This window comes from Saccharomonospora sp. CUA-673, from assembly GCF_001942305.1.
GTDB lineage: Bacteria > Actinomycetota > Actinomycetes > Mycobacteriales > Pseudonocardiaceae > Prauserella.
Map to the genome: position 1 here is coordinate 54675 of NZ_MKKE01000084.1, position 114163 is coordinate 168837.

Here is a 114163-nt window from a genome sequence, read left to right on the forward strand (position 1 = left end):
CCACCACCGCCCCCGGCCAGGCGGCCGAACGCGGCGAACAGGCCGACGCCATCAAGGTCGTTGCGCACCGCGGTGCCTCCGGCTACCGGCCGGAGCACACGCTCGCCGCCTACGAACTCGCCGCCCGCACCGGCGCCGACTACCTCGAGCCCGACCTCGTCACCACCAAGGACGAGGTGCTCATCGCGCGGCACGAGCCCGAGATCGGCGAGACGACCGATGTGGACACCCGGCCCGAGTTCGCCGACCGCAAGACCACCAAGCAGGTCGACGGGCAGCCCGTCACCGGCTGGTTCGCCGAGGACTTCACGCTCGCCGAGCTGAAGACCCTGCGCGCTGTGGAGCGCATCCCGGACGTGCGGCCGCACAACACGATCTACGACGGTCGGTTCGAGGTCGCCACGTTCCAGGAGATCATCGACCTGTCCAAGAAGCTCTCCCGTGAGCTCGGCCGCGACATCGGCGTGTACCCGGAGCTCAAGCACCCGACGTACTTCCAGCAGAAGGACATCGCGCTCGAGCCGATGCTGGTGGACATCCTCAACCGCAACAAGATGAACCACCCGAAGTCCAATGTGTACGTCCAGTCGTTCGAGGTGGCGAACCTCAAGGAACTGAGCGACCAGGTGCGCGTGCCGCTGGTGCAGCTGATCGGGGCGTCCGGAGCGCCGTACGACTTCGTCGAGTCCGGCGACCCGCGCACCTACGACGACCTCGTCACGCCCGAGGGCCTGAAGGAGATCGCGAGCTACGCCGACGCCGTGGGCCCGGAGAAGAACCGGATCATCCCCACCGATGACGACGGCAACCTGACCGAGCCGACCACGTTCGTCGACGACGCCCACCACGAGAACCTGATCGTCCACCCGTGGACGTTCCGCGCCGAGAACGAGTTCCTGCCGACGAACCTGCAGTCGTCGGACGACCCGGCCGCCTACGGCGACATCTTCGCCGAGTACCAGGCGTTCCTCGAGACCGGCATCGACGGCGTCTTCGCCGACCACCCGGACATCGCCGTGGAAGCAGTCCGCAGCTTCGAAAACGAGTAAGTCCACAACACCCGAGGCCCCATGGTTGCGTTGAACGCGAGCATGCCTCGGGTGCTTTGGGCCTGAGGCGTCCTCAGAGGATGGTGTGGCGTTCGATGGTCTGCTCGCGGCCGGGGCCGACGCCGATGGCCGAGATGCGTGTGCCCATCAGTTCCTCGAGCCGTTCGACGTAGGCCTGCGCGTTCTTCGGCAGCTCGTCGAAGCTGCGGCACTCGCTGATGTCCTCCCACCAGCCGGGCAGCTCCTCGTACACGGGCTTGGCGTGGTGGACGTCCGTCTGCGTCATCGGCATGTCCTCGGTGCGCTCGCCGTCGACGTCGTAGGCCACGCACACCGGCACCGCCTCGAGCCCGGACAGCACGTCGAGCTTGGTGAGGAAGTAGTCGGTGATGCCGTTGACGCGCGCCGCGTACCGGCCGATGACCGCGTCGAACCAGCCGGTGCGCCGCGAACGGCCCGTCGTCACGCCGAACTCGCCACCGGACTTGCGCAGGTTCTCGCCCGCCTCGTCGGTGAGCTCGGTCGGGAACGGCCCGGAGCCGACCCGCGTGGTGTAGGCCTTCAGGATCCCCAGCACCGTCGTGATGCGTCCCGGGCCGATGCCGGAGCCCGCGCTCGCGCCGCCGGACGTCGGGCTGGACGACGTCACGTACGGGTAGGTGCCGTGGTCGACGTCGAGCAGCGTGCCCTGCGAACCCTCCAGCAGCACCGTCTCGTCGCGCTCGAGGGCCTTGTTCAGCTCGAGGCGCGTGTCGGCGATGCGGTGCCGGAACCGCTCGGCCTGCGTCAGGACGGTGTCGGTGACCTCCGCCGCGTCGAGGCCCTTGCGGTTGTAGACCTTGATCAGCACCTGGTTCTTGAACTCCAGGGCCGCCTCGACCTTCTGCCGCAGGATCTTCTCGTCCAGCAGGTCCTGCACGCGCACGCCCACGCGCGCGACCTTGTCCTGGTAGCACGGGCCGATGCCGCGTCCGGTGGTGCCGATCTTGCGGCTGCCCAGGTAACGCTCGGTGACCTTATCGATGGCCACGTGGTACGGCATGATCAAGTGCGCGTCCGCCGACAGCAGCAGCCTGTTCGTGTCGATGCCGCGCGCCTCGAGCCCCTCGAGCTCCTCCAGCAGCACCCCCGGGTCGACCACGACACCGTTGCCGATCACGTTCGTCACGTGCGGGGTGAGGATGCCGGACGGGATGAGGTGCAGCGCGAAGTCCTGCCCGTCGGGCAGCACGACCGTGTGCCCGGCGTTGTTGCCACCCTGGTACCGCACCACCCACTGCACCTTGTCGCCGAGCAGGTCGGTGGCCTTGCCCTTGCCTTCGTCGCCCCATTGGGCACCGATGAGCACGATGGCCGGCATGTGAAACTCCAAGGTGTGTAGTGGCTGGTGTGTACTGCTGACACTGGTCAGTCGGTAGGACTGGGAAATGCCGGTACATGAGCCTAACCGAGGGGTTGTACGTGCGGGGATTGGTACTGCTGTGCGGCGGCGCTGAGCTGGGATTACCACTGCCGGACGGGGCCGAGGCGGAGAAACTGCCCGCCCGGCCGGGCCGCAAGGACGTCGACACGCTGCTGACCGGCGATTTCGACCGCCTCGTCGTGGTGGGCACCGACGCCGATCTCGCCGCCGTCGCGTTGCGCCTGCTGCGCAAGGAACTCCTGGACGAGTCCGACGTGGGGTTCGTGCCGACGGCCGCGTCCGAGGTGGCCGCACTGTGGGGTCTGCCACGCGAGCGGACGGCGGCATGGGACGCGGCGTGGTCCGGAACACCCACCGGTGTTCCGTTGATCAGGGACGACGCCGGCGGGGTGCTGCTCGGGCTCGGCGTCGTGCGCACGCCGCGCGGGGTGGCCTACTGCGACGACACGGAGGCGCTGCGGGGCGAGGCCGATCTGCTGGAGGTGCGGCCCGATCCGCAGGCGGGCAGTGACACGTCCGCGGGCGGACTCAACGTGACGATCACCCGCGGACGACTGCTGAAACGACGCACCCGGCTCGCCGGGAGGGCGTTGCAGCTCGGCGGCGGCGAGGTGGTGCCGGAACTCGACGGCGTGGCGTATCCGCGGCCCATGTCGCGGTGGACTTGGTACAGGCATACACACGACTTCCGTCTGGTTCTGCCACCGACATCGGTCTGAATCCGCCCGGGGTTAACTACTCCGTTACCTGCCTTGGAGACAGTCGGAAAGTCCTTCACGTCACCGGATTCCCCTTCGTCGAAAGAGGTGCTGTCGTGACTTTCCCCCGCACTCTCCGTAATTCCGCGGTCGCCCTGGGTGCGACCGCGGTGCTGACCATGACCGCCGCCGCGGGCACCGCCGTGGCCGAACCGCCGAACATCCCCAGCCCCGGCACCGCCGAGACGCAGCTGAACGCCCTCGAGGTCGCCCCCGACGGCTCGAGCGACGGCTACGACCGCGACCTGTTCCCGCACTGGAGCAGCCACGAGGACAACTGCAACACCCGTGAGCTGGTGCTCGAGCGCGACGGCGACGGCGTCGAGGTCGGCACGGACTGCTACCCGACCGACGGCAGCTGGTACAGCGAGTTCGACGGCGAGACCGTGTCCGACCCGTCGGAGATCGACATCGACCACGTCGTCCCGCTGGCCAACGCCTGGCGCACCGGCGCCTCGGAGTGGACGACCGCCGAGCGCGAGGAGTTCGCCAACGACCTCGACTCGCCGCAGCTGATCGCCGTCACGGCCAGCTCCAACCGGTCCAAGGGCGACTCCGACCCGTCGGAGTGGCAGCCCATCTCGTCGTACCACTGCACCTACGCCTCGATGTGGATCACCGTGAAGCACGAGTACGAACTCACGGTCCACGAGGCGGAGAAGGCCTCCCTGAAGGACATGCTCTCCACCTGCTGACGTTGCTCCCGAGGCCCCTTGGTCGCATGGAGTCGAGCACTGCCGCGCGGAGCGCGTCCGTTTGGGTGGCGGTGGGAGACGGGTGGGAGCGACTATGGGGCCCTCGGGTGCTTCTTCCGGGGGTGTGGGGTTCACGTGGGCTTGACACCCACGGGGCGGAACGCGAATCTTTTTCGAACAACAAGATCGCCGAACCGTCCACCGCAAGCTCAACGGAGAGCTCCATGCGTTCAGTTCGCCGCGGCCGGATCACGGCCGCCATCGCCGCGTCCGCCGTCGCCGCCTCCCTGCTCACCGCGGTTCCCGCCGGCGCAAGCCCGGCCCCCGCCGACGACCCGAACGCCACCCCGACCGCCGAACCGGCCGCCGTGGACGACGAGTTCTACCAACCACCGTCCCCGCTGCCCGCCGGTGAGACGGCGACGTCATCCGCCACGAGCCGACGTCGTTCTTCCTCGACCCGCTCCGGTTGGTGCAGGCGCCCGCCGACGCGCAGCGGATCATGTACCTCAGCAACGACACCCACGGCGAACGCAACGCCGTCACCGGCACGGTGCTCGTCCCGAACCGGGACTGGGACGGCCCCGGCGAACGGCCGATCGTCGGCTACGCCGCGGGCACGCAGGGCATGGGCGATCAGTGCGCCCCGTCCAAGGCGCTGGCAGCCGGCACCCAGTACGAGGGCATCTTCATCAAGGGCATGCTCGCCCGCGGGTACGCCGTGGCGCTGACCGACTACGAGGGCCTCGGCACCCCCGGCGTGCACACGTACGTCAACCGCAAGGCCACGGCCCACGCGGTGCTCGACATGGTGCGCGCCGCACAGCGCACGCCCGACACGGGACTGCCGTCGGACGGGCCGGTGCTGACCGCCGGCTACTCCCAGGGCGGCGGGGCGTCGGCCGCGGCGGCGGAGTTGCAGCCGGAGTACGCGCCGGACATCGACCTCATCGGCGCGTTCGCCGGCGCGCCGCCCGCGGACCTGACCGAGGTCGCCGACCTGCTCGACGGCCACTACGCGGTGGCGTTCCTGATGTTCGCGGTCGCCGGCATGCAGGAGGCGTACCCGGACCTGGGCATCGACGACATGCTCAACGACAAGGGCCGCGAGGTCCGCGACAAGATCGAGGAGAGCTGCACCGGCGACGGGCTGTTGGGCCACATGTTCACCCGCACCTCGGAGTTGACGGCCGACGGCAGGCCGATCGGCGACTACCTCGGCGAGGAACCGTTCCGCAGCGCCGTCGAGGAACAGCGCATCGGGACGTCGGCGCCGCAGGCGCCCGTGTACGTGGCGCACAGCAGGCTCGACGACATCGTGCCGTACGGCCAGGGCCGGGACATGGCGCGCGCGTGGTGCGAGGACGGCGCCACGGTGCGGTTCGACACGCTGGCCATCCCGACGCACGTCGGCGGCTACGTGGGCGCCTACCCGAAGGCGTTCCGCTGGCTGGACCAGCGGGTGCAGGGTGCCGAGGCACCGAGCAACTGCGGCGAGTTCTGACGCCCGGCGCGGATCCAGGGCCGCCGGTGGTTCACGCCGGCGGCCTGCCGGGCTCAGGCTCACTCCCTGGACGCGGACTCAGGCGAGGCCGGTGGCCTCGGCGGACGCCGGATCGGAGTCGAGCAGCAGCTGCTTGCAGCGTTCGTACTCGTCGGCCTCGCCGATGCGGCCGGCCGCCTTGCCGAGCGCGGCGACGCTGCGGAGGAACCCCTGGTTCGGGCGGTGCGCCCACGGCACGGGGCCGAAGCCCTTCCAGCCCGCGCGGCGGAGCTGGTCGAGGCCGCGGTGGTAGCCGGTGCGGGCGTAGGCGTAGGCGTCGACGAACTCGTTCTCGTTCAGGGCACGCTCGGCGAGTGCGGCCCACGCTCGCTGAAGTCGGGGTGCTCGGCGGCGACTTCGCTCGGCTCGGTGCCCGCGTCGAGCGCGGCTTCCGCGTCGGGGCGTTCCGGGAGCGTGGTGGGGTCCGGTTCGAGCAGGTTGTGGGTCATGGCGTCATTCAACCACCGCCGCGGCGGGCACGCGGGCGCCGGTTTCGCGCCCGGTTCGCGGTGGGTCCTACAGCAGCAGCGACAGCGACGACACCATGGCCATCAGCACCAGAGTGGCGATCAGAACAACGGCGACGAGACGTTTCGGCATCACGGCTGACACTGTGCCTGACGACGGACCGCACATATCGGGCCGCCCCGGTGCCCTCCAACGGGGGAACCCCCGGTACACCCAGGGGGTGCACCGGGGGTCCCTGGTCGAGCTTCGGGCCGGGGATCGGCGGCTGCGCCGCTCACAGCTTCTTGCCGGCCGACTTGAGGTGCTCGGCGGCCTCGGCGACGCGGGTGGCCATCGCGCCCTCGGCGACCTTGAGGTAGCTGCGCGGGTCGTAGGTCTTCTTGTTGCCGACCTCGCCGTCGATCTTCAGCACGCCGTCGTAGTTCTTGAAGAAGTGGTCGGCGATGGGCCGCGAGAACGCGTACTGCGTGTCGGTGTCGACGTTCATCTTCACCACGCCGTAGCTGAGCGCCTCGTGGATCTCCTCCAGCAGCGAACCGGAGCCGCCGTGGAACACGAGCTCGAACGGCTTCGACCCGGCGGGCATGCCCAGCTTCTCGGCCGCGACGGCCTGGCCGCGCTTGAGCACCTCCGGGCGCAGCTGGACCGCACCCGGCTTGTACGCGCCGTGCACGTTGCCGAACGTCGCGGCCAGCAGGTAGCGGCCCTGCTCGCCCGCGCCGAGCGCGTCGACGGTCTTGGTGAAGTCACCCTCGGCGGTGTAGAGCTTCTCGTTGATGTCGTTGGAGACGCCGTCCTCCTCGCCGCCGACGACACCGATCTCGACCTCGAGGATGATCTTCGCGGCGGCCGAGGCGGCCAGCAGCTCCTTCGCGATGTCGAGGTTCTCGTCGAGGTCGATCGCCGAGCCGTCCCACATGTGCGACTGGAACAGCGGGTTCTTGCCCGCGTTGACGCGTTCCTGCGAGATCTCGATCAGCGGACGGACGAAGCCGTCGAGCTTGTCCTTCGGGCAGTGGTCGGTGTGCAGGGCGACGTTGACGTCGTACTTGTCGGCCACCACGTGCGCGAACTCGGCCAGGCCGCGTGCGCCCGTGACCATGTCCTTGACCTTCTGACCGGAGGCGAACTCGGCGCCACCGGTGGAGAACTGGATGATGCCGTCGCTCTCGGCCTCGGCGAAGCCGCGGATCGCCGCGTTGACGGTCTCCGACGAGGTCACGTTGATCGCCGGGTACGCGAACTCACCCTGTTTGGCGCGGTCCAGCATCTCGGCGTAGACCTCAGGTGTGGCGATGGGCATCGTTGTCCTCCTCGGGCTCAAGACTTACGGGCCTGGCTTATCGCCCCCAGCCGTGTTCGGCATCCCGGGTGCGATCGAGTCGTGCGAGTACGGCGCCGGAACGCGTCCGGGCGGGGATTCCTGCGCCGGATCCTACGAGGCACAGCCTGGCATCACCCGGTGACACGGTGAAGCCCGCACACCCCCTGACGTGGCCTTTTTCGCAGCATCGATTCAGTGTTCGATTCAGTAGGCCACCCGTCCGGTAGGGCAGGTGCGCCCGAGGGCCCCATGGTCGCGCCCACCCGTCTCCCACCACCGCCCAAACGGACGCGCTCCGCGCGGCAGTGCTCGATTCCACGCGACCAAAGGGCCCTCGGGCGCTTTTTGCCTACGTCAGGTGGTCGGCCAGGGCTGCGTAGGTGGGGAGCGGGTCGATGTCCATGGGGAGGGCCTGGATGCACACGTGGTCGGCGCCGGCCTCGAGGTGCTTGCGCACGCCCGCGGCGACGGTCGCGGCGTCGCCGTGCAGGCCGAGCTTGTCGATCAACGCGTCGCTGCCGCCGCCGTCGATGTCGGACTCCGACCAGCCGAGGCGCAGCAGGTTGTTGCGGTAGTTCGTCAGCCCGAGGTACGGGTTGTTGATCGGCCCCCGCGCGGCCTCGCGCGCACGCTGCTCGTCGCTCTCGAGCACGACCTTCTGCTCGGGCGCCAGCAGCACGCCCCGACCGACCAGCTCACGCGCCTCCCGCGTGTGCTCGGGGGTGGTCAGGTACGGGTGCGCGCCGAGCGTGCGCTGCGCCGACAGCTTCAGCACCTGCGGTCCGAGCGCGGCGAGCGCGCGGTCCTCGACGGGAACACCCGCCTCGTCGAGCTGGTCCAAATAGGACACGATCTTGTCGTACGGCTTCTCGTACTCCTGCTGCGCCTCGCGGTGGCCGACGCCCACGCCGAGCAGGAACCGACCAGGGTGTTTGGCCGCGATGCGGTGGTACGACGCGCCGACCGTGGCCGCGTCGTCGGTCCACATGTTCACGATGCCGGTCGCGATGGTCAGCGACGAGGTCGCGTCGAGGAGCCCTTCGATGTGCTCGAAGTCGCCGGGCGGGTTGCCACCGAGCCAGAGCGTGCCGTAGCCGAGCTTCTCGACCTCGCCCGCCAGTGCGGCGTCGACACCGCTCCACCAACGCCAGATTCCGTACTTCCCAAGATTCACTGCCATGTCCCGGGCAACGTCGCGCGCCCGGCACGTGTTCCACCCTCACCGCCGCAACCACGATCGAGAACTACCGAGCAGTAGCCTACTTTGAGTAAGTTGAGGTACGGTCCCAGGTGAGAGCACCGAGGAGGCAACAGTGACGTTCCTGTCCGGCGGCAAGAATGGCCCGAAGAACGTGAGAGACAAGGTCGTGCTGATCACCGGCGCGGCACGCGGCATCGGCGCCGGCCTCGCCGAACGCCTGGCCGCCGACGGCGCCAAGGTCGCCCTCGTGGGCCTCGAGGCCGAGGAGCAGACCAAGGTCGCCGAACGCATCGGCCCCAACGCGCGCTCGTGGGAGGCCGACGTCACGAGCTGGGACGCCCTCGAGAAGGCCACCGAGGAGATCGTCGCCCACTTCGGCGGGATCGACATCGTCGTCGCCAACGCGGGCATCGCCACGACCGGCTTCGCCCGCTCGATCGACCGCGACGCCTACGAGAAGGTCTTCGAGGTCGACCTGCTCGGCGTGTGGCGCACGTTCCGCGTCACCATGCCGCACGTCATCGACCGCAAGGGCTACCTGCTGGCGATCTCGTCGTTCGCCGCGATCGCACACGCCCCCGGCATGGCCAACTACGCCGGCGCGAAGGCCGGCGTCGAGGCGTTCTGCAACAGCCTCCGCGCGGAGCTGCAGCACCTCGGCGTCAAGGTCGGCGTCGCCCACCCCACGTGGATCAAGACCGACCTCGTCGAGAGCGCCGACGCGCACCCGGTGTTCGGCAAGCTGCGCTCCGGCATGCCCGGCCTGATGGGCAAGACGTACCCGCTCGACCTCGCGCTCGACCACCTCACCGTGGGCATCCGCAAGCGCGCCAGGGTGATCCACGTGCCCAAGTGGGTCGGGGTGATGAAGCTGGTGCGCGCGATCGTGCCGCCGATCATCGAGTTCGGTTCGCGCTTCCAGGGTGTCGCCAAGGCCGACGAGGCCGCGCTCGAGGACATCGCCAAGCGCGGGGCCCGCGAGTCCGCGACCAACGGTCACGGCGGCCGCGCCGCGATCAAGTAGGCGGCCGGCATGTCGCGTCGCGATCAGATCCGGATGAGCGACGACGAGCTGCGGGCCTATGTCGCCGAGCAGCGCGTCATCAACGTCGCGACGATGAGCCCGAACGGCAGACCGCACCTGGCGCCGCTGTGGTACTTCCCGGCCGGCGGCGGGCGGCTGTCGACGTGGACCTACCGCAAGTCGCAGAAGGTCGCCAACCTGATGCGGCTCGCGCAGGCCACGGTGCTGATCGAGTCGGGCGAGTCGTACGAGCAGCTGCGCGGCGTGTCGATGGAGTGCGACGTCGAGTTCGTCGAGGAGACCGACACGGTCGCCGACATCGGTACGCGCCTGGCGATGCGCTACGCCGGCCTCGAGGGCGACCCGCCTGCCGAACTCACCGCCGGTATCGCCCACCAGGCCCCGAAACGCATCGGCCTCGTGTTCACCCCCACGAAGACCGTCAGCTGGGACCACACGAAACTCGGTGGAACGTACTGATCGAATACGCTTCCCTGCGTCAACGGTGACGAACAACGGGAGGCGACATGGTCGTCGGCACACGACTGCGGCGGCTGGGCGCACTGGCCGCCGCGATCGGCCTGGTCCTCACGCTCGGCGGCCAGGCGCACGCCACGGAGCGGGGGCCTTCCGGGCAGGAGCCGACCGGACCTGCGCAGCCCAACATCCTCACCGCCATGGCGTACTCGTTCGCCCAGCCGACCGTGATGCCGCCGCACACCAACGACTGGGACTGCGAGCCGAGCGCCGAACATCCCAATCCGGTGCTGCTGTCCAACGGCACGCTGGTCAACTCGTACGCCGACTGGGCCGGACTGTCCGGGAAGCTGGCCGACGCGGGCTTCTGCGTGTTCAGCGTCAACCTCGGCGGCGCGGAGGGCAGCCCGATCCAGACGGTCGCCCCCGTCGCGGAGACCGCCACGCAGCTCGCCGAGTTCGGTGACCGGGTGCTCGCCGCGACCGGGGCCGAGCGGCTCGACGTCGTCGGCCACTCGCAGGGCGGGATGAATCCGCGCTACTGGATCAAGAACCTCGGCGGCGAGGACACGATCGACCGGCTGATCGGCCTCGCCCCGTCCAACTACGGCACCGACCTGTTCGGCCTGCTCACACTGGTGCAACGCGTGCCGCTGCTGCGTGACCTCGTCGGCGTCCCGTTCCCGGCGTTCAACGATCAGGAGACGCACTCGGAGTTCCTCGCCGAACTCAACGAGGGTGGCGACACGGTCCCCGGCGTCGACTACACGGTGATCCAGACGAAGTACGACCAGGTGGTCACGCCGTACACGAACGCCTTCCTCGACCCGGCGCCGAACGTGGACAACGTCCTGCTCCAGGACGTCTGCCCGGCCGACAAGACCGACCACCTGGGCATCACCTACGACCCGATCGCCGGTCAGCTGGTCCTCAACGCCCTCGACCCGGCCAACGCGGAGCCACCCCGCTGCCGATTCGTCCCGCCGATCCTGTCCTCCTGAGGTCACCTTCAGGGACGTTTCCCAGCTGGGCGCAGACCTGGCACCATGACGTGGATCACACTCGTCGTCGAGTGCCAGGGAGCTCGCCGTGGAGCTGCGTACCGAGATCGCCCAGTCCTGGCGGCGCGCCGAGCTGTCGGGACTGACACCGAACACTCCGGCCGACCGGTTGGCGGGCAACATCATCGCGGACATCGACACCCGCAGCCGGCTGTTGCGGGCCGCCGATCCGGTGCTCGAGGACATCGCACGGCATCTGCGCGACACCCGGCTGTCGGTGCTGCTGGCCGATCGGGACTGTCGGATCGTCGCGCGCCGCTACGGTGACCGGGCGCTCGAACGCGCCCTCGACGCGGTCAGCGCCGTCCCGGGGAGCCTGTTCACCGAGGAGACCAGCGGCACGAATTCCCTTGCCACGCCGCACGAGCTGCGGCGTGGGGTGGCCGTGCACGGCGAGGAGCACTTCCTCGACGCGCTCAAACGGTTCACGTGTTACGGCCATCCGATCCGCAATCCGGCCACGGGCCGGTTCGAGGGCGTTCTCGACATCACGGGCCTGGTCGAGGACGCCAATCCGCTGCTCGCGCCGTTCCTCATACAGGCGGTGGCCGACATCGAGCACCGCCTCCTGGACGGCTCGAACCAGGCGCAACAACGGCTGCTGGCGGCGTTCCAGGCGGCGCAGCACCGCTCGTCGGCGGTGCTGGCGCTCGGTGAGGACGTCGTGCTGGCCAACAGCGCCGCCGTGGACCTCGTCGACCCGGTCGACCACCCGCTGCTGCGCGAGTTGTCCCGCACGCGGCGCGGCGTGCGGCGGATCCGGCTGTCGTCGGGCACCGAGGTCGAGGTGCGCATGGAGGCCGTGTCGGTCAACGCGGGGATGCTGTTCGAACTGGCACCGCTGCGTCCGGCGTACCGGGGCGCGGTGCGCAGGCGCACGCCCGTGAGCGTGCTGCCCGGCGACGTCGAGGACCGGCTGGTGCGCAGCGCCCAGGCCCGACGTCGGGTCCTCGTACTGGGCGAACCCGGCAGCGGGCACGGCGCCGCGACGGCCGTCCTGGCCGGCACGCGCGCACCGGCCCGGCTCGACGCGGGCGACGTCGCGACGCTCGGCGAGCACGAGTGGTGCGCGCGCCTGGAACGACTCGTGACGCACCAGGGTCTCGTCGTGGTGCGGAACGTCCACCTGCTGCCGCCGTTGTCCGCGACGCGGACGGCCCGACTGCTCGACGAGGCGTCCACCTGGTTCGCGTTCACCGCCGACAGCGAGACCGGGGTGCACGCCGAACTGTCCGCGCGCGTGCACCGCCGGGTCGAGCTGCCGCCGTTGCGTTCGCGCCGGCGTGACATTCCCGCGCTGGCCAAGGCGATCCTCGCCGGCATCCGTCCACACGGGACACCACGACTGACCGCGGGGGCACTCGAGTTGTTGGCCGCGCAGCCGTGGCCGGGGAACCTGACCGAGCTCGAGACCGTGCTGACCGACGTCACCGAGGAGCGGTCGACGGGCGACATCACCGCCCGCGACCTGGCGCCGCTGTGCCCGGTGACGACGACCGCGCAGAACCTGTCGGCGTGGCAGCAGGCCGAGTACGAGGCGATCACGCGCGCCCTCGCGGCCGTCGGCGGCAACAAGGTGCAGGCCGCACGCGCACTCGGCATCAGCCGCTCGACGCTGTACAACCGCATCCGCACCCTGCAGATCACGACGTGAACCGCCCGCGTCGGACCTGCCCGGACCTGCCCGAACGGCGCGGGCTGTCCAAAAGCTGCACACCTTCGCCCAGCCCGACACCTCGAGAATTCATCGGGTGAACGCATTGCAATGACGCAATACGGAGGTGTCACCGTGAAGACGAAGGCAGCTGTTCTGTTCGACGCCGGCAAGCCGTTCGAGATCGTCGAACTCGACCTCGACGAACCGGGCCCCGGCGAGGTGCTGATCAAGTACACGGCAGCGGGACTGTGTCACTCCGACCTGCACCTCATCGACAACGACCTGGTGCCGCGGTTCCCGATCGTCGGCGGGCACGAGGGCGCGGGCGTCATCGAGGCCGTCGGCCCCGGCGTGACGAAGGTGGCGCCCGGCGATCACGTCGTGTGCAGCTTCATCCCCAACTGCGGGACGTGCCGCTACTGCTCGACGGGCAGACAGAACCTGTGCGACATGGGCGCCACGATCCTCGACGGGCACATGCCCGACGGCACCTTCCGGTTCCACAGCGACGGCACCGACGTCGGCGGGATGTGCATGCTCGGCTCGTTCGCCGAACGCGCGACCATCTCGCAGCACTCGGTGGTCAAGGTCGACGACTGGCTGCCGTTGGAGACCGCGGTGCTCGTGGGCTGCGGCGTGCCGACCGGGTGGGCGACCGCCAACTACAGCGGCGGCGTACGCGCAGGCGACACGGCCGTGGTGTACGGCGTCGGCGGCATCGGTATCAACGCGGTGCAGGGTGCGGCGCACGCTGGCGCGGCGAACGTGATCGCCGTCGACCCGATCGACTTCAAACGCGAGACGGCGCTGAAACTCGGCGCCACCCACGCGTTCGCGACCGCGCAGGAAGCGGCGGAGAAGGTCAACGAACTCACGTGGGGACAGCTCGCCGATCAGGCGTTGATCTGCGTGGGCACCGTCGACGAACAGGTCGTGTCCGACGCGTTCGACGTCGTCGGCAAGGGCGGCACCGTCGTGATCACCGGCCTGGCGAACCCGGAGAAGCTCACGGTGCATGTGTCCGGCGGCGTGCTGACCCTGTTCGAGAAGACGATCAAGGGCACGCTGTTCGGGTCGGCCAACCCGCAGTACGACATCGTGCGGCTGCTGCGGCTCTACGACCAGGGCCACCTCAAGCTCGACGAGCTCGTCACCACGAAGTACACGCTCGACCAGGTCAACGACGGTTACCAAGACCTGCGCGACGGCAAGAACATCCGAGGAGTCATCGTCCACGACGCGTGAGACCGGCTACGCGACGCGCCATGGGGCCCTCGGTTGCGCTCAATGCACCCAACGGCCCCATGGCTGCGCTCAATGCGCCCGACGGCCCCATGGCTGCGCTCAACGCAACTATGGGGCCTCGGGAGCATCTTGGGCGCACTGCGGGTGCGCCTGGGCGCAGTTGGGGTGCGCCTTGACGGGGGTCAGCTTTCGGGGAGCCAGGCGCCGAGGACGGGTTTCCACTCGCGGACGGTGCGTTCCGCGAGGGCGCCCTCGAGGTGGTACGGGTCGGCGTCGAGGAGCTGGTCCAGCGCCTCGCGGTCGTCGGCCTGGATGATCATCATGCCGCCCGTGCTGTCCTCGAACGGGCCACCGAGCGCGACCACGCCCTGGTCGGCGAGGCCCACGAGGTAGTCGCGGTGGCGGGGCCGCACGTCCTTGTACTTGTCGCCGTCGTAGCGCGTCTGAACCACGTACCAAGTCATGGTCACCGACCCTACGCAGCCACACCTCGCACTGTCCTCGACCCCAATACCTCACCGACCTCCGCACCCCCTCGGCGGGAAACCTGGGTCCGCCGATACCGGAACCGATACGCTGAGCGCGGGTCAGCGGTGAGGTCCCCAGCACCGAAGGACGGGTTCGATGAGCAGTGCCGAGAGCGGCGCGCCTGCCGGCGACGGCGGTGCGACGAACGCTGTCGAGCAGACGCTGCGGCACCTGCGAACCCTCGACGCCCCGGCGACCGATCCGGCCGCCGGTGACTCCTCCGCGCAGCACGAGGGCCCGCTGACGCTGGAGGACCTGTACCGGCAACATCGCATGCGACTCGTGCGGTTGGCGATCCTGCTGGTGGACGAGCCGGCGACGGCCGAGGACGTCGTCCAGGAGGCGTTCACCGGTCTGCACCGCAACTGGGCCAAGTTGCGCGACGCCGCGGCCGCGGTCGGCTACCTGCGCGCCGCGGTGGTGAACGGTTCGCGCAGCGTGTTGCGCCGCCGGAAGACGGCCCGCGAGTACATCCCGCCGCACGCCGTGAACGCCCGGTCGGCCGAGAGCCTGGCGATGCTGTCGACCGAGCACCAGGCCGTGGTGAAGGCGTTGTCGAAGCTGCCGCCGCGGCAACGCGAGGTGCTCGTGCTGCGGTACTACGGCGGCCTGTCGGAGGCGGAGATCGCCGAGGCGACGGGCATCTCGAAGGGCACCGTCAAGTCGACGGCCAGCCGCGCCTCGAGGCGCTCCAGCGCACGATGCCCGAGGGCAAGCAGTAGTCACCCTCGCCGGGCCGCGCGGTTCGGACCTCGCCCGCCCGGGAACCCCTCGGACGTCCCGCCGGAATCCGCCGGGGATCCACCGCACAGCAGGCCGCTCGGCACCGCGTGGCGACCACGTCCTGGTCTGGACCAATAGGATGATGCCGTGAGCACTCCCCACGACACCGCGCCCACCGCCGCAGATCTCGTCCTCTCCGGGGGGCGCGTCGCCCTGCCGTCCGGGGTCGTCGACGACGGTTGGGTGGCCGTCGCGGGGGAGACGATCGTCGCCGCCGGCACCGCCACGCCGCCGGCCGGACCGCGGGTGGACCTGGGTGGACAGCTCGTCGTGCCGGGGTTCGTCGACACGCACTGCCACGGCGGGGGCGGCGCGTCGTTCTCCACGACCGACCCCACCGACGCCGTCCGCGCGGTGCACGCGCACCGCCGCCACGGCACCACGACGATGCTCGCGAGCCTCGTCAGCGAACCCGTGCCGACCCTGGCGAGCCAGGTCGCCGCGTTGGCCGAGCTCGTCACCGACGGCCTGCTCGCCGGCATCCACCTCGAAGGTCCGTTCCTCGCCGAATCCCGTTGCGGCGCACACGATCCCGCCGTGCTGCGCGAACCCGACCCCGGTGCCGTGTCGACGCTCCTGGACGCCGGTCCGGTGCGCATGGTCACGCTCGCGCCCGAACTGCCCGGCGGCGTGAAGGCGGTGCGGCAGATCGCCGAGGCCGGCGTGCTCGCCGCGGTCGGGCACAGCGACGCCCGCCGCGACGACCTGCGCGCTGCCCTCGACGCCGGCGCCACCGTCGCCACGCACCTGTTCAACGGCATGCGCCCACTGCACCACCGCGAACCGGGCGTCGTCGGCACGCTGCTCGACGACGAGCGCGTGACGGTCGAGCTGATCAGCGACCTCGTCCACGTGCACCCGGACGTCCTGCACCTCGCCGCGACGCACGCCGGCCGCGGGCGCACGACGTTGATCACCGACGCGATGGCCGCCACCGGCGGTCCCGACGGGCGCTACACCCTCGGCGCACTCGACGTGGACGTCCGCGGCGGCGTCGCCACCCTGCCCGGATCGGGCGCACTGGCCGGCAGCACGCTCACCATGGACGCCGCGTTCCGCAACGTCGTCCACAGCGTGGGCCTCGACATCGACGACGCGATCCACGCCACGTCACGCAGGCCGGCCGAGCTGCTCGGCGTCGACGACCGCGTGGGGCGGATCGAGGCCGGACTGCGCGCCGACCTGGTCGTCCTCGACGACCAGCTGCGGACACGACGCGTCATGCACGCGGGACGTTGGGTCACCAACGAGTGACATCCGAGCCCGACCGGCTGACCCGCGCGCTCGCGGCGCACTACGCTGGGCTGTGATGAGCGACGACCCCGAGCGCCTGTTGGCCGAGGCATTGCGGGCACAGGCTCGCAGCGCACCCGCCAATTCCGCGCCCGCCACCCCCGTGTCGCCCAACGCCGCCCAGCCCAACGCCCCGCAGTCCAACCCCGCACCGTCCGGACATACCCAGCACAGCCACCTCCAGCACGGTCCCGCACAGCACGGCCCCGCACCGTCGAACCCGATCCAGTCGAGCGTGGCTCAGTCGAGCGTGGCGGCGGTCGAGGCGTCCGGACAGCGGCAGGCGACGGCCGCCCCGGCGGACGCACCCGTCGTGGAGACCCCCGGCGGGTACGGCCTGCTGTCCGGCGCGGGTGAGGGATCTCTCGAACGGGAGCGGGCGGCACTCGACGCCCAGACCGGGCCCGTCCGCGGACACGCCAGCGCCCCCCGGGACGCCGACGGCGCCGGCGCGCACGCCCTCAGCCGGATTCTCGACCGCGACCGCCCGATCACGCTGCCCTGGGTGCTGCTCCTCGCCACGGCCCTGGGCCTCGCCTGCGGCTGCATCATCGGCCTCCTCACCGTGGCCTGACCGCCCCCGGGCTCTCAGGTGAACATGGAGCCGGGGTTGAAGAGGCCATCCGGGTCGAGGCTGCGGCGGATGTCGCGGTGGACGCGCAGGCCGACGGGGCCGAGTTCGCGGGCCAGCCAGTCCTGCTTGAACTTGCCGATGCCGTGCTCGCCGCTCACGGTGCCGCCCATGCCGAGGGCGAGTTCGCAGATCGCGTCGAACGCCGAGCGGGCGCGGTCGAACTCGTCGTCGTGGTTGTAGATCACGGTGGGGTGCATGTTGCCGTCGCCCGCATGCCCGTTGACGACGATGCGCAGGCCGACGTCGGCGGAGATGCGGGCGCAGCCGTCGATGAGCTCGGCGATGCGGGTGCGGGGTACGCACACGTCGTCGGTGAGGTCCCTGCCCATCGATTCGATCGCGGGGTGCACGGACCGCCGGGCCTGCATCAACAGGGCACCCTCGCCGGGGTCGGACGTCGCGTGCACGAGCGAGGCGCCCGAGTCCGCACACACCCGCTGCAGCACGTCGAGTTCGCGTTCCGCCGCCTCCCCGCCCGCGTCGGACTGACACAGCAGCAACGTTCCGCCGCCGGTTCCCCCGCCGAGGTCGGTGCCCAGGTGCTGCTCGACGGCGTGCACGGTCGCGGCGTCCATGATCTCCATCAGCGACGGCACGAGCCCCTCGCCGACGATGCGCGTCACGGCGGCTCCGGCGTCGGCGGTGTCGGGGAAAACCGCCACGAGCGTGCCGGGCGCCTGCGGCAGCGGCCGCAGCGACAACGTCGCCCTGGTGATCACGCCGAGCGTGCCCTCGCTGCCGACGAACAGTTTCGTCAGGTCGTACCCGGCGACGCCCTTCACGGTCCGCCTGCCGGTGTGCAGCACGGACCCGTCGGCGAGCACGACCTCCAGACCGAGCACCGAATCGGACGTCACGCCGTACTTCACGCAGCACAGCCCGCCCGCGTTGGTGGCGAGGTTGCCGCCGATCGTGCAGAAGTCGTAGCTCGCCGGGTCGGGCGGGTAGAACAGGTCGTGCTCGGCGACGGCCGCGCGCAGGTCGGCGTTGACCACGCCCGGTTCGACGACGGCCAGCCGGTTCGCCGGGTCGAGCTCGACGATGCGGTTCATGCGGGTCAGCACCAGCACGACGCAGCCGTCGAGGGCGTTGGCGCCGCCGCACAGTCCGCTGCCCGCCCCGCGGGGCACGATGGGCACGCCCGCGTCCGCGCACGCGCGCACGACGTCCTGCACCTGCTCGGTGCTCGACGGGAACACGACGGCCAGCGGCGTTCCCGCGGGCGCCAACGGCAGCCGGTCGCGCGAGTAGGTCGCCATGACGTCGGGATCGGTGCGCACGCCGACCGCACCGAGCCGCGCGGTCAACGTCGCGACGAGCTCGGCACCCGCGGGATCTGCGGCATCGGCACCGGCGGCCTCGGGGTTCCGGCTGACTGGGGAACGGGTCATGATCTGCACGGTAGATGCTGACGTAGGCTGAGAATAGTTGCAGCTGCCAACGAACCCGGCCGGAACGGCCGAGCGGCGGCGAAGGACGTCGAGAGAGAACCGACGAGGGAACCAGCCCATGCCAGAGTCAGCACCGTCGGCGTCCGAGCCCACACAGCCGTCCGAGCCCACGCAGGACGAGCTCGACATCGCCGACGCCTCGGGACCCAGTTCGTGCGCTTCTTCCGCGCGATGGCCAAGACGAAGTCGCACCTGGCCAAGATCGGACCCGACGGCATCGAACGCGCCGCCTACGCGATCCTGTTCTACCTCGTGAACAACGGCCCGCAGCGCACGTCCGTGCTCGCCGACGCACTGCACTCCGACATCTCCACGGTCAGCAGGCAGAGCACGCTGCTGGTGCGGCACGGCCTGGTCGAACGCACCGCCGACCCCGAGGACGGCCGCGCGACGCTGCTCGCGCCCAGCCCCGAGGGGGTGCGCGTGTTCGAGGAGAACCGCAGGCTCCGGGCCCGGTCGATCGCCGAGATGCTGTCCGGCTGGGACCGCGCGGACCGCGTCGCCGTCACGACGCTGCTCGACCGGCTCAACGACGAGTTCGAGACGTTCCAGCAGCAGAATCCGGCGACCACCGAGCCGGCCGCCGAACCCCCAGCGGAGCCCGCACCAGCGAACCCGACAAATCCGGAGCAGACGTGACGACGGTGACCTGCCGCCCGCGGACGATCGCCGCTAGCATCACCCGGGCGAGCGAGGGCCTGCGTACCGAAAGGATCCACCGCTGATGCCGGGACTATCCGCCACCGTCTGCACGAACGACGGCTGGGGAATCGAGCACGCCGTCCTCACCGTCACCGACCTGACCGGACAGCAGGCCGCGCGCGCGACGGCCGACGTCCAGGGCGGCGTCCGCACCGGCGACCTCGCGCCGGGGATGTACACCGCGGTCGTCACCGCCAACGGCTATCAGCCCGTCGCGCGCACAGCGCAGATCGGCGACGCCGGTAGCGCCGAACTCGGTGCGATCGTCCTCGCCCTCGAGGAGGGCGCGATCGAGCTGCCGCCCACCGGCCCGTGGGTGATCGACCCGCTGCACTCGACCGTGCACTTCACCGCCCGCCACCTGGGCATCTCGAGCATCAAGGGCCGGTTCGCCGAGGTGGGCGGCCGGCTCGAGGTCACGCGGCCCGTCGAACGGTCGACCGTGCAGGCGCAGATCACGCGTCCGCGATCGACACCGGCATCAAGATGCGCGACGACCACCTGCGCTCGCCCGAGTTCCTCGACGTCGACAACCACCCGACGATCGACTTCGTCGGCACCGGCCTGTCACAGCGCGGCCCCACCGAGTGGACCCTCGACGGCGAGCTCACCCTCAACGGCGAGCGCAGGCCCGTGTCGCTCGAGATGACCTACGGCGGCTTCGGCCCGGACCCGTGGGGCGGCACGCGCGCCGCGTTCCACGCCGAGACGCAGCTGCGCCGGGACGACTTCAAGATCAACTACAACGCGATGGTGCGCGCCGGCGTCGCCGCGATCGGCACGACGGTGAAGATCGAGATCGACCTCCAGGTCGTGCAGGGCGAGACGCTGCCCGCGATGTGACCGGCCCACGGGCACGCGTGCTGCGGCGTGGCCGGGCCCGAATTGTGCCGGTTCCCCACGTTCGGAATGTGACGCTCTACCCCGTTCGGGAGCTCTGCGGCCGGGCGTGACGTGCGACGACGTACGCTGCACGACGTGGGTTTTGCTTATGCCGAGGGTGCCGGAATCGGGCTGGACTGGCTGGCGACGGTCGGTCCGGTGCTGCTCTGGCTCATCGTGATCACATTCATCTTCCTCGAATGTGCCGTCATCCTCGGTCTGTTCCTTCCCGGCGACTCACTGTTGTTCACGACGGGACTGCTGCTGGCCAAGCACGGCGCGTCCGACGCCGAGGCGTGGGCGCTGGCGATGACGGTGCTGGCCACGGCGATCGTCGGCAACCACGTCGGCTACCGCATCGGCACCAAGACCGGCACGCATTTCATCGCGCGCCGCAACGGGAAGATGCTCAACCAACGCAATCTCGACCGGGCGCAGGACTTCCTGGACCGCAGGGGTTTCCTCGCGATCGTGCTGGCGCGGTGGATCCCGTGGGTGCGCACGCTCGCGCCGATGATCGCGGGCGCGGCGAAGATGAACCACCGGCGGTTCATGCTGGCGACGGTCCTCGGCGCGACGATCTGGGTGCCGACCCTGGTGCTCATCGGCTACTACGGCTCCGCCCTGCTCAACGATGTCCCGTGGCTGAAAACGACCCTGATCTGGGCCATGGTCACCTTCTTCGTCGTCGGCACCGCCTACGGCCTCTACCGCTACCGCCAGGAAACCCGCCGCCCCGTCGAAGAACCCGCCTGACCTCCGGCCGTTTCAAGCTCCCACGGCCGTGAGACGGCCTTCGGCCAGGTGGAGCGTTCGGGTGGGGGCCACCGCGGACAGGAAGTGGGCGTCGTGGCTCACGACCACCAGCGCGCCCTCGTACGACCGCAACGCGCTCTCCAGCTGGGCGACGCTGACCAGATCGAGGTTGTTCGTCGGCTCGTCCAGCAGCAGCAGTTGCGGCGCCGGTTCGGCCAGCAGCGTGCACAACAACGTCGCCCGCAACAGCTCCCCGCCCGACAACGCGCTCACCGGACGGTGCACGGCGTCCCCGCGGAACAGGAACCGTGCGGCCAGGTTCATCCGCTCGGCCGGCGGCCTCGACGGGGCGAACGCCGCCAGGTTCTCCGCGACCGACCGGTCGCGGTCCACCACGTCGAGCCGCTGCGACAGGTAGGCCACGCGCCCGTCGTGGCGCCGCACCGTGCCGGCGTCCGGTTCGATCTCCCCGCCGATCACCCGCAGCAATGTCGACTTGCCGACACCGTTCGGGCCGCGGAGCGCGATCCGCTCGGGCCCGCGGATCGTCAGGTCGACGCCCTCGACCGGCGTCGGGACCGGTTCGCCGTCGGCGTCGAGCGTCTCGATCCACCCGTCGAACAGCTCCCGCACGCGGATACCCGCACCGTCGAACACGGTCCGCCCCGCGGGCACCCGGGTCTGCGGCATGTCGACGACGATCGCGTCGTCGGATCGCACCGACCGTTCGGCCTCGTCGAGACGGTCCCGCGCCTGGCCGAGCCGCGCCGCGTGCACGTCGTCGGCCTTGGCCGCCGACACCTGCGCCTTGCGCTTCAACTCCCCGGCGACGATCTTCGGCAGGCCCGCGTCGGCCGCCTTGCGCGAGGCCGTGCCCGCCCGCCGCGCGGCGCGCTCCCTGGCCTCCTGCATCTCGCGCTTCTCGCGTTTCACCTGCTGCTTCGCGGTGCGCACGCGCTGCTCGGCGGCCTCCTGCTCGGCCTCGATCGCCTCGGCGTAGGCGGTGAACCCGCCGCCGAAGAACCGGATCTCACCACCGCCGTGGGGTCCGGGGCCCAGTTCGGCGATGCGGTCCATGCGGTCGAGCAGCGCGCGGTCGTGACTGACGACGAGCAGACATCCCGACCATCCGTCGAGCACGTCGTAGAGCCGTTGCCGCGCGTCGGCGTCGAGGTTGTTGGTGGGCTCGTCGAGCAGCAGCACGTCGGGTTCGGCTAGCAGCTGCCCGGCCAGGCCGAGTTGGACGATCTGACCGCCGGACAGCGTGTCGAGCCGCCGGCCCGGTGCGACGTCGCCCAGGCCGAGCCGGTCGAGCAGGGCGCGCGAACGGTCCTCGACGTCCCACGCGGTGCCGACGACGGCGAAGTGCCGTTCGTCGACGTCACCGGCCTCGATGGCGGCGATCGCGGCGAGCACGTCGGCCACGCCGAGTACGTCGGCGACGGTGCGGTCGCCGCGGTACGGCAGCGTCTGCGGCAGGTGGCCGAGCACGCCGCCGACGGTCACCGAACCGGAGCTCGGGGCGTACAGGCCGGCGATGAGGCCCAGCAGGGTGCTCTTGCCGGCGCCGTTCGGCGCGACGAGACCCGTACGGCCGGGGCCGACGGTGAACGAGAGGTCGTCGAACACGGGGGCGTCGTCCGGCCAGGTGAACGACAGGTGGGAGCAGACGACGGTGGCAGGGGTGGCGCGAGTGGGCGCGTCGAACACAGCGGAGTCCTCGGGAGAGTCGGGTGGACAGGCAGACCGACGCCACCGACGGATCGGTGGCATGCCCCGCGGATCGCTGCAGCGGGCGCCGGACCAGCTACAACGCTGGTGATACGGCGCCGGCGATCAACGCGGAGCGGTCAGTCGTCACCCATTTCGCGGGCTCCCAAGAACGGCAACAGGCCGTGTCCGAGACTACCGGAGGGAAGTGGACCTCGTCGCGGCATTTTCCGACCGGCACAATGCACGTCCACGTGTGGACAAACCTGTGGACAACCTCAAGTTATCCACACCCCTGTGCACGACTGAAAACTCCCAAGGGTCAGACGGCGAAGTTGGGGAGTTCCATGTCGGTGACGACGAGGTCGGCACGGGCCGAGCTCGGTGCGACGAGGTCGGCGTTGCGCTGGTCGGAGCCCCAGGCTCGCTGCTGGGCCTCGACGAGCGAGCGGCCGTACTTGCGGTGCCGCGTCACGAGCCGTTCGAGCCGGACGTCCTCCTCGGGCTGCAGGAACCACGCCTCGGTGAGCAGCCCGCGCAGCGGCGCCCACGGATCGGAGTCCAGCAGCAGGTAGTTGCCCTCGGTGATCACGAGCGAGACGTCCTCGGGCACGGAGACGGCGCCGGCGATCGGCTCCTCGATCTCCCTGCGGAACTCGGGGGCGTACACGTGCTCGTCACCGGCGGCGAGCCGGCGCACCAGGTGGACGTAGCCGGTGCCGTCGAAGGTGTCGGGGGCGCCCTTGCGGTCGGCGTTGCCGAGCCGGGCGAGTTCCACCTGCGCGAGGTGGAAGCCGTCCATGCCCACCACCTTGGCGCGGTTGCCCAGCGCACCGGCGAGCCGCCACGCCAACGTCGTCTTCCCGGAGGCGGGGGCGCCCGCGATGCCGAGCACCCGGCGCTGTCCGGATGCGGCGAGCGTCTCGGCCCGTGTCAGCAGATCGTCGAAAGTCGTCATCTCGCTCCCATCATCGCGCCCGCCGCACCGACACCGCTCGCCGGGCCGTGATCATGACCGACGGTAGGCAGCGGTATCGTGCCACGCAAACGCCTGCGCAAACGCTTGCTCACCCGTTCGCCGATTTCGCCGACCCCGGAAAGGAGTCCCGCGCTCCCGTGCCCCCGCAGAGGTCCACCCGCAGGCCGACCCAACGCGACATCGCCGAGATGGCCGGAGTGTCGATCACCACCGTGTCACATGTCGTGAACGGTACGAGAGCCGTGGCACCGGCCACCAAGGAAGCCGTCCTCAACGCCGTCGCCGAGACCGGCTACACCGGTGACGCCATCGCCCGCTCGCTGGTCACCGGCGGCACGCAGACCGTCGGACTGGCCGTGTCGCTCAGCGGCAGCCCGCACGTCGCGACGCTGGTGCAGGCCATCGAACGCGAGGCCGCGGCCGCCGACCACACCGTGCTGCTGTCGGACACCCGCGACGACGTCGACATCGAGCGCGCGGTCGTGCGGGCCCTGCGCAGCCACCGGATCGAGGGCGTCCTGCTCGTGTCGGCGCCCGGGGACAAGGAGGTCGTCGACGAACTGCTCGCCGCGGGCGTGCCGACCGTGCTCGTCGACCGGTTGACCACGCGCAGCGACGTCGACCAGGTCGGCCCGGAGAACATCCAGGCCATGTCGGCGCTCACCGAGCACGTCGTGGCGCAGGGGCACCGCCGGATCGGGTTCGTCAGCGGACCCGAGGGCCAGGTGACGAGCGACGAACGTGTGCTGGGACATCGGCTCGGTCTCGGCCGCGCGGGCGTGTCGTGGAATCCGGAGCTCGTCGCGGCGGGCGAGTTCTCCCGAGAGGGCGGCGCGGCGGCGGTGGCGACGCTGCTGGACCTGCCCGAACCGCCCACGGCGGTGCTCGCCGCCGACGACGCGTTGGCGGCCGGGGTGCTCGTCGAGGCCCGCCGACGCGGCCTGCGCATCGGCACCGACCTCGCCGTCGCCGGGTTCGACGACCCCGAATGGGCCGACCTCGTCGACCCGCCGCTGACGACCATCGCCCAGCCCGTGGCCGACATCGGCCGCGAGGCGATGCGCCTGCTGCTGCGCCGCATCGAGGACCCGGACTGCCCGCCGGAGACCGTGCGCCTGCCCCCGCAACTCCGTGTCCGCAGCTCATGCGCGCGTGTCAGCACCCCAGGACGCCGTGTCAGCGATTCGGGACACCGTGTTGGCGATTCAAGGACGGACGATTCGGTGACCGGCGCTTCGGAACCGGAGGACGCGGCCGAGCTACCAGGCTGACGTGACGTCGGCGTGCTGCCGCACCCACGTGTGCATGACGACGCCGGCCGCCACGCCCGCGTTGATCGACCGGGTCGTGCCGAACTGCGCGATCGACACGACGAGCTCGGCCGCGGCCGCCGCCTCCGCCGACAGCCCCGGGCCCTCCTGACCGAACAGCAGCACGCACTCGCGGGGCAGCTCGGCCGTCTCGACGGGCACCGAGCCCGGCATGTTGTCGACCGCGACCAGCGGCAACGCGCGCGCCCGCGCGAACTCGACGAGACCGTCGACCGTCGCATGGTGGTGCAGATGCTGGTAGCGGTCGGTCACCATCGCGCCGCGCCGGTTCCACCGCCGCTTGCCGACGATGTGCACCGCCGCCACGGCGAACGCGTTCGCCGTCCGCACGACCGTGCCGATGTTGTGGTCGTGCTGCCAGTTCTCGATCGCCACGTGGAACGGATGCCGGCGGCTGTCCATGTCGGCGACGATCGCCTCGCGCCGCCAGTACCTGTAGGCGTCGACGACGTTCCGGCGGTCGCCCTCGGCCAGCAGCTCGGGGTCGTACCGCTCGTCGTTGGGCCACGGCCCCTCCCACGGCCCCACGCCGACCTCGGGATTGGCGCCCCATTCGCTGGGCCCGGCCACGTTCGCATCAGACGTCACGCAGGCCATTCTCCGACCGGCGCCCCGACTCAGCCGAGCCGGATCGCCTGCCGGCCCTCGGCCTCGCGCTGCTTGTGCAGCACGTAGGCCCCGGCGTACGAGCCGACGACCAACAGGATCGCCACGACCGCCACGGTCGGCAGCAACGACTCGGGCACGATGGTGCCGTAGATGTAGTGCTCGTTGAACCCGCCGGGCAGCGGGCCGAGTCCGCGCAGGTCACGCAAGTAGTCCTCGGCCACGGTCAGCGGGCACGGCAACGGGAACGCGATGACGGCGAAGCCCCACAGGGCGAACACGACGTGGACGTAGATCGTGCGCGGCCAGATCCACGTCAGGAAACCGCCGAGGCCGATGTACGCGAGCGCGACGAAGTGCGAGATCGTGACCAGCAGCGTCAGCAGCCACAACATCGAACCCCACCTGCCCCGACCGACTCGGCGATGAGGGGCGACAAACCCCCTTCACACCGATTCAACGTACCGGTCGGGGCGGGCATTCCGCGTCCGCGAAAAGCGTTATCCCGTGGCAACCCGTTCGTGCAGCGCCGCGACGACGTACCGTGCCGAGTCCATCGCACCCGCCTGCCACGCGGTCTGGTAGCTGAGCCAGTCGCCCGCGAAGTAGACGTTGCCCGCCGCCTGGTTCAGCAGCTCGTACTCCGGCCCGCGCGACGACCACATGGCCCAGCCGCCCTCGACGTGCGGGGTGCGGTCCCACGCCACCGAGAACGAGTCCCGCAGGCCGCGGCGGTACTGCGCGCCGTGGATCCTCGCCCCCTCGGCCAGGGCGCGCCGCGTCCGCTCGGCGGGCGACAGTGCGCCGTAGGCCTCGGCCATCGGCCCCTCGTTGTAGTAGCCGACGAGGACCCCGTGTTCGCGGCCGAAGCCGTGGGACGGGTACCACATGCTGAGCAGGTCGAGATCGGTGTAGGTGATGCCGCCGTAGATGCCCTCGTCGAGCTCCCACCAGCGCCGGTCGTACTCGAGACCGAGCTTGCCCGCGGCCCAGATCTCCGGGGTGCGCAGGGCGTCGGCGACCGCCGGGTCGAGGTTCGTCGGCAGCTCGGCCATCAGGTGCGGCGGCAGCGTCGCGATGCAGAAGTCGCCGCGCAGCACGGTGTCCCCGTCGGCGCCGCGGTAGGTGATCTCGACGCCGTCGTCGGTGTTGCGCAGTTCGGTCACGGGCGCACCGGTGATGATCTCCGCGCCGTTGCCGCGGACGGCGTCGACCAGCGCGTCGACGATCGCGTCCATACCGCCGACCGGCTGCAGCATCGTCATCGCCTGGTCGTGGCCGAGGTCGAGCTGCAGGTACCTGCCGAGCCCGCTCGACAACGTCTCCGACAGCGACGGCGTCGGGCCGAGCACGACACCTTCCTGGTCGGCCGCACCCGGCTGAACGGCGTACCCGCGCCTGCTGCTGCCCTCGTACACGAACCCGGTGTCGCTGCCGCCGATGTCGCCGAACCCGGACAGGAATGTGAGCAGTGCTTCCTTGTCGTCCGCGGTCAGCTCGCCGTCGAGGGCGCCGGCGTCGACGGCCTTGGACAGCAGTTCGGCCACGTACCCGTGGTGGTCGGCCTTGACGGTGCGGTGCATCTGCGGATCGGCGCCGTCGCTGTGCAGGAGCGCGGCCGCGTTCGAACTGAGCAGCGGTTCGAGCCGCACACCGAGTTCGTTGCAGTAGTCCACGGTGATGTGGGACTGCGGAATGCGGCCGGGGCCGGCGTTGAGGTACGTGTCGGCGTCGTCGGTGAACTGCGCCGTCTGCGTGTTGCCGTCGAGGTCGGTGTCGGTGGTGCCGGCGCGCACCGTCCAGTTGCGGCCTCCGATGCGGTCCTTGGCCTCGAGCACGACGCAGCGGTAGCCGGCCTTGCCGAGTTCGTAGGCGGCGGTGAGGCCCGCGATTCCCGCGCCGAGGACGACGACGGTCGAGCCGCGCGCGTGCGCGGGCAGGTCGCCCTCGCGCGGTTCCTGGAAGTCCGGTGCGGCCAACGCCTGCGGTGCCGGCGCGAGCCCCAGCGCCCGCATCGACTCGAACATGACGCCCGCGCCGCCGGCGACGCCGATCGACCGCAGCAACGTCCGGCGGGTCATTCCCATTCGTTCGGTAAGCAAGGCCCCAGTCCCTTCGTTCGTCACGAGGAACGGGACATTCTGCCGGTTTACCCCACCCTGATGGGTGATCGCGCCGTATCAGTTGCGTTAGGAAACGCCCGCCGAGGTTGCACCCGAGGGCCGGCCAGGGGGTTAGAGGCCCAGGTCGTCGAGGTCGAGGAGGTAGCGGTATTCGAGGCCGGCGGCTTCGATGGCCTCACGGGCCGCGGTGCCGCGGTCGACGACCGTGGCGACGCCGACGACCGTCGCGCCGGCCTCGCCGAGCGCCTCGACAGCCGTGAGCACGCTGCCGCCGGTCGTGGACGTGTCCTCCACCGCGAGCACGCGCTGCCCGGCGACCTCCATGCCCTCGATCCGCCGCTGCATGCCGTGTTCCTTGAGGTTCTTCCGCACGACGAACGCGTCGAGCACCATGCCGTCCGAGGCGGCCGAGTGCAGCATCGACGTCGCCACCGGGTCGGCGCCGAGGGTCAGCCCGCCGACGGCGACGTAGTTCCAGTCCGCCGTGAGCTGCCGCAGCAACGTGCCGATGAGGGGCGCGGCCGCGTGGTGCAGGGTCGCCCGCCGCAGGTCGATGTAGTAGTCGGCCTCGGCTCCCGATGCGAGGGTCACCTTGCCGTGCACCACGCACAGCTCGGTGACGAGCCTGGCCAGTTCGCTCTTCGCCGCTTGATCCAACGAGGGTGTCGCCACGGCTCGCAGTCTTACACGCGCCGCGATCAGGTCCGGTCGCGCCCCGCGAACAGCCCGCCGAGCCTGCGGATCAGTCCGCGCGGCAGGAACTTCCCGAGCGCGACGGCGAACTTGTACAGCGCGCCGGGCACCGAGATCGCCTTGCCGCGCCGCAGGTCGGCGAGTGCCTCGCGCACGACGACGTCGGCGTCGAGCCAGATCAGCTTCGGCCCGGACTTGCTCAGCCCCGCCCGTTCGTGGAACTCGGTGTGCGTGAATCCGGGGCACAGCGCCATGACGCGCACGCCCGACCCACGCAGCGCCGACGCGAGCCCGTCCGAGAACGACGTCACCCACGCCTTGCTCGCCGTGTAGGTCGATCCGCGGCCGGAGAAGAACCCGGCGACGCTCGAGACGTTGATGACGTCGCCGCGCCCGCCGCGCGCATCGCGGGGACGGCCGCGTGCGTCAGCTGCAGCACGGCGGTGACGTTGACGTCGAGCTGCTGGTTCAGTTCCTCGGCCGACACGGTCCAGAACTCGCCGGACAACCCGAAGCCGGCGTTGTTGACGAGCAGGTCCACGCCGGCGGCGACGCGTTCCTCGACGGCCGCGCGCCCCTCGGCGGTCGCCAGGTCGGCGGGCAGCACGTCGACGGCCACGCCGTAGCCCTCGACCAGCGCATCGGCCCGGGTCCGCAGCCGCGCCTCGTCCCGTGCGACGAGCACGAGGTCGTAGCGTTCGCCGGCGAGCTCGCGCGCGAAGGCCGCGCCGATGCCCGACGTCGCCCCCGTGATGACCGCGGTCGGCATCAGCGGTTGGCACCTTCCTCACTGATGCCCTGGTCGGACGCCGAACCCGGCTCCGCACCACTACCGGGACCGGCGGTACCGGCAGGGCCGCCCTCAGGCGCGGACCCCTGCGCGGGAACACCGGAAACACCCGGGGCCGGCATGTCGGACGCCTGGGGCGGCACGTACCGCTCCTCCATCGCCTCGGCCGACGGGTCGATGATGTCGGCGATCTCGCCGAGGTCGCGCAGCAGCCGCTCGAGCCGCGACGGCCCGACGTTGGGCGCGACGCTGGCCAGCACCCATTCCTCCTCGATCCACGCGACGCCGACGTCGCCGCCGAGCGCGTCGGCGGCCTCGACGAGTTCCTGCGTGACGAGCGCGCGGCCCGCGGTCACCTCGTCGGCGAACGCGTAGCGCTGCCCCACGGGGCCCAGCAGTTCCGGCATCTCGGCGCGCTGGAACGGCACGGACGCCAGCCACAGCTCGAGCAGCACGGGCTGCACGCGGTTGCAGCGCACGGCGACGACGACCGACGGGATGACGCCGTCGGCGACGATGTCGAACACGAACACCGGACGTCTGCCGTCGGAGGTGAACGTCGACCCGGCGACCACGTTGACCGCGGCCTCCGCGCCGAAGTAGCCGATCGCGCCGCCGGACCATTCGCGCGGCAGCTCCTCGTCCTCCTCGACGTACTGCCAGCCGCGCAGCTCGGCCCAGCGCGCGCGTTCCCGGTTCCGGGAGCTCTCGCGCGCGCGATCGGTCATCAGCAGTGCGAGGCCCGCGACCGCGGCGACGGCCGCGATGACGAACCAGATCCACGCCGGAATACCCACGCGAGCAGCGTATCCCGCCGGGCCCGTCACGTAGAGGAGGCAGGCCGGACTCTCGCGTGATTACGTGCCGCGCGTGACGACCAGCGTGTCGGACCCGCCGGAAATGTCCCCGTCGCCGAACTCCGGCACGTCGACGCGCACCGTGTCGCCGTCGCGGATCTCGCCCGCGAGCAGCTGTTTCGCCAGCTGGTCGCCGATCGCGGACTGGACGAGCCTGCGCAGCGGACGCGCCCCGTACACCGGGTCGTAGCCGCCGAGGGCCAGCCATTCGCGCGCCGCCGGGGAGACGTCGAGCGTGAGCCGGCGCTGGGCGAGCCGCTTGGCGAGCCGGTCGACCTGGATGTCGACGATCGCGCCGAGCTGCTCGGTGCCGAGGGCGTGGAACACGACGATGTCGTCGAGGCGGTTCAGGAACTCCGGCTTGAAGTGGGTCTGCACCACCGCCATGACGGCGTCGCGGCGCTGGTCCTCCTCGAGCGAGCCGTCGGCGATGGCCTGCGAACCGAGGTTGGACGTCAGCACCAGGATCGTGTTGCGGAAGTCGACCGTACGGCCCTGGCCGTCGGTGAGGCGGCCGTCGTCGAGCACCTGCAGCAGCACGTCGAACACGTCCGGGTGCGCCTTCTCGACCTCGTCGAGCAGCACCACCGAGTACGGCCGCCTGCGCACGGTCTCGGTCAGCTGGCCGCCCTGGTCGTAGCCGACGTAGCCGGGCGGGGCGCCGACGAGCCTGGCGACGCTGTGCTTCTCGGAGTACTCGCTCATGTCGATGCGCAGCATGGCGCGCTCGTCGTCGAACAGGAACTCGGCGAGCGCCTTGGCCAGCTCCGTCTTGCCGACACCGGTGGGACCGAGAAACAGGAACGAGCCGGTCGGCCGGTCGGGGTCGGCCACTCCCGCGCGCGCCCGGCGCACGGCGTCGGACACGACCTTGACCGCGTCGGCCTGGCCGATGACCCGGCCGGTCAGCTCGTCCTCCATGCGCAGCAACTTGCCGGTCTCGCCCTCGAGCAGGCGGCCCGCGGGGATGCCGGTCCAGGCGCGACGACGTCGGCCACGTCGTCGGCCCCGACCTCCTCCTTGAGCATCACGTCGACGTCCGCCGGGCCCGCGCCCGAGCCGGAGGCGCTGTCGGCCTGCTCCAGTTCCTTCTCGAGCGCCGGGATCCGACCGTAGCGCAGCTCGGCGGCCCGACCCAGGTCGGCGTCGCGTTCGGCCCGGTCGGCCTCGCCGCGCAGCTGCTCGAGCTGCTCCTTCAGTTCGCGGACGCGTTCGATCGAGCCCTTCTCGTTCTGCCAGCGTGCGGTCAGCGCGTTCAGCTGCTCGCGCTTCTCGGCGAGCTCGCCGCGCAGGGCCTTCAGCCGGTCGGCCGAGGCGGCGTCGTCCTCCTTGGACAGCGCCATCTCCTCGATCTCGAGCCTGCGCACGGCGCGTTCGACCTCGTCGACCTCGACGGGACGCGAGTCGATCTCCATGCGCAGCCGCGACGCGGCCTCGTCGACGAGGTCGATCGCCTTGTCGGGCAGGAACCGCGCGGTGATGTAGCGGTCGGACAGGGTCGCGGCGGCGACGAGTGCGCTGTCGGTGATGCGCACACCGTGGTGCACCTCGTAGCGCTCCTTGAGTCCGCGCAGGATGCCCACGGCGTCCTCGACGGACGGCTCGCCGACGAGCACCTGCTGGAACCGGCGCTCCAACGCGGCGTCGGCCTCGATGTGCTTGCGGTACTCCTCGAGCGTGGTCGCGCCGACCATGCGCAGTTCGCCGCGGGCGAGCATCGGCTTGATCATGTTGCCCGCGTCCATGCTGCCGCCCTCGCCGGACGCGCCGGCGCCGACGATCGTGTGCAGCTCGTCGATGAACGTGACGACCTGCCCGTCGGAGTCCTTGATCTCCTTGAGTACGGCCTTGAGGCGTTCCTCGAACTCGCCGCGGTACTTCGACCCGGCGACCATCGAGCCCAGGTCGAGCGAGACGACACGCTTGTCGCGCAGCGATTCGGGCACGTCCCCGGCGACGATGCGCTGGGCGAGCCCCTCGACGATCGCGGTCTTGCCGACGCCCGGTTCGCCGATGAGCACGGGGTTGTTCTTGGTGCGCCGCGAGAGCACCTGCACGACGCGGCGGATCTCGGTGTCCCGGCCGATGACCGGGTCGAGGTCGCCCGCCCTCGCGCGTTCGGTCAGGTCGACGCCGTACTTCTCGAGCGCCTGGTAGGTGCCTCCGGGTCGGGGTTGGTGACCCGCGCCGAGCCGCGGACCTGTGTGAACGCCTCGCGCAGCGCCTCCGGCGACGCGCCGTGCCGGGTCAGCAGCTGCGAGACCGGTCCGCCCTCGGCGGCCAGTCCGACGAGGACGTGCTCGGTGGAGACGTACTCGTCACCGAGCTCGGTGGCCAGCTTCTGGGCGTGCGTCAGCACCTTCACGGCGTGGCCGTCGAAGTTCGGCGACGACACGGTCGAGCCGGTCGCCGCCGGCAGCTTCGCGACGATCGACTCGAGCTCGTCGTGGATCGCCTGCGGGTCCGCACCGACCGCCGTGAGCAGCGGTCCCGCGAGCCCGTCGGACTGTGCCAGGAGCGCGCCGAACAGGTGCGCGGGCGAGATCTCCGGATTGCCCGCCATCGTCGCGGCCTGCGCCGCCGACGAGATCGCCTGCTGGGTCTTCGTGGTCGGATTGAACGCGTCCATCCCCTGTCCCTCTTCGCCTGTGTGTCACGTGGTGTGGCGTGGTTGTCCTCGTGGGCAGTCTCCCGGTCGGCCTGCCGTCACGTAGTCCAACGTCAGGAAACTTGAGTCTGTTCCGCTCAACCCAGATGAGCGCTATGTGCGGTTTGCCGCCTATACCACGGATCGGGCCCTCCGGTTGTAACAACTCCGCGTAACAAACCCTGGGAAAGCCTTGTTTGAGCGAGCCCATCCGGGTCAATGTGTAGTCCATGCCTGTACCGAGCGCAGCCTTGACAAACCCGCCGTCGTCGTCGGGAAACACCCACGTCCTCGCGGCCGAGAGTGGCGTCCTCGCCTCCATCGAGAACTGGGTGAACGAGGTCTTCACCCCGATTTCCGACGGGTTCTCGGCCTTCGTCTTCGCCGAGATCACCCTGTTCGGGGTCAGCTTCCCCTGGATCGTGGCGTGGCTGATCGTCGCCGCGGCCATCTTCACGGTGTACTTCGGCTTCATCCAGATCCGCCGGTTCAAACTCGCGATCCAGATCGTGCGCGGTAAGTACACCGACAAGGACGAGCCGGGCGAGATCAACCATTTCCAAGCACTGGCCTCGGCCGTGTCCGGAACGGTCGGTCTCGGCAACATCGCCGGTGTCGGTGTGGCCGTCACCATCGGTGGTGCCGGTGCGACGTTCTGGATGATCGTGGCCGGCCTGCTCGGCATGTGTACCAAGTTCGTCGAGTGCACGCTCGGTGTGAAGTACCGCGAGGAGCACGCCGACGGCACCGTCTCGGGCGGGCCGATGCACTACCTGCGCAAGGGCCTCGCCGAGCGCTTCCCCAACGCTTCGGCGTCGGCCTCGGCAGGGTCCTCGCCATCTGCACCGCCGTCGGCATCCTGTTCTTCGGCATCGCCGGCGGCAGCATGTTCCAGGCCAACCAGACGTTCTCCCAGATCAAGAGCGTCACGGGCGGCGACGAGGGGCTGTTCGGCAGCGACGGTTCGGCGCTGGTCTTCGGCATCATCCTCGCCACCGTCGTCGGCATGGTGATCATCGGCGGCATCAAGTCCGTCGGCGCCGTGACGAGCCGGCTCGTGCCCGCGATGGCGCTGATCTACATCGCCGCGTGCCTGCTGGTCATCCTCATGAACATCGGCAGCGTGCCGGACGCGATCGTGCAGATCATCAGCGGCGCCTTCACCGGTGAGGGTGTCGTCGGCGGTGCCATCGGCGCCTGATCGTCGGCTTCCAACGTTCGGCGTTCTCCAACGAGGCCGGTCTGGGTTCCGCCCCGATCGCGCACTCCGCGGTGAAGACGAAGAACCCGTCGACCGAGGGCCTGGTCGCGCTGCTCGAGCCGTTCATCGACACCGTCGTCATCTGCACCATGACCGCGCTGACGATCGTCATCGCCAGCCCGCAGATGTGGACCGACACGCAGGCCACCGTCTTCGCAGGCGGCGACGCGCCCGACAACGAGCAGGGCGTGGCCATCACGTCCGCCGCGTTCGGCACCGTGCTGCCCTGGTTCCCGTACGTGCTGACCGTCGCGGTCGTGCTGTTCGCCGTGTCGACGATGATCACGTGGGGCTACTACGGCCAGAAGGCGTGGACGTTCCTGTTCGGCCGCTCGCGCATCGGTGAGCGCATCTACCAGGTGCTGTTCTGCCTGACCGTCGTCGTCGGCTGCGTGCTGACGCTCGGCGCGGTGCTCTCCTTCGCCGACGCCGTGGTGTTCTCGTTGGCGCTGTTCAACATCATCGGCCTCTACCTCCTCATGCCGATCGTCAAGAAGGAGGTCAAGGGCTTCGTCGGGAAGATCAAGTCCGGCGAGATCCAGCACGTCGACAAGAAGACCGACGCCTGACACTCCCGCCGGTTGCCCCCGTGGGCCCCTTGGTCGTGTTCAAAGCAACCATGGGGCCCACGGGGGCACTGTCGTTTCCGGGGTGGTCCACGTCACTCTGCACGCCGGTGACCGCACGGACCGTGATCAACTCGGCGCTCATCCGAGCTCCCGTTGCAGCTGCGAATGGTGGACCCGCAACGCCCGGAATACGCCATTCGGCGCACTGACCTGCGCCGAGTGCCCGAGCGAGGACCTACACGGATCAGGATTCTCGATAACACGCTGTAACAAAACGGTCCTTTGTCTTGCCCTACACCATTCGTTCAGGTCAACTACCTGACCATGTATCTGCACAGCACAGTCGGAGCGGAAACCACACCGCCCGACTCCACGAACCTCCTTGCGCAGGAAGAAGGCGGCGGAGGCCTCTTCGGCGGCATCGAGAGGTGGATCGAGGGGAACTTCACCCCGTTCTCCGAGTCCGTGTCGGGCTTCGTCTTCGGTGAGGTCGCGATCGGCGGGGTCGAGTTCCCGTGGATCGTCGCCTGGCTGATCCTGGGCGCGATCGTGTTCACGGTGTACTTCGGCTTCATTCAGATCCGGAAGCTGAAACTCGCCACCGACATCGTCCGCGGCAAGTACACCGACAAGAGCGAACCCGGCGAGATCAACCATTTCCAGGCCCTCGCTTCGGCTCTATCCGGCACCGTCGGCCTCGGCAACATCGCCGGCGTCGGTGCCGCTGTCACGATCGGTGGTGCCGGTGCGACGTTCTGGATGATCTGCGCCGGCATCCTCGCGATGGCCACGAAGTTCGTCGAGTGCACCCTCGGTGTGAAGTACCGCGAGGAGCACGCCGACGGCACCGTGTCCGGCGGCCCGATGTACTACCTGAGCAAGGGCGTGCCGGAGGTCATCAAGGGCGCGTTCGGCGTCGGCCTCGGCAAGGTCCTCGCCGTCTGCACCGCCATCGGCATCCTGTTCTTCGGGATCATCGGCGGCAACATGTTCCAGTCGAACCAGGCGTTCGCGCAGCTGAAGAACGTGACGGGCGGCGACGACGGCTGGCTGGGCAACGACGGCTCGGCGCTGACGTTCGGCATCATCCTGGCGATCATCATCGGTGTCGTGCTGATCGGCGGCATCAAGTCGATCGGCAAGGTCACCTCGCGACTCGTGCCGGCGATGGCGTTGATCTACCTGGCCGCGTGCCTCGTGGTCATCGGCGCCAACCTCAGCGCCGTGCCCGGCGCCATCGGCACCATCCTCGAGGGTGCGTTCACCGGCGAGGGCGTCGCGGGCGGCATCATCGGTGCGCTGATCGTCGGTATCCAGCGGTCCGCCTTCTCGAACGAGGCCGGTGTCGGTTCGGCCCCGATCGCGCACTCCGCGGTGAAGACGAAGAACCCGCCGACCGAGGGGTTCGTGGCGCTGCTCGAGCCGTTCATCGACACGGTCATCATCTGTACCCTCACCGCGCTGACGATCGTCATCGCCGCTCCGGCCATCTGGAGCGAGGGCTTCATCGCGGTCAACCAGGACGGTGCGGACGCGCCGGACGGCGTCACCGTCACCTCGGACGCGTTCGCCACGGTCATGCCGTGGTTCCCGTACCTGCTGACCGTCGCGGTGGTGCTGTTCGCCCTGTCGACGCTCATCACGTGGGGCTACTACGGCGAGAAGGCCTGGGGCTACCTGTTCGGCAAGAACCTCGTGTCGATCCGGATCTACCAGGTCATCTTCTGCACCATGTCGGCCGCGGGCGCGGTGATCACGCTCCAGTCGGTGATCGACTTCGCCGACTCGGTGCTGTTCGTGGTCGCACTGTTCAACATCACGGGTCTGTATCTGCTGATGCCGATCGTGAAGAGGGAGGTCAAGGCCTTCCTCGGCAAGATCGACAGCGGTGAGATCCAACGGAACGACAAGATGACCGAGGTCTGACGGCTCCGGCCCGACGACCCCAGTCCCGGTAGCGACGGCCCGGCATCCAACTGTGGGTGCCGGGCCGTTCGCCGTCGTCGGCGCCTGCAACACGTCCGAGTGGCTATGTCGACTACGCAAAGTGATTGACTGTGCGTCATCAAGGGATCACGTATTGTCGGGGCTGGTGGTGATGTTCGCCGCAAAACGGACCCCGCAACCACCCGTCCGGAGCAACAACGAAACAACCTCGCCCGTTCGCCCTACCGTGCAGCTGCACATGAATCTAGGGTTGGGCCGTGCGTACAGCACCGAAAGGTGGATTGGACAGTGTGCTTCACAGCGAGCTCCGCGTCGCGTTCGACGTGTCGCGCTGACCGTGGTTCGACGTCCACCGGCGGTTCCGCGCAGACCGCCGGGTCACCCACGCGCGCCTAGCTCCGAAAGGCCCTGACGATCACAGTGCGTATCAACCTCGCCCCCTTCCACGAATCCGGCGTCGCGACATGACAGCCGAGCCGATCAACCCGATCCCGAAGGTCGCCGACAACCGGGAGACCCCGGAAGCCGTGACGACCATGGTTCGGCACGTCCGCGAGTCGTGGCAGGAGTGCGAGCCGTACACACCGGAGGTCGCCCAGTTCTTCTACGGGATGCTGTTCACGCTCGCCCCCGAGGCGCGCGACTTCTTCCCGATCCACATGGACGTGCGTAGCGGCAAGCTGGTGCGCGCGATCGTCAACATCCTGCAGTCGGTGGACCGGCCCGACGACGTCGCGCCCTACCTGGTGCAGCTGGGCCGCGACCACCGCAAGTTCGGCGTGCAGCCGCACCACTACGAGGCGATCGGGACGGCGCTGCTGGCCGCGGTGAAGCGCCAGTTGCAGGACTCGTGGACCCCGGAGGTGGAGCGCGCGTGGGCGGAGGCGTTCACCATCGTCGCCCGTTCGATGCAGGATGCGGCGGAGGCGGACGAGTACCCCGCGTCGTGGACGGGCACGGTCGCCGAGCACCGCAGGCTCAGCTGGGACCTGGCGTTGGTGCGGATCGAGCCGGATCGGCACATCCCGTTCCGGCCGGGGCAGTATCTGAGTGTCGAGGTTCCGCAGCGGCCGCGGTTGTGGCGCTACCTGTCCCCGGCGAACGCGCCGCGTCCCGACGGCTCGCTCGAGTTCCACGTGCGGGCGATCGACCGTGGGTGGGTGTCGCGGGGCATCGTGGGCCACACGCAGCCCGGTGACGTGTGGCGGTTCGGTGCGCCGATGGGCCGGCTGCACGTCGATCGCGACGCGGGCCGGGACGTGCTGATGGTCGCGGGCGGCACCGGCGTAGCGCCGCTGCAGTCGCTGGTGGACGACCTGGGCCGATTCGGCCAGAACCCGAACGTGACGATCTTCTACGGCGGGCCGAAGCGTGAGGATCTGTATGCGCTGGAGGCGTTGCGTCAGTTGGCTGCGGTGAATCCGTGGCTGACGGTGGTTCCCGTGGTCGAGGAGGATGCGGGCCTGTCGGGTTTCGAGGTCGGCACGCTCGCCGACGCGGTCACGGCGCACGGCGCATGGCAGGACCACGACGTGCTGGTGTCGGGTTCGCCGTCGATGGTCCGGGCGACGGTGAGCCGCATGCTCGTCGCCGGTACGACGCTCGACCAGATCCGCTACGACCCGTTCACGGTGGAGTGACCTCGTCCGCGCGGGTGAGAACACTCCATTACTAACTCTCGAAAACAATTTCTTCGCACGTCGGAACATTCTCGCCGGAAAATCGGTGTTCCCACATTCTGGATTTGCTTTCTTCGGCTTGATGGGCGCTTCTACGTTGAGCTCATGAGCCGACACATCTTGACTGACGAACTGCTGCACACCCTCCACGCCCGCGCCGCCGGCGATGGGGCCGATGCCGATGCGCTGGCGGAGGATCTGGCCGATCTGGCGGGGGCGGGTTTTCTCCGGGCCGCGGTGCCGGAGGAGCTCGGTGGTGAGGGTTTGAGTGTGCATGAGGTGAATCTGGAGCTACGGAGGTTGGCGTATTGGGCGCGCCGACGGCGCGTGTGGTGGCTGTGCACGTGTTCTGGACGGGCGCGGCGGCGGATGTGCACCGTGGTGGGGATCGCCGGTTGACGTGGTTGTTGGAGGAGGCCGTGGCGGGCCGGTTCGTCTCGGCGAGCCACGGTGAGACGGCGGACGTTCCGGCGGCCACGTCGGCCGTTCCGGTGCCGGGTGGGTATGTGTTCGACGGCCACGTGCCGGCGACGCCGTTGGCGTCGGTGTGGAACTGGTTGGGCGTGCACGCCACGAACTCCACCGATCCGCAGGGTTCGACCGTGGTGCATGCGTTCGTGGACCGTTCCGCCGACGGTGTTCGGGTGGATCGTGAGGACACGGTGCTCGAGAACGTGTTCGTGCCACGGGAAAAGGTCGTCGAGACCGTCGCGTTCGGACACCGCCCGGGTACCGTGTCGCGCATTTTCCCGTGGGCGCTGCCCTTGTTGGGCAACGTGTCGCTCGGTATCGCGGAGCGTGCGCTCGACACGGCGACGGACAGTGCGCGCCGCCGCAACGCCGCCCATGTCGGTGCCAATTCGGTGCCGCACACGTCGTCGGTGCAGCACCGTACGGCGGAGGCAAGGCTGTTGTTGGAGAACGAGACGGCCCGGTTGGACAATCTCACCACTGCCCTGGCCGGCGGCTACGTTCCCGACGAGTTGTTGGCGACGTTGTCGGCGGCGAAGCAGCAGGCCGCCGACACGGCCACCCAGGTCGTGGACCTGTCGTTGGAGATCGCGGGCGCAAGCTCGATCCATGCGCAGGGCGAGCTGAAGCGTCTGCACCACGATGTCCGCACCGGCGCGTTCGACACCACGGGCGGCCGCCGTCCGGAGGTGGCCGCCGCATCGTAGTTCTCGGGTCCGACGGCCCGCCATCAGCACGATGGCGGGTCGTGTCGTGTGATGCACTGTCCGTTTCGGACGATCATGGTGGGAGCGGCGCGAGTTGGCGATCGGCATCGTCCGCCACGCCGCATCCGCCCGGCGGCCCGAGGCACCCCGACCGGAGTCCAACACCGTCTTCGACCCAGGTCGGGTGCGCAGGCCGACCCGCGCGGCGATACTGACACCCGTGACCACCGACGCCGCACCGCGACTCACGCCGTCCCAGCAGACATGGCGGATCCTCGCGGCCGCGGCGCTCGGCCTTCTGGCGTGGTGGTCCAATGCGGCGCTGCTCCTCCAGGTCGGGCCGCTGCCCACCTGGTACGCCATCGGTGACCCTGCGGTGGGGGTGGCTTGCCTGACCGCGGTCCTGTGGCGTCGGCGGTTCCCGTTCACCGTCGCGATGATCACCGCCGTGGCGACCGTCGCCTCGACCGCGGCGGCCGGCGCGGCACTCCTGGCGTTGTGCTCGCTGGCCACCCGTCGACGTCCGGTCGAGATCGCTCCCGCGGCCGTCGTCCTGGCGGGGATCTCGCAGCTCTACGTCGAGTACGGCATGGGCGATCCGGCGGACGGTCCACTGTGGCTCCAACTGTTCGCGGGGGCACTCGTCACGGGAATCGCAGCGGCCGTCGGCGCGGCGATCGGCGCACGCCGCGTCGAGCTGCGATCCCTGCGCCAACGCGCCGAGAGCGCCGAACGCGAGCAGCACGCCCGCGCCGCGCAGGCCCGCACCCAGGAACGCAACCGGATCGCCCGCGAGATGCACGACGTGCTCGCCCATCGCATCTCCCTCGTGTCGATGCAGGCCGGGGTTCTCGACCACCGCAGCGACCTCGGCGCCGAGGACAGCCGCGTCCTGGTCCGCAGCATCGCCGACAGCTCCCGCCGCGCACTCGAGGAACTGCGCGAGGTCCTCGGCGTGCTCCGCGCCGAACCGGACGGTCCCGAACCGCCCCAACCTTCTCTCGAGGAGGTGCCGAACCTCGTCGATGAAGCACGGTCGGCGGGGCTGGACGTCATTCTCGCGACGGACATGCCGTCCGTGCCGTCCGAAACCGTGGGCCGCACCTGCTACCGGATCGTCCGGGAGGGACTCACCAACGCCGCCAAGCACGCCCCCGGCTCGCGGGTGAGCGTCACGGTCGAGCGGAACGACATCGGACACCTACACGTCATCGTCCGCAATTCACCCACGCCCACCCCGGCTCCGGCACCACCGGTGTCCGGATTCGGGCTGCTCGGACTCGCCGAACGCGTACAGCTCGCCGGAGGCGCGCTCGACCACCGCGCCACGGCCGACGGCGGCTACGTCCTCACCGCGCGGCTACCGTCGACCGGCATCGATGTGGAGAAAGGATCCTGAGTGGACAACGACCCGACGCGGGTGCTCATCGTCGATGACGACCAGTTGGTGCGCATGGCACTGCGACTCGTCCTGGAGGGGGAGTCCGATCTGGCCGTCGTCGCAGAGGCACCGGACGGTGACGCCGCCATCGACGCGGTCGCCGAGTACGCACCCGACGTCGTCCTCATGGACGTGCGCATGCCCGGCCGGGACGGAATCGACGCCACCACCGCGATCCTGGATGCCGCGGACCCGCCGCGGGTCCTCATGTTGACGACCTTCGACTCCGACGATCTCGTGGTCGGCGCCCTGCGCGCCGGGGCGCTCGGCTTCGTCCTCAAGGACACGCCACCCGCGCAGATCGTCGACGCCGTCCGCACGGTCGCCGCCGGGGACCCCACCCTGTCGCCGACCGCCGCGGCGCGCGTGATCGCCGCCGCGACCGCGGCCCCGCCCGCCGACACCCGCGCGGCCTCCCGGGAGACCGCGCGGGCGAAGTTGTCCACATTGACCGAACGGGAACTCGACACCGCGCGGGCGATCGCCGAGGGACTGGGCAACCCGGAGATCGCGCAGCGGCTGCATATCAGCGTGGCCACCGTGAAGGCCCACACCGGAAACCTGCTGTCGAAACTGGCCGTAGGCAACCGGGTGCAGATCGCGCTCGTCGTCCGCGACGCGGAGGCGTGAGCACCGCTACTGCCCGGTGACCCGCTCGTCCGGTTCCGCCGCGCACGCCATGTCCTGCGCCGGCATGCGCCCGGTGGTCAGATACTCGGTCGTCGCCTCGTTGGAGCACGTGTTGGCACCGAACGGGTACACGCCGTGTCCACCCTGGTCGGCGGTCACCATCGTCGCGCGACTCCCGAAGGCCTTCCGCAGTTCGAGCGCACCCGCCAACGGGGTCGCCGGATCACGTTCGTTCTGAACCATGAGCACATTGGACGGACCGTCGTCACCGATGGCGACCGGCTGCTCGGGCCGTTCGTCCGGCCAGAACGCGCACGGGCTGACGTTGGCCGTCGACCCGCCGAGCATCGGGTACTTCAGCCGATCCACGGCAACGTTGCGCCGGTAGTCGCGCACCGAATCCGGCCAGCGCGAATCGGCACAGGTCACGGCGAGCCGGGCGGACATCAGGTTCTCCATGTCGCCCGACGGCGACGGAGGAGGGTCCGGAAGCGGGCTGTTCTCGTCGAGCGCCTGCCACATCTCGGCCAGCAGCGGCAGAAGGGCGTCGACGTACAGGAGCTCGAACGTCATGCCACGAAATATCGTGCCGTCGATGCCCTCGACGGGTGTGTCGTCGAGACGTGCGGCCAGTTCGAAGAACTTGGCCGTCACCTCGGCCTCCGTCGTACCCAGTCCGTACTCCGGTCGGGCGGCGGCGAACTCCGCGAAGTCCGGGAATCGATCAGCCATGCCACGGGCGAACCCGCGCATCGCGTCGTAGTCGTAGCCGCCCGCACCCAGGTTGCTGTCGAGCACGACCCGGTCGCTGCGTTCCGGGAACATGGTCGTATAGGTCGCGCCGAGGTAGGTGCCGTAGGAGGCGCCCAGGTAGGACACCTTCTGTTCGGCGAGCGCCGCACGGAGCCGATCCATGTCGCGTGCGGTGTTCGCGGTGGTGAGGTGCGGCAACATCCACCCCGTGCTCGACGTCGCGCACTGCTCGGCGATCGTCCGCGCGAACGTCGCTTCCTCCCTGACGTCGGCGCTCGTGTGGGCGTACTGGGGAAACGCACCGCGCGCCCGCTGCTCGTCCGTCAGGTCGCAGGTCACCGGGGCGCTGCGTCCGACACCACGAGGGTCCATGCCGATGAGGTCGTAGGAGTCCAGCACCTGCTCCGGCAGTCCGGCAGCCAACTGAGCCGGATACTCGAGGCCCGGACCGCCCGGGCCTCCCGGATTGGTCAGCAGCACACCGCGCCGTTTCGCCGGATTCTCGCTCGGCAGGCGGGACACGTGTACCTCGATCGTGGTCCCTCCGGGTTCCCGATAGTCCACTGGGACCGTCAGCGTCGAGCACTCCAGGTCGGGTGTGTCGATCTCCTCGGGGCACGGACCCCACGTCAGGCCCTCCGGGCCGGCCGACCCACTCCGCTCCTCCGACGCCGCTGCCGCGGCTCCAGGGACGGCCACCACTCCTGGCACCGCTGTCAACGCCGTGGCCCCCGCCATGATCAAAGCTGCGGTCCTGCGCATGTGTCGCCCCACAATCCGATATCCCCGCTGTCGATACCGGAGTGATTCTTCGCGAGCACCAGCGCGATCCGCATCGGCCCGGCGACTACGTATCTCCCCACCCCAAGGCGAAAGCGGGATCAGCCCCAGGTCGCAGACCCGAGGCCGTGTCAGCACCCCGCGTCGCCGTGTCAGCGTTTGGCGTCGCCGTGTTTGCGTTTGGCGTCGCCGTGTTGGCGACCTGGAGCGCACGGCATCCGGCCCACCTCGCCCGCGACCTGTCAACCATCCAACCCACAACCGCTCGCGCCACCCACCCACACCTGCGACGATGGGAGTTCCCTACCCGCTGGGAGTTGTGGTGGAGACGAGGATCGAGGTCGAGGACGGGTCGATCGGGGGCTATCTGGCGGTCCCGCAGCCGGAGGTGTCGGGGCCGGGTCCGTGGCCGGGCGTCGTGGTGGTGCACGACGTTTTCGGGATCACGCGGGACACGCGGCTGATCACGGACCGGTTCGCGACGGCGGGTTTCGTGGCGTTGGCACCGGATCTGTACTCACGGGGCGGGCTGGTGCGATGCGTCCGGTCGGTGTTCCGGGCGATGTTGGCAGGTGAGGGCCGCGCGTTCGCCGACCTCGACGCGACGCGCCGGACGTTGGCGGCACGCGCTGACTGCACGTCCCACGTGGGGATCGTGGGTTTCTGTCTGGGTGGCGGGTTCGCGTTGGTGGCAGCCAACAGCGGTTTCGGCGCGTCGGCGCCGTACTACGGCCAGCTGCCTGCGGACATGTCGGTGCTCGACGACGCGTGCCCGGTGGTCGCGAGTTTCGGCGGCAAGGACCCGACGTTGAAGGGCGCGGCGGCCACGCTCGAGGCCGAGCTCACCGCGCGCGGTGTCACCCATGACGTCAAGGAGTATCCGCAGGCCAAGCACAGCTTCGCCAATCAGCTGCCGCTGGGCCCGTTCAACCTCGCCGCGCGCATCACGGGGTTCGCCTACGACCACGAGGCCAGCGAGGACTCGTGGCGCCGGGTGCTCGCGTTCTTCCACGAACACCTCGCCGGTCCGCAGGCCTCGCAGGGCTGACCGACCGCAGAACGCCAACACGGCGACGCGGGATGCTGACACGCCCGCGCGAGGTGCTGACACGGTGTCGCAGAATGCCAACACGGCGACGCCAGGTGCTGACACGGCCGCGTTTCAGCGGGTGGGTTTCCAGACGACCAGGGCGTTCTGCTGGCGGAAGGGGACGAGGTCCTTGCGGTAGGAGGCGTGGACCGCTGCCGCGGCCTGTTCGGCCGCCGCATAGGCCGCCGACAGTTCCTCCGCGAGTTCGGTGACGCGGGCCTGCAACGCCTCGACCTGGTTCTCGAGGTCGATGATGCGTTTGACGCCCGCGAGGTTGACGCCTTCGGACTGCGACAGGCGTTGCACCTCGCGCAGTTGGGCGATGTCGCGCATGGAGTAGCGCCTACCGCCGCCGGTCGTACGACCGGGCGAGACGAGGCCCATCCGGTCGTACGAGCGCAACGTCTGGGCGTGCAGACCCGACAGTTGGGCCGCCACGGAGATGACGAAGACGGGGGTGTCCTCGTCGGCGCCGTGCGGCATCCCGAACCCGGGGGAACCTGATCCGAACATCACGCACCTCGCTCGCGCAGCAGCGCGGTGATCTCCGGTCGCGGATCGTGCTCTGCGACCGCGTCGGCGTACTTCTCGAGTGCTGCCTTCGCGTCGTCCTCGACCTTGGCCGGAACGACCACCTGCAGCGTAACGAGCAGATCGCCCTGGGCACCATCCCGTTTGGCGATTCCCTTGCCGCGCACGCGCAGCGTGCGCCCGCTCGCCGTGCCGGCCGGTACGCGCACCGACACCTTCGCGTCCAACGTCGGCACGCTCAACGTCGTGCCGAGCGCCAGTTCCGTGAACTCGACGGGCACCGTGATGGTCAGGTCGTTGCCCGAGCGGCCGAACAGGTCGTCGCCGTTGACGTGCACACGCACGAACAGGTCGCCCGCCGGCGCTCCGCCCTTGCCCGGCTCGCCCTGTCCGGCGAGGCGGATCTTCTGCCCGTTGTCGACGCCCGGCGGAACCCGCACCGTGAGCGTGCGCGTCCGCGTGGACACGCCCTCGCCCGCGCATTCGGGGCAGGGGTCGTCGATCTGCTGGCCGCGGCCGCGGCAGTCGGGGCACGGTTCGGAGAACGCGAACGCGCCCTGGTTGCGGGTCACGAGGCCGGCACCGGAGCACGTCGTGCACATGCGCGGCGCCGTTCCGGGTCGCGCGCCGTTGCCGCCGCACGTGCCGCACGTCGCCGGGCTCGACAGCCGCAGCGGCAGTGTCGCGCCCTTCACGGCCTCGGCGAAGTCGATCCGCACGTCGGTCTCGACATCGCTGCCGCGCTGCCCGCGGTGGGCACCGCCGGCCGCGCCGGGCGCGCCGCGGCGGCCGAACAGGTTGCCCAGCATGTCGCCGAGTCCGCCGAAACCGCCGCCGGCCTGGGCGTTGCCGCCCTGGCCGAAGATGTCGCCGAGGTCGAAGCCGCCCGCCGGACCGCCCGTGCCGCCGGGGAAGCCGCCGAAGCCGCCCCCGGTGCGGCCGGAGCCGAACAGGGCGCGCGCGTCGTCGTACTCCTTGCGTTTGTCCGAATCGGACAGTACGCCGTAGGCCTCCGAAACGGCCTTGAACTTCTTCTCCGCCTCGGTGTTGCCGGGATTGGCGTCGGGGTGGTTCTCCCGCGCCAGTTTCCGGTAGGCCTTCTTGATCTCGTCCGTGGAAGCGTCGGAGGAGACGCCCAGCTCACGGTAGAAGTCCTTGTCGAGCCACTCCCGAGCACTCATCGGACGTCTCCTCCTTTCCGCTTCTCGTCAGTTCTTCTGCTCATCGGTGTCGATGGGCAGTTCGCCTTCGACCGGCGGGTCGATCGGCTCCTCGGCCGGCGCGTCCGCCGATCCGTCCACAGTGGATGCGGCGGGTGCCGCGCCCGGCTCGTGGTCGGTGACGGCCACGAGCGCGGCCCGCAGCACGCGATCGCCGAACCGGTACCCGCGCCGCAGCACGGTGGTGACGGTCGGACCGGACACGTCGGGCGACGTGTCGTGCTGGACCGCCTCGTGCACGCTCGGGTCGAACTCGTCGCCCTCGGCGCCGAACGGCTCGAGGCCGGACTTCTCCAGCGCCTCGACGAGCTTGTCGGCCACCGACTTGAACGCACCGGTCAGGTCGCCGTGCTGGGCGGCCCGTTCCAGGTCGTCCAGCAGCGGCAACAGGTCACCCACGAGCGAGGCCTTGCCCGACGCGGCGAGCTGCTCGCGCTCCTTGTCGGCACGCCGCCGGTAGTTGGCGTACTCGGCCTGGACGCGCTGCAGGTCGGCGGTGCGTTCCTCGAGCTGCTTGGCCAGGTCGGCCTCGACGGGCGAACCCGCCTCGGCCGCCTCAGCTGCCGTGGCCTCCGGGCCGGAGCGCCCGCGGGCGCCTCCGAACCCTGCACGACATCGGCGTCGATCACCTGGTCGGCGTCCACGACGTCGGCCGGGCCGGGCTCACCCTGCTCGGCCTGCGACGCGGCGGTGGCCTCCGGGTCGATCTTGCGGCGATCCCGCACCACGACCGGTTCGGACTCCTGCTGGTCGGTCTCGTCGCGTTCGGTCACTTCTTGTCGTCCTCGTCGACGATCTCGGCGTCCACGACGTCGTCGTCGGCCTTCGCCGAGCCGGCGTCACCACCGGCGGCACCCGCGTCGCCGCCCGCGGCACCGGCGCCCGCAGCACCCGCACCGTCGCGCCCGCGTTCGCGTACAGCGCCTGGCCGAGCTCCTGGGAGGCCGTGTTCAGCTTCTCGACGGCTTCCTTGACCTTGGCGATGTCGTCGCCCTTCAGCGACTCCTTCGTCTCGTCGATGGCCGACTTGACGTTGCCCTTGAGCTCGTCCGACAGCTTGTCCTCGTTGTCGGACACGAACTTCTCGGTCTGGTAGGCCAGGGTCTCCGCCTGGTTGCGGGTCTCGGCCTCCTCGCGACGCTTCTGGTCCTCGTCGGCGTGCGCCTCGGCGTCCTTGACCATGCGGTCGATGTCCTCCTGCGGCAGCGCGGAGCCGCCGGTGATGGTCATCGACTGTTCCTTGTTGGTGCCGAGGTCCTTCGCCGTGACGTGCACGATGCCGTTGGCGTCGATGTCGAACGAGACCTCGATCTGCGGCACGCCGCGCGGTGCGGGCGGCAGGCCCGTCAGCTCGAACATGCCGAGCTTCTTGTTGTGCGCGGCGATCTCGCGCTCACCCTGGAACACCTGGATCTGCACGGACGGCTGGTTGTCGTCGGCCGTCGAGAAGATCTCGCTGCGCTTGGTCGGGATGGTCGTGTTGCGCTCGATGAGCTTGGTGAACACGCCGCCCTTGGTCTCGATGCCCAGCGACAGCGGCGTGACGTCCAGCAGCAGGACGTCCTTGACCTCGCCCTTGAGCACGCCGGCCTGCAGCGCGGCGCCGACGGCGACGACCTCGTCCGGGTTGACGCCCTTGTTCGGCTCCTTGCCGCCGGTCAGCTCGGTGACCAGCTCGGTCACGGCCGGCATACGGGTCGAACCGCCGACGAGCACGACGTGGTCGATCTCGCCGACCGAGATGCCCGCGTCGCGCACCACGTTGTTGAACGGGTTGCGCGTGCGCTCGAGCAGGTCCGAGGTGATGCGCTGGAACTCGGCACGGGACAGCGTCTCGTCGAGGAACAGCGGGTTCTTGTCGCCGTCGACCGTGATGTACGGCAGGTTGATGCTGGCGGTCGAGGAGCTCGAGAGCTCGATCTTCGCCTTCTCCGCGGCCTCCTTGATGCGCTGGAGGGCCATGCGGTCCTTGGTCAGGTCGATGCCGTTGGACGCCTTGAACTTGTCGACCAGCCAGTCGACGATCCGGTCGTCCCAGTCGTCGCCACCGAGGTTGTTGTCACCGCTGGTGGCGCGGACCTCGACGACACCCTCGCCGATCTCGAGCAGCGAGACGTCGAACGTGCCGCCACCGAGGTCGAAGACCAGGATGGTCTGTTCCTTCTCGCCCTTGTCGAGGCCGTAGGCCAGGGCGGCCGCGGTGGGCTCGTTGACGATGCGCAGGACGTTCAGGCCCGCGATCTGGCCGGCCTCCTTGGTGGCCTGCCGCTGGGCGTCCTCGAAGTACGCCGGGACGGTGATGACCGCGTCGGTCACCTCGTCGCCCAGGTAGGACTCGGCGTCGCGCTTGAGCTTCATCAGCACGCGCGCGCTGATCTCCTGGGCGGTGTATGCCTTGTCGTCGACCTCGGTGTTCCAGTCGGTGCCCATGTGCCGCTTGACCGACCGGATGGTCCGGTCGACGTTGGTGACGGCCTGGTTCTTCGCCGGCTGGCCCGTGAGCACCTCGCCGTTCTTGGCGAACGCCACGATGGACGGGGTGGTGCGGGCACCCTCCGAGTTGGCGATGACCGTCGCTCACCGCCCTCGAGGACCGAAACGACCGAGTTGGTCGTGCCAAGGTCGATGCCGACCGCTCGCGCCATGTGTCTTTCCCTCCTACTGCTCCTGTGGATGCCCCTGCTGCGTTTCGCGCGGGCCGTTCTGCCGCCTTCACGCGCGTGATCCGAAGACCTGAGCGGGGCTCACTCAAGTTCTAGCGCGGTTGGCCGAGTGGCGTCAAACCAGACTTGAGCGATGCCAACTCAACCTTCCTGCCGGGTCAACGGCCGACCAGCGGCGTTTGTTCCCGCAGGCCGGTCGGCTCAGCTGCCGATGAGTGTGACGTCACCGCTGTTCGAGTCGAGAGTCAGGGTGTGCGGGGCGTCGGGGTCGTGGCCGATGCCGAGCTCGCGCGTCCCGCTGCCGGTGTCGCCCTCGACGCGGTAGTCCCCGTCGGGGACGACGACGCGCACGTCGCCGCTGCGACCGACGCGGTCACGTCCGCGGCCTCGGCGAGCTCGAGGTCGACGCGGCCCGAACCGGCGTCCGCCTCGACCGCGCCCCGCAGGTCCCGTCCGACGAGCGAGCCCGAGCCGGCGTCGGCGACGACCTCCCCGCCGATGCCGGTGAACTCGGCGGTGCCGGACCCGACATCGACCTGCACGTCGCCGGTGACGTCGGACAGCCGCAGCGTCCCCGACCCGGCGCGGACGTCGGCCGACGACGCCCCCTCGATGTCGAGGGTTCCCGAGCCGATCTCGCCGTCGACCGCCAGTGCGCGCGGCACGACGACCTCGTGGTCGACGCGGCACCACATGGCGCAGCCGTCGAGGTGCAGCGCGCCGTCGGAGACCGAATGCGCGTCCCCCGGTTCGTTCCAGCGGTACGAGAACCGCTCGACCACGGTGATCTCGTCGACGTCCTCCACCCGGACGGCCACGTTGCCGCCCCCGACGTCGACCGCGATCCGGTCCACCTCGTCGGCGGCGAACGTGGACGTGCGCTCGGTGGTCGTCTCGTCGAACCATCCGAACGCGAGCACAACACCCGCGGCCATAACGGCGATCCCGCCGACCGCGAGCGCGGGGCGCTGCACCATCGGACGTCCCATGTCGATTCCCCTCGGTTCGTGTCAGGAGCAACCGTAGGCGCGTGGCACCGGCGGCGACATTGGGGACATCCCGGGCTTGTCCCGGACCGCCGCCTCAGGGGCTCCCAGGGGTCTGCGTTCGGGGTACGGGTGTGTCGGCCGCAACACGGTGGTGCCTACGCTCGGGGCGGAGCCGCACATGTCGATCCGCGAGGAGCGTGAGATGGCCGACGCGCCGTTCAACTTCAACCCCTACGACTTCCTGCCGCAGGTGCCGTCCTTCGACCTGCGCAGCGACGACGTCGCCGACGGGCAGCCGTTGCCGACCCCGCAGCTGTCGGGCCTGTTCGGCGCAGGCGGCGAGGACACGTCGCCGCATCTGGCGTGGTCCGGCTTCCCCGACGGCACGAAGAGCTTCGTCGTCACGTGCTACGACCCGGACGCGCCGACGGTGAGCGGGTTCTGGCACTGGGCGGTGTTCAACATCCCGGCGTCGGTGACCGAGCTGCCCACGGACGCGGGCAATCCGAGCGGGGCGAATCTGCCCGCCGGCGCGAAGATGCTCTCCGGTGACGGCGGGGTGCGTCAGTACCTCGGCGCCGCGCCGCCTCCCGGGCACGGCCCGCACCGCTACATGTTCGCCGTGCACGCCCTCGACGTCGAGACTCTCGACATCCCGGACGAGTCCCGGCCCGCGTTCCTGTCGTTCAACATGTTCGGCAGCACGCTCGCCCGCGCGATCATCACGCCCACCCACGAGAACAAGGGCTGACGCCCTCGGGGCTCGAGCGCCCCGGACGGAACCCACTGCTCACGGACACGCGTGCCCTCCCGCAGGGCACGCGTGTTCTGCGTTCGACACCCGATGGCCCGTCCTCACCAACCGTCGGCCGATCGCGTTGAACATGAATGTGATTCACGTCTCGCGAGGCGACATGCAGGCCCCTCGCCTGCGAAAACTCGGACCGACCTTCGATGTCGGACAAATGGTGCAACCTCACGGTAAACACCGGTTACCGGCGTGACACATGTTCCCGATTTGATGCGCGACATCGAACGCGTGGCGATCGACTCGCGTTTCGATCTCGCCCGGCCGGCGCGAACACACTCCAGTAGCAACAGCCCCTCAACGCACAAGGAGATCCACAATGCTTACTGATCTGGTTGACACCATCGGTGGCGTGCTTGCCCCGGTTCTCGCCACGGTCGACGGCCTGCTGGCCTTCCTGCCGCTCTGATCAGACGGCAGCCGACCGGCTTGATTGACCGGTCACGCTGATCGGGCACCGCGCCGGAACTCCAGCCGGCGCGGTGCCCGCATGCACGCGGCCGTGTCAGCACCCCACGTCGCCGTGTCAGCATCCCGCGTCGCCGTGTTGGCACTTGGCGTCGCCGTGTTGACACCCCACGGCGCTGTGTCGCCATCCCACGTCGCCACGCCTACGGTTCGCACATGGCCGGACCGACCCTGCGCGCCACATCCCTGTCGCTCGCCGCACCCGACCCGCGAGCCCTGGCCGAGTTCTACGCCGCCCTGCTCGGAGTCCGGATCACGGTGACCGAACCGCCGCGGCCCGGATACCCGCCCGAAGACGGCTGGGCACAGATCCGCCCCGACGGCGCGGGTCCGACACTGAACTTCGAATACGAACCCACATATGTCCCCGTGACGTGGCCTTCGGAAGCAGGCCGTCAACAGGTTCAGGCGCACCTGGACATCGCGGTCGACGACCTCCCCGCCGCGGTCGATCATGCGCTTGGCGTTGGTGCCACGCTCGCGGATTTCCAGCCACAGGACGATGTGCGCGTCCTCTTCGACCCCGCGGGTCATCCGTTCTGCCTGTTCCTGAGCCCGGGACATGCCAACGCCACGTCGCGGAATGCCAACACGGCGACGCAGAACGCTGACACGCCCGCGTGGGGTGCTGACACGGCGTCGTGGGGTGCTGACACGGCGGCGGGTTACCTCGGGTTGAGGAGGTAGTCGACGACCGGGCGGAGCTCCTCGGCGGTGGGGGGTTCGTCGTCGATGAGGCCCTGCACGAGCAGTCCGTCGATACCGGCGAGGAAGACGCGGAAGGCGACCTCGTCGTCGTGCCGGACCATCGAGGTCAGCACGTCCAGCCAGCGCCGCGCCGCGGGCCGCAGCTCCGGTTTCCGCGCGGCCAGCAGATACAGCTCGTACTCGGCCATCGTGCGTCCGCGTTTCGGCCCGAGCGCCTCGGCGAGCAGGTTCGCGATCTCGTCGGCGCCGCGGCCACGACCGTGCGAGCGGGCACGGTCGATCATCCAGTACACCTCGGTGGCCATGTCGCGCGCGCAGTCGATCAACGTGGCGACGAGCAGGTCGTCGAGGGTCGCGAAGTGATACGTCGTCGACGTCGTGGGCACGCCGGCCTCCGCGGCCACGGTGCGGTGCGTGACGCCGGCGACGCCGTCGCGTTCGATCACGCGCAGCGTCGCCTCGATGATCTCGGTGCGGCGCTTCTCGCCGCGCAGCTTCCTGCCGTCGGCCTGCCGTTTCATGCCGGACGCCCCATCTCGAGCAGCACGACACCACCGATCACCAGCGCCAACCCGAGGACCATCGTCGCGTTCATCGGCTCGCCGAGGAACGCCGCGCCGATCAGCGCCACGAGCGCCACGCCGGCCGCCGCCCAGATCGCGTACGCGACGCCGACGGGCAGTCCGTTCGCCAGCGCGCGACCGAGCAGGAAGAACGCCGTGATGTAGGCGATGACCACGACGATCGAGGGCACGAGCCTGCTGAAGCCCTCGGACAGTTTCAAGGACACGGTGCCGACGACCTCGGCCACGATCGCACCGGCGATCAACACGTACGCACTCACGTCGGCCAAACTACCTGAACGTACGTCCCACTAACTGCGAGGTTTCTGCCACATCAGTGGGACTTGGGCATCTCCGATCCATTACTCCTCAGTAGGAAGAGATACGCTCCCGTCACCCACCACGAAGACCGAACCGAAAGGCCCGATCATGGGTGCACTGCAGATCACGCTCGGCGTGATCGGCGTTGCCGTCAGCATCGCCGCTTGGGGGGTGTTCGCCGCCGCCGTCGTCCGGCAGGTGAAGATCATCCGACTCGGGCAGCCTGACAGCACGCGTAACGGACCGTTCGCGGCGCGTCTGAAGACGCTCATCATCGAGTTCGCCGCGCACACGCGGATGAACAAGTTCCGCAGCGTCGGGCCCTGGCACTGGGTCGTGATGTGGGGCTTCCTGCTGGGTTCGCTGGCCCTGTTCGAGGCCTACGGCGAGATCTTCGACCCGCACTTCGCGTGGCCGATCATCGGTGACTGGGCGCCGTGGAAGCTGCTGCTCGAACTGCTCGGTATCGGCACCGTGGTCGCCGGTGTGGCGCTGGTGATCATCCGCCAGCTGAACCACCCGCGCCGTGCCGACCGCCAGTCGCGGTTCGCCGGTTCGAACTTCGGTGCGGCCTACTTCGTCGAGGCCGTGGTGATCATCGAGGGTCTCGGCATCCTCGGTGTCAAGGCGTTCAAGTTCTCGAGCGGCATCACCGAGGCGCCCCTGTGGTCGAGCTTCGTGACCCAGCCGCTCGCGGAGGTGCTGCCCACCGCCACGATCTGGGTGTCGATCATGGCGCTGATCAAGCTGCTGTCCGGCATGATCTGGCTGGCCGTCGTCGGCCGGAACCTGACGATGGGCATCGCCTGGCACCGGTTCAGCGCGTTCTTCAACATCTACTTCAAGCGCGAGGACGACGGCGGCGTCGCGCTGGGCAAGCTCAAGCCGATGATGAGCGGCGGCAAGCCGCTCGACTTCGAGGAGGCCGACCCGGAGAAGGACGTCTTCGGCGCCGGCCAGGTCGAGGACTTCAGCTGGAAGGGCTGGCTCGACTTCTCCACGTGCACCGAGTGCGGCCGTTGCCAGTCGCAGTGCCCGGCATGGAACACGGGCAAGCCGCTGTCGCCGAAGCTGCTCATCACGCAGCTGCGCGACCACGCCTACGCCAAGGCGCCGTACCTGCTCGCGGGCGGTAAGAAGGACATGGCGGGCGACGAGGTGGGCCTGACGGGCGACGACCCGCACGCCGGCATCGACGTCCTGGCCCTCGCCGAGTCGGAGCGTGCGCTGGTGGGCGACGCCGAGATGAACGGCGTCATCGACCCCGAGATGCTCTGGTCGTGCACCAACTGCGGTGCGTGCGTGGAGCAGTGCCCGGTGGACATCGAGCACGTCGACCACATCGTCGACATGCGCCGCTACCAGGTGATGATCGAGTCGAACTTCCCGACCGAGCTCAACGCCCTGTTCAAGAACCTGGAGAACAAGGGCAACCCGTGGGGTCAGAACGCCAAGGACCGCATGGCCTGGGCCGACGACCTCGACTTCGAGGTGCCCGTCTTCGACGGCGAGTTCACCGACGACACCGAGTACCTGTTCTGGGTCGGCTGCGCCGGTGCGTTCGAGGACCGCGCGAAGAAGACGACGCAGGCCGTCGCCGAGCTGCTGCACATCGCGGGCGTCAAGTACACGGTGCTCGGCCCGGAGGAGACGTGCACCGGTGACCCGGCTCGCCGTGCGGGCAACGAGTTCGTGTTCCAGATGCTCGCGCAGCAGAACGTCGAGGTGCTGAACTCGGTGTTCGAGGACGTGGAGCAGTCGAAGCGCAAGATCGTCGTGTCGTGTGCGCACTGCTTCAACACGCTCGCCAACGAGTACCCGGACCTCGGCGGCAACTACGAGGTCGTGCACCACACCCAGCTGCTCAACCGTCTGGTGCGGGAGAAGAGGCTGACCCCGGTGGCCCCGGTCGCCGAGGACATCACCTACCACGACCCGTGCTTCCTCGGCCGCCACAACCAGGTGTACGAGGCGCCGCGTGAGCTGGTCGGCGCGGCGGGCGCGAATCTGCGCGAGATGCCGCGGCACGGTGACCGCTCCATGTGCTGTGGCGCCGGTGGCGCCCGCATGTGGATGGAGGAGCAGATCGGCAAGCGGATCAACGTCGAGCGCGTCGACGAGGCGCTCGGCACCGCGCGTCGAAGATCGCGACGGGCTGCCCGTTCTGCCGTGTGATGCTCAACGACGGTGTGACGTCGCGGCAGAGCGACGGCGCGGCGAGCGAGGATCTCGAGGTCGTCGACGTCTCGCAGCTGCTGCTCTCGGCCGTCAAGCGCGGCGGCAAGCAGCCGGCGGGCGTCGGCGCCGGGGACTCCGACGCGGCCCCGACTGCCGAAGGCGAGGGTGGCGCCCAGTCGGATGACGCCAAGTAACCCGACACGGTGAACACGCGCGGGCGCCGCTCCGGACTCCGGGGCGGCGCCCGCGGCGTATCGCGGCGAAAACACTGCAAGTTTACGTGCCCGAAATACACGGCCCATCGGTTTTCTCCACAATCGCGTCGGGCGCGTGCGAGTAGCATCGCCTGCTCTCATGTCGTCGCACCCGGCGACGACATGAGCACGGACAGTGCGAGGCGAGGGCGTGGGTCATGAATCCCCCGAACGAACCAGCGAGACCGGACCGCAGCGAGCACAACGCAGCTGAGACGTCGGCGACGTCGGCGCCCGACCAGTCATCCCGGTCGGCGCCCGTTTCCCCTCGGCCAAGCGTTGGAGCGCATCGAGAAGGCCGAACGCAAGGCCGCGCAGAAGGCCGCCGCGAAGGAGTCCAAGCAACAGGGCAGGGCCGGCAGCGCCGACGGCGACTCGGCCGGCTCGCAGAAGAAGTCCCGGACCGGCCGGGGCAGCGCCCGTTTCCCCTCGGCCGCCGACCTCGAGCGCTACGCCGACGAACCGACTCCCGAACCGCCCTCCGAACCGACACCCGAGCCCGGCGAGCCCGGCACCCGAGCGGGGTCCACCGAGCCGGAGCAGCCCGCACGCCGGGCACTCGAGGAACCGGCGCGCAGCACGGTGCCGCCGTCGCTCGAGGACCACGAGGACTACGCCGACTACACGGCCTACGACGCGGACGAGGAGAACCGGCTCCGCGTGCGGCCCTACGTGATCACGCGCGGGCGCACGGAGGCGCGCGACGACCTGGCGATCGAAACGATGATCACGGTCAACCCGCGCGGCCCGTGGTCCCGGGAGCAGGGCAACTCCGACCACCAGGCGGTGCGCCGGATCTGCGGCGAGCCGCGGTCGGTGGCCGAGGTGGCGGCGCTGATGTCGGTGCCACTCGGCGTCGCGCGGGTGCTGCTGACCGACCTCGCCGACTCCGACCTGGTGCACATCCACGTCGACACCATGCAGACCGACGACGGACGCCCCGACTTCAACCTCATGCAGCGCGTCCTCGCCGGCCTGCACCGACTGTCGTGACCGGATCCGAGTGACCGGACCCCAGTGACCGGATCCGAGTAGCCGCCCTTACGGCTTGCCGAGGCGCAGCAGCACGGACTCGCCGGGCGCTTCGTCGACGCCGTCGTTGTCGACCGCGCCGACGAGCTTGCCGTCGGCGGTCACGGCCAGGCCCTCGGGTTTGTCGTGCACGATGCCGCCGCCCGCCTCGAGCGCGGGAATCAGGTCCTGGTTGAGCGACTTGTCGACAACGGGCTTGCGCTCGCCCACACCGACCGGTTCGACGGTCGAGACGTCGATCTCGTAGACCTTCTTCGTCTCGGCGTCCTCGCCGCGCTGGTTGTCGCGTTCCAACACGAGCATCCGCCCGTCGCCGAGCGCGGTCAGCTCTGACACGCCCATCCAGCCGCCCTCGGGCGGGGTGTCGAGCGGGTACGCCGCGAACGCCCACTGCCCGGTCGCGGGGGTGTAGCGGGCGAGCGTGCTCTGACCCGGTTCGTTGTCGGCCCATTCGCGCTGGACGGCGACCCACACGTGCTCGCCGTCGACGGCCACGCCCTCGAAGCCGAAGCGGGTGGCGCCCTCGGCGATCGCGTCGGGCAGGGCGATCTCCTCGCGCACCTGGCCGTCGGGGCCGACGTCGATGAGCAGGTTGGGCAGGTCGTCGGCGGGTTCGCCCTCGGCGACGACCCAGTAGCCGCCGTCGTCGCGCGCGGCGATGCCCTCGAGGTCGTAGGCGGCCTCGTCGCCGTCGCGCGTCAACACGAGTTCGTCGGTGACGCGCGCCGGGTGCGAGGCAGTGTCGACGGTGAGCACGCGGCTGGGCTCGTAGGCGTTGTCGTGGATCGCGACGACCTCACCGGGCGAGCCGGGAACGCCGGACAGTCCCGACAGGCCACCGAATCCGATCCCGCTGTCCGCCACGATCGACGGCGCGCCCTCGTTCTTGCGCAGCGACACGGCCAGTGGGGTGCGCGTCAGCTGGTAGCGGCTCAGCGACGAGCGCACCCCAGCCTCGGCGTCGTCCTCCTCGGCGGACACGACGAGCGCGTTGCGCTGCGGCACGGGCAGCACGCCCTCGGGCGCGACGTCGGTCGGCAGGCCCTGCACGAGCTGCGGGTCGCGCGGATCGTCCACGTTGTACACGGCGACGAGGTTGGCGCGTTCGAGGGCGACGAAGGCGTAGCGGTGCTTGCCGTACGTCGCGACGGCCAGGCCCTCCGGTTCGACGCCCTTGGCCTCGGCGCGGTGCTCGGGGTACTGGCCGTGGCGGATCGCGAGTTCCTCGAGCTCGTTGCCGGAGCTGTACACGACGTCGCCGGTGGCGGCGTCGAACGCCGTCCACGTGCGGGTGCCGCCCTGGTAGTCGCCCTCGTCGGCGGTCGCGAGGGTGTCGTCGTCGAGCCAGCCGACCGAGTCCGGCTCACGCGGCGCGGTGACCGAGCCGTCGCGTTCGATGCGGTTGTTCTCGGTGGTGTCGACGTCCTCGACCGTCGCCGTGCCGGCACTGAAGTGGTTGCGCACCTCGCCGCTCGCCACGTCGACGACGACGATGTGGTTGTTCTCCTGCAACGTCACGGCGACCTGGCCGCGGTCGTTGATCGAGACGTACTCGGGTTCCGGGTCCTCGGGGGCGACGTCGGCGAGGCCGATCAGTTCCGTCGTGCGCACCTGCCAGGCGTCGGGCGCGCCGTCGAGGTCGACGATCGCGAGGAACCCGGCGGGCAGCTGCGGGAGCGCACCGTCGTCGACGTCCTCGTCGCGTTCGTTCTCGATGGCGACCGCGGCGTGCCGGCCGTCGGGCGAGATGTCGATCGAGTCGGGCTGGCCGCCGAGGTCGTGGGAGGCGACGATCGCGCGGTCGGCGAGGTCGACGACGACCAGCTCGCCGGACGGGTCGGTGTAGCTCTCCGACGTGTTCACCGCGACGAGCGCCAGGTCGCCGACGATGTCGACCGACGTGGGCTCACCCGGCATGTCCAGGGTGCCCGCGGGCTCGAGCGAGTCTCGTCCGGCGAGGGTCGAGAAGCCGATGCGCTCGGCGGGCGAGTCGGTGTGGACGACCGTCCGGCCGTCCGGCGTGACCGCGGAGATCTCGGCCGCGGTCTCCTCGTCGGGCGAGGAGTTGTGGTGCACCGGCATCGTCGACGTGCGCACGAAGTGCTCCCCGGACGGCAACGCGAAATCGGGATCGGCGCTCGTGGGGGCCGCGGTGTTCGTGCTGCCGGTGTTCGTGCTGCCGGGGTTCGCCGTGGCGGCCGGAGTCAGGGTCACCGTGAGGGCCACGGCCGCGGCGCCGGCGAGGATTCGGTTGCACTTTCGCATCGGTGCTTTCTAGCCCGCGTGGATGTGTCCAGGCTGAACAGGACAAGAAGACCGCGCGAACCCGGAGTGTGCGGAACCGACCTTGCCTCACGAACCGAACGGTGGTTCCCTGCCTGCGATGCCAGCTACTCATGACGTGACGAACCAGGTACCGCCGCTGACCGGGCACGACGTCGCAGACGACCCGACGTTGCTCTCCGCGTTGGAGCGGGAGGGCGCGGGCTGGGCCGCCGACGAGGTGCACGAACTGGGCAGACTCGCGGGCACCGAACGCGTGCAGGAGTGGGGCAGGCTCGCCAACGAGAACAAACCCGTGCTGCGCACGCACGACCGCGTCGGGCACCGCATCGACGAGGTCGAGTTCCACCCGCACTGGCACGACCTGATGGACGTGGCCGTCTCGCACGGGCTGCACGCCGCACCGTGGCGGGATCCGCGCGCGGGCGCGCACGTGGCGCGCGCGGCGAAGTTCTACGTGTGGAGCCAGAACGAGGCGGGCCACACGTGCCCGATCTCGATGACGTACTCGGCGATCCCCACGTTGCGGCACAACCCGGAACTGGCCGCGGTGTACGAACCGCTGCTGGCGGCCACCAGCTACGACTTCGGCCTGCGGGTGCCCACGACGAAGAGCGGGCTCATCGCGGGCATGTCGATGACGGAGAAGCAGGGCGGTTCGGACGTCCGCGCCAACACGACGACGGCCGAGCCCGCGGGCGACGGCAGCTACGCGCTGACGGGGCACAAGTGGTTCACGTCGGCGCCGATGTCGGACGTGTTCCTCACGCTCGCGCAGGCACCGGGCGGACTGTCGTGCTTCCTGGTGTCGCGGGTGCTGCCGGACGGTTCGCGCAACGCGATCCGGTTGCAGCGCCTGAAGGACAAGCTGGGCAACACGTCGAACGCGTCCGCCGAGATCGAGTACGAGGGCGCGATCGGCTGGCTGGTCGGCGAGGAGGGCCGCGGGGTCCGCACGATCATCGAGATGGTGTCGAACACGCGCCTGGACTGCACGATCGGCGGTGCGGCCGGCATGCGCTACGGCGCGATGCGGGCGGCGCACCACGCGCGGCACCGGTCGACGTTCGGCTCGCGCCTGATCGACGCGCCGGCGATGGCGAACGTGCTGGCGGACCTGACGGTCGAGTCCGAGGCGGCGACGCTGGCCGCGATGCGGATCGCGGGCGCCACCGACCGCGCGCCCTCCGACGAGAGCGAGGCGGCACTGCGCCGGTTGGCGCTGGCGGTGTCGAAGTACTGGGTGTGCAAACGCGCGCCCGCGCACGCGGCCGAGGCGCTGGAATGCCTGGGCGGCAACGGTTACGTGGAGGAGTCGGGAATGCCGCGGCTGTTCCGCGAGTCGCCGTTGTCGTCGATCTGGGAGGGCTCGGGCAACGTCGCGGCGCTGGACACGCTGCGCGCCATGGCCAAGCAGCCCGACTCGGTGGACGCGCTGTTCGCCGAACTCGACGCCTCGTCCGGTGTGGACGGACGGCTCGACGACGCGATCGCCGGTCTGCGCAAGGAACTCGCCGACCTGTCCGATGTGGAGTACCGCGCGCGGCGGATCGTCGAGCGGATCGCGCTGGTGTTCCAGGGCTCGCTGCTCGTGCGGTACGGCGACGAGGCGGTCGCCGATGCGTTCTGCGCGTCCCGCCTGTCCGGCGACTGGGGCGTCGCCTTCGGCACCCTCCCCACCGGCGTCGACACCGGCCGCATCCTCGCCCGCACCGAGGTCGGGTAACGGTTGTCGATCAGGCCTGGTCCGCTCAGGCCTCAGTAGCCGAGGTCGAGGGTCCAGTACCAGCCGTCGGTGTTGAGGCCGGCGCGATGGCGGTGACGGCGCAGTCGGTGATGTTGGCGTTGTGCGCGGGCTGGGCCATCCAGTTGTCGACGACGGCGCGCGGCGACGTGACGCCCATGGCGAGGTTCTCGGCGGCGGGGTCGTCGTAGCCGAACGATTCGACGCGTTCCTCGAAGGTGGTGCCGTCGGACGATTCGTGCGAGAGCCTGCGGTTCTCGGACATGTCGTCACTGTGGGCCTGCCCCGCACTGGACAGGGCGTCGTCGGTGGTGGCGGGCTCGCAGCCGGCGGCGACGCGTTCGTCGTTGACGTGGCGGAGCAGTTCGGTGAGGGGGTCCTCGTCGGGTTCGCTCGGGCTGGTGGACGTCACGGTGCCGGTGGTCGGCTCGCCGGTGGGCGACGTGGATCCGGACGTCGGCGACGGCGACGTGGGCTCTGGGCGCTCGCCGGTGGTCGTCGGCTCGGCGTCCGACGTGTCGGGCGAGTCGGACGTGACGGGTGTGGTGGTCGGTTCGCCGCCGGGCGTCGACACGGACGACGTGGCCGGGCCGGGCGGGTCGGCCGGTTCGGTGTCCGGTTCGCCGGGGGTGCCGGTCGGGGCAGCGGTGTCGTCGCGTTCGAGCGACGTGCCGGGGCCGGCCGCCGAGGACGGCGCATCGGGGTCGGATTCGCCCCAGAAGAGGTGGCTGCCCAGGGCGATCACGACGCCGACGAGCACGCCCACCAGGAGGAGCGCGCCGCGCGTACGGGTGATCGGGGTAGCCACGACCGGGCAAGCTACCACCAACGAGTGAGTTACTGGACCGTTATGTGAGCGGGATCAGACAGTCGACACACCCGGTCACGAGATGTCAGCAGCCGGTGTCGAGCCCGCCGACGGGTACGCGGCCGGTTCTCAGCGGGCGGTGTCGACGCGGTCGAAGTTGCGGTATGCCCTGCTCGGGGTGGGTCCGCGCTGGCCCTGGTACTTGGAGCCGGCCTCGTTGGAGCCGTAGGGGTGCTGTGCGGAGCTGGTGAGGCGGAACAGGCACAGCTGGCCGATCTTCATGCCGGGCCACAGGGTGATGGGCAGGTTGGCGACGTTCGACAGTTCGAGCGTGATGTGCCCGCTGAAGCCGGGGTCGATGAAGCCTGCCGTCGAGTGGGTGAGCAGGCCGAGGCGGCCGAGCGACGATTTGCCCTCGAGACGTCCGGCGAGGTCGTCGGGCAGGGTGAACAGCTCGAAGGTGGAGCCGAGGACGAACTCGCCGGGGTGCAGCACGAACGCCTCGCCGTCGGTCTTCTCGACGAGCGAGGTCAGCTCGTCCTGCTGCAACGACGGGTCGATGTGCGTGTACTTGGTGTTGTCGAAGACGCGGAAGAACCGGTCGAGACGCACGTCGACGCTCGACGGCTGGAGCATCTGCGGGCCGGACGGCTCGATCTGCAGCCGGCCGGCGTCGAGCTCGTTGCGGAGGTCGCGGTCACTGAGCAGCACGGGCCCACCCTAGCCGGGCGATCCGCCGCCCATGCACGTCCGGCCGACCCGAGGGGGAGTGGACGTCGACCCGGACGATCGTTGTAAGATCGGACGTCACCAGGCGGATGTAGTTCAATGGTAGAACATCAGCTTCCCAAGCTGAGAACGCGGGTTCGATTCCCGTCATCCGCTCCAAGCACGAAGGCCCAGGTCAGAAGCCATCCACTTCGGACCTGGGCCTTCGTCATGTCGGGGCCTCGTGCCATTGGCGTGCCATTAGCGTGCCCTCGGCTGACTCGTCATCGTCGTCGGTCCTTGCCCCGTGCACAGCCGCGGAGGGCGGGCCCTTCAGCTCGTTTCGTTCTTGCGCCGGGGCGGGCGCACGAACTGCGCGGTGGCGATCAGAGCACCTCCGACGATGATCGGGAGGAAGTCGTACTCGGCCACCGGGTAGGCGACCAGGGCGGGACCGCTGGTCACCATGACGTCGCCGCCCTCGCAGGTCAGTTGCGCATCGACGGCCGGTTCGACTCTCTCGCCGTCGAGAAGCTCCCGCGCGCCGCGCGGCGGGATGTCGAACTGTCGCCCACCCAGGTCGCAGTGCGCGACACCTCCGGATGTCACCACCAGGTAGTAGGTCGTGCCCGACTGCAACGGGAGCCCGGAGTCCTCGACCTCGTCGCCTGCGAAGCGGGCGTAGCCCGCAGCGCCCACGACGAGCAGGATGAGAAGGGCGCCGACCACGCGCATCGCCCAGGGCACCTTGCTCATCAGGCTTGCCTGCCGTCCCCGTTTCCGTTCATGGTCGTCCTTGATCCTTCCGGTCAGCCTTTGACTGCCGCTTCGAGCCGCACGAGCAGATCGATGATCTGCGTGCCCTCGCCGTTAACCGGTCGACCCGGGCCGGTCCGCGGTGGAGACTGGGCGCATGATCGGCCGGCGATGGGGCGTGAGCGACGACGAGGTCGCGCGCGCCTACCCGTGCGACGAGTTCGTGACCGCCTCCGCGATGCAGGCGTGGCGGGGCGTGACGGTCGCCGCGCCGGCCGACGAGGTGTGGCCGTGGGTGACGCAGGTCCGGCTGGCGCCGTACTCGTACGACTGGATCGACAACCTCGGCCGCCGTTCGCCGCGCGAGCTGGTCGACCTGCCCGAGCCCCGCGTCGGGGACGGTTTCACCAAGGCCGGCGGGCTGCAGGCGGGGCGGATCGTGTCGGTCGAACCCGGCAAGCACCTGACGGCCACGATCATGGGCGCGTACCTGTCCTACGTCCTCGTGCCGCAGGGCGCCGACAGCACGCGCCTGCTGCTGAAGATCGTCATGCAGGTCAACCGGGTGATCGGCGCCGGGCTGTCCGTCGGCGATCTGGTCATGGCGCGACGGCAACTCCTCAACTTCAAGCAACTCGCCGAACAGCACCGTTCCTGAGCACGTTGGCGTCCGGTGCCGGGGCGTCGTCAGCGGGTGCCGGGCCGGCCGGGCGGGTCGTCCCAGCCTGCGGTGGTGACGCCGTCCTCGGTGAGGATGTGCAGGTCGCCCGAGCCGGCGGCGGCGACGTAGGCCGTGATGGCCTCGACCTGCAGTTGCATGATCGCGGACCGCTCGTACCGCCGGTACAGGTCGTCGGGCCACCCGCCGCGCAGCTCGTCGAGGTGCGCCCGCAGCCGCTCCACGCGGTCCGGATGCGGACGCACACCCCACGCCCGGCCCGCTTTCCGCATCATCGCGACGATCGTCTCGGTATCGACATCCGGCTCGTTCGTCACGACGAACCCGGGCTCGACGCTGTCGGGCGATTCGGCGCTGTCGGCCTGGTCGGAATTGGCGCTGTTGGGCGATTCGGCGCTGTCCTCGGTCATCGGACGCCGCCTTTCCGCATCAGCTCGTCGATTGCCGGCCCGCCGCGAACATACCCGCCGACCCCCTCCGACGCCCACCACCCGCAGACGTTCGCCCGTGCCCACGGTAAACGCCTGGGTGACCCATCGGTAGCCACACTTTCGAGTGAGTCATTTCGCTCATATCTTCGGTAACATTGGTCCCGTGAAAACGGTCGAGCAGGTTATCGATGAGGCGCGCGAGGTTCTTGCCCTGCGCGCTCGAGCTGATGCGCGGGAGGTGGAGTTCCTTGTATCCCTGGACGACGGTTCGACGTCGGATTCGGAGGAACGCCGCCAGCGTGCGGAGGCCTTGGCGCCCGAGTTGCGGTTGACGCCGCACGAGGTGCTGAATCGCATTCACACGGCGTTGGCGTTGACGCACCGGATGCCGCGTCTGTTGGATGCGATGCGCGACGGACAGGTCGACCGCTACGGCGCCGAGCGTGTCCTCAACGTGGTCGCCCCGGTGTCCGACGACGACGCGCGCGTGGTCGATCAGCTGCTGTTGGACAAGTTGGCGACGATGAAGATGTCGGCGTGGCAGCCGCGCAACATGGCCTGGCACGCCTCGAAACTCGTCCAGGACATCGACCCGGGCGCCGTGGAATCCGCGGCCCGCATGGCGCGCGACGCCCGCAAGGTCGTCCTCGACCACTGGCCCAACGCCATGTCCCGCCTGTCGGCCGAACTGCGTCGGAGGTGGCACAGGCGATCTACACGCGTATCGACGTCACGGCCCACCGGCTGCACCGAGCGTTCGACGACCGCACCCTCGACCAGTGCCGCGCCGACGTGTTCGCCAACGTGTTACTCGGCAACGAACCCATGATCGACCGGCCGGAACCGGCCGTGATGGTGTACCTCCACATGCCCATCGACACCGCCCTGTCGATCAGCGAGACGGGCGCCGAGATCGACGGCATCGGCCCGATTCCGGGTCCGTTGGCGCGCGAGATCATGACGAATCCCCGCAGCATCTGGCGGAAGGTGATCTGCGACCCGGCGACGGGCAGCCCGGTCGACCTGGGCCGCTCGTCGTATCGTCCAAATGCGACGATCCGCAAGCTCGTCCAGGTGCGCGACCGGATGTGCGTGGTCCCGTGGTGCCGGCGCCCGGCGCGACACTGCGACATCGACCACCAGCAGGAATGGGTCAAGGACCAAGGTCCGACGTCGATCGACAACGCCGGCCCCCGCTGCCGCAAGCACCACCTCATGAAGAACGCGCCCGGCTGGATCAACCACTACGACCCGGTCCACGGCACCTCGTCGGTCACCACACCGTTCGGCGTCACCTACGACGGCAAACGCGAACCCGTCCTCAACCCGAAATCGTCGAATCCCGGCGAGACACCCGACTCACCGACCGGCGACGCGTCCGGCACCCCGCCCGACGAGGATCCACCACCGTTCTGACGCCACCGAGCACAGTCGACCGAACGCGGTTCGTCACTGCGGATCACCACACCCCACGCAAATGTGGCGGATCATCCAGCCGCAGATACTCCCGTGCCCGCTTGTTCATCTCGGCCCCGTTGACATGCACCGAGTGCAGGATGCCGTTGTAAACGAGATCCCAGAGCCGGTGGTTCATCTGGAGGTCGCTGACGTGCGGCCGGACTCCGCGACCCTCGTCGTCAACCAGGTGCACCATGTACGCAACGCCGTCGATATGGACGGTGACTCGCTTCAAGCGATACGTCTTGACGTACCGCTTATCGGAGTCCGCCAACCAATCAGCTCCCGCCGACAGCTTGCTGCGACGGCCGATCCACATGAAGAGGAACGGCGGACCGACGACGAGGATCCAGAGCCAGACATTGTCGATCCAATCGAACCCCAGCCTGACGATGTAGACCGCGAGGACCAAGACGGAGCACGTCAACCCGGCAACAACCCGCGAGATCCGCGACGGGTAGTGCCACTCCAGGACATCCGCCTCGCCAGGCGGCGTCCGCGGCGCCTTCCCCGACGGCGACTCCTCGCTGGTCTCGCTCGTCGAGTTCTCGTTCACCAGTGGAGCGCTCGGAGGACGCGGCTCTCCCGTATCGGGGTCGGGCATGGGTGGGAGGTTCCGGATGTCCATCCCGATCACCACTCACGCAGGTGGAGCGGACGGTCCAACAGCAGGTACTCGCGAGCGCGCTTGTTTGTCTCGGCGGCGTTCACATGCACCGAGTGCAGGATGCCGTTGTAGGCCAGGTCCCAGAGACGGTGATTGATCTCCAGCACGCCGATACGGACCCGCGCACTACGGCCGGCCGAATCCAGCATCCGCACCGTGTGCGCCATACCGTCGATGTGCACCGTGACCTTCACCAGCTCGTACATCTTCACGTAGTCGCCAGTCGAGATCACCACCCAATCGGCGCCGGCCGAGACCCTCTGCTCACGGCCAACGAAAATGAACAGAAACGGCCACGGCAGAATCAACAGCCACATCCACCACGTCGCAACCCACCCGACGCCACCGTAGTGAAACGTCGCAACAACAAGGCAGATCACCGACATCACGACACCCGCCAGGACCCGCACGCCCTTCGTCGGAGCAGACCACTCCAACAACGGCCCCTCGCCATCCGGAGCCGGAATCGCCTTGTGCACACCAGAGTTGTGGCGCACCGGCTCGTCACGGTCCATTTGATCGGACGGAGCCTTCGGCGGTCGCGGCTCGCCGGTGTGGCGGTCCGGCATCGGCGGGAGCTGTTGGATGTCCATCACGCTCCCCAGCCGTAGAGATGCGGTGGGTCGTCCAACTGCAGGTACTTCCGAGCGCGCTTGTTCGTCTCCGCGCCGTTGACATGCACCGAGTGCAGAATCGCGTTGTAGACCAGGTCCCAGAGGCGGTGGTTGACCTGCAATACGCCGATGCGGGAACGCACGCTGCGCCCGGACGAGTCCACCATCTGCACCGCATGGGCCAAGCCGTCCACATGAACGGTTACCTTCACGAGCTCGTAGGTCTTCACATAATCTCCGCCGGAGATCGCCACCCAGGTTGCTCCCGCCGAGGCGCCGCCGGTTCTGCCGGCCAGGAGGAACACCGGGATCCGCAGGATCAGCAGTCCCCATAGCCACACGTTCCCGACCCAGTCGAACCCCAGGCGGAAGACGTACATCAGGAGAATCACCGCGCTGGTGATGACGCCGGCCAAAGCCCTCGCCGACCTCGTCGGGTAGTACCACTCGAGGCGCGGCCCCTCGGCGTCCGGACCTCGAGGAGCTCGTGCCGCATTGGAATCAGCGTTGCCGACACCGGCCGAATTCGAATTCTCCAGCGGCGCCGCCGGTGGGCGCGGCTCGCCGGTGTGGCGGTCCGGCATCGGTGGGAGCCTGCGGACGTCCACGGGACACGCTTACCAATCGCGCAGGTGCGGCGGGTGATCGAGCTGCAGGTACTCGCGGGCCCGCTTGTTCGTCTCCGCACCGTTCACATGCACCGAGTGCAGGATCCCGTTGTAGACCAGGTCCCAGAGACGGTGGTTGGCCTGCAAGTCACTGACCTGGGGGCGCATGCTGCGCCCCTCGTCGTCGACCAGTTGAACCATGTGCGCGATGCCATCGATATGGACGGTGACCTGTTTCAAGCGATAGGTCTTCACGTATTTCTTGTCGGTGTACGCAACCCAGTCGACGCCCGCAGAAACCTTCCCCCGACGGCCGACTAACAAGAAGACGAAGGGCGGCAGAGCCAACAACAGCCAGAGCCAGATGTTTCCCATCCAACTGAACCCGCCCTGAAAGATATACATGGCGAGCCCGACAGCCGTAACGAACAGACCGGCAGTAACCCTCCCCAGCCGGGACGGGTAGTGCCACTCAAGGGCCTCGGCCTCGCCGGGCGGCGTCCTCGGCGCCTTTTCCCGTGGCGAATCCTCGTTGATCTCACTTGTCGAGTTCTCGTTGACCAGTGGCGCAGCAGGTGGCCGCGGCTCGCCCGTGTGGCGGTCCGGCATCGGGGGCAGCTGCTGGATATCCATGTCTCCCTCAGAAGAGGTCGCTGACGAAGTTGCCTACCGACTTCGCACCGTCGGACAGCTTGTCACCTGCCCAGTTTGCTGCGTCGCCGGCCGCGTTGGCCACGTCATCGCCCCACTCCTCGACCGCGAAACCGACGCCCGCCGACACGATGGCGCCACCAGCCACAGCCCATCCGACGGGTCCGCCTGCGCTGGCAACGGCCGCAGTCGCAAGGGAACCGGCGACGAAGCTGCTGCGCCCGACGCCACCGCAGTGCCCGCGTCCTTGCCGCTTGAGATGTCCCACCCAACGCCGAGTGCGGTGATTCCGGCACCGACGACAGGGAGTTTGCTGCCCAACTTGACTGCGCCTCGCAGCATCGAGTTGGCGGGTGGCGCTTTCGGGTCATAGGAAGCGAAGTTCCTCGTCAGTGCTCGCTTCGCCGAGTCCGGCAGCCGATCCACCATCCGGGCGGTCCGGGTGGCGGTGGCCTTGTTCAACTCGGCTTGCTTGGCGAGGCGACGTTCGATCTCGAGGGCGTCGGCGCGGGCCTGGGCGTAGGGGTTGGTGCGGCCGCTCTTGGCGTAGGCGGCGGCTCGGTCGATGGCGGGGTCCATGGCGCGGGCGGCGGCGCGGTAGCCGCTGGTGCGCTGGGCCACGGCGCCGGCGAGGCCCGTCGAGATGTCGGCGATGTTGATGGGCGCCTTCTCGGCGTAGCCCTTCGCGAATCGTACGAACGCCTGCTGCGACTTGACGAACGCCTCGCGCGCCGGCGTGGCCGTGCGCTCGGCCTCGACGTAGGCCTTCACCTTCTGCTCGTGCGCCGACTGCGCCGCCGTGGCCTGGTCGTGGATCTGCTGCTGCCTCGGCGAGGGCGGCTTGTCGGTCGGCAACGCCGCCGGCGCGGCCGGGGCTGGGCCCGGGTCCTCGATGACGTGGCCGTTGACCGTCAGACCGCCCTTGCGCGCGATCTCCAACGCCTGCTCCATGCGCGACTTCGCCGTGTGGACGTCGTCGGCGTGCGAACCCAGTTTCGTCGACGTCTCGCCCAGGTCCTCGCCCAAACCGTCGATCTGCTTGCCGAACTGCGTCATCGTGCCGCGGAAACCGTCCGACGCGCCGCCCGTCCACGTGCCCTCCGACGCGCCGCGCGCGCCGTACACCTGCGAACCGGCCTCGTGCCCGTTCTCCGACCGCTGCGACAACCACTCGGCCACCCGGCGGATACTGCCCGGCTCGGCCTTGATCTCCGTGTCGATCGGCATCGCTACGCCCCCTCACCGGCGGCGTTCGCGACGTCCCGCCGACTGTCCTGCTCTGCCGTCTCGTACGCCTGCCGCCCCGACTCGACCGCGTCACCGGCGGCGCCGCAGCCCTCGACCACACCCGCCAACGACGTCGACAACGCCCCCACCAGGCCCTGCACCACGTCCGTGATCTCGCCCGCCTCGGGCGCACCCGGCGGATCGCCCGCCGCCTCCTCCAACGACGTCGCACCGCTGCGCAACTGCCGCGCGATACCGCCCAGATCGTCCCGCTCGACGCCGTAGCCGCTCACGACGCACCACCCGCCGCCGCGTTCCGCCGCTGGTCATCGGGCAGCACCGCGTTCCACAACACCTCGGTCGCACCACTGTCGACCACGATCTGCTGCAGATAGTCACTGCGCACCGACAGCCACGGCTGCCCCTCGCCGCAACCCTCGACGAGGCTCTCCAACGACGTGTACGCCAACACCACCAGACGTCCGTCCTCGAGCCGCCGCAGCTCGACGGTCGCCTCCTCGTCGCCGTACTGCACCCGCTCGGACGGCAGGAACACATCCTCGACCTCGTCGGAACCGGCGTCCACGAACTCGGGGCCGATCACCGCCGGCGGCACGGTCCCGGAAACCCCGTCAAGAGCCCCATATCGGTCAGCTGACACGTCGCCCTCCAGATCGCCGTGTCTGATTTACCCGCATGTTCGGAAATCAGCCGAAATGCGCGCTCACAGCCTGCGATCGGAGGCTAACACGAATTCACATGACCGGGATCGGATTCACTACCGAGACTCGAATTGAACACCGTTCGCCACACATTGCCCGGCAAGCACATCGCGCAAGTCCGAAATTTCGGACCGAACGGAACGAGAATGAGCTCGATCAGGTCCTCACCCGTATAACACGCCTTTCGCAGGGCTGTCGGTGATGACACCCCTGTTGTCGACTCGTCGACGGAAAGCCTGGAACGTCGACACGGACTCCGAGATGTTTTCGGGTATAACGCCCACGCACGACGTGCTGACCTCGAGCCTGCGCGAATTCCTAGGCGGCCGACCTCGGAGAGTCCGCTGCCTCCGAGGTCGGCCGCCGACTGGGCCCGGTTCGTCGAACAGGCCGTCGCGGGATGTTCAGTGCTCTACTCGTCGTCCTCGCCGCCGAGGATCCCCGCCTCCTTCAACTGCGGAAGCAATGCGTTGCGAACCAGGTCGATCCCGGATTTCACCGCGAGCGCCGAAGGGCTGTGAGTCGCATCCGTGATGGTCTTCGAGACCTCGACGAAACGGTCCACGACCTGCGGGTCCACACCGGCCGCCTTGAGCCCTTCCGGCGTCATGTTGAAGGTCTTGTCGAGGCCACGTTCGAACTGTGCGAGCTTCCCGGCATCAATACCGTTCCCGTACTCCTTCGCCCCATCGACGAACAACTGCTTGACCTTGTCCGGGCCGTCCTTGAGCCAGCTCTTTCCGTCCCCGGCCTCGTTGCCGGGTTGACCCTGGTCACCCGGCCCCTGGTCACCCGGTCCCTGGTCACCGTGCGGCCGATCCGGACCGCTGTCGACGTCGGTCCCCGGCCGGTCGGCGGGAAGCACGTCAGGACCGCTACTTTCGTGAGCCACCCCGTCGGCCGGGCTGTCGGGAGTGCTGCCGGAGCCACTGTCCGGCGCGGTCGGACTGTCCGGTGCAGTTGGACTGTCGGGCGCGGCCGACGAATCCGAAGCAGCTGGCGTGTTGTCGGTGCCGCCTCCCAGCCGATCCGAGATCGATCCGCCCGAACCCTGCCCGCCCGACGTGTGCTCGCCCGGCGAACCGGGCGTGGGTGCCTGCCCCTCCGGGGACGGCGAGTCGCCCGGCCACGCCGGGGCGTCGAAGAACTCCTCGTCACCCGATGCCACGCTCGAAGCATCACTGTCCGCACCGTCTCGACCGGCACCACCCGGACCGGTGCCATCCGGACCGGAGTCGGATTGCCCCGGCCACGCCGGGGCGTCGAAGAACTCCTCGTCACCCGATGCCACGCTCGAAGCATCACTGTCCGCACCGTCTCGACCGGCACCACCCGGACCAGTGCCATCCGGACCGGAGTCGGACGGGCCGCCCGGCGTGCTCTCCGCGGGGCCAGCCCCTCGGGAACCGCCGCCGGGCACGGTGTCCCCACCCGGCCCGTTGGAACCGCTACCGCTCGAACCCGCGCCACTCGAACCCGCACCGTTCGGGCCCGTGCCGCTCGGGACCGTGCCACTCGGGGCGGTCACATCCGGAGCCCTGCCGGTACTGGGCGTCGCACCGCCGCTGCTGATGCCTCCGCCGGAGGGCATGCCCCCACCCACACCACTTCCCACGGCCCGCGCCGCGTCGTCCGAGAGGGACGTGGTCGCCCTCGTCACGTCGCCGACCGCCCGGGCCGCGTCGTCCATGTTCCTCGACAACGTCGACACGTGGATGCCGATCTTGCCCAGCGCGATCCCCACCGTCGCTGCGACGGTGCCGAGGAAGATGCCGACCGACGTGCCGAACGTGAACGGCATGGCCGCGAGTGCCGCGAGCGCGCCGGCGATGATGCCGCCGAGCACCCCAGCGACGATGTCGCGGATGATCCCCCGCACGGCGCCGATGACGGCACCGCAGATCTCCATGGTCTTGCTCGTCGACTGGAGCGACTCGCTCAAGGCGTCCAAACCGTCCGCGAGCTCGCTGGTGGTCTTGTCGAACGCCTCCGCGGCCGCGCCCGACCACGACTCCATCAGTTTCCTCAGGTCGCTCCGGACGTCCTCCGCCCAGGCCGCGACCTTGTCCTTGGCATCCTCCAGAGCAGACGTCGCCGTCTTGATGCCCTCGGGGTCGCCCAGCAACAGATCCAGCGGGACACGGAACGGCGTCACGTGTTCGATGAGCCATCCGATCCCCGCGGCGAAGACCGTGCCCAGCGGGTCGATCACCAAACCGAGGACATCGAAAGCCAGACCGGCGCCTGCGATGCCCGCAGTCACCGTGTCGCCGTCCTGGACGGCGACGTGCAGGGAGTCGATCGTGTTGCCGATGCCCAGCCGAGCGTGCGCGTGTCGTCGCTCTCGATCAGGTCCTTCGGGTCGTGCCAGATGTCGCCGGGCCGGTAATCGACGTTGTCGGCGTAGTCGTTGTCTTCGTCCGCCTCTTCCTTCGTGTCGCTCACAGGTCGTACTCCGACATCGCCGCCTGCACGCTGCGCTCCTGCTCCATATAGGACTCCCGGGCGTTGCTGAGCTTCTCCTTGTGCACGTCGATCGTTTCGCCGTAGTCGCGCAACGCCTCGCCCGTCTTGCTGCACGCGTCCGACGCGGCGGCGCCGATGACCTGGCCGACGCCGACACCGAACAGGCCCGGATCGAGCATCATCCCGGCCACCAGGTCGCCGATCTCACGCACCTCGTCCGACATCGAGGCCAGCCTCTTCTCCATGGGGTCGAAGACATCCGTGTCCTCGACCTCGTACTGGCCGCTCACCAGGGATTCCCCTCCTCGTCGTCCGGACGCTGGGGCGGCCGTCGCCGCTGCTCCGGCCTCGGTGTCGACTGCGGTGGCTGCTGGGCGGTGTGCGGCGGCCGGGGTTTCGCGGCTTCCTCGGCGTCGGCCTCCGGTGCGAACTTGTCCCGCTCGGTCGACTCGTCGGCGTTCGGGTCGGGAGGCAGGAAGCTCCGCATCATCTCGACGGCCTCCTGGTTTCCGGTGATCGACTCCACCGAACGCACCACGGCCCGCGCCGTCTGACTCTGCGCCTGACGCACGGTCTCCATGATCGTGGTCGTCAGTCTCGCCTCGCCCAGTTCGCACGCACGCTTGCCGAGCTGAATGCTGCGCAGTGCTCCGTTCGGCGCCAGTGACACCGTGACCGCGCCGTCCCGCGACGTCACCGTCGCCGCCGCCGCGGCCATCGCCTCCTGCAGCTCATGCGCCTGCTGTTGCATCTGGCCCGCCTGCCGCTCGAGATAGTGCTGCAGGTCCTCGCCGGGCCTCAGATTCGGTTCCACCACTCTCCTCGCATCTCCGAGAGATCTCCTATGTCCACAGCGGACAGTCCTCGGCGGTCACGCCCGAAGCCTTCCACTCACGCGACGACGGGACCAGCCTCGGGTTCGAATTCGAACAACATCCGCTCACATGAGCACGTTCCTGCCCGATTCGCCCTCCGGTATATGCGTTGCGGTGCGGGCGTTGCTAGCGTTCGGGCCAGCTCTGCGAGTCAGGCACTCCGTTCGGAAAGGCGGGCAACACACGGTGTCCGATAAGTACGACTTCGTCCTCGGCAGCGTCGAGGCCAGTGTCGTCGGACAAGCCCTGGGCGTCGACATTCGGCGTTTCCCACTGCGCATTCGCAACACCACCATCGATCGGGACCGACTGCGCGGGCTGGCGGCTCGCGTCGGTGACCGCCTGGCCGAACGCGGCCTGCTCGCCGGAAGATCGGGCGGCGAGCCGAACCCGCGCCTGAAGAGGGCGTTCGAGTTGCTCGCCGATCATCGTGTTTCCGTTGCCGTGAGCGGGATCGACGCTCGCCAGCATGACATCGCGGCATTGTTGGTCACCGATGGCGCCGAGGCCCTCCGAATCACCCAACGGCACGGCGAGGACGAGCTCTACTTCACGTCGTTGTCCGACGACGACTTCCTCGGCACCGTCGCCGACGCACTACCGCGCATGGGAGCCGCGCCGGGGGCCGGGGCGACGATCAGACACAGTGCCGCCAAGTATCGCTCGGCCTACTCCGCACACAAGGCAGCCGAACGGGACCACGAAGAGGCGGAGACCCAAGCCTTCGGCAACCTGAAGATCGTCCGGATGACCGAGACACCGCGCAGATCCCGCGGCAGCACGCTCACCGAGGAGCAGCAACTGGGTCGAGCCCTCTCGGGTGAGCGCATGGGCGTCGGTCGGATAGTCGCGTCCGGGCACGGGGGCAGGGCGACGCGCCGCCTGCTCAGCTGGGTCGACACCGACGACGGCCGCCATCTGATCCACATCGAGGAAACCGGCGACGAGTTGGTCGCGCGGTACGAGCCGACGGGATATGCCGACCTGTCGAGAGCTATCCGCGACCTCGTCGCAGACCTGTACTGAATGCCGACCCGTACCGAGTTTCGGAGCCAGTGATGAACGACCACGCCGCAGCCTCTACCGAACAGGCGCCGACCGCTCGGATGCTGAGCGGCCGTGAACTCAAGGATCTGGCCGAGAGCGGCCAGTTCAGTGTGGACGACTCCACGGGCGAGCGCATGATCCAGGCTTTCGAGGACATTGTCGATGCCCTGGAGGAACGGTGGTCCACGATCGAGAAGCTCGCCCGCTCGCCGGAGCTTAGTTCGACACAGACCGCGCAGTGGGTCGCCCGGCACACGGTCAACACGGCCTCCGACGAACAGGGACTGCTCACCCAGCTGCGGCAGGCGCGCGCCGAACTGCCGCAGTACATCGAAGCCATCCGGGAAGCCAAGCGACGGTACACCGACACCGACGCCTCGACGAAGTCGACGCTGAGCGATTTCCACGCCCAACCTTGAAATCTCGTTCCACTTCACCAGAATGAGGTGCCAGCGCCGTGGCTCAGTCCACAGTAGACGAGAAGACCCGCGCCGTTTCCGACCCGCAGAGCGCCGAATACGACCCGGCGAGTCCCCATTACGATGTCACGGCTGACTCGTCGTCGACGTTCTACGCCGGTGACATCGGAACAGCGGCGATGTCGGGCCACGACCTGCGACGGGAGGCCGAGGAGGAGGTCGAGCGGTTCCCGCTGAACGTGTTCAGCAACCTCGGCCTCCGTGATCCGCTCACCCAGGCCGTGTACCAGAACAAGGTGGACGAAGCCAAGGAGAGCCTGCCCGACGGTATCGACATCCGGCAGATGGGCGACGTGCCGAAATCCTTGTGGGACAACGCATCCCACGAACAGATGGTCGAGACCCTCAACAGCAACGCCAACTCCGCCACGGTCGCGGAGACGTCCGAGGAATGGGTCAGCCTGGGTAACGAGCTCACCCTGCACCAGAAGGCCGTCGCGGATGCCATCAACGACAGCCTCGGCGACTGGCACGGCGAAGCCGGTGACGCTGCGCGACGCCACCTGGCACAGGTCGCCCAGTGGCTGGGCAGCACCGCCCAGGGCTCGGTTCTCACCGGCCGGCAGCAGCAGACCCACTCCCAGACTCTCAACGAGACGCAGAAGGCCATGGCGGACAACCCGCCGGTGCCCTTCTCGGCATCGGCGGCGAACGCGCGTCTGGCGTCGATCTCGGACCCTGGTCAGCTCGCCGCGGCGACCATGCAGGAACTCGCCAACCAGGAACGCAGCGAAGCGGCTCGCGAGCAGGCGGCGCGCATCATGAACCAGTTCGACGACACCGTGGGCAGCGCTACCGACATGCCGCTGTTCATGGCGCCACCGAAACTGGCCGGCGCAGGAGGAGCGAGTGCCGCTGCCGGCGGCGTCGACGCCGGGCGGGGTGACCTGCGGAGCCTGAACGAGTCCGGCAACCGCCCCGAGATGGCCGGCGCCGGTGCCGGGGCGAACGCCGTCGCGGACGGAATCGCCGGCGCGACGGTCTCGGCGCGCCCGCCGGCGGCATGACCGGCGGTACGAGCGCCCATGGCCTCGGTATCGAGGACACGGGCGCACGCGCCGGGAACGTGACGGGTGATGCCGGAGGCGGGAGCCACGGCGCGGACTACCAGCCGCACATCGCACAGATCCCGGACGCATCCATGACCGGCACAACGGACGGCATCCCGGCAGGCGGCGTTCCCTCGGGCGCGATCTCGTCGAACGACATCTCGCCGGACCCGGGCCGGTACGTGCCGAACACGCCGATCCCGAACGACCGGAACGCCATCGGGGGCACCCACAGCGGCGTCTCCGTGCCCGATGTCGAACCGCCGGAGTTCACCGACACCACCGGCTCGTCCTCGTACACACCGCCGCGGATCGACGTGCCGGACGTCAGGACAGGCCACGGCACGCCCGGCTGGAACGGCGGTACGAACGGCGACATATCCAACAGGCTTGGCGGCGGCCCGGGCGCCGCCGGCGGCATCGGTGCCGGCGGCCTCGGGGCGGGCGGTGCGCTCGGCGCAGGAGGCGCCGGTGGCTCGGCCGCAGGGGGCCGGCCCGGCGCGGACACGTGCCGGGCGCAACGTGCCGGGCGGCGCTGTCGCGGGCGCGCGCATCCGGGGCCTCGGGCCAGCCCGGCGGGGCCGCGAGCGGCCCCGCCGCTGCGACCGGGCGAGGCGCGGGTGGCGTGCCGGGAGCGGGATGGCACCCGGCATGGCACCGATGGGCGGCAAGAAGGATGAGGAGGAGAAGGAACACCGCGTCGCCGCTTACCTGGAGGACGACGAGGACTTCTTCGCCGCCGGTCAAGCGATCGCCCCGCCGGTCATCGGTGACTGGGAGAACAACAAGGACGAGAACTGGAAGTAGGACGCCGGACACTCCGCGTCACTGCAGGTCAGCTGACACGTGCCCGCCGATCGGGTGATCCATGCCATTCGATGTCACGGGGTGATAACGGCACGGGGGCGAACGTCGATACGCCGGACGAACCCCGTACACATCCCCCGACCGATACGGAGATGGCCCATGTGGACATCTACCTCGGGCACGCTCGGACTGGCAGGACTGGCCGCATGGTCGGTCACCGGCGTGCTGGCGTTCCTGGTGGCAGGACTTGCGTTCCTGCTGCTGGTTTCGCTCGTGGTGCTCTCACCGAGCCCCTCGCGGTAACCCCGAACCGCGAACGGGCACCACGCGTACACCTCGGCCGGTCCCGCCAACCCCGAGCAACGCCTCGACAGACCCCCGACCGCCACGAAGGACCCGGGTTCGAAGCCCCCGACTTCGAAAGACCCGGCTCCGTCCCGACTCGTGGCGAGCTTCGAGACGTAGCAGGCAGGACGCAGGCCGTCGTGCGGACACGAGCGGCGCCGGACGGCAACCCCGAACCGCCGGCGCGCTCGTGCCCATCACAGCCATGCGCTGGACAGCCGTGCGCTGGACAGGAGCCGTGCGTTCAGGACGTGCGACTCGGCCTCGTCAGAGCTGGGCCTTGACGCGTTTGGACGCCTTGCGGTGCCACGTCTGCTCGACCAGCTCGCGCAGCCGGGCCGCGTCGACGAGCCCGAGGTCCACGACGACCACACCGCAGCCGTCGTAGTGCGGAGTGGTGGAGAACGCCGGATCACCCGACGCGAGCAGCGTTTCCTTCGCGTCCAGACCACACATGAGGACCAGGCCACCCTCGGCCTCGGTGCGCAGTCGCGCGAAACTCTTGCCGCCCACCTTCAACGCGGGCGTGCCGTACAGCGTCGACTCCGTGACCTCCGGCAACTCGGTGGCGAACGCCACCACGTCTTCCCACTTCACCGGACTCGAAATCACAACGCCCTTTCGACGCGCGGATCGATCTCACCGAGAGCGACGAGGCGCGCGTGGCGCGTGCGGGCATGCCGCTTCGCCGCGCGCCGGTCCTCCCACACGACCAGGACGGCCGCGCCGACCAGGATCAGCACGCAGAGGCTGATGACCGTTGCCAGGTACACGCCATCTCCTTTGATGTGGTGTGTGCGGCAGATCACAGAGTGTACCTGAGCATCCGCTCACACGCCACCCGCGTCCGGTCGGCCGGAACCGACCTCTGCCTGCAGCTTTTCCCGACCAACGGCGTCCACCATTTGCGCGCCTTATCGGGCAGAACTGCAACGAACGAGGCAGACTCCGGCTATCAACTGAATAAACATCGGCTCATCGCGTCATGAGGTCAGCACGCGCCAGTCACCTCAACGAACGGCATGCGAGCAGATCTCGCCGGGGGACCGTGGCGACACGGCGGCGAACGCGTCCATTGGACGTGCGGAGACGGAGTGATGTATGGCGCACGGCATCGAAAGGGGCCGCCCCACGGGCAGTCCCGGACCAGCGGGAACCCGCACCCTGACGGTTGCGGCACTGGATCCCGTCCCGGTCTTCCGGGAAGGTCTCAACGTCCTGATCAGCAAGACACCCGGCCTGCAGTGGGCGGGCCACGCAGCGAGCCACCATGCGTCGCTCCAGCTGTGCGAACAGCTGCGACCGAACATCGTGATCCTCGACTCGGGCTTCGACCCGCACTGCCACCTGGTGCGGCTGCTGCGTGACGGCGACCCGACCCTCGTGGTCGTCGTCCTCGTGCGCGACGCCCACCGCACGCCCCAGTTCCTGTCGACGGCCGCGACCGCCGGCGCGCACGCCACGGTTCCGCGCACCGCCGAACCGCGGCGGCTCGCCGAGGCGATCCGCCGGGCGCACATCGACCGCCGCTACACCGACCCCGCGCTGGCCGCGCTCACCGCGCGCCCCAAGCGCCAGTCGTCGGCCGAGGGCACCGATCCCGGCCAGCGGCAGCAGATGCCGTTGTCCCGCCGCGAGTACCAGGTGTTGCAGCTGGTCGCCGAAGGTCTGGAGAACTCGGCGATCGCCAAGACGCTGTTCCTGTCGGTGGAGACGGTGCGCACGCACGTCAAGAGCATTCTGCGCAAGCTGTCCGCCCGCGACCGCACCCACGCGGTGACCAAGGCGTTCCGCTCGGGGATCCTCATTCCGCGTCCGGAGGAGAGCACCGCGCCGTCGGCCGACGGCGCCGTCACGGCTCCGCCGCCGCAACACACGCCGCCGGCGGCGCCGCCCGCAGCGGCCGCCGTGCGGCCGACGACACCCGGCGCGGGCGGCGTCACGGCGTAGGGATCGGGCAGGCGGCGTAGCGATCCGGCGCCCGACCGGTCGACGGCGTTCGGACGAGACCCAGAAAACAGCTTCCCCGGGTTGCCGTCGGTTACTTAGGGGTAATATCCTCAAGTTACCGGCGAGTAGGGCCGTGTCCCACGCTGTTCACACCCTGGACGGCACACGGACGTCACCGCAGTGCCCAGCCGCCACATCCCGAACAACCCTCGTACGGAGCGACGACATGGGCCACTACAAGAGCAACGTCCGAGACCTGGAGTTCAACCTCTTCGAGGTCCTCGGCATCCAGGATCGTCTCGGCAAGGGCGTGCTGGCGGAGTCCGATGAGGAAACCGCCCGCGGCGTACTGTCCGAGCTCAACAACCTCGCCGTCGGCCCGCTGGCCGAGTCGTTCGAGGACGCGGACCGCAACCCGCCGGTATACGACCCGAAGACCTTCTCCGCCACGCTGCCGGAGTCGTTCAAGAAGAGCTACCAGGCGCTGTGGGACGGCGAGTGGTGGCGCATCGGCCTCACCAACAAGCTCGGCGGCTTCGGCCTGCCGCCGTCGGTGCAGTGGGCCGCCTCGGAGCTGATCCTCGGCGCGAACCCGGCGCTGTACATGTACATGGCCGGCCCGAACTTCGCGATGGTCGTCGACGAGAACGGCACCGAGGAGCAGCAGCGCTGGGCCCAGATCATGATCGACCGCGCATGGGGCGCCACGATGGTGCTCACCGAGCCGGACGCCGGTTCGGACGTCGGCGCGGGCCGCACGAAGGCCGTCAAGCAGGAGGACGGCTCGTGGCACATCGACGGCGTGAAGCGGTTCATCACCTCCGCCGACCAGGACATGACCGAGAACATCATGCACCTGGTGCTCGCCCGCCCCGAGGGCCACGGCCCCGGCACCAAGGGCCTGTCGCTGTTCCTCGTGCCGAAGTTCCACTTCGACTCGGGCACCGGTGAGCTCGGCGAGCGCAACGGCGCCTACGTCACCAACGTCGAGCACAAGATGGGCCTGAAGGTCTCCACCACGTGCGAGCTGACGTTCGGCCAGCACGGCACGCCCGCCAAGGGTTGGCTGCTGGGCGAGGTGCACAACGGCATCGCGCAGATGTTCCAGGTCATCGAGTACGCGCGCATGATGGTCGGCACCAAGGCCATCGCGACGCTGTCCACCGGTTACCTCAACGCGCTCGAGTACGCCAAGGAGCGTGAGCAGGGTCCGGACCTGACGCGGCAGACCGACAAGGAAGCCCCGCGCGTCACCATCACGCACCACCCCGACGTGCGCCGCAGCCTGATGCTGCAGAAGGCCTACGCCGAGGGCCTGCGCGCCGTGTACCTGTACACCGCGTCGTTCCAGGACGTCGTGTGGACAAAGGAGGACGGCGAGGCCGACGAGGACACCGTCAAGCTCGCCGAGCGGGTCAACGACCTGCTCCTGCCGATCGTCAAGGGCGTCGGCTCCGAGCGCGCCACCGAGCAGCTCGTGCAGTCGCTGCAGACGTTCGGCGGCTCCGGCTTCCTGCAGGAGTACCCGGTCGAGCAGTACATCCGCGACGCGAAGATCGACTCGCTGTACGAGGGCACCACGGCCATCCAGTCGATGGACTTCTTCTTCCGGAAGATCGTCCGCGACAAGGGCCAGGCGCTGACCTACATCGCCGGTGAGATCACGAAGTTCATCGAGTCCGAGGCCGGCAACGGCCGCCTGAAGAAGGAGCGCGAGCTCCTCAAGCAGGCCCTCGACGACACCCAGGGCATCCTCGGCTCGATGATCGGCAACCTGACCTCCGCGCAGGAAGACGTCAAGAACGTCTACAAGGTCGGTCAGCACAGCGTGCGCCTGCTGATGTCGGCCGGCGACCTGATCGTCGGCTGGAAGCTGCTCGAGCAGGCCGAGATCGCGCTCGGCAAGCTCGACGGCGCGTCCGCCAAGGACAAGAGCTTCTACGAGGGCAAGATCGCCGTGGCCTCGTTCTTCGCGAAGCAGGTCCTGCCCGAGCTGACCGCCCGCCGCGCTATCGCCGAGGCCGCCGACAACGACCTCATGGAGGTCGACGAGGCCGCGTTCTGATCGACTGATCAGTGAGCGCAGCGCTCGCGTACTGCGCAGCGCTGCCCCGCAGCGCTCGGACGCCGAGCGCACGAGGACCGGGCACTCCGGCCGTTCATCCCCCTGGCGGCCGGAGTGCCCTTTTTCGTGTTCCGGGCATGCGCTCCGGCACCGGCTGACACCCCGATCGCCGGCGTCGCCCCGGGCGCACCGGGGCCGTCACTCGGGCCGGCAGCGGCGCCCGGCGACTGTTTGGGACTTTCCGCCCAAGGGCACCTTGGTTGCATTGGACGCAACCATGGGGCCCACGGGTGCTTCCCATGGGTGCTTAGGTGAGCAGTGACCGCCTGGTCACGGGCGGGTACCTACACGGGAGGCGCAGAGCATGACAATCACCGGGATCTTCTCGGCGGTGTTCGTCGGACTCGTACTCGGCGTGCTCGGCAGGCTCATCGCCCCGGGCAAGCAGAAGATCGCGATCTGGCTGACGATCCTCGTCGGTATCGCGGCGGCGTTCGTCGGCACCGCCATCGCCCGCGGCATCGGCTACGCCGACGGAACCGGCTGGTCGTGGCTGGAATTCTTCACCCAGCTCGTCGTCGCGGCCGTCGGCGTATCGCTCGTCGCCGGCTTCGCAGGCAAGGACCGCAGAGCCGTCCGCAACTAGTCGTCCACAACCGACTCGGCGGCCGACTCAGTTCCGCGGCCCGTTCCGGTCGACCTGCTGGGCACGTGCATCGTCACCCGGCAGGATCGGGAAACCCGGTTCGGGTCGCGGACGCGGCCGCTGATCGGGGCGGTCCTGGTTCGGCCGCTCGCACACCACCCGCGGCACCGGGTCGTAGGTGACCGTCGTCGACCGACGGTCCACGACCCGGTCGCTGTCGCGTGCCGTCACGATCCGCGTGTCGGTCACCGTGAAACCCTCCGCGCCCGCCGCGGCGTCGCAGCCCGGCCCGCGCTCACGCTGCACCGGCGGCGATTGGACGTCCCGGCGCTCGCTCGTCTGCCCGGAGACGTCGAACTGCCGCGTGCCCCACAGGCGCACCGTGACGTCGCCGCCCGACGTCGTCACCTGCACCGCGACGCCGCTGCGCAGGTTGTTCGTGAACGCCAGCTCCGCGCTCGAGCCGTCCGCCAGCACCGCCACGGCGTCCCGGCCCGCCGGGTAGCGACCGAGGAACGTGCTGTGCGGCGTGTGACCGGCGTCCTCGAGGCCCGCGTTGTAGGCGGCGTTGTACAGCGTGCTGGTCAGCTGCGACGTCCCGCCGCCGATCACGTCGGGACCCGTGCCGTCCTCGTTCACCGGCGCCGACACGTAGTTCTGCGACGCGGTCCGCGGACCGGTCACCTCGCTCAGCCGGAACGTTTCCCCCGGATGCACGACCGTGCCGGTCACGGCGTCGGCCATCGTGGCGACGTTGCTCGCCGCGGCCCCGCCCAGACCGCCCGTGGTGAACTCGCCGACGACCTCCCGGATGCCGAGCCCGCGCAGGTCGCCGGTGCTGACCTCGGGGTCCTGGGTGGCGTAGACGACGTCGAGCGTGCGGTTGTCGTCCCTGCTCGCGATGCTGACGAACGGGGCGAACGTCTGCTGCCAGTCGATCCGCCTGCCGTCCTCGGACGGTTCCACCGACGGCCGCGCACCGGCGAACACGATCTCGGCGTTCGACGCGCGCCGCTCGGTGTCCCGCAGCTGGGGCGCGAGGAACTCCTGCAACGCCGACCGGTCGAGCGTCATCCGCAGCGCGCCGTCCTCTCCGGGGGAGTGCCGGGTGGCGTCGGCGATGTGCTTCGGGGTCAACGTCGCCGACCTGTCGGCGACCGGCTCGACGCCCTCCTCACCGTCGGTGCCGGGCGCCTGGACCGTCACCGGCGCCGACACGAGCGGTGTGGTCCGCTCCACGGCCTCCTGCACGCCCTGCCGGGACGTCCTGGCCTCCGTCACCGCGACGTCGAGCTCGATGGCGTTGCCGGCCAGCCAGTCGGACCTGATGGTGGAGGCCGCGCCGTCGACGTCGGTGAGCCACTGGCCCTGCCGCGGGAAGATCGGGAACGGCTCGACCGCGCCGGGCTCGACGTTCGGACCGGTCACGGTGCGGAAGCCGACATTGCCCTCGCGGACCTCGTGGTCGATCTCCGACTCGGCCAACTTCGTGACCGCCTGGTGCAGCTTGTCCTCGTCCGCCGACGACACGACGCCGATCTCGCGCGTGGTGAACAGCGACGTCAGCCGGGACAGCGGGTCGATCGGCTGGTTTCCGGCCTGCTCGACGGTGCCCGCCCAGTCGACACCGAGCCCCGCCTCGGCCGGGTCGAGCCGCGTCGTGACGTCCCCGGCGCGCACCGGCATCGGGTCGGTCAGCCGCGGGCCCAGCTCGTCGCGCAGCTTGGCCTCGGCGTCGGCGGTCGGCATGCCGCCCACCTCGACGCCGGCGACGCTCACCCCGCGGGGCACGTCGCCGATGCTGGTGATCAGGTCGACCATGTACACGAGCAGCAGCACCACGACCGTGCCGCCGAAGACCATGAACGCCTTGCCGATGCCGCGTTTGACCCGCGTGCCGCGCCCACTGGGCCGTTCGTCGGCCGAACCGAGCAGGTCGGCGGCCAGTCCGGGAGGGGCGGCCGCGCTCGCCGCCCCGAGACCGCCCGCGGCCTCGTCGCGGTAGCGCACGCTCGGGTAGGCGGAGAACGCGGCGGCGGGCAGGTCCATGTCGGGATCGGTCACCGGCGCGCCGGGGTCGTTCTCCCACGCGGGATCGTGCGAGAGCAGCCAGTTGTCGGGCAGATCCAGCGAATCGTCACCGAGGGAGGCACCGGGGGAGTCACCGGGGGAGTCACCGGGGGAGTCACTGCCGGGGCCACCGGGGGGAGCACCGTCGGGGGCGCCCTCGGGGACGTGACTGTCCGCCGCACCGACGTCGGCGTCACCGCCGCCGCTGTCCGGTCGGGCCGGGTCGTCCCACGGCCGGTCGTCCTCCTCGCGCACCAGCCCTCCCCGTGTGGTCGGGTTACAAGTACAAGCCTGTGCCCTGTTCGGTCCGTTCGCTGGCGATGGCGTGCACGTCACGCTCACGCATCACCAGATAGCCGTCCCCCTGGATCTCCACCTCGAGCGGATCCTCGGGGTTGAACAGGACTCGGTCACCGATCTGGATGTTGCGGACGTTGTTGCCCACCCCGAGGACGTCGCCCCAGCAGAGCCTGCTGGCGACCTGCGCCGTCGCGGGGATGACGATTCCGCTGCTGCTCCTCCGTTCGCCCTCGTCGGACGGCTGCCGGACGAGCAGCCGGTCGTGCAGCATCTGGATCTCGAGCTTCGTGTCGTTCCGGGGTTCAACCACACGCTCATGTTAGGCCTCCCCGGCTCCGGGATTTCCGGACATGACGAGGCTCAACCCACTCTCGCCCGACCGTTCGATCCGCACCGGCACGCCCCAGTCCTGCCGTGTGACCCGGCAGACGGGGTGTTCGGCGTCGACGTCGCAGCTCGCGGCCTGCGCGACGACCTGCAGCACACCCTCGGTGACATCGCCGGACAGGCGGATCATGCGGGACAGGTCGGTGTCCGCACCTGCGCCCTCGACCAGCAGTTCCGGCGGCGACGCGCTCACCTCGAGCCGCGTCGACGGGCCGTAGCGGTCGTCGAGCTTCTGCCCGGGCGGCGGGGTGAACACGACCTCCAGCTGCATCGCGCCCGAGGCCAGCACCGTGGCGGGCCTGCGCACCTCGAGGGCCTCGCCGGCCACCTGGTCGGCACCCGAGGTGTCCAACGGCGTCAGCCGGTGCGCGCCGGTCTCGACGACCAGCACGTCGGCGTCGGTGACGACCAGGCCCGCGGGTTCGGCGAACCCGGCCGCGAGGGTGCTGACCTCGCCGGACGACGGGTCGTAGCGGCGGACGGCGCCGTTGTAGGTGTCGGCGATCCCGATCGTGCCGTCGGGCAACACGGCCACGCCCTGCGGATGCTGCAGCAGCGCCTGCGTGGCCTTGCCGTCGCGGTGCCCGAACTGGAACAGGTCCACCCCGACGGCCGTGTGGACGTCGAAACCGTCCCGGCCGTCGCTCTCGATCCAGCGCAGCGCCGACGTCTCCGCGTCGACGAACCACAGCCGGTTGCGGCCCACGGCCAGCCCGGACGGCTGGGCGAGGAACGCCTCACCGGCGGCGCCGTCGCGCAGCCCCTCGGTGGTCGTGCCCGCGAGCCTGCGCACCGTGTCCTCGACGGGGTCGAACACGCCGAGCGTGTGGTTGCCCGCCATCGCGATGACGACGCCGCCCGCCTCGTCCCACCAGCAGACGTCCCACGGGCTGGTCAGGTCGACGTCGAGGGCCTTGCCGCTGTCGTCCCCGTCGCGCCACTGCGTGCCCGTGCCGGCGACCGTGGTCACCGACCCGGTCGACAGGTCGACACCACGCAGCGTGTGGCCTGCCGTGTCGGCGACGACCAGGTGGTAGCCGACCCGGTTCGCGACCTCCTCCGGCAGCAACGTGAGCCCGGACGGCTCGGCGAACGTGGCGACGTCGAACGCACCGTCCCGGCCGCCGCGCTCGCCACTACCGAAGCGGCGGACCACGGTCTCGGCGTCGGAGGCGAACTCGGCGACGCCGTGGCCCGCGGCATCGGCGACCAGGAGCCGCCCGGCCGCGGTGACGACGGCGCTCGCCGGGTAGCGCAGGTCGGTGTCGGCCTGCTCGGCCGCGACGTACGGGCTGTCGCCGCGGCGCAGCGTGCCCTTGGCGTCGTGGGTCTCGACCAGCTCGGCCAGCACGCGGCGCACCGCCTCGCCGTGTCCCTCACCGGCGGCGACGTGCACGACGTAGCCCTCGGGGTCGATCAGCACGAGCGTCGGCCACGCCTTCACCGCGTACTGCTGCCACGTGGTCATCGCCGGGTCGTTCAGCACCGGGTGGTGCACGCCGTAGCGCTCGACGGCGGCCGCGATGGCGTCGCACTCGCCTTCGTGGGTGAACTTCGGCGAATGCACCCCGATCGTCACCAGGACGTCGGCGAACTCCTCCTCGATCGGCCGCAGCTCGTCCAGGACGTGCAGACAGTTGATGCAGCCCGACGTCCAGAAGTCCAGGAGCACGATCTTGCCGCGCAGATCCGCCAACCGGAGCCGCCGTCCGCCCGTGTTCAGCCAGTCGGTGCCGGCCAGTTCGGGGGCGCGCACGTGGCGTCGCGCGGCGGTCGGTTCAGCTGCTGCGGGGTCTCGATCGGTAGTGCTCACAGTTCAAGTGAACGCCACCGGAGCCCAAAATTAAGCCCCCCAGTGCTCCATTACACCCACGAGAGCGATCACCCGGCGTCGCCGGTCACCGGACGGTGTTGCTCGCCGCCGCCCTGGTCGTACCGACAGTCGCACGAATGCTCTGTCCGAGTGCCCACCGATCGGGCCCCGGTGACACCACGCAGCGTCACCCGGAGTTGGTTCGGCGGAGGGCTCGGGTCATGCCGGCCGCGGCGGTGGTGGCCAGTACCCAGCCGGTGGCCGTGAACGCGGTCGAGACCCATTTGTCCTCGTCGGCCATGTGCCAGCGGCCCTTGTTGCCGAAGTCGACGATCGGCACCAGCAGGTCGACCGTGTACAGCACGGGGTTCCACTCGAGCCCGGTGTCGTCCTGGTTGACGACGCAGCGGGTGTCGCTGATGGCGACGTGGTCGGGGTCGTGCACGCAGTCGTCGGAGCGGAGGCCGAACCACAGGCTGCCGCCGACGAGCAGCAGCACCAGCAGGCCGATCGCGCGCACCGGACGGTAGCCGTACCCGACCATCCACCGTTGCAGCAGGCTCCACAGCCGCACGCCGAGCCCGACGACCGGCCTGCCGTGGGCGAGCGATTCGTACCGGTACTGCTGCTTCTTCGCCAGCACCCAGTCGGCGTGGTCCTCGTTGCCGCCGGAGCGCAGCATCGCGGCGAACTGGTCGTACGGCCCGGGCCGGTACCCGCCGATCGCGTCGTGCAGCAGCGTGAGCCTGCGGCGCACGGCACGGTGGTCGTCGATCGCGATCGGCTCGGCGAGCCCGCCGTAGTGGAAGTCCTCGAGTGCGAGCCCGCCGGTGGCCAGCCACAGCTCGGTGGAGTCGTCGAGCGTGCCGCACTGCGAACGCAACAGCACCACCCTGCCGCGCGGCGGACAGCCGGGCCGCAGGACGAACTCGTCGGCGCTCGTGTCGCCCGCGTCGAGCGCGATGACGCCGTCCTTGGGGTCCTCGCCGTCGTTCGGGGCGCCGTGCAGCTCGGCGTCGGTGACGTCGAACTGCCGCGCGATGGCGGCCCCGTCGGTGGTCACGCCGCCGCGCACGACGGGCGGCCTGCGCTTCTCGGACGTCAGCAGCACGCTGCGGGCGACCTTCACCGACCGCAGGTCCACGGCCCAGTGTCCGTACTCGGTGATCTCCGGATCGGAGACCTCGACGGCCCGCAGGTCGATGCTGCCGCCGACGGTCATGCCCATCAGCCGCAGCGTCCCCTTCGCCGACGAGCGCTTGATCTGCATGTTCCCGGAGACGGTGCTGCGCCGCGCCGACAGCACGTCCCGTCCGGGGTGGACGAACGTGCCGTCGGTGAGGTGGACGTTGCCGCGGACCGCGACGTCGGCGAGCCGCAACTGCCCGCGGACCCGCATCCGCTGACCGTCCACGTCGCCGTTGATCTCGCTGCCGTCGAGGTGCACGGCGCGGTCGCGGAACGGCGGCTCCTTGCTCGGCAGCACGCGGATGTGCGCGTCGGACATGCGCAGCGAGCCGCCGATGCGGGAGTTGACCAGGCGGACCGTGCCGGTGACGTCGAACCCGTCGGACAGTTCGACATTGCCGTCCACCTGCAGCCGGTCGGCGACGAGCGCGGGCCACGGGTCGACGTACCAGTCGCCGGTCTTCCACGCGTCGACGGCGAGCGCCCCGCCCTGTTTCATGCGCAGCCGCGCTCCGCGGAGGTTGATGTCACCTGCGATGCGCGCGCCGGCCAGGTACACCAGCCCGGCCGCCGAGAACGGGCGGACCCCGTCCTCGCCCACGGCGCGTTCGACCTCGCACCGCAGGCTCCCGCCGATGTGCGCGCCGTTGGCGTTGAGGGCGAACCCGTCGGGGTTGCGCAGCCGCGCACCGGAGAAGTTGACGTTGCCTCCGGTGCGCAGGCCGGGGACGCGGACCTCGCCGTCGGCGCTGAGCCGGTACGCCAGGAACGCGCCGGTGACGACGAGCCGGTCGGCCTGGATCGCCCTGCTCCGCGGATAGTGCACCCGCGTGCCGGTGAACACGACCGAACCCTCGACGACCGAGTCGGTGAGGTTGACGGCCGCGTCGGGCAGGCCGCGGTCGAACTCGCCGACGCGCCGCACCGTGGTGTCGATGTCGGCCGTCTCGGGGTCGACCTCGATGTTGCACTTGATCAGCCGCAGGTCGTTGCCGGTGCGCAGGTTCCTGGCGTGCAGACCGGGCAGGCGGCAGCGCCGGAACACCAGGCCCAGCAGGTTCGCCTCGCGGACGTCGGGGACCTGTTCGAACCGGCACCGTTCGAAGCGGAACAGGTAGCGCAGGTCGGCGCCGCGCAGGTCGAGCCTGCCGGTGATGTAGGCGTTCTCGACCTGCACGATCGGGGCGTTCGTCGACTGCCTGCGCCACCGCCGCAGCGCACCGGACGCCGGTTCTATGAACGGGCGCACCAGCTCGGCGGCGTCGACGATCTGCTCCGGCACGGCGTCCGGATCGAACGGGTCGTACCGCGGCCGCTCCGCGTGTTCCGGCGATCCGGCCATGCGTGACGCCCCTCTCCGCTGCCGCCCGATGACGCTCCGTCGCGATGGCGCAGAGCGAACCTACCGCGCGGACAGGGGAAAATCACCGGTTCCGGTGATCTTCGCCGGGGCTTACGTCGGGTCGCCGGCGTGGACCGGGTTGAGCACGCGGTGCAGGAACGTCTGGGTGCGTTCCTCGGACGGGTCACCGATGACCTTCGACGGTGCGCCCTGCTCGACGACGACCCCGCCGTCCATGAACAGCACCGTGTCGGCCACCTCGCGGGCGAACTGCATCTCGTGGGTCACGACGAGCATCGTCATGCCCTCGTCGGCCAGCTGCCGCATGACGCCGAGCACGTCGCCGACCAGCTCGGGGTCCAGTGCGGACGTCGGCTCGTCGAACAGCATCACCGCGGGCTGCATCGACAGTGCCCGCGCGATCGCGACGCGCTGCTGCTGGCCGCCGGAGAGCTGGTCGGGCATCGACGACGCCTTCTCGGCCAGGCCCACCTTCTCCAGGTTCTCCCGCGCGACCTTCTCGGCCTCCGCGGCGTCACGCTTGAGGACCTTGCGCTGGGCGACCGTCAGGTTGTCGAGCACCGACAGGTGTCCGAAGAGGTTGAAGCTCTGGAACACCATGCCGATCGACCGGCGAGCCCTGTCGATGTCGACATCCGGGTCGGTCATCTCGTAACCGCCGACGACGACGGTGCCCGAGTTGGGCTCCTCGAGCAGGTTCACGCAGCGCAGCAGCGTCGACTTGCCCGAACCGGACGGACCGATGATGCAGACGACCTCACCGCGGCGCACGCTCAGGTCGATGCCCTTGAGCACCTCGAGATTGCCGAACGCCTTGTGCAGCCCGGAGATCTCGACGATCTCCTCGCTGGTCTCGGCACTCATCCGGACACCTCCAGTCCCTTGTCGCGCTGACGTCCGCCGCGCCGCTCCAGGTACCGCGACAGGTAGCCCAGCGGAACCGTGATGATCAGGTAGCACAGGCCGGCGAGCAGGATCGGCGACATCGAGTTGGTCGCGTTCATGCCCTCGCGGCCGAACTTGGCGAGTTCGTACTCCGAACCGAGCAGACCGAGCAGGTAGATCAGCGACGAGTCCTTCGTCAGCAGGATCAGCTCGTTGGTCAGCGGCGGCAGGATGATGCGGAACGCCTGCGGGATGACGACCGTGACCATGGCACGCGTCTGGGACATGCCCAGCGACCGTGCCGCCTCGATCTGCCCCTTCGGCACCGCCTGGATGCCGGCACGCAACGTCTCGGCGATGTAGGCCGAGCCGACGAGGGCCAGCGAGATCGCCGCGGTCGAGTACGTGTTGAACTGCAGCTGGAACGCCAGCGGCACCCCGAAACCGAGCGCGATGAACACGAGCAGCGCGGGCACGCCGCGGAAGAACTCGATGTAGATCGTCGCGATCCACCGGTACGGGCCGACCGACGACAGCTTCATCAGCGCCAGCACGAGCCCGATCGCGAGACCGAGCGCGAACCCGAGCGCCGTGTAGATCATCGTGTTGACCAGCGCGGTGGTGATGATTCCCGGGAACTGGGTGCCCATCGCCTCCAGATTGAAGAACGCGTCTCCCAGCGTCTCCCAGTCCGCGAACAGCACCACGGCCGCGATGATCAGTACGAGAATCGCGTACTGGACACCGCGGAAAATCTTCGCCCGTTTACGTGGCGACATCGGCATGGACCGACTCCTCAAACGTTGCTCACCAGTAAGGAGCCGGCCTCAGCAAGGCCGGCTCCTCACGGCAGAACTGTATCGCGTGTCGCGTTATCGGCTGTCCTGGCCGGTCTCGCCGCCATTCTCACCGGAGTTCTCGTCACTGTCGTCGGGCGCCTCGCCGAACCACTTCTCGTAGATCTCGTCGTAGGTGCGTCCTGCTTGGCCTTCTCGATGACCTCGTCGATCTTGGCCTTCAGCGCGCCGTTGCCGTCGGCGACGGCGATGCCGTACTGCTCGCCGGTGTCGAACTCGGCGCTGACCTCGACCGCGTCGTTGTCCTTGGTGGCGTACAGCAGAACGGAGTTGTCGTTGATGCCCGCGTCGACGGCGCCGTTCCGGACACCCTGCTGGAGCAGCTCGAGGTCCTCGTACTGGCGCGTGTCGTAGCCGTGCTGCTCGGCGTGCTCGGTGGCGTACTCCTCACCGGTCGTGCCCTGCTGCACGCCGAGGACCTTGCCCTCGAGGTCGGCGAGGCTCTCGACATCGGAGTCGGCCTGCACGAGCAGCGCCTGGTCGGCGTCGAAGTAGCCCTCGGAGAAGTCCATGACGTTGTCGCGCTCAGGAGTGATCGTGATCGCGGCCGCCGCGAGGTCGCACTGCCCGGTTTCGAACGACTGACCGGTTTCGATGCCTTCGAAGCTCGTGTCGACCAGGTTCTGCTCCACGCCGAGCTCCTCGGCGACCAGGTCGACAAGATCGACGTCGAAGCCGACGACCTCGCCACCGTCGCGGAACTGGAACGGTTCGTAGGGCAGGTGGGTGCAGACGGTGAGCTGACCATCGTTCATCAGCTGAACCTCGTCACCGGCCTGGGTCTGGCCCGCCGTGTTGACCTCTTCCGCACAGCCGGCCGCGGTAACGGCCAGGGCGACGGCGGGAAGCAGGGCGAACGCGCGAAGCTTCTGACGACGCTGGGGGGTACGACGCGCCACGATCTTCACTCCTAGTAATGAGTACCGGTCGGTTAATGCATCCTGCCACTCCAAGTGGGTAGTTGGCACTACCAGGGTCGTTACGTAGCGGTTTCATTGCTGATCACGGAATGGTTACCGAACCGCCCATAACCCCGCGTGGCCCCCATCCGACCCCGCCCGGACGCGCATTCGGACCAGCCGCCGGACGCCACGCACACCTGCCGGCGCGACGGACGTGACCCATGTCTAACCGCGCCCGCGGGCGACCCGCGTTACCTTGCGACCATGCCCGCACCCCGCGTCTCGCTACCGGCGTCCGACCTGGCACGGATCGTCGTTTTTGCCGCGTTCATCGCCGTGCTGGGGATCTTTCCCGGTATCTACTTCGGCGCGTCCGGCGTGCCCGTCGTCATCCAGAACGCAGGTCCGCTGCTGGCCGGTGTGCTGCTCGGCGCGCGGCGCGGAACGGCGGCGGTGGTGCTGATGCTCGCGCTCACCGCGATCGGCCTACCGCTGCTGTCCGGCGGCCGCGGCGGACTGGCGCCGTTCGTCGGGCCGAGCGGCGGGTTCCTCCTCGGCTGGATCCTCTCGGCGCTGATCGCCGGGCTGATCGCGGCGCGCGCGGTCAAGCCGAACCTCGCGGTGCTGGGGGTCGCGTCCATGGCCGGCCTGCTCGGCAGCTACCTGATCGGCATCCCGTTCCTCGGCGCCTACATCGGCGACCTCGGCTCCGCGGTGGTGCAGTCGCTCGTGTTCGTGCCCGGTGACCTGGGCAAGGTCGCGGCGACGGCGGTGATCGCGGCCGTCGTCCACCGCGCCCTGCCCGGCACGCTGCCCGGCGCATCGCCCAGGACCGCGCAGCACGAGTGACGACCGTCGAGCTCCTTGCCCGCGGGGCGCTGCCGCCGGAGGCCCGCGGCGCCGCCCGGACGCTGGCCGCACGGGGCGTCGCCGCGGGTGACCGGGTCGCGATCGACTCGCCGGACGTGCTGCCGTGGCTGCTGGGCGCGGACCTGCTCGGCGCGGCGGCACTGGTGGTCGAACCGACGTGGACGCCGGACGACCGGGCGGCCGTGTGGGACGCGGCCCGTCCCGCTGTCACCGTCACCGGCAGTCCCGAACCGGCGGCCGCCCTCGACCCGGCGCCGCAGGTCGGCTGGGCAGGCGATGCGCGTTTCTACCTGCCGACGACCTCGGGCAGCACCGGGCCGCCGAAGGTCGGCATCCGCACCCGCTCGTCGTGGACGCGCAGCTTCGCCGCGCTCGGCCCGCTCGACGGCCCCGTGTACATCGGCGGACCGCTCAGTTCGTCGTTGTTCCTGTTCGGCGCCCTGCACGCCCTGTGGTGCGGGGCGACGCCGCTGCTGCGCCGGCGCTGGCGGCCCGCGGAGGCGCGCGCAGCCGGCGCGGTGCACGTCGTCCCGGCGATGCTCGCCGACCTGGTCGCCGATGCCGAACAGCACCCCGGACCGTCGGCCCTGCGCACCGTCGTCTGCGGCGGGGCGCACCTCGCCGAGCCGCTGCGGGAACGCTTCGCCGCCGCGTTCCCGGACACCGAGCTCGTCGAGTACTACGGATCGGCCGAGCACTCGCTGATCGCCGTCCGCCGTGACGGCGACACCGAACTGCGCCCACTGCCGTGCGTGGACATCGACGTCCGCGACGGCGAGCTGTGGGTGCGCTCGCCGCTGGCGTTCGACGGCTACCTGCGGGGCGGCGTCGTCGACCCGGCGCCGGAGTGGTTGAGCAACGGCGACCGCGTGCGCGTGACCGACTCCGGCGGACTCGTCGTCGAGGGGCGCGGCGCCGCCGTCGTGTCCAGCGGCGGGGTGCAGGTGCCCGCCGAGCACGTCGAGGAGGTGCTGCGTACCGTCGCCGGAGTGGACGACGCGCTGGTCACGGACACCCCGCACCCACGCCTCGGACAGCTGGTCACAGCCGTCGTCGAGGCGCGGCAGGCGCGTCGTCGGCCGCGTTGCGGGCGGCGGCGCGCGAGGCGCTGCGCCCCGAACTGCGGCCCCGGCGGTGGCTGTGGACGACGGCGCTGCCCCGGACCGCGTCCGGGAAACCGGCCCGCTCCGCCGTGGCGCAACAACTCCGCGACGGCACCCTCGACGCCGTGGCGCTGGGGTCGCTGCCGGGCGAGTCCCTGGGGGTCGGCCGGTGAGCGGGCGGGAGCCGGTGGTGATCGCCGCGCGGCGGACACCGATCGGCACCCGCGGCGGCGCCCTGCGCGACCACACCGTCGACGAGCTCGCCGCGCCCGTACTGCGTGCCGTGGTGGAGGACATCGGACTCGACCGGCTCGGCCGGGTCGAGGACGTCGTGCTGGGCAACGTGTTCGGCCCGGGCGGGAACCCCGCGCGGGTGGCGGCACTACGAGCCGGGCTGGGCGTCGACGTTCCCGGGGTGACGGTCGACCGGCAGTGCGCGAGCGGGCTCGCGGCGATCGTGTCCGCGGCGACGCAGATCCGCGCCGGGGACGCCGACGTCGTCCTCGCCGGTGGGGTGGAGAGTGCGTCGACGGCGCCGCACCGCGCGTGGCCGACCGATCCGCCGACGCCCTACACCCGCGCGCCGTTCGCGCCAGCCGAATACGGCGACCCCGACATGGGCCCGGCGGCCGATGTCGTCGCCGCCGAGGCCGGGGTGACGCGCGCACGGCAGGACGCGTTCGCGGCGCGCAGTCACGCCCGGGCCGTCGCGGCGCAGCAGGCGGGCCGGTTCGACGACGAGCTGGTGCCGGTCGGCGGACTGACCGCCGACGAACGGCCACGACCCGGGTTCACCGTCGAACGGCTGGCCCGGTTCCCGGCCGCGTTCACCTCCGACGGCACGGCGACGGCGGCGAACTCGTGCGGCGTCAACGACGGTGCGGCGGTCGTCGCGGTGGTGAGCGAACAGGTGCGGGCGCGGCTCGGCGTCCCGGGACTGCGGTTGACCGCGGCCGCGACGCGCGCGGGCGACCCGGCACGGCTCGGCCTCGGCGCCGTGCCCGCGATGCGGGCGATCGTCGACGCAGGCCCGGACGTCGTCGAGTTCACCGAGGCGTTCGCGGGGCAGGTGCTGGCGTGCCTCGATGCGGTGGGCCTGGACGAGCATGTGGTGAGCCCGGACGGTGGGGCGATCGCGCTCGGCCACCCGTGGGGCGCGTCGGGGGCGGTGCTGGTCGTCCGCCTGTTCACCCGGCTCGTCCGGCAGGGGCTCGGCGGGACCGGCGGCACGGGAATGGCGGCGCTGTCCTCGGGCGGCGGAATCGGAGTGGCGACGATGTGGACGGTCGTGCAGTGATCGAGTTCGAGAACGTGGGGCACACCTACGACACGACCCCCGTGGTGTCCGATGTGGACCTGACACTGAACGAGCAGCGGGTCGCGTTCGTGGGCGCGAACGGCTCCGGCAAGTCCACGGTCGCGCGGATGATCAACGGGCTCGTGGTGCCCTCGCGCGGGCGGGTGCGTGTGAACGGACTGGACACCGCGAAGGACGGGCGCAAGGTGCGCCAACAGGTCGGATTCGTGTTCACCAACCCGGATTCGCAGATCGTGATGCCCACCGCGGGCGAGGACGTCGCGTTCTCCCTGCGCCGCAGCGGACTGTCCAAGAAGGAACGCGCCGCGCGGGCAGCCGAGGCGCTCGCGGAGTACGGACTCGACCCGGACCATCCGGCGCATCAGTTGTCGGGCGGGCAGAAACAGTTGCTGGCGCTGTGCTCGATGCTCGTGCTCGACCCGGACGTACTGGTGTGCGACGAGCCGACGACGCTGCTGGACCTGCGCAACAAACGCCGGTTCACCGAATCGCTGACGGAACTGCGGCAGCAGATCGTGTTGGTGACGCACGATCTGGACCTGCTGGACGGTTTCGAACGGGTGCTGGTGTTCGACGGCGGCAAGGTGGTCGCCGACGACGAACCGGCGCCGGCGTTGCGGTACTACCGGGAGCTCGTGTCGTGACGCCGCTGGGGCTGTACGAACCGGGCGGCAGCGTGCTGCACCGCGCGCCGACCGGGCCGAAACTGCTCGCGGTGGTGGCGCTGGCGACGGCGGTGATCCTGCTCGGATCGCCGTGGTGGCTCGGCGGACTGCTGGCGGCGGTCGCCGTGTTGTACGTGGTGGCGCGGGTTCCGGTACGACGCTGGTGGCCGCTCGTGCGGATGCTGCTGCTGGTGTCGGCGTTCGTGTTCGGCATCCAGTGGTGGCTGCTCGGGCCGTCGACCGCGGCCGTGGTGTGCCTGCGCCTGGTGACGGCGTTGGCGGCGGCGAGCCTGTTCACGTTGACGACCCGCGTCGACGACGTGGTGTCCACGGTGGAACGTGCGGTGCGCCCGTTGCGGCGGCTCGGAGTGCGGCCGGAGATGGTCGGCCTGCTCGTGGGCCTGACGGTGCAGGCGATCGCGACCCTGTCCGGCATCGCCGGCGACGTGCGCGCGGCCGCCAAGGCCCGCGGCGCCGACCGCAGCCCGACCGCCTTCGTCGTCCCCTTCCTCGTCCGCACCCTCCGCCACGCCGACCAACTCGGCGAAGCCCTCGCAGCCCGAGGCACCGGCGACCGCTGAGAGTGCTCCCGAGGGCCCCATAGTCGCGTTGAACGCAGCCATGGGGCCGTCGGGCGCATTGAACGCGACTAATCGTCCCTTCGCGGCGTGCGGAACACGGTGCGGTAGGTCGTCGGGGTGACGCCGAGTGTGCGGACGAAGTGCCTGCGCAGGGTCGTCGCCGTGCCCATGCCGCAGCGGTTCGCGATCTGTTCCACGGACGCGTCGGTGCGTTCGAGCAGCTCCTGTGCCCGCCGGATGCGTTCCCGGTGCAGCCAGTCGAGCGGCCCGCTGCCCACCTCGGCGTGCATGCGCCGCGCGAGTTGCCGCGTGCTCATCGCCGCCTGTTCGGCCAGTTGGCGCACCGTGATCGGCCGGTCCAACCGTGCCCGCGCCCACGCCAGCGCGTCGCCCAGCCGGTCGCCGACCCCCGGGTCCGCAGGCGATGCGACGAACTGCGCCTGCCCGCCCGCGCGGTACGCGGGGGTGACGAGGCGCCGCGCGAGTCCATTTGCGACGGTCGCGCCGAAGTCGGTGTAGACCAGGTGCAGGCACAGGTCGAGGGCCGCCGTCTTGCCGGCCGACGTGAAAACGCTGCCGTCGGACGTGTAGAGCACGTCGGCGCGGACACCGATGTGCGGGAACCGCGCGGCGAGGGCGTCGGCGTGCATCCAGTGTGTCGTCGCGTGACGGTCGTCGAGCAGTCCCGCCGCCGCCAGCACGAACGTTCCGGTGCACAGCGCCGCGATCCGCGCACCGGCCGCGTGGGCCGCCGTCACGGCGTCGACCAGGGCGGGGTCCGGTTGCGCGTCGACGTCGTCGACGGACGGGACGAGCACCGTGTCGACCTCGGCCAGCGCCTCGTACGGCCTCGCCGCGGCGCCGGGCAGCCACGCCGACGGCGTCCCGTCGGGGGTGTACGTCGCGAAGTCGTACCACTTGCCGGCCGGGGTCAGGTCGCCGCGATCGACGCCGAAGACCTCGGCCGCGATCGCCGTCTCGTACAGCATCGCCTGCTCGTGCAGCACCAGCCCGACCCTCGTCATGTCCGAAACTGTACGACCAGTGTCAGATCGGACGCTCGTCGTGGACCGTCGTCGCCAGGTGGAATCTGTCCATGAATCGACGCGTCCTCGTCTACGGCGCCTACGGGCACACCGGCCGTTTCGTCGTCGCCGACCTCGTCCGGCGCGGGCTGGCCCCCGTGCTGTCCGGGCGCAACGCCGCGGCACTGGGCGACCTCGCCGCGGAGTTCCCCGGACTTGACGTCCGTCCCGCGACCATCGACGACCTGGACACCGCATGTCGGGGCGTGGCGGCGGTGGTCAACTGCGCGGGTCCGTTCCTGGACACCGGCCCGCCCGTGGCGACGGCGGCCGCCCGCGCGGGCGCGCACTACGTCGACGTGACGGCCGAGCAGGCGGCGGCCACGCAGGTGTACCGGGCCGCGGCCGATGTCACGGAGGTCGCGGTCGTCCCGGCGACGGCGTTCTTCGGCGGGCTCGGCGACCTCCTCGCGACCGCGGCCATGGGGGACTGGCCCGCCGCCGACGAGGTCACCGTCGCGATCGGCATCGACCGGTGGTGGCCGACCGCGGGCACCCGCGCGACGGGACGGCGCAACACGGCGACCCGGCTCGTCGTCGCCGGTGGGGAACTGGTCGCGGCGCCGGCGCAGCCACCGTCGCGCACGTGGGCGTTCGGACCGCCGTTGGGCGAACGCACCGTCGTCGAGGCGCCGTTGTCCGAGATCGTGGTGCTGCACCGGCATCTGCGGGCGTCGTCGATCAGCACGTACCTGGCGGCCGACGCGCTCGCCGACCTGCGCAACGAGACGACCCCGCCACCGACCGCCGTCGACGCCCGCGGCAGGTCGGCGCAACGGTTCGTGGTGGACGTCGAGGTCAGGCGCGGAACCCGGACGCGGCGAGCGACGGCGTCGGGGCGCGACATCTACGCGGTGACGGCACCCCTCGTCGGCGAGGCGGTGCAACGCCTGGTCAAGCAACGCCTGCTCGAGGGCCGGGCGGCGGCCCACGGTCCGGCAGCCCCGGGCGAACTGTTCGACCCCCACGCGTTCCTCGACGCCCTCACCCCGGAGCACCTCACCTGGCAACACAGCTGACCCGCGGTGTCATGCTCCCGAGGCCCCATAGTCGCGTTGAACGCAGCCATGGGGCCGTCGGGTGCGCCCACCCGTCGCCCGACCACCGCCCCCAAGGACACGCTGACGCGCGGCTGCGCTTAACGCGACTGATCTTCCCTTCGCGGCGGTGCGACCCTGGCATTGTGGGGCGGGACCGACCTCGGAGGTGTCGATGATCCTTCCCGATCGCATCGCCCACGGCGTCGCGGCCGGCGACGTGCGGTGTGCCTACCGCAGATGGCAGAAGCCGCGGGTCACGGCCGGTTCAACGTTGCTCACCGTCGCCGGAATCGTGCGCATCGACGCCGTCAGCACGGTCGAGTCGAGCACAGTGACCGATGACGACGCACGCGCCGCGGGCTACGCATCCCGAACCGAGTTGCTCGCGACCTTCCGGGGTACACCGACCGATCCGGTCTTCCTGATCGAATTGAGCTGGGTCGGGGCGGACCCCCGCGACGCGCTGGCCGATACCGCCGAACTCGCTGCCTCGGACGTGACGGACATCGACGTCCTGCTCGACCGGCTGGACGCACGCGTGACGTGGGCGCGCCCGGTGTTGGCGCACCTCGCCGACGAACCCGGTGCCACCGCCGCACATCTCGCAGCGCGGCTCGACATGGACAAGGACGCGCTGAAGCGCCGAATCCGCAAGCTCAAAGAACACGGCCTGACCCGCTCGCTGAGCACCGGCTACGAGCTATCGCCGCGCGGCCGGGCCTACCTGTCCGCCCGAAACACCGGAACGAGCTAATGGGGCAGGGCTGTGGACAGGACGGAGCGGATTCGGGATACGTCGACGTCGGCGTCCTCGTCTCCGAGGAGGATGGCGGCGCACAGTCCGTCGGACAGGGCGACGAACGCGTCGACGACGTCCGGGTCGTCGGTGCGGGTGCGCGCGAGGTCGGCGACGTTGTCCCGCCAGCGGCGCGCGATCGGCCGCAGCGCCGGGCGGCGTGCCGCCAACGTCGACAGCTCGCGTTCGGCCAGCGCGCGCTCACGGCCCGGGCCCGCCGACTCCGCGATCAGCTCCGCGAGTCCGCCCACCGGATCGGCGTCCGCTTCGACCAGCTCGCGGATGCGTCGCGTGTACTCGTCGGTGACCCCGGTCAGGGCCGCGACGAGCAGGTCGTCGAGCGTCGCGAAGTAGTAGACCGTCAGGCTGGTGGTGATGCCCGCTTCCCTCGCCACGGTGCGGTGCGTGACCCCGGCGGCACCGTCGCGGCGCACGATGGCGAGCGTCGCCTCGATGATCTGTTCACGCTTGCGCCGGCCACGCGCCGTGCGCCCATCGACATTCTCGTGCTCAGCCACCATCGTTCGCGCTCACTCGTCGCCTGCGGACTCCACCGAGACTAGCTGCTGGGCATCGCGTGCACCCAGCGGCGGCAGCCGTCGGAGCGTCACGAGACACGCCGCCGCGGCCACGGCGACCGCGACACCGGCGACCACCGCCGACACGTTCAGACCACCCGTGAACGCCGCCCGCGCCGACTCGAGCGCCGCCGACGGCACCTGATCGGCCACCGACACCGCCCCCGCGAGACTGTCGCGATAGGACTGTTCCGCACCATCCGACAGGCCGGGCGGCGGGTCGATCCCGCCGCGGTAGACCACCGTCGTGAGACTGCCCAGCAGCGCGACGCCGACCGCGATGCCGAGTTCCTGCACGGTCTCCGACATCGCCGCAGCCGAACCGGAGTTCGCCGGCGGCGCCGCTCCCACGACGATGTCGGTGCCCAGCGCGGCGATGACGCCGAGTCCGAAGTAGACGAACGCGAAGCCGGCGACCACCCGCAACGGTTCCCCGGCCCCGGCGACGGCCAACAACACGTAACCGGCCAGCGACAACACCAGCGTCGCGGCCATGACGACGCCCGGGGACACCCGCCGCGCCAGCAGCGGTGCGCCGATGGCGCCGACGAGCATCGCCAGCGCGGGCGGGCCCATCCACAGCCCCGCCACGGTCGGCGACAGCCCCTCGACGAGTTGCAGGTACTGCGTGACCAGGAACATCACGCCGCCGAAACCGACCAGGCCCAGCAACAGCACCGACAACGCCGTCGAGAAGTCGCGGCTCGCGAACAGCCGCATGTCGATCAACGGGTCGTCCAGCCGCAGCTGCCGCCGGACGAACACGACCCCGGCGGCGATCCCGACGACGGCCGCTGCCGTCGCCGCGGCGTCCACGCCCTCGGCGGAGGCGTGCTTGATCGCGTAGACGATGGACAGCATCGCCACGAGCGACAAACCGACACTGCGCAGGTCGATCCGCCCGCCGGACGTCCGGTACTCGGGCAGCAGGACCGGCGCCGCGACCAGCACGAGCACGGCCACCGGCACAGCGACCAGGAACACGGCGCCCCACCAGAACCCGGCGACGAGCACGCCACCGGCGACCGGACCCGCCGCCATGCCGAGCGCGAACATCGTCGCCCACACGCCGATGGCCAACGCCCGCTGCCGGACGTCCGTGAACAGGACGCTGATCAGCGACAATGTCGACGGCATGAGCGTCGCGCCGGCGATGCCGAGCAGGGCTCGGGCCACGATCAGCCACAGCGCGCTGGGCGCGAACGCGGCGAACACGGACGCCGCCCCGAACGCCGCCATACCGATCAGCAACAGACGACGTCGGCCGAGCCGGTCACCCAACGTCCCCATGGTGACCAGGAAGCCGGCGATGAAGAAGCCGTACGCATCCATGATCCACAGCGACTCGGCCGCCGTCGGGTTCAGATCGTCGACGAGGTTCGGCACGACCAGGTACAGCGCCGTGACGTCCAGCCCCAGCAACATCGTCGGCAGCGCCAGCAGGGCCAGACCTGCCCACTCGCGCCATCCCGCACGCTTCGACGTCTCCATGTTCGCCGCACCCCCGACCAGCCAAGTTGAACGATAGTACTATTAGTACCATGGTTCAACTTCGTAGGTCGAGAGAAGCTCCCGTGGGCCCCATGGTCGCGTTGAACGCGACTATGGGGCCCTTGGGAGCTTCTTGGTGGGGTTGCCTCGTGGGCTAGAAGGTGATGGCCATGGCGGGGTCGGCCATGAGGGCGCGACGTCGGCGAGGAACTCCGAGCCCTGCTGGCCGTCGATGACGCGGTGGTCGAACGACAACGACAGTTGCATCACCTTGCGCACCGCGAGTTCGCCGTCGACGACCCACGGCATGTCGCGGATCGCGCCGACGGCCAGGATCGCGGACTCGCCGGGGTTGATGATCGGCGTTCCCGTGTCGACCCCGAACACGCCCACATTGGTGATCGTGAACGTCCCGTTCAGCATGTCCGCAGGCGTCGTCTTGCCGTCACGCGCCGTGGCCGTCAGCTCCTCGATGGCACCGGCGAGTTCGGCCAACGACATCGCGTCCGCGTCGCGGATCTTCGGCACCACCAGGCCCCGCGGCGTCGCGGCCGCGATCCCCAGGTGCACGTAGTCCTTGAACACGATCTCGCCCGTGTCGCCGTCCCACAGCGAGTTGATCTCGGGGGTGCGCTTCGCCGCCAGGCACACGGCCTTCGCCGCGAACGCCAACGGCGTCAGCTTGACGCCCGCGAACTCCCGGCTCGACCTCAGCTTCGCCCGCAGGTCCATCATCGGCGTGACGTCGACGGTCAGGAACTCCGTCACGTGCGGCGCCGTGAACGCGCTGTCGACCATCGCCTGCGCCGTCGCCTTGCGCACACCCTTGATCGGCACCCGGCGTTCCCGCGTGGACGGATCGACCGGCGCCACCGAACCACCCGGCACGACACCGTTCGACCCGACGCCGGTCGGCGCGCCGCCCTGGTCGACCACACGCTGCACGTCCTCGCGCGTGATCACCCCGCCGTCGCCGGAACCGGCCAACGTCCGCAGGTCCACGCCGAGGTCCTTCGCGAGCTTGCGCACCGGCGGCTTCGCCAACGGCACGTATCCGCCCGCGGCCGCAGCAACAGCCCCGGAGCCGGGCTCGGCAACCGGCGCCGCCGCAGCGGATTCAGGTGCAACGGATTGAGGTGCAACGGATTGAGGTGCAACGGGTTCCGCTGCAACGGCACCGTTCGCACCGGAACCGTTCGCGCCCGCGGCGACGCCCGCCTTACGGGGACGCCGTTTCGTGCTCGCCGCCTTCGACCCGTAGCCGACGAGCGGCTTCATCTCGTCCGCGTCCCCGGAATCCGCAGCAGCGTCCGAAGAAGCAGCCTCCGGAGAGGCAGCCGCGACGGCCGAACCGTTGGCCGCGGACCCGCCGCCGGCACCGTGCGGGTCGACGTCGACGGTGAGGATCGGCGTGCCGACCTCGACGGTCTGGCCGGGTTCGACGTGCAGTTCGGTGATGACGCCTGCCCACGGGATGGGCAGTTCGACGGCGGCCTTCGCGGTCTCGACCTCGACGACGATCTGGTTCACCGTCACCTCGTCGCCCGGCTTGACCTTCCAGTCGAGGATGTCGGCCTCGGTGAGCCCCTCCGCGGTGTCGGCGAGGGGAAACTGCTTGTACTCAGGCATGAATCCTCCTCACCATTCCAGCGCGCGGTCGACGGCGTGCAGGACCCGGTCGAGGTCCGGCAGGAAGTGTTCCTCGAGTTTCGCCGGCGGGTACGGGGTGTCGAACCCGGTGACGCGCTGGACGGGTGCCTCGAGGGAGTAGAAGCATTCCTGCTGGACGCGCGCGGCGACCTCGGAGGCCAGCGACACCTCGCCGGAGGCCTCGCTGACGACCACGAGCCGGCCGGTGCGCCGCACCGACTCGAACACCGGGTCCAGGTCGAGCGGGGACAACGTGCGCAGGTCGACGACCTCGAGCGAGGTGCCCTCCTCCTGCGCGGCGGTGGCCGCGTCGAGGGCGACCTTCACCGACGGCCCGTAGGCGGCGACGGTCGCGGCGGTGCCGTGCCGCACGACGCGCGAGGCGTGCAGCGGTTCGGGCGTGACCGTGGTGTCGACCGGCGCCTTCAACGCCGTCGAGTGGTACAGCTTCTTCGGTTCGAAGAACAGCACGGGGTCGTCGGAGTCGATGGCCTGCCGCAACATCCAGTAGGCGTCGACGGGGTTCGAGCACGAGACGACCTTGAGCCCCGGGATGTGCGAGAACAGCGACTCGGGCGACTCGGAGTGGTGCTCGACGGCACCGATCCCGCCGCCGAACGGCACGCGGATCACCACGGGCGCTTGAGCCTGCCCTGCGAGCGGTAGCGCAGTTTCGCCAGCTGACTGGAGATCTGATCGAACGCGGGGAAGATGAAACCCTCGAACTGGATCTCGCACACGGGACGGAACCCGCGCACGGCGAGCCCGACGGCCGTGCCGACGATGCCGGACTCGGCGAGCGGCGTGTCGAGCACGCGGTGTTCGCCGAAGTCCTTCTGCAGTCCGTCGGTGACGCGGAAGACGCCGCCGAGCTTGCCGACGTCCTCGCCCATGACGATGACCTTCGGGTCGGCCTCCATCGACGCGCGCAGCGCCTCGTTGAGCGCCTTGCCGATGGTCAGGTTCGCGACCTTCGTGTCCGGGGTGTCCACAGGGGACGCTGCGGGTGCGGCCATCAGTGCTCACCTCCCGCGAAACCGGCGAGGTAACCGAGGTACTCCTCGCGCTGGGCGTCCAAAGTGGCCGGTGTGTCGGCGTAGACCTCGCTGAAGATCCGCTCGGGCGGCGGATCGGGCATGGTGAAGCAGTGATCGCGCAACTGCGCGGCGAACTCGTCGGACTCCGTGTCGACCGAGTCGAAGAACTCCTGGTCGGCGAAGCCGGCACGCGCGAGGTAGGCGCGCACGCGCTCGATCGGGTCCTTCAACTTCCACGCCTCGAGCTCGTCGGAGAGCCGGTAGCGCGTCGGGTCGTCGGTCGTGGTGTGGGCGTCCATGCGGTAGGTGAACGCCTCGATCAGCACCGGACCGTTGCCGCGCCGGCACTCCTCGAGCGCCCACCGCGTCACGGCCAGGCAGGCCAGGACGTCGTTGCCGTCGACCCGGATGCCGGGGAAGCCGTAGCCGCGGGCGCGCTGGTACAGCGGCAGCCGCGACTGGCGTTCGGTCGGCTCGGAGATCGCCCACTGGTTGTTCTGGCAGAAGTAGACGATCGGCGCGTCGTACACCGCGCCCCACACGAAGCCCTCGTGCACGTCGCCCTGGCTGGTGGCGCCGTCGCCGAAGTAGACGATGGTGGCCTGGTTCTCGGCGTCGTCGGCGTTGCCGACCTTGCCGTCGAACCGCTGGCCCATCGCGTACCCGGCGGCGTTGAGCACCTGGTTGCCGATGACGATCGTGTACGGGTGGAAGCCGTGCGCCGCCGGGTCCCAGCCCGAGTGGTCGGTGCACCGGAAGATGCCCAGCAGTTCGCGGAAGTCGACGCCGCGCGTGTACGCGACACCGTGTTCCCGGTAGCTGGGGAAGGCCATGTCGTCCGGGCGCAGCGCGCGACCCGAGCCGATCTGCGCGGCCTCCTGGCCCAGCAGCGGCACCCAGATGCCGAGCTGGCCCTGCCGCTGCATGGCGTTGGACTCCCGATCGGCTCGGCGCACCAGCACCATGTCGCGGTACAACCCGCGCAGTGCCTCGGCATCGACGTCGGAGAGGTAGGGGTCGAACCGGCTGTCGGTCAGCCGCTCACCTTCGGGCGTGAGCAGCTGGGTCAGCTCGGCACCGCCTTCTGTCGTCGCTCGCAAACCCGCGATCACCTGCTCCGGAGACGGTTGAGCTGCTGTCGCGGCTGGTCCGGCACCGGGTTCCGGTCGCGTCCACTGTTCTGGGGACGGCATGGTTTCTCCTCCAGGTCGTGCCGTTCGGCCGCTTGTGGCAACCGATACGGCTCGCCGCCGGCACCGCCGGCGCCGCGCCTGGTGTGGCCGCGCCGGTGTCCGTCGGCGGTGACGGTTCACGTCGCCATCCTGGCACGAACGGGGGAGGTTTGCGGAGGGCCCGTGTCCGAATTTTTGTCGTTCCGGTGCCGCTGAACTGGGAAAATAGTTGGACCACCGACGGTGTGCCCGCCGAAAGTCTGGCATCCATCCGGGGGCTGGCCAGGCCCGTTCGGCGGCGGCCGCGCGGCGTCGTGACGGGGTGTGCAACCTCTGTACGCGGTGAGCGAAACCGGTCACATCGCCCGGACATGTTTGGATGGCGGCCATGGACACGACGGTGCTGCGCGAGACGGTCCGTAACCGCTGGGCCCCGGATTCCGGTGTCGCGTTGGAAGGGCTGTCGGGCCTGGTGGAGATACCGGCGCTGTCGCCGTCGTTCGACGTCGAGTGGCAGGCCACGGGCGCGTTGCACGCCGCGGTCGACCACGTCCGCGCCTACCTGGACGCGCGCGGACTGCCCGGCGCGACGAGCGAGGTCGTCGAGCTGCCCGGCCGCACGCCGGTGCTGTTGCTGGACGTCCCGGCGACCGGCGAGGCGACCACCGACGAGACGGTCGTCGTCTACGGCCACCTCGACAAGCAGCCCGCGGCGGGCGAGTGGTCACCGGGGCTCGGCCCGTGGACGCCCGTGGTCAAGGACGGCCGGCTGTATGGCCGCGGCGCCAACGACGACGGCTACGCCGCGTACGCCGCCGCGACGGCCCTCGAGGGGCTGCACGCCGCGGGTGGGGCGCACGCGCGCACCGTGGTGCTGCTCGAGACGTGCGAGGAGTCCGGCAGCCCCGACCTGGGCGCCTACCTCGAGCACCTGCGCCCGCGCCTCGGCGACGTCGGCCTCGTCGTCTGCCTCGACACCTCCGGCGCCGACCACGAACGGCTGTGGCTCGCGACGTCGCTGCGCGGGATGATCTCGTTCGACCTCACCGTGCGGGTGCTCACCTCGGGTGTCCACTCCGGACACGCCAGCGGCTTCGTGCCCAGCAGTTTCCGCGTGCTGCGCGCCCTGCTCGACCGCATCGAGGACCCGCGCACCGGCGAACTGCACCTGCCCGAGCTCGTCACGGAGGTGCCGGCCGACCGGCTCGCCGAGGTGCGCGCGGCGGGCGCGGCGCTCGCGCCGACACTGCCGCTCGTCGAGGGCATGCGGTACGCGAAGGACGACGTCACCGGCCAGGTGCTGGCCAACACGTGGGAGACCACGCTGTCGGTGACCGGCGCCGACGGGCTGCCGCCGCTGGCCGACGCCGGCAACGTGCTGCGGCCGTACACGAGCGTCAAGCTCAGCTTCCGGCTGCCGCCGACGGTCGACGGCGCCACCGCACTGGAAGCGCTGACCAGGACCCTGACGACGGATCCGCCGTACGGCGCGCAGGTCGAGGTCGCCCGCACCGACGCTGCCACGGGCTGGAACGCAGGCCCCCGCGCCGCCTGGCTGGAATCCACTTTGGACACCGTGAGCGACGACGTGTTCGGCCTGCCGTGGCGGGCGCTCGGCCTGGGCGGCACGATCCCGTTCCTCGGCATGTTCGGCCGCGCCTACCCGGACGCGCAGTTCGTCGTCACCGGACCGCGCGGACCCGGCAACAACGCGCACGTCCCCGACGAATGGCTGCACCTCGAACAGACCGAACGGGTCACCGAGGCCGTCGCCCGCATCATCGACGCGCACGCACGCACGCGCACGGGCGCGTGAGGCAGGATGGCGAACGTGGAACAGCAACGTGTGAGCGAGACCGTCCGCAAGACGTGGTCCGACGACATCCTGCCCAGCCTGTCCGGCCTCGTCGAGATCCCCGCCCTGTCGCCGGCGTTCGACCCCGAGTGGGCCACGACCGGTCACCTCGACGCCGCGATCGAGCACGTCCGCGCCTGGATGGCCGCCCGGGAGATCCCCGGCGCCACCGTCGACGTCGTCCGGCTCGACGGCCGTAGTCCGGTGCTGCTGCTCGACGTGCCCGCCACGCCGGCGCCGAGGACGCGGGCACCGTGCTGCTCTACGGCCACCTGGACAAGCAGCCGCCGGTCGGCGGCTGGTCCGAGGGCCTCGGACCGTGGACGCCGGTGCGCGACGGGCACAAGCTGTTCGGCCGCGGCTCGGCCGACGACGGCTACGCCGGGTACGCCGCGACGGCCGCGCTCGAGGCGGTCCGCGCGGGCGGCGGCGCGCACGCCCGGTCGGTCGTGCTGCTGGAGACCGGCGAGGAGTCCGGCAGCCCCGACCTGCCCGCCTACCTGGAGCACCTGGCCGAACGGCTCGGCCGCGTCACGTTCGTCGTGTGCCTCGACTCCGGTGGCCACGACTACGAACGGCTGTGGCTGACGACGTCGCTGCGCGGCATGGCACAGATCGACGTCACGGTGCGCGTGCTCGACTCGGCCCAGCACTCGGGCCTGGCCAGCGGCGTCGTGCCGTCGTCGTTCCGCGTGCTGCGCACCCTGCTCGACCGGCTCGAGGACTCGGGCACCGGCGAGGTGTTGATCCCCGAGGCCAACGTGACGATCCCGACCAACCGCGTCGAGGAGGCGCGCGCGACCGCCGAGATCACCCCGCCCGGCGCGGTTGCCACGACGTTCCCGCTGCACGGCTCGACCCGCGCCGTCGCCGACGACGACGTCGAGCTGCTGCTGAACAACGCGTGGCGACCGACGCTGTCGGTGATCGGCGCCGCCGGGTTCCCCGACCCCGCCGAGGCCGGCAACGTGCTGCGCAGCGAGTCGACGCTCGCGTTGAGCTTCCGCCTGCCGCCCACCGCCGACTCGGCGGCCGCGCTCGAGGCGATCACCAAGGCCCTCACCACCGACGTGCCCTACGACGCGACGGTCGAGCTCGGCGGGATCGAGGCCGCCGACGGCTGGAACGCCCCCGACGCCGCGCCGTGGCTCGCCGCCACGCTCGAGTCGGTCAGCACCACCGTCTTCGACGCGCCGTGGCGCACCAGCGGCCTCGGCGGGTCGATCCCGTTCATGGGCCTGCTCGGCGAGAAGTACCCGGAGGCGCAGTTCCTCGTCACCGGCGCGCTGGGCCCGGACTCGAACGCCCACGTGCCCGACGAGTGGCTGCACGTCCCGCAGGCCGAACGCGTCACCGAAGCGGTGGCCCACTTCCTCGACGCCCACGCCAACGGCTGACCCCACGACGCCGTGTCAGCGTTCCACGACGGCGTGTCAGCAGCTCACGACGCCGTGTCAGCAGCTCACGGCGCCGTGTTGGCGGTTCGGGGGCGGGGTCGTCAGGCGGAGTCGTCGGCGGGGGCGTCCCCGTCGGTGTCGCTGAAGCCGACGACCTCGCCGCGGTCGCCGAATGTGACGCGCGCGTTGTAGGCGATCTCCCAGCGGTTGTCCTCGGGGTCGGCGAAGTAGGCCGACCGGCCGCCCCACGCGCGCGGCTGCGGTTCGGCGACCGAGCCCGCGCCGACGGCCAGGGCCGCCTCGTACGCCGCGTCGACCTCCTCGGGGGTCTCGACGTTGACCGCGAGCGTGAACCCGCCGCCGTACATGCCCGCACCGGTCTCCTCCGACAGCGCGGCCCGCGGGTACAGCGCCAACACGACGCCGCCGACGAGGAACCCGACCCAGTCGTCGTTGCTCGCCGGCAGTTCCTCCCAGCCGAGGGCCTTGTAGAAGTCGCGCAGTTCGGCCACGTTGCCGGCGGCGAGCGTCACGACGCTGAGGCGCGGCGGCACGTACCGGGGGGCGACGGTCCACTCCTGCTGTTCACTCATGCCCCGGATTGTGGGCCCGCCGCCGCGCGGGAGAACAGGTGGGGTCGACGCGCCGCGCCGGGCGGGCGCCGGTTCGGGGTCCGGGGTGCGGGATCAAACGGGGCGGCCCGTACGTTGGACCCGATATGGCCGTTGTGCTCTTGCTGTACGTGATCGCCGAGGTCGCCGCCGTGTGGTTCGTGGCGTCGGCGATCGGTTTCCTGCCGACGATCGGACTGCTCATCGCCGGCGCCTTCGTGGGGTCGTGGCTCGCGCGGCGTGAGGGCGGTAAGGCGATGCGCGCGTTCACCGCCACGGCGCGGTCGGGCCGCTCGCCGCACGAAGAGATCACCGACGGCATGCTCATCGGCGTCGGCGGGCTGCTGATCCTCCTGCCGGGCTTCGTCAGCGACGTCGTCGGCCTGCTGTTCCTCGTCCCGCCGACCCGGAAGGTGCTGCGCAAGCGCTGGTTGCGGGCGGCCGCGAAACGCGCCCCCGTGGGCGGCGCCGCGGGCGGCCCGTTCGGACCGCGGATGCGCAGTCAGGTGATCGTCGTCGACAGCGAGGTCGTCGACGACGGCGCCGACGACGGCACAACCGGGACCGACCGCCCGACCGGCACGGACCGCCGCTCCGACAACCGCCCGGACGACGGCCCACCCCGCATCATCGAAGGCTGAGTCAGGCGCCGTTGGCGTTTCCGCCGGGGAGGTCGAAGAAGCTCAGCAGGCGGAGCGCGGGCGTGTAGTCGCCCTTGACCTTGAGCTTGCCGCGGACGAACTGCGACGCGGCCCGCGCGTTGCCGGTCGCGACGCGCAGGAAGTCCTCCACGGGCGCCGTGATCGTCGTGTCGGGGGTCAGCACGCAGTCGGCCGTCGACACGCACCGGCCGTTCTCGATCACCGTCTGATACCGGTCGAAGTCGTCGCCGTTGGGGAATCGCCAGGTCACGACGATGTCGGCGTCGCCGGCGCGTTCGGCGTCGAAGTGGTCGGCCATGCGGCGGAACACCTCTTCGAGGAACAGCGTCCGCAGCTGGGGGTGCTTCGCGAGGCCTCTGAGCTGGTCCCTCGTCGCCGTGGCCACCATCTCGGCGAGCACGTCGGTGGACAGCGAACTCAGCTCGATTCCGGCGCCCGCACTGTCCAACATCTGGAGAGTCTCCAGGACACGCAGGAACTGTTCGGTACTCAGCACCTGAATGTCGATGCTGCGCGCGAACTCGTCCAGGACACTTCCGCTTGGCACGGCGTAAGGTTACTCAGCGGTATGCAAAACCGGCAATCGGCGGCACCGACACGGGTCAACGTGGGCCTCGGAGCACCGAAGCGGGAGGAAGATGTGACAGGCAGCGATCAACAGGTCGAGAGGGCGAAGCGCCTGCCCAGAGCGGTGCGGGAGAAGCAGATCCTCGACGCGGCCGTCACGGTGTTCGCCCGGCACGGGTATCACCCGGCCTCGATGGACGAGGTCTCCGAGGTGGCCGGCGTGTCCAAGCCGATGATCTACAGCTACCTGGCTCGAAGGAGGACCTGTTCCTCCAGTGCATCCGCCGCGAGGCGAACCTGCTGATCGACGCCGTGCAGAGCGGGATCGACCTGAACGTGGCGCCCGACATGCAGCTGTGGACGGGTCTGCGCGCGTTCTACGGTTTCGTCGCCGAGAACCGCGAGTCGTGGACGGTGCTGCACCAGCAGGCGCTGGCCGTGGGCGGTTCGTTCGCCACGGAGATCAACGGCCTGCGCTCGCACGCGATCACGATGGTCACGAAACTGGTCGTGTCGCAGGGCGCCGCAAGGGGCTGGGCGAGCAGGCCGAGGCCTCGGGTGAGGGGCTGGCGGCCGCGCTGGTCGGCGCCGCCGAATCGCTCGCCGACTGGTGGCTCGACCACCCCGACATCTCACCGGGCGTGCTCGCCTCGTGGTTGATGAACCTGACGTGGCTCGGCTTCAACGACCTGGTCGAGGGGCAGGTGTGGCGGCCGACGGACGCGTGATCCTCAGTGCGTGCGGATGCCGTCGAGCAGGAACGTGGTGCGGCGCTCGTAGTCGGCAGCCGCCGGCCGGCTTCCGTACTTGAGTGCGAGCGCACTGTCGTGGACGAGCGCCTGGAGGTCGCCCTCGGTGAACTCCGGGCGGAGCCGCCTCGCCTCGTGTCCCGCCTCGACGAGCTCGGCGTTGAACCCGCCCGCCACCCGGCAGATCGCCATGAGCTGCTGCGATTCGGGATACAGCTGCAACAGGACGTCGTTCACCGCGGGCTGGCGGTACTGCAGCTCGCGAATCGCATCGATGTAGTACGCGGCTCGCTCACCTGCATCGGCGATGGTCCGCGCGTGGTCGATGATGGCGAACAACTCACCGGCGACGAGTTGTTCGATGACGGCCTCGATGAGCCCGATCCGACCCCCAAAGCGATTGAAGATCGTCGCCTTGCTCACGCCTGCCGCCTTGGCGACCTCGTCCAGCGGCACGGCCAAACCGCGACCCCGGAACGCCTCGATCGCAGCACGGCGAATCTGCTCCGCGTTGCGCTTGGCGTCGGCCCGCAAACGTGGTTCCCCAACGGTCATGTCGCCGTCCTTTCACTTCGACGTAGCCGACCTCGCCATAACTTGACCCGCCGAGTCAGATTATCTAGCTTCGAGATGCGAGGCAAACTGACCACCTTGGTCAACTTAATGGAAGGGTCGAGCAGATGATCGTCGTCACCGGAGCCACCGGCGCGCTCAACGGCGCCACCGTCGAACACCTCCTCGAACGTGTGCCGGCCGACCGCATCGGTGTCAGCGTGCGCGACGCCGGGAGGGCGCGACACCTCTCCGAGCGCGGCGTGCGGGTGCGCCAGGCTCATACGACGATCCGGCCGCGCTCCGCGACTCGTTCGAGGACGCCGACCAGGTACTGCTGGTGAGCTCCGGCGACCTGTCGGCCGACGTCGCCGGCCAGCACCGCCGGGCGATCGAGGCGGCCGTCGCCGCAGGCGCACGGCGCATCCTCTACACGAGCCAGCAGAACGCGGCGGCGGACAGTCCGTACGCGCCCGCTGCGCTTCACGCAGCCACCGAAGCGGCCCTCGCCGAGTCCGGGGTGGCCTGGACCGCGCTGCGCAACGGCTTCTTCGGCGGCCTCGATCAACTGCTCGGCCCCTGGGCGCGGACCGACACGATCGCGCAGCCGGCCGACGGCCCGATTCCGTGGACCGACCGTTCCGACCTCGCCGAGGCCGCGGCCGTCGTCCTCGCCGGGGAGCGGACGTTCGACGGCCCCGTGACCCTCGCCGCCCCACCCGCCACGCTCGACGACTTCGCCTCGGCCCTGACCGAAGCCACCGGTCACCCGGTCGAACGCGTCGTCGTCGACGACGCGCAGTGGCGCGCCGACCAGCTGGCGGCCGGCGTCCCGGAGGTCGTGGCCGACATGACGCTCGCCCTGTTCAAGACAGCGCGGAGCGGCTACTTCGCCGACCCCGGCACACTGCTGGAAGAGCTGCTCGGCCGGGAGCCACGCAGCATCACCCAGCAGATCATGGCCCAGCTCACAATGCGGTGATCGTGCCCGTCGGTGGTCTGCCACGTCGTGAACGCCGCCTTCGCCGGCAGCAGCACGGGCAGCTTGAACTTGACGTCCACGGCGTAGGCGTCCGGCAGCCTGCCCCCGAACGCCGCGAGCGCGTGGGCCTTGGTCCACATGCCGTGCGCGATCGCCGAACGCCAGAATGTGCGGATACGTGATCGGCAGTTCGTCGGACAGCTCGCCACCACTCTTATGCAGACCGCCGAGGACCACCTTCGGATGCAGCGCCGCCACGTTCGGCCCCCGTCCAACTCCGACATCCGGCAGGCGTGGATCGCCCTACCGTTGCACAACCAGCAGGCGGAGAATGGTGGTCAACTCGTTCTCGAACCGGCTGACGGTGTCGCTCACTCCCGACAATGAGTGCAGCAGTGCGCTCTGGAAAATTCCGTCGAGGACGGCGTACGCACCGGAGGGCGAAGTGGCCGGCTCTGCCCCACACAATTCTGCGTAGCGGCTCACCACCCGCCAGATCATCTCCTCACGACGCTGATCGATTTCGAGGACATCGGCACGGAACGACTCGTCGAAGAGGCTCTGGTTACGCAGGTCGTACCAGAGACGGTGCAACTGGGCATCGGACTTCAGCGTACCGAAAAAGGTGTCGGCGAAATCCCGAGCGAGGACTTCGGCAGACTCTGCACCCGCTACGACGTCGTCGTAGCGGGTGACACATACGGCTTCGTACTGACGCACAGCATGGGTCAGCAAGTCGCGCTTGTCCGCGAAATAATAGTGCAGGATTCCGTGGGAGAATTCGGAGTTCTGCGCAATCTCACGCAGGCTGGTCCGCGCATAGCCCAACTCGGCCAAGGTGGCCAAGGTGGCCAAGGCAAGCTCGCTACGCCGCGCCTCGAACTTATCGACCTGGCGGCGAGCGATCCGGTCCTGCTTCGTTTCGGCGACCTCGGCCACGTGCTTCGTCCTGTCGACTCGATCCGGGCCCGCACTCTACGGGCCGAGCGACAGTCTATCGGCCGTGTCGAGCTACCCCATCGTGCTTGACGATCGTCAAAGAAACTCTTGACGACCGTCAAGACGCTGCTAGCGTGTGGCCCACGTCGCACGCTCCCTCCTCGCGAACAGAAGCAAGGAGACGACAGGTCGGCGATCTCAACGAGGAGGTTCCGGATGACAAGCTATGACCTGACCGGGCGCAAAGCCCTGGTTACCGGCGGTGCGCGCGGACTCGGCGCGGGTATGGCCGACGCACTTGCCCGAGCGGGAGCGGCCGTTGCGGTCGCGGACGTGCTCCAGGACGCCGGCGAACAGACCGCGCAGTCATTGCGTGATGCGGGCGCCGAAGCGGAGTTCGTGCCACTCGACGTGCCCGAGGAAGCCAGTTGGGCCGAGGCGGTACCGAAGGTGATCGATGCACTTGGCGGGTTCGACATTCTGGTGAACAACGCCGGCGTGGAGATCACCAGCCTGCTCGTCGACCTCGATCCGGCGGACATGAAGAAGATGGCCGACGTGAACGTGCTCGGAACCGCGCTCGGGATGAAGCACGCGTTCCGCGCGATGCGCCCGGACGGCCCGGCCGGGGCAGGAGGCACAGTGATCAACACCGCCTCTGTCGCCGCAACCATCGCCTTCCCCGGAATCGCGGGTTACTCCGCGACAAAATCCGCCATTGACCGGCTCACCCGGGTCGGCGCCGCCGAATCGGGCAAGCTCGGCTACGGCGTGCGGGTCAACTGCATCTACCCGGGTCTGACACCGACCGCGATGGGCACCCAGCTCGCCGAGGATTGCGCCGATATCGGCCTGTTCCCTTCCCCGGACGAAGCGGCCAAGGCCGTCGTCGACCTGACACCCCTAGGCCGACTCGGCCAGGTCGACGACATGGCCGACGCGGTGGTCTTCCTGGCCTCGGACGCGGCGAAGTACATCACCGGGACGGGCCTCTCGGTCGACGGCGGCATGGGCATGTGACCCGTTTTCCCAACAACGGAAGGACAAGATCCGTGAGTACTGACAAACCCGTTGTCGTCTACGGTGCCTCCGGCTACACCGGACGTCTGATCTGCGAGTACCTGCGCGAGTACAACATCCCGTTCCTGGCGGCTGGACGAAACCGCCAGCGGGTCAAGGAGGCAGTCGACGCGGTTCCCGGCATCGAGACGGTGGAGCACGAAGTCACCGAGGTCGAACACACCGCCGCCGGTCTGGCCGAGGCGTTCCGCGGCGCCCGAGTCGTATTGAACACCGTCGGCCCGTTCGCCCGCTACGGACACGAGGTCGCGCAGGCCTGCTTGGACATCGGGGCGCACTACACCGACACCAACGGTGAACAGAACTGGATGATCGAAGCCGACGAGCGTTACGCTGCCGCCTTCGCCGCACAGGAACTGGTGCTCACACCCGGTCTGGCACAGATGTACACCATCGGTGAGATCGCGGCCCAACTGTGCCTGGAGAACCCCGGTCTGGACACCCTCGACATCGAGGTGTTCTGGAAGGGGCACCCCACGGTGGCCTCCACGAACACGATCCTGACCAACGCCGCTTTCGCGAAGGCGTATTACTTGGAGCAGAACGAGTACGTGGAATGGCCCGCGGACGGCTGGCCCGCCGAGCTGACCGTCCCCGGGCAGCACGAGCTGGGGCTCGCGTTGCCATGGGGCGGAACCTCGCATCCGGTGTGGTTCAAGAACGACCGTCGAGTCGCCAACGTGCGCGCACTCGGCGGCGTGTTCAACCGGCCGCTGATGCAGGCGGTCCCGCAGATCGTTGCGTCCGCGTTGCAACAAACGGAGGGTTTGTCCACCGAGG

The 114163-nt window shown here is 69.9% G+C and carries 100 protein-coding genes, 1 tRNA gene and 17 pseudogenes (2 of these 118 only partly in view); 56 read left to right on the top strand and 62 right to left on the bottom strand.

All coding sequences use genetic code 11. From position 1 onward, the window contains the following. Window positions 1-1049, top strand: partial view of a glycerophosphodiester phosphodiesterase gene (locus BJF85_RS24895; RefSeq protein ID WP_075850368.1) — the 3' portion only. The gene continues 109 nt to the left of window position 1, outside the view; 1049 of the gene's 1158 nt are visible here — the last part of the coding sequence; its start codon lies beyond the left edge, outside the window; its stop codon occupies window positions 1047-1049. A 73-nt stretch (window positions 1050-1122) separates the two neighbouring features. Here the strand turns inward: BJF85_RS24895 and BJF85_RS24900 are convergent, their stop codons facing one another. Next, the gene (locus BJF85_RS24900; protein WP_075850369.1) at window positions 1123-2409 is read right to left on the bottom strand and encodes an adenylosuccinate synthase; all 1287 of its coding nucleotides are present in this window, start codon (window positions 2407-2409) and stop codon (window positions 1123-1125) included. A 77-nt stretch (window positions 2410-2486) separates the two neighbouring features. Between BJF85_RS24900 and BJF85_RS24905 the strand changes: the two genes are divergently transcribed. The 3 genes and pseudogenes from BJF85_RS24905 (at window position 2487) to BJF85_RS24915 (ending at window position 5429) form a co-directional block, all read left to right on the top strand. Next, window positions 2487-3191, top strand: a complete 705-nt coding sequence (locus tag BJF85_RS24905) for a hypothetical protein (RefSeq protein ID WP_255375915.1) — start codon at window positions 2487-2489, stop codon at window positions 3189-3191. 95 nt (window positions 3192-3286) lie between these two features. Beyond that, entirely contained in the window at window positions 3287-3925 is a 639-nt protein-coding gene (locus BJF85_RS24910; protein WP_075850370.1) for an HNH endonuclease family protein, read from the top strand. Window positions 3926-4149: 224 nt separating this feature from the next. Further along, window positions 4150-5429, top strand: a pseudogene (locus BJF85_RS24915) (lipase family protein). 78 nt (window positions 5430-5507) lie between these two features. Here BJF85_RS24915 and BJF85_RS28300 read toward each other — a convergent pair. The 4 genes and pseudogenes from BJF85_RS28300 to BJF85_RS24930 form a co-directional block, all read right to left on the bottom strand. Next, a pseudogene (locus BJF85_RS28300) lies at window positions 5508-5807 on the bottom strand (DUF3151 domain-containing protein); the annotation flags it as partial. Next, window positions 5765-5917 carry a hypothetical protein gene (locus tag BJF85_RS31790; protein ID WP_369822298.1) on the bottom strand — a complete coding sequence of 51 codons (153 nt, stop codon included), beginning with the start codon at window positions 5915-5917 and terminating at the stop codon, window positions 5765-5767. The pseudogene BJF85_RS28300 and the gene BJF85_RS31790, both read right to left, overlap by 43 nt. 293 nt (window positions 5918-6210) lie before the next feature. Further along, window positions 6211-7239: a class II fructose-bisphosphate aldolase gene (fbaA, locus tag BJF85_RS24925; RefSeq protein WP_075850371.1), complete on the bottom strand. Its 1029-nt coding sequence runs from the start codon at window positions 7237-7239 to the stop codon at window positions 6211-6213. 370 nt (window positions 7240-7609) lie between these two features. Continuing rightward, window positions 7610-8440, bottom strand: coding sequence for an LLM class F420-dependent oxidoreductase (locus BJF85_RS24930; protein ID WP_075850372.1), 831 nt, complete (start codon window positions 8438-8440; stop codon window positions 7610-7612). A 133-nt stretch (window positions 8441-8573) separates the two neighbouring features. Here BJF85_RS24930 and BJF85_RS24935 point away from each other — a divergent pair, with 133 nt between their 5' ends. The 5 genes from BJF85_RS24935 to BJF85_RS24955 all read left to right on the top strand — a co-directional run bounded on the left by BJF85_RS24935 (window position 8574) and on the right by BJF85_RS24955 (window position 13925). Continuing rightward, window positions 8574-9485, top strand: a complete 912-nt coding sequence (locus BJF85_RS24935) for a short-chain dehydrogenase/reductase (protein WP_075850373.1) — start codon at window positions 8574-8576, stop codon at window positions 9483-9485. Between the two features lie 9 nt (window positions 9486-9494). Then, window positions 9495-9965, top strand: coding sequence for a pyridoxamine 5'-phosphate oxidase family protein (locus BJF85_RS24940; RefSeq protein ID WP_075850374.1), 471 nt, complete (start codon window positions 9495-9497; stop codon window positions 9963-9965). A 47-nt stretch (window positions 9966-10012) separates the two neighbouring features. Further along, a complete protein-coding gene (locus BJF85_RS24945) occupies window positions 10013-10963 on the top strand; it encodes an alpha/beta fold hydrolase (protein ID WP_075850375.1) in 951 nt (316 codons plus the stop codon). Between the two features lie 88 nt (window positions 10964-11051). Further along, on the top strand, window positions 11052-12677 hold the full coding sequence (locus BJF85_RS24950) for a sigma-54-dependent Fis family transcriptional regulator (RefSeq protein WP_075850376.1): 1626 nt from the start codon (window positions 11052-11054) through the stop codon (window positions 12675-12677). Window positions 12678-12812: 135 nt separating this feature from the next. After that, on the top strand, window positions 12813-13925 hold the full coding sequence (locus BJF85_RS24955; RefSeq protein WP_075850449.1) for an NDMA-dependent alcohol dehydrogenase: 1113 nt from the start codon (window positions 12813-12815) through the stop codon (window positions 13923-13925). 182 nt (window positions 13926-14107) lie between these two features. Here BJF85_RS24955 and BJF85_RS24960 read toward each other — a convergent pair whose 3' ends face one another. Further along, complete coding sequence (locus tag BJF85_RS24960; protein ID WP_075850450.1) at window positions 14108-14389, bottom strand: YciI family protein; 282 nt, start codon at window positions 14387-14389, stop codon at window positions 14108-14110. A gap of 160 nt (window positions 14390-14549) precedes the next feature. Here BJF85_RS24960 and BJF85_RS24965 point away from each other — a divergent pair. From BJF85_RS24965 to BJF85_RS26940, 3 genes and pseudogenes are all read left to right on the top strand, one after another. Further along, window positions 14550-15175: pseudogene (locus BJF85_RS24965) on the top strand (RNA polymerase sigma factor). Between the two features lie 148 nt (window positions 15176-15323). After that, complete coding sequence (gene nagA / locus BJF85_RS24970; RefSeq protein ID WP_075850377.1) at window positions 15324-16490, top strand: N-acetylglucosamine-6-phosphate deacetylase; 1167 nt, start codon at window positions 15324-15326, stop codon at window positions 16488-16490. Between the two features lie 55 nt (window positions 16491-16545). Continuing rightward, the gene (locus BJF85_RS26940; protein ID WP_083666689.1) at window positions 16546-17103 is read left to right on the top strand and encodes a hypothetical protein; all 558 of its coding nucleotides are present in this window, start codon (window positions 16546-16548) and stop codon (window positions 17101-17103) included. A gap of 14 nt (window positions 17104-17117) precedes the next feature. Here the strand turns inward: BJF85_RS26940 and BJF85_RS24980 are convergent, their stop codons facing one another. After that, window positions 17118-18554 (bottom strand): FAD-binding oxidoreductase, encoded by a 1437-nt coding sequence (locus tag BJF85_RS24980; RefSeq protein ID WP_083666701.1) that lies wholly within the window; start codon window positions 18552-18554, stop codon window positions 17118-17120. Window positions 18555-18672: 118 nt separating this feature from the next. On the opposite strand from BJF85_RS24980, the pseudogene BJF85_RS24985 reads away from it, so the two are divergent. The 3 genes and pseudogenes from BJF85_RS24985 to BJF85_RS24995 all read left to right on the top strand — a co-directional run bounded on the left by BJF85_RS24985 (window position 18673) and on the right by BJF85_RS24995 (window position 20954). Beyond that, window positions 18673-19253, top strand: a pseudogene (locus BJF85_RS24985) (MarR family winged helix-turn-helix transcriptional regulator). A gap of 85 nt (window positions 19254-19338) precedes the next feature. Continuing rightward, window positions 19339-20159 (top strand): annotated as a pseudogene (locus BJF85_RS24990) (YceI family protein). 135 nt (window positions 20160-20294) lie between these two features. Next, the gene (locus BJF85_RS24995; protein WP_075850378.1) at window positions 20295-20954 is read left to right on the top strand and encodes a DedA family protein; all 660 of its coding nucleotides are present in this window, start codon (window positions 20295-20297) and stop codon (window positions 20952-20954) included. 12 nt (window positions 20955-20966) lie between these two features. Here BJF85_RS24995 and BJF85_RS25000 read toward each other — a convergent pair whose 3' ends face one another. Together BJF85_RS25000 and BJF85_RS25005 are read right to left on the bottom strand one after the other, a co-directional pair. Then, complete coding sequence (locus tag BJF85_RS25000) at window positions 20967-22664, bottom strand: ABC-F family ATP-binding cassette domain-containing protein (protein ID WP_075850379.1); 1698 nt, start codon at window positions 22662-22664, stop codon at window positions 20967-20969. Window positions 22665-22986: 322 nt separating this feature from the next. Continuing rightward, window positions 22987-23622, bottom strand: coding sequence for a nucleoside/nucleotide kinase family protein (locus BJF85_RS25005; protein ID WP_075850380.1), 636 nt, complete (start codon window positions 23620-23622; stop codon window positions 22987-22989). Between the two features lie 158 nt (window positions 23623-23780). Between BJF85_RS25005 and BJF85_RS25010 the strand changes: the two genes are divergently transcribed. Next, a complete protein-coding gene (locus BJF85_RS25010) occupies window positions 23781-24914 on the top strand; it encodes a LacI family DNA-binding transcriptional regulator (protein WP_083666691.1) in 1134 nt (377 codons plus the stop codon). Here the strand turns inward: BJF85_RS25010 and BJF85_RS25015 are convergent. From BJF85_RS25015 to clpB, 7 genes and pseudogenes are all read right to left on the bottom strand, one after another. Next, entirely contained in the window at window positions 24903-25571 is a 669-nt protein-coding gene (locus BJF85_RS25015) for a TrmH family RNA methyltransferase (protein ID WP_075850381.1), read from the bottom strand. The genes BJF85_RS25010 and BJF85_RS25015 overlap by 12 nt on opposite strands. Window positions 25572-25591: 20 nt before the next feature. Beyond that, window positions 25592-25975, bottom strand: coding sequence for a DUF2784 domain-containing protein (locus tag BJF85_RS25020; RefSeq protein WP_075850382.1), 384 nt, complete (start codon window positions 25973-25975; stop codon window positions 25592-25594). Between the two features lie 105 nt (window positions 25976-26080). Further along, entirely contained in the window at window positions 26081-27682 is a 1602-nt protein-coding gene (locus BJF85_RS25025; protein WP_304442331.1) for an FAD-dependent oxidoreductase, read from the bottom strand. A gap of 132 nt (window positions 27683-27814) precedes the next feature. Next, window positions 27815-28375: an orotate phosphoribosyltransferase gene (gene pyrE, locus BJF85_RS25030; protein WP_075850384.1), complete on the bottom strand. Its 561-nt coding sequence runs from the start codon at window positions 28373-28375 to the stop codon at window positions 27815-27817. 26 nt (window positions 28376-28401) lie between these two features. After that, window positions 28402-29165 (bottom strand): annotated as a pseudogene (locus BJF85_RS25035) (SDR family NAD(P)-dependent oxidoreductase). Then, window positions 29165-29983: a hypothetical protein gene (locus tag BJF85_RS25040; protein ID WP_255375917.1), complete on the bottom strand. Its 819-nt coding sequence runs from the start codon at window positions 29981-29983 to the stop codon at window positions 29165-29167. The pseudogene BJF85_RS25035 and the gene BJF85_RS25040 overlap by 1 nt, the downstream one beginning before the upstream one ends. 60 nt (window positions 29984-30043) lie before the next feature. Next, a pseudogene (gene clpB, locus BJF85_RS25045) lies at window positions 30044-32672 on the bottom strand (ATP-dependent chaperone ClpB). Window positions 32673-32920: 248 nt separating this feature from the next. On the opposite strand from clpB, the pseudogene BJF85_RS25050 reads away from it, so the two are divergent. From BJF85_RS25050 to BJF85_RS25080, 7 genes and pseudogenes are all read left to right on the top strand, one after another. Continuing rightward, window positions 32921-34520 (top strand): annotated as a pseudogene (locus tag BJF85_RS25050) (alanine/glycine:cation symporter family protein). Between the two features lie 324 nt (window positions 34521-34844). Then, on the top strand, window positions 34845-36446 hold the full coding sequence (locus BJF85_RS25055; RefSeq protein ID WP_075850385.1) for a sodium:alanine symporter family protein: 1602 nt from the start codon (window positions 34845-34847) through the stop codon (window positions 36444-36446). 485 nt (window positions 36447-36931) lie between these two features. Next, the gene (locus BJF85_RS25060; protein WP_139320856.1) at window positions 36932-38107 is read left to right on the top strand and encodes a globin domain-containing protein; all 1176 of its coding nucleotides are present in this window, start codon (window positions 36932-36934) and stop codon (window positions 38105-38107) included. Between the two features lie 144 nt (window positions 38108-38251). Then, window positions 38252-38545, top strand: coding sequence for a hypothetical protein (locus BJF85_RS28305; protein ID WP_075850386.1), 294 nt, complete (start codon window positions 38252-38254; stop codon window positions 38543-38545). After that, on the top strand, window positions 38542-39324 hold the full coding sequence (locus tag BJF85_RS25070) for an acyl-CoA dehydrogenase family protein (protein ID WP_075850387.1): 783 nt from the start codon (window positions 38542-38544) through the stop codon (window positions 39322-39324). The genes BJF85_RS28305 and BJF85_RS25070 overlap by 4 nt, the downstream gene beginning before the upstream one ends. A gap of 94 nt (window positions 39325-39418) precedes the next feature. Continuing rightward, window positions 39419-40723, top strand: coding sequence for a sensor histidine kinase (locus tag BJF85_RS25075; protein ID WP_255375918.1), 1305 nt, complete (start codon window positions 39419-39421; stop codon window positions 40721-40723). After that, a complete protein-coding gene (locus BJF85_RS25080) occupies window positions 40724-41395 on the top strand; it encodes a response regulator transcription factor (RefSeq protein WP_075850388.1) in 672 nt (223 codons plus the stop codon). A gap of 6 nt (window positions 41396-41401) precedes the next feature. On the opposite strand, the gene BJF85_RS25085 is transcribed toward BJF85_RS25080, so the two are convergent. Beyond that, window positions 41402-42910, bottom strand: coding sequence for an alpha/beta hydrolase (locus BJF85_RS25085; RefSeq protein ID WP_075850389.1), 1509 nt, complete (start codon window positions 42908-42910; stop codon window positions 41402-41404). A 340-nt stretch (window positions 42911-43250) separates the two neighbouring features. Here BJF85_RS25085 and BJF85_RS25090 point away from each other — a divergent pair, with 340 nt between their 5' ends. Further along, window positions 43251-43976, top strand: coding sequence for a dienelactone hydrolase family protein (locus BJF85_RS25090; protein WP_139320858.1), 726 nt, complete (start codon window positions 43251-43253; stop codon window positions 43974-43976). A 114-nt stretch (window positions 43977-44090) separates the two neighbouring features. Here the strand turns inward: BJF85_RS25090 and BJF85_RS25095 are convergent, their stop codons facing one another. The 5 genes and pseudogenes from BJF85_RS25095 to BJF85_RS25115 all read right to left on the bottom strand — a co-directional run bounded on the left by BJF85_RS25095 (window position 44091) and on the right by BJF85_RS25115 (window position 49421). Continuing rightward, window positions 44091-44531: a heat shock protein transcriptional repressor HspR gene (locus BJF85_RS25095; RefSeq protein ID WP_075850391.1), complete on the bottom strand. Its 441-nt coding sequence runs from the start codon at window positions 44529-44531 to the stop codon at window positions 44091-44093. Beyond that, window positions 44531-45730: a molecular chaperone DnaJ gene (dnaJ, locus tag BJF85_RS25100; protein WP_075850392.1), complete on the bottom strand. Its 1200-nt coding sequence runs from the start codon at window positions 45728-45730 to the stop codon at window positions 44531-44533. Before dnaJ ends, BJF85_RS25095 begins: the two co-directional genes overlap by 1 nt. Window positions 45731-45757: 27 nt before the next feature. After that, window positions 45758-46542: pseudogene (gene grpE, locus BJF85_RS25105) on the bottom strand (nucleotide exchange factor GrpE). Further along, a pseudogene (gene dnaK / locus BJF85_RS25110) lies at window positions 46539-48414 on the bottom strand (molecular chaperone DnaK). Before dnaK ends, grpE begins: the two co-directional pseudogenes overlap by 4 nt. Before the next feature lie 263 nt (window positions 48415-48677). Further along, window positions 48678-49421: a DUF4097 domain-containing protein gene (locus tag BJF85_RS25115; RefSeq protein WP_139320859.1), complete on the bottom strand. Its 744-nt coding sequence runs from the start codon at window positions 49419-49421 to the stop codon at window positions 48678-48680. A gap of 178 nt (window positions 49422-49599) precedes the next feature. Here BJF85_RS25115 and BJF85_RS25120 point away from each other — a divergent pair, with 178 nt between their 5' ends. Together BJF85_RS25120 and BJF85_RS25125 are read left to right on the top strand one after the other, a co-directional pair. Then, complete coding sequence (locus BJF85_RS25120) at window positions 49600-50172, top strand: YbhB/YbcL family Raf kinase inhibitor-like protein (protein ID WP_255375919.1); 573 nt, start codon at window positions 49600-49602, stop codon at window positions 50170-50172. A gap of 681 nt (window positions 50173-50853) precedes the next feature. Further along, window positions 50854-51384, top strand: coding sequence for a VOC family protein (locus BJF85_RS25125; protein ID WP_075850393.1), 531 nt, complete (start codon window positions 50854-50856; stop codon window positions 51382-51384). Here the strand turns inward: BJF85_RS25125 and BJF85_RS25130 are convergent. Further along, window positions 51363-51926, bottom strand: a complete 564-nt coding sequence (locus BJF85_RS25130; protein ID WP_075850394.1) for a TetR/AcrR family transcriptional regulator — start codon at window positions 51924-51926, stop codon at window positions 51363-51365. The genes BJF85_RS25125 and BJF85_RS25130 overlap by 22 nt on opposite strands. Continuing rightward, entirely contained in the window at window positions 51923-52249 is a 327-nt protein-coding gene (locus BJF85_RS25135; protein ID WP_075850456.1) for a multidrug efflux SMR transporter, read from the bottom strand. The genes BJF85_RS25130 and BJF85_RS25135 overlap by 4 nt, the downstream gene beginning before the upstream one ends. A 148-nt stretch (window positions 52250-52397) precedes the next feature. On the opposite strand from BJF85_RS25135, the pseudogene BJF85_RS25140 reads away from it, so the two are divergent. Both BJF85_RS25140 and BJF85_RS30805 read left to right on the top strand, forming a co-directional pair. Next, window positions 52398-54661: pseudogene (locus BJF85_RS25140) on the top strand ((Fe-S)-binding protein). A 339-nt stretch (window positions 54662-55000) separates the two neighbouring features. Beyond that, on the top strand, window positions 55001-55714 hold the full coding sequence (locus BJF85_RS30805) for a DUF742 domain-containing protein (RefSeq protein WP_255375920.1): 714 nt from the start codon (window positions 55001-55003) through the stop codon (window positions 55712-55714). 48 nt (window positions 55715-55762) lie between these two features. Here the strand turns inward: BJF85_RS30805 and BJF85_RS25150 are convergent, their stop codons facing one another. Then, a complete protein-coding gene (locus BJF85_RS25150; protein ID WP_075850395.1) occupies window positions 55763-58018 on the bottom strand; it encodes an esterase-like activity of phytase family protein in 2256 nt (751 codons plus the stop codon). Between the two features lie 118 nt (window positions 58019-58136). Between BJF85_RS25150 and BJF85_RS25155 the strand changes: the two genes are divergently transcribed. Continuing rightward, entirely contained in the window at window positions 58137-59762 is a 1626-nt protein-coding gene (locus tag BJF85_RS25155) for an acyl-CoA dehydrogenase family protein (protein ID WP_075850396.1), read from the top strand. Window positions 59763-59787: 25 nt separating this feature from the next. Here BJF85_RS25155 and BJF85_RS25160 read toward each other — a convergent pair whose 3' ends face one another. Further along, on the bottom strand, window positions 59788-60588 hold the full coding sequence (locus tag BJF85_RS25160) for a CAP domain-containing protein (protein WP_158057151.1): 801 nt from the start codon (window positions 60586-60588) through the stop codon (window positions 59788-59790). Between the two features lie 129 nt (window positions 60589-60717). After that, complete coding sequence (gene dcd, locus BJF85_RS25165) at window positions 60718-61299, bottom strand: dCTP deaminase (RefSeq protein ID WP_075850397.1); 582 nt, start codon at window positions 61297-61299, stop codon at window positions 60718-60720. Window positions 61300-61402: 103 nt separating this feature from the next. Here dcd and BJF85_RS25170 point away from each other — a divergent pair. After that, window positions 61403-61476 (top strand) — tRNA-Gly (locus BJF85_RS25170). 153 nt (window positions 61477-61629) lie between these two features. Here BJF85_RS25170 and BJF85_RS25175 read toward each other — a convergent pair. After that, complete coding sequence (locus BJF85_RS25175; RefSeq protein ID WP_075850398.1) at window positions 61630-62052, bottom strand: hypothetical protein; 423 nt, start codon at window positions 62050-62052, stop codon at window positions 61630-61632. Window positions 62053-62230: 178 nt separating this feature from the next. On the opposite strand from BJF85_RS25175, the gene BJF85_RS25180 reads away from it, so the two are divergent. Beyond that, window positions 62231-62710: a polyketide cyclase gene (locus tag BJF85_RS25180; RefSeq protein WP_255375921.1), complete on the top strand. Its 480-nt coding sequence runs from the start codon at window positions 62231-62233 to the stop codon at window positions 62708-62710. A 29-nt stretch (window positions 62711-62739) separates the two neighbouring features. Here BJF85_RS25180 and BJF85_RS25185 read toward each other — a convergent pair whose 3' ends face one another. Then, the gene (locus BJF85_RS25185; RefSeq protein WP_075850400.1) at window positions 62740-63141 is read right to left on the bottom strand and encodes a hypothetical protein; all 402 of its coding nucleotides are present in this window, start codon (window positions 63139-63141) and stop codon (window positions 62740-62742) included. 184 nt (window positions 63142-63325) lie between these two features. On the opposite strand from BJF85_RS25185, the gene BJF85_RS25190 reads away from it, so the two are divergent. Beyond that, complete coding sequence (locus tag BJF85_RS25190) at window positions 63326-63991, top strand: DUF222 domain-containing protein (RefSeq protein WP_075850401.1); 666 nt, start codon at window positions 63326-63328, stop codon at window positions 63989-63991. A 630-nt stretch (window positions 63992-64621) separates the two neighbouring features. On the opposite strand, the gene BJF85_RS25200 is transcribed toward BJF85_RS25190, so the two are convergent. From BJF85_RS25200 to BJF85_RS25250, 11 genes are all read right to left on the bottom strand, one after another. Further along, complete coding sequence (locus tag BJF85_RS25200; protein WP_255375922.1) at window positions 64622-65176, bottom strand: hypothetical protein; 555 nt, start codon at window positions 65174-65176, stop codon at window positions 64622-64624. 77 nt (window positions 65177-65253) lie between these two features. Then, window positions 65254-65880: a hypothetical protein gene (locus tag BJF85_RS25205; RefSeq protein WP_255375923.1), complete on the bottom strand. Its 627-nt coding sequence runs from the start codon at window positions 65878-65880 to the stop codon at window positions 65254-65256. After that, on the bottom strand, window positions 65880-66485 hold the full coding sequence (locus tag BJF85_RS25210) for a hypothetical protein (protein ID WP_255375924.1): 606 nt from the start codon (window positions 66483-66485) through the stop codon (window positions 65880-65882). Before BJF85_RS25210 ends, BJF85_RS25205 begins: the two co-directional genes overlap by 1 nt. 33 nt (window positions 66486-66518) lie before the next feature. Next, complete coding sequence (locus BJF85_RS25215) at window positions 66519-67142, bottom strand: hypothetical protein (protein ID WP_255375925.1); 624 nt, start codon at window positions 67140-67142, stop codon at window positions 66519-66521. Between the two features lie 33 nt (window positions 67143-67175). Continuing rightward, on the bottom strand, window positions 67176-68387 hold the full coding sequence (locus BJF85_RS25220; RefSeq protein ID WP_075850404.1) for a WXG100 family type VII secretion target: 1212 nt from the start codon (window positions 68385-68387) through the stop codon (window positions 67176-67178). Window positions 68388-68389: 2 nt separating this feature from the next. Then, complete coding sequence (locus BJF85_RS25225; RefSeq protein ID WP_075850405.1) at window positions 68390-68680, bottom strand: hypothetical protein; 291 nt, start codon at window positions 68678-68680, stop codon at window positions 68390-68392. Beyond that, complete coding sequence (locus tag BJF85_RS25230) at window positions 68677-69048, bottom strand: SAV_915 family protein (RefSeq protein WP_083666695.1); 372 nt, start codon at window positions 69046-69048, stop codon at window positions 68677-68679. The genes BJF85_RS25225 and BJF85_RS25230 overlap by 4 nt, the downstream gene beginning before the upstream one ends. Before the next feature lie 473 nt (window positions 69049-69521). Then, window positions 69522-71372, bottom strand: coding sequence for a WXG100 family type VII secretion target (locus tag BJF85_RS25235; protein ID WP_075850406.1), 1851 nt, complete (start codon window positions 71370-71372; stop codon window positions 69522-69524). Then, on the bottom strand, window positions 71369-71554 hold the full coding sequence (locus BJF85_RS28310; protein ID WP_075850407.1) for a hypothetical protein: 186 nt from the start codon (window positions 71552-71554) through the stop codon (window positions 71369-71371). Before BJF85_RS28310 ends, BJF85_RS25235 begins: the two co-directional genes overlap by 4 nt. Continuing rightward, the gene (locus BJF85_RS28315; RefSeq protein WP_075850408.1) at window positions 71551-71865 is read right to left on the bottom strand and encodes a hypothetical protein; all 315 of its coding nucleotides are present in this window, start codon (window positions 71863-71865) and stop codon (window positions 71551-71553) included. Before BJF85_RS28315 ends, BJF85_RS28310 begins: the two co-directional genes overlap by 4 nt. Beyond that, the gene (locus BJF85_RS25250; protein WP_075850409.1) at window positions 71862-72389 is read right to left on the bottom strand and encodes a YbaB/EbfC family nucleoid-associated protein; all 528 of its coding nucleotides are present in this window, start codon (window positions 72387-72389) and stop codon (window positions 71862-71864) included. The genes BJF85_RS28315 and BJF85_RS25250 overlap by 4 nt, the downstream gene beginning before the upstream one ends. Before the next feature lie 130 nt (window positions 72390-72519). Here BJF85_RS25250 and BJF85_RS25255 point away from each other — a divergent pair, with 130 nt between their 5' ends. The 3 genes from BJF85_RS25255 (at window position 72520) to BJF85_RS26945 (ending at window position 74983) form a co-directional block, all read left to right on the top strand. Then, entirely contained in the window at window positions 72520-73476 is a 957-nt protein-coding gene (locus BJF85_RS25255) for an ESX secretion-associated protein EspG (protein WP_255375926.1), read from the top strand. 32 nt (window positions 73477-73508) lie between these two features. Continuing rightward, window positions 73509-73916 carry a hypothetical protein gene (locus BJF85_RS25260; RefSeq protein WP_075850411.1) on the top strand — a complete coding sequence of 136 codons (408 nt, stop codon included), beginning with the start codon at window positions 73509-73511 and terminating at the stop codon, window positions 73914-73916. Window positions 73917-74155: 239 nt separating this feature from the next. Next, on the top strand, window positions 74156-74983 hold the full coding sequence (locus BJF85_RS26945; RefSeq protein WP_139320860.1) for a hypothetical protein: 828 nt from the start codon (window positions 74156-74158) through the stop codon (window positions 74981-74983). A gap of 97 nt (window positions 74984-75080) precedes the next feature. Here BJF85_RS26945 and BJF85_RS26950 read toward each other — a convergent pair whose 3' ends face one another. Beyond that, window positions 75081-75404, bottom strand: coding sequence for a hypothetical protein (locus BJF85_RS26950; RefSeq protein ID WP_083666698.1), 324 nt, complete (start codon window positions 75402-75404; stop codon window positions 75081-75083). A gap of 272 nt (window positions 75405-75676) precedes the next feature. Here BJF85_RS26950 and BJF85_RS28320 point away from each other — a divergent pair, with 272 nt between their 5' ends. Next, window positions 75677-75832: a hypothetical protein gene (locus BJF85_RS28320; protein WP_158057153.1), complete on the top strand. Its 156-nt coding sequence runs from the start codon at window positions 75677-75679 to the stop codon at window positions 75830-75832. 159 nt (window positions 75833-75991) lie between these two features. After that, complete coding sequence (locus BJF85_RS28325) at window positions 75992-76135, top strand: hypothetical protein (protein WP_158057155.1); 144 nt, start codon at window positions 75992-75994, stop codon at window positions 76133-76135. 309 nt (window positions 76136-76444) lie between these two features. Here the strand turns inward: BJF85_RS28325 and BJF85_RS25270 are convergent, their stop codons facing one another. Both BJF85_RS25270 and BJF85_RS28580 read right to left on the bottom strand, forming a co-directional pair. Next, entirely contained in the window at window positions 76445-76774 is a 330-nt protein-coding gene (locus tag BJF85_RS25270) for an MmcQ/YjbR family DNA-binding protein (protein ID WP_255375927.1), read from the bottom strand. A gap of 11 nt (window positions 76775-76785) precedes the next feature. Next, window positions 76786-76950, bottom strand: coding sequence for a hypothetical protein (locus tag BJF85_RS28580; protein ID WP_187346968.1), 165 nt, complete (start codon window positions 76948-76950; stop codon window positions 76786-76788). 328 nt (window positions 76951-77278) lie between these two features. Between BJF85_RS28580 and BJF85_RS25275 the strand changes: the two genes are divergently transcribed. The 3 genes from BJF85_RS25275 to BJF85_RS25285 all read left to right on the top strand — a co-directional run bounded on the left by BJF85_RS25275 (window position 77279) and on the right by BJF85_RS25285 (window position 80838). After that, window positions 77279-78127 (top strand): response regulator transcription factor, encoded by an 849-nt coding sequence (locus tag BJF85_RS25275; protein ID WP_075850412.1) that lies wholly within the window; start codon window positions 77279-77281, stop codon window positions 78125-78127. Window positions 78128-78353: 226 nt separating this feature from the next. Further along, window positions 78354-80192, top strand: coding sequence for an acyl-CoA dehydrogenase (locus tag BJF85_RS25280; protein ID WP_075850413.1), 1839 nt, complete (start codon window positions 78354-78356; stop codon window positions 80190-80192). Window positions 80193-80556: 364 nt separating this feature from the next. Then, on the top strand, window positions 80557-80838 hold the full coding sequence (locus BJF85_RS25285; protein WP_075850414.1) for a GlsB/YeaQ/YmgE family stress response membrane protein: 282 nt from the start codon (window positions 80557-80559) through the stop codon (window positions 80836-80838). Window positions 80839-80865: 27 nt separating this feature from the next. Here the strand turns inward: BJF85_RS25285 and BJF85_RS25290 are convergent, their stop codons facing one another. The 7 genes and pseudogenes from BJF85_RS25290 to BJF85_RS25320 all read right to left on the bottom strand — a co-directional run bounded on the left by BJF85_RS25290 (window position 80866) and on the right by BJF85_RS25320 (window position 90600). Continuing rightward, window positions 80866-83163 (bottom strand): VanW family protein, encoded by a 2298-nt coding sequence (locus BJF85_RS25290; RefSeq protein ID WP_158057157.1) that lies wholly within the window; start codon window positions 83161-83163, stop codon window positions 80866-80868. A 22-nt stretch (window positions 83164-83185) separates the two neighbouring features. Then, complete coding sequence (locus BJF85_RS25295) at window positions 83186-83479, bottom strand: co-chaperone GroES (RefSeq protein ID WP_075850463.1); 294 nt, start codon at window positions 83477-83479, stop codon at window positions 83186-83188. A 48-nt stretch (window positions 83480-83527) separates the two neighbouring features. After that, complete coding sequence (locus BJF85_RS25300; RefSeq protein ID WP_075850416.1) at window positions 83528-85351, bottom strand: NHL domain-containing thioredoxin family protein; 1824 nt, start codon at window positions 85349-85351, stop codon at window positions 83528-83530. Window positions 85352-85595: 244 nt separating this feature from the next. After that, window positions 85596-87938, bottom strand: a complete 2343-nt coding sequence (locus BJF85_RS25305; RefSeq protein WP_075850417.1) for an oxidoreductase — start codon at window positions 87936-87938, stop codon at window positions 85596-85598. Between the two features lie 111 nt (window positions 87939-88049). Beyond that, the gene (locus BJF85_RS25310) at window positions 88050-88823 is read right to left on the bottom strand and encodes an amino acid ABC transporter ATP-binding protein (protein WP_075850418.1); all 774 of its coding nucleotides are present in this window, start codon (window positions 88821-88823) and stop codon (window positions 88050-88052) included. Next, a complete protein-coding gene (locus BJF85_RS25315) occupies window positions 88820-89629 on the bottom strand; it encodes an amino acid ABC transporter permease (RefSeq protein ID WP_075850419.1) in 810 nt (269 codons plus the stop codon). The genes BJF85_RS25310 and BJF85_RS25315 overlap by 4 nt, the downstream gene beginning before the upstream one ends. Window positions 89630-89716: 87 nt before the next feature. Then, window positions 89717-90600 (bottom strand): annotated as a pseudogene (locus BJF85_RS25320) (ABC transporter substrate-binding protein). 267 nt (window positions 90601-90867) lie between these two features. On the opposite strand from BJF85_RS25320, the gene BJF85_RS25325 reads away from it, so the two are divergent. Further along, a complete protein-coding gene (locus BJF85_RS25325; protein WP_075850420.1) occupies window positions 90868-91452 on the top strand; it encodes a biotin transporter BioY in 585 nt (194 codons plus the stop codon). Further along, window positions 91449-92231: pseudogene (locus BJF85_RS30810) on the top strand (AMP-binding protein); the annotation flags it as partial. The gene BJF85_RS25325 and the pseudogene BJF85_RS30810, both read left to right, overlap by 4 nt. Window positions 92232-92284: 53 nt before the next feature. Here the strand turns inward: BJF85_RS30810 and BJF85_RS30815 are convergent. After that, complete coding sequence (locus BJF85_RS30815; RefSeq protein ID WP_255375928.1) at window positions 92285-92482, bottom strand: hypothetical protein; 198 nt, start codon at window positions 92480-92482, stop codon at window positions 92285-92287. 75 nt (window positions 92483-92557) lie between these two features. Here BJF85_RS30815 and BJF85_RS30820 point away from each other — a divergent pair, with 75 nt between their 5' ends. The 4 genes from BJF85_RS30820 to BJF85_RS25345 are packed head-to-tail and all read left to right on the top strand — an operon-like array spanning window position 92558 to window position 95140. After that, entirely contained in the window at window positions 92558-92749 is a 192-nt protein-coding gene (locus tag BJF85_RS30820) for a hypothetical protein (protein ID WP_255375929.1), read from the top strand. Then, complete coding sequence (locus BJF85_RS25335; protein WP_075850421.1) at window positions 92746-93873, top strand: thiolase family protein; 1128 nt, start codon at window positions 92746-92748, stop codon at window positions 93871-93873. Before BJF85_RS30820 ends, BJF85_RS25335 begins: the two co-directional genes overlap by 4 nt. Further along, complete coding sequence (locus tag BJF85_RS25340) at window positions 93870-94538, top strand: energy-coupling factor ABC transporter ATP-binding protein (protein ID WP_075850422.1); 669 nt, start codon at window positions 93870-93872, stop codon at window positions 94536-94538. Before BJF85_RS25335 ends, BJF85_RS25340 begins: the two co-directional genes overlap by 4 nt. After that, window positions 94535-95140: an energy-coupling factor transporter transmembrane protein EcfT gene (locus BJF85_RS25345; protein ID WP_075850423.1), complete on the top strand. Its 606-nt coding sequence runs from the start codon at window positions 94535-94537 to the stop codon at window positions 95138-95140. Before BJF85_RS25340 ends, BJF85_RS25345 begins: the two co-directional genes overlap by 4 nt. A 68-nt stretch (window positions 95141-95208) precedes the next feature. On the opposite strand, the gene BJF85_RS25350 is transcribed toward BJF85_RS25345, so the two are convergent. Continuing rightward, entirely contained in the window at window positions 95209-96165 is a 957-nt protein-coding gene (locus BJF85_RS25350) for a GlxA family transcriptional regulator (RefSeq protein ID WP_075850424.1), read from the bottom strand. Between the two features lie 71 nt (window positions 96166-96236). Here BJF85_RS25350 and BJF85_RS25355 point away from each other — a divergent pair, with 71 nt between their 5' ends. Both BJF85_RS25355 and BJF85_RS25360 read left to right on the top strand, forming a co-directional pair. After that, entirely contained in the window at window positions 96237-97244 is a 1008-nt protein-coding gene (locus BJF85_RS25355; protein ID WP_075850425.1) for a saccharopine dehydrogenase NADP-binding domain-containing protein, read from the top strand. Window positions 97245-97437: 193 nt separating this feature from the next. Then, a complete protein-coding gene (locus BJF85_RS25360; RefSeq protein ID WP_075850464.1) occupies window positions 97438-98019 on the top strand; it encodes a helix-turn-helix domain-containing protein in 582 nt (193 codons plus the stop codon). Here the strand turns inward: BJF85_RS25360 and BJF85_RS25365 are convergent. From BJF85_RS25365 to pdhA, 5 genes and pseudogenes are all read right to left on the bottom strand, one after another. After that, entirely contained in the window at window positions 98016-98582 is a 567-nt protein-coding gene (locus BJF85_RS25365; protein WP_075850426.1) for a TetR/AcrR family transcriptional regulator, read from the bottom strand. The two genes, BJF85_RS25360 and BJF85_RS25365, sit on opposite strands and share 4 nt — an antisense overlap. A 9-nt stretch (window positions 98583-98591) precedes the next feature. Beyond that, the gene (locus BJF85_RS25370) at window positions 98592-100130 is read right to left on the bottom strand and encodes an MFS transporter (RefSeq protein ID WP_075850427.1); all 1539 of its coding nucleotides are present in this window, start codon (window positions 100128-100130) and stop codon (window positions 98592-98594) included. Between the two features lie 111 nt (window positions 100131-100241). Next, complete coding sequence (locus BJF85_RS25375; RefSeq protein WP_369822299.1) at window positions 100242-101759, bottom strand: dihydrolipoamide acetyltransferase family protein; 1518 nt, start codon at window positions 101757-101759, stop codon at window positions 100242-100244. A gap of 9 nt (window positions 101760-101768) precedes the next feature. Then, window positions 101769-102796, bottom strand: a pseudogene (locus BJF85_RS25380) (alpha-ketoacid dehydrogenase subunit beta). Beyond that, on the bottom strand, window positions 102796-104010 hold the full coding sequence (pdhA, locus tag BJF85_RS25385; RefSeq protein ID WP_075850428.1) for a pyruvate dehydrogenase (acetyl-transferring) E1 component subunit alpha: 1215 nt from the start codon (window positions 104008-104010) through the stop codon (window positions 102796-102798). The pseudogene BJF85_RS25380 and the gene pdhA overlap by 1 nt, the downstream one beginning before the upstream one ends. A gap of 358 nt (window positions 104011-104368) precedes the next feature. On the opposite strand from pdhA, the gene BJF85_RS25390 reads away from it, so the two are divergent. Both BJF85_RS25390 and BJF85_RS25395 read left to right on the top strand, forming a co-directional pair. After that, window positions 104369-105805: a M20/M25/M40 family metallo-hydrolase gene (locus BJF85_RS25390; protein WP_075850429.1), complete on the top strand. Its 1437-nt coding sequence runs from the start codon at window positions 104369-104371 to the stop codon at window positions 105803-105805. A 6-nt stretch (window positions 105806-105811) separates the two neighbouring features. Continuing rightward, a pseudogene (locus BJF85_RS25395) lies at window positions 105812-107241 on the top strand (M20/M25/M40 family metallo-hydrolase). A 101-nt stretch (window positions 107242-107342) separates the two neighbouring features. Here BJF85_RS25395 and BJF85_RS25400 read toward each other — a convergent pair. Further along, window positions 107343-107834, bottom strand: a complete 492-nt coding sequence (locus BJF85_RS25400) for a VOC family protein (protein WP_075850430.1) — start codon at window positions 107832-107834, stop codon at window positions 107343-107345. Window positions 107835-107959: 125 nt separating this feature from the next. Here BJF85_RS25400 and BJF85_RS25405 point away from each other — a divergent pair, with 125 nt between their 5' ends. Further along, a complete protein-coding gene (locus BJF85_RS25405) occupies window positions 107960-108493 on the top strand; it encodes an FxsA family protein (protein WP_075850431.1) in 534 nt (177 codons plus the stop codon). 1 nt (window position 108494) lies between these two features. Here BJF85_RS25405 and BJF85_RS25410 read toward each other — a convergent pair whose 3' ends face one another. Then, window positions 108495-109061 (bottom strand): alkyl sulfatase C-terminal domain-containing protein, encoded by a 567-nt coding sequence (locus BJF85_RS25410; protein ID WP_255375930.1) that lies wholly within the window; start codon window positions 109059-109061, stop codon window positions 108495-108497. 21 nt (window positions 109062-109082) lie between these two features. Between BJF85_RS25410 and BJF85_RS25415 the strand changes: the two are divergent. Continuing rightward, window positions 109083-109809 (top strand): annotated as a pseudogene (locus BJF85_RS25415) (TetR/AcrR family transcriptional regulator). A gap of 3 nt (window positions 109810-109812) precedes the next feature. Here BJF85_RS25415 and BJF85_RS25420 read toward each other — a convergent pair. Then, window positions 109813-110385, bottom strand: coding sequence for a TetR/AcrR family transcriptional regulator (locus tag BJF85_RS25420; protein WP_075850432.1), 573 nt, complete (start codon window positions 110383-110385; stop codon window positions 109813-109815). Window positions 110386-110510: 125 nt separating this feature from the next. On the opposite strand from BJF85_RS25420, the gene BJF85_RS30825 reads away from it, so the two are divergent. Continuing rightward, window positions 110511-110726: a hypothetical protein gene (locus BJF85_RS30825; RefSeq protein ID WP_255375931.1), complete on the top strand. Its 216-nt coding sequence runs from the start codon at window positions 110511-110513 to the stop codon at window positions 110724-110726. Continuing rightward, entirely contained in the window at window positions 110717-111364 is a 648-nt protein-coding gene (locus BJF85_RS25425; protein ID WP_255375935.1) for an SDR family NAD(P)-dependent oxidoreductase, read from the top strand. Before BJF85_RS30825 ends, BJF85_RS25425 begins: the two co-directional genes overlap by 10 nt. Here the strand turns inward: BJF85_RS25425 and BJF85_RS30830 are convergent. Both BJF85_RS30830 and BJF85_RS25435 read right to left on the bottom strand, forming a co-directional pair. Then, window positions 111268-111522 (bottom strand): annotated as a pseudogene (locus tag BJF85_RS30830) (hypothetical protein); the annotation flags it as partial. The gene BJF85_RS25425 and the pseudogene BJF85_RS30830 overlap by 97 nt on opposite strands. A gap of 145 nt (window positions 111523-111667) precedes the next feature. Next, window positions 111668-112303 carry a TetR/AcrR family transcriptional regulator gene (locus BJF85_RS25435; RefSeq protein ID WP_075850434.1) on the bottom strand — a complete coding sequence of 212 codons (636 nt, stop codon included), beginning with the start codon at window positions 112301-112303 and terminating at the stop codon, window positions 111668-111670. Window positions 112304-112519: 216 nt separating this feature from the next. Here BJF85_RS25435 and BJF85_RS25440 point away from each other — a divergent pair, with 216 nt between their 5' ends. Both BJF85_RS25440 and BJF85_RS25445 read left to right on the top strand, forming a co-directional pair. Further along, entirely contained in the window at window positions 112520-113323 is an 804-nt protein-coding gene (locus BJF85_RS25440; protein ID WP_075850435.1) for an SDR family NAD(P)-dependent oxidoreductase, read from the top strand. A gap of 32 nt (window positions 113324-113355) precedes the next feature. Continuing rightward, window positions 113356-114163 carry the 5' portion of a DUF5938 domain-containing protein gene (locus BJF85_RS25445; RefSeq protein ID WP_075850436.1) on the top strand. Its footprint extends 320 nt past the window's final position, so only the first 808 of its 1128 coding nucleotides appear in the window; it begins with the start codon at window positions 113356-113358; the stop codon falls past the right edge of the window.

Coding starts and splice junctions, on each gene's coding strand:
- BJF85_RS24900 (WP_075850369.1), bottom strand. CDS start 2,409: ATGCCGGCCATCGTGCTCATCGGTGCCCAATGGGGCGACGAAGGCAAG.
- BJF85_RS24905 (WP_255375915.1), top strand. CDS start 2,487: ATGAGCCTAACCGAGGGGTTGTACGTGCGGGGATTGGTACTGCTGTGC.
- BJF85_RS31790 (WP_369822298.1), bottom strand. CDS start 5,917: ATGACCCACAACCTGCTCGAACCGGACCCCACCACGCTCCCGGAACGC.
- fbaA (WP_075850371.1), bottom strand. CDS start 7,239: ATGCCCATCGCCACACCTGAGGTCTACGCCGAGATGCTGGACCGCGCC.
- BJF85_RS24930 (WP_075850372.1), bottom strand. CDS start 8,440: ATGGCAGTGAATCTTGGGAAGTACGGAATCTGGCGTTGGTGGAGCGGT.
- BJF85_RS24940 (WP_075850374.1), top strand. CDS start 9,495: ATGTCGCGTCGCGATCAGATCCGGATGAGCGACGACGAGCTGCGGGCC.
- BJF85_RS24945 (WP_075850375.1), top strand. CDS start 10,013: ATGGTCGTCGGCACACGACTGCGGCGGCTGGGCGCACTGGCCGCCGCG.
- BJF85_RS24960 (WP_075850450.1), bottom strand. CDS start 14,389: ATGACTTGGTACGTGGTTCAGACGCGCTACGACGGCGACAAGTACAAG.
- BJF85_RS26940 (WP_083666689.1), top strand. CDS start 16,546: ATGAGCGACGACCCCGAGCGCCTGTTGGCCGAGGCATTGCGGGCACAG.
- BJF85_RS24980 (WP_083666701.1), bottom strand. CDS start 18,554: ATGACCCGTTCCCCAGTCAGCCGGAACCCCGAGGCCGCCGGTGCCGAT.
- BJF85_RS25005 (WP_075850380.1), bottom strand. CDS start 23,622: ATGACGACTTTCGACGATCTGCTGACACGGGCCGAGACGCTCGCCGCA.
- BJF85_RS25015 (WP_075850381.1), bottom strand. CDS start 25,571: ATGGCCTGCGTGACGTCTGATGCGAACGTGGCCGGGCCCAGCGAATGG.
- BJF85_RS25020 (WP_075850382.1), bottom strand. CDS start 25,975: ATGTTGTGGCTGCTGACGCTGCTGGTCACGATCTCGCACTTCGTCGCG.
- BJF85_RS25055 (WP_075850385.1), top strand. CDS start 34,845: ATGTATCTGCACAGCACAGTCGGAGCGGAAACCACACCGCCCGACTCC.
- BJF85_RS25060 (WP_139320856.1), top strand. CDS start 36,932: ATGACAGCCGAGCCGATCAACCCGATCCCGAAGGTCGCCGACAACCGG.
- BJF85_RS28305 (WP_075850386.1), top strand. CDS start 38,252: ATGAGCCGACACATCTTGACTGACGAACTGCTGCACACCCTCCACGCC.
- BJF85_RS25085 (WP_075850389.1), bottom strand. CDS start 42,910: ATGCGCAGGACCGCAGCTTTGATCATGGCGGGGGCCACGGCGTTGACA.
- BJF85_RS25095 (WP_075850391.1), bottom strand. CDS start 44,531: ATGTTCGGATCAGGTTCCCCCGGGTTCGGGATGCCGCACGGCGCCGAC.
- dnaJ (WP_075850392.1), bottom strand. CDS start 45,730: ATGAGTGCTCGGGAGTGGCTCGACAAGGACTTCTACCGTGAGCTGGGC.
- BJF85_RS25115 (WP_139320859.1), bottom strand. CDS start 49,421: ATGGGACGTCCGATGGTGCAGCGCCCCGCGCTCGCGGTCGGCGGGATC.
- BJF85_RS25120 (WP_255375919.1), top strand. CDS start 49,600: ATGTCGATCCGCGAGGAGCGTGAGATGGCCGACGCGCCGTTCAACTTC.
- BJF85_RS25125 (WP_075850393.1), top strand. CDS start 50,854: ATGGCCGGACCGACCCTGCGCGCCACATCCCTGTCGCTCGCCGCACCC.
- BJF85_RS25130 (WP_075850394.1), bottom strand. CDS start 51,926: ATGAAACGGCAGGCCGACGGCAGGAAGCTGCGCGGCGAGAAGCGCCGC.
- BJF85_RS25150 (WP_075850395.1), bottom strand. CDS start 58,018: ATGCGAAAGTGCAACCGAATCCTCGCCGGCGCCGCGGCCGTGGCCCTC.
- BJF85_RS25155 (WP_075850396.1), top strand. CDS start 58,137: ATGCCAGCTACTCATGACGTGACGAACCAGGTACCGCCGCTGACCGGG.
- BJF85_RS25175 (WP_075850398.1), bottom strand. CDS start 62,052: ATGAGCAAGGTGCCCTGGGCGATGCGCGTGGTCGGCGCCCTTCTCATC.
- BJF85_RS25185 (WP_075850400.1), bottom strand. CDS start 63,141: ATGACCGAGGACAGCGCCGAATCGCCCAACAGCGCCAATTCCGACCAG.
- BJF85_RS25205 (WP_255375923.1), bottom strand. CDS start 65,880: ATGGACATCCAACAGCTCCCGCCGATGCCGGACCGCCACACCGGCGAG.
- BJF85_RS25210 (WP_255375924.1), bottom strand. CDS start 66,485: ATGCCGGACCGCCACACCGGCGAGCCGCGCCCACCGGCGGCGCCGCTG.
- BJF85_RS25215 (WP_255375925.1), bottom strand. CDS start 67,142: ATGGATATCCAGCAGCTGCCCCCGATGCCGGACCGCCACACGGGCGAG.
- BJF85_RS25220 (WP_075850404.1), bottom strand. CDS start 68,387: ATGCCGATCGACACGGAGATCAAGGCCGAGCCGGGCAGTATCCGCCGG.
- BJF85_RS25255 (WP_255375926.1), top strand. CDS start 72,520: ATGAGCACGTTCCTGCCCGATTCGCCCTCCGGTATATGCGTTGCGGTG.
- BJF85_RS25260 (WP_075850411.1), top strand. CDS start 73,509: ATGAACGACCACGCCGCAGCCTCTACCGAACAGGCGCCGACCGCTCGG.
- BJF85_RS26950 (WP_083666698.1), bottom strand. CDS start 75,404: ATGTCGCCGTTCGTACCGCCGTTCCAGCCGGGCGTGCCGTGGCCTGTC.
- BJF85_RS28320 (WP_158057153.1), top strand. CDS start 75,677: ATGGCACCGATGGGCGGCAAGAAGGATGAGGAGGAGAAGGAACACCGC.
- BJF85_RS28325 (WP_158057155.1), top strand. CDS start 75,992: ATGTGGACATCTACCTCGGGCACGCTCGGACTGGCAGGACTGGCCGCA.
- BJF85_RS25275 (WP_075850412.1), top strand. CDS start 77,279: ATGGCGCACGGCATCGAAAGGGGCCGCCCCACGGGCAGTCCCGGACCA.
- BJF85_RS25280 (WP_075850413.1), top strand. CDS start 78,354: ATGGGCCACTACAAGAGCAACGTCCGAGACCTGGAGTTCAACCTCTTC.
- BJF85_RS25285 (WP_075850414.1), top strand. CDS start 80,557: ATGACAATCACCGGGATCTTCTCGGCGGTGTTCGTCGGACTCGTACTC.
- BJF85_RS25295 (WP_075850463.1), bottom strand. CDS start 83,479: ATGCTGCACGACCGGCTGCTCGTCCGGCAGCCGTCCGACGAGGGCGAA.
- BJF85_RS25305 (WP_075850417.1), bottom strand. CDS start 87,938: ATGGCCGGATCGCCGGAACACGCGGAGCGGCCGCGGTACGACCCGTTC.
- BJF85_RS25310 (WP_075850418.1), bottom strand. CDS start 88,823: ATGAGTGCCGAGACCAGCGAGGAGATCGTCGAGATCTCCGGGCTGCAC.
- BJF85_RS25315 (WP_075850419.1), bottom strand. CDS start 89,629: ATGCCGATGTCGCCACGTAAACGGGCGAAGATTTTCCGCGGTGTCCAG.
- BJF85_RS25325 (WP_075850420.1), top strand. CDS start 90,868: ATGCCCGCACCCCGCGTCTCGCTACCGGCGTCCGACCTGGCACGGATC.
- BJF85_RS25350 (WP_075850424.1), bottom strand. CDS start 96,165: ATGACGAGGGTCGGGCTGGTGCTGCACGAGCAGGCGATGCTGTACGAG.
- BJF85_RS25355 (WP_075850425.1), top strand. CDS start 96,237: ATGAATCGACGCGTCCTCGTCTACGGCGCCTACGGGCACACCGGCCGT.
- BJF85_RS25360 (WP_075850464.1), top strand. CDS start 97,438: ATGATCCTTCCCGATCGCATCGCCCACGGCGTCGCGGCCGGCGACGTG.
- BJF85_RS25365 (WP_075850426.1), bottom strand. CDS start 98,582: ATGGTGGCTGAGCACGAGAATGTCGATGGGCGCACGGCGCGTGGCCGG.
- BJF85_RS25370 (WP_075850427.1), bottom strand. CDS start 100,130: ATGGAGACGTCGAAGCGTGCGGGATGGCGCGAGTGGGCAGGTCTGGCC.
- BJF85_RS25375 (WP_369822299.1), bottom strand. CDS start 101,759: ATGCCTGAGTACAAGCAGTTTCCCCTCGCCGACACCGCGGAGGGGCTC.
- pdhA (WP_075850428.1), bottom strand. CDS start 104,010: ATGCCGTCCCCAGAACAGTGGACGCGACCGGAACCCGGTGCCGGACCA.
- BJF85_RS25390 (WP_075850429.1), top strand. CDS start 104,369: ATGGCGGCCATGGACACGACGGTGCTGCGCGAGACGGTCCGTAACCGC.
- BJF85_RS25400 (WP_075850430.1), bottom strand. CDS start 107,834: ATGAGTGAACAGCAGGAGTGGACCGTCGCCCCCCGGTACGTGCCGCCG.
- BJF85_RS25405 (WP_075850431.1), top strand. CDS start 107,960: ATGGCCGTTGTGCTCTTGCTGTACGTGATCGCCGAGGTCGCCGCCGTG.
- BJF85_RS25420 (WP_075850432.1), bottom strand. CDS start 110,385: ATGACCGTTGGGGAACCACGTTTGCGGGCCGACGCCAAGCGCAACGCG.
- BJF85_RS30825 (WP_255375931.1), top strand. CDS start 110,511: ATGATCGTCGTCACCGGAGCCACCGGCGCGCTCAACGGCGCCACCGTC.
- BJF85_RS25440 (WP_075850435.1), top strand. CDS start 112,520: ATGACAAGCTATGACCTGACCGGGCGCAAAGCCCTGGTTACCGGCGGT.